The organism is Phaeobacter sp. JH20_37, from assembly GCF_048056015.1.
In the GTDB taxonomy this organism is placed as follows: Bacteria; Pseudomonadota; Alphaproteobacteria; order Rhodobacterales; family Rhodobacteraceae; genus Phaeobacter; species Phaeobacter bryozoorum.
The window spans coordinates 1-107,416 of sequence record NZ_JAYMWW010000002.1; the positions used below are offsets into that span (position 1 = coordinate 1).

The window sequence follows — 107,416 nt, forward strand, 5'->3', positions numbered from 1 at the left end:
AAAAAAAATAGCGTTACGCTCGTGGATGTCGCCCGGGAAGCTGGTGTTAGCGCGATCACCGTATCGCGCGTCATTCGCACACCTCACGTCGTTTCCGAAAGGTCGAGGCTGAAGGTAGAAGCCGCCGTTGAAAAGCTGGGTTACGTCCCCGATGCGGCCGCTTCAGCGCTTGCTTCAAACCGTACCGATGTAATCGGATTGTTGATCCCGTCCCTTACAAACAGCGTATTCGCTGAAGTTCTCCGCGGCATATACGACGAAGCCGAGAGCCACCCCTTCTCTATACAAATCGGTAACTTCCGGTATCGCCCCCTCACCGAAGAGATACTCATCGGGAAGTTCCTGCGTCAGAAACCTGCCGGGCTTATCGTGGCGGGGCTGGACCAGACCGAGATCTCGAAGAGCATGCTGCGAGAAGCCGACTGCCCGGTCATCCAGATCATGGATTATGACGCTTCCGCAGAAGGAAACATGATCGGTTTTTCGCATTACGAAGCGGGTGCTGCTGCCGCGCGTCATCTGAGAGACCGGGGTTATCGGAGAATCGGTTTTCTTGGCGCACGGATGGATCCGCGAACGCAACGGCGCCTGGCCGGGTTCAATGACGCACTGAATGACACAGACGATTCGCAACGATCGAAGCGGGTGATTGTTACCTCCACCGCATCATCGGTGAGCTTGGGCGCAGAGTTGTTGCGCGAACTTCTCGTGCGCGCCCCGGATTCTGACGCGATCTTCTGCAACAATGACGACTTGGCAATCGGCGCGCTTCTGGAAGCCCAGAGACGCGGGATCAAGATACCGGAAGAATTCGGAATCTGCGGCTTCAATGACCTTGAAATGAGCAAACAGATGAACCCCGGGCTGACGTCGATCGCAACACCGCGCTATGAGATCGGACGCTTGGCTATCAGCACCATCGTAGACGCTCTTGCCCCAGGCAATCCCACAGATCCAGCGCGAGTTGACCTTGGCTTCACGGTTGTCTTGCGCGGTTCCAGCGCCCGGAAGGCGGACTAACTCCTCGCGATGTATTTCGTACTGGTGTCTCACGTCAGCGCCTAGGGGAGGGCTTAGGGCGATTTGATAAGGGAGGGTTTTCAGCTCATCACAACTGCCGAGGAATGCGGATGAGACACACATCCGGAATCACGCAACTGCGCGTCGGAGCGAATCCGTTGATTTGCACTCGTAGCTAATGGCAGCAATGTGGGCTGCTGTCGCAACATCGAAAGCCCAGGCTCGGGGTCTCCTTTGGGCCGTCCTTGTCGCCGAGATCTGGGCCAACTAGTAGGATGCCGCGGTTGCTCCGATGGCCGCAACGAGCCCAATGCGGTCAGATCGAATCGCGAGGGATTCTTCGAGGCAGAACGAAGATTGTCTCGAACTTAAAGAAGACGCGACATTGCGATAGCGCGAGCGTCCGCCGCGCCGATAGGCACTCCGTCGCCGTCGGGGCGAAACCCGAGCGAGCGGTAAAGCGGCAGCGCCTCGACATGCCGAGAAAGAGCGCCTAGCGCAATCTCGCGGTACCCTAGAGATCGCGCTTCGTCGATCATCGCAGCCGCCAGCGCCCGGCCAAGTCCTTGACCTCGGGCGCTTTCGCGAACGAACATTCGGTTCAGTTCGCAAACTCCGTCTGACCGCGGCTTCAGCATGACGATGCCGACGAACTCGTTATCAGCACGAGCGATCAGGCATTCTCCTTTCGGTGGCAGGAACACACTGCGAAAATCGGCAAGTCCACCGGCCACGTCCTGTTCTTCGATGTAGCGGTCGTGCGCGTCTCCAAGATCAGGATAGCGGACTCGCAGAAAGCCGAAGAACTCCCAAACCAATACAACCGCCGCGTCGATTTCTGCGTCAGTGCGTACCCTCGTAAGGCGAGGGTCAGAGAGTGGAGCCAATTCCTTCGTACTTGCAGCCATAACGGTCCCACGGCGTTTTGTTTTAATCACGTTTAAGCTGCGTGATGATGTGCACTGTTTCAACAACTTAATTTGCGTTCGTTTCTGCGGCAAAGTGCAGGAAGATTGGATGATTTCTGCCGCGCCGCGAAAGTGAACTTTGTCCGCAGACTTCCAGTTCGTCGACTTCTCGATTTCGCGTCTGCGGCGAACGGCGGCTTCGACGGGCCGCAGCGCAGCATTCGAATTGGCAGCTGGACGTCGGCTTTGGGCCGAACACGATGCTGCACCTGCGAAATAGGCGTCCATGCTGCGATGTGCATGACTGTCTACAATGGTGAAGGTTTCAACATGGGCAAGCCCTGTAAGCGGGGCCGGGCTGCTGAGGCTCCGCCCTGAATTCCGACCTTGCTGTCTTCCTGTGCCAATACGTCTTGATCTGTCTCATCCTGAGCCACCCCAAGTCGTTTGCCACATGGTGGCCTTCACGATCCGCTTTCAGCCCTGACGGGTCTGCATCCCTCTTGCAAGGCGGACGCTGCCGCCGGGCGAAACCGAGGGGCTCTAGTCTTCGCCACTTGGCATAAGATTCCGAAGGGCTATGCGTCTGGCTTCTGGTCGAACAGAATAACGTGCGCGCCTTCTTCACTGTCAGGGTTGCCTACCAGCACGAACGGCATATCCGACCCGTTCTTCTCGTAGAGGCAGCGGTATTTCATCTGGCCGCTGAGCGGATCGCGCACTTGGTCATAGCGAAAGCTGTGCTGAACGCCGTCTTCGATCCAGGCCTTGACGCCATCGGGGGTCACCAGTGCAAGCGGCGCGCCGTCCAGCAAGATTGTCTCGCCAACGTTGAAAATCTCTTTCATCTCATGGGTCTCCTATCGGTCTTCTTTGGCAGCGTTACAAACCGTCGTCGCCTTTGCAACGATCTCTGCCCCGCGTGTTCCCTCTCTCGGTGTCATTGGCCCGGATCACAATCGTGTCCTGCTCCGGTCGCTTGCGAGCATTTTAGGGCTGGAGGCGGTCTATCCCGCGTCCTCATAGGGCTCGTACCTCAGGTTCGCGCCGTCCGCCTGATCAAAGTCATCGGACCATCTGGTACGGCGCATGCCGCAGCTCCATTGGAATACGACGCCGACCTCGACGTCTTCACCGTTTACCGTCGTCCAAATGACTTCGACGGGGTATCCCGCATACTTCTTCATGCTCTTCTCCTGACCTCCATTTGGTCGGAGCCGCAGTAATCTGGTGGCAGGTATCTGCCTGTCCCTATATATGCTTGGCCAACACAAAACGGAGTTTAGTAACTTGCTTTACAGGCCTCTACATATTGCGCTCTTTCTGGGCGCGGCTTCATCGGCTGTCGCTGCCGAGTGGGAGATCGGCTTGTCGCGAGGTCTGGAGACCTACGCTGCGACTGCAAACGACGGGACCTTGCTCTTAGTTTGCGATCCTGACCGTGTCTACAACCCAAACGAGAGTCATGCGTACTTTTTGTCGCGTCACAGCGATGACAAAGCGCCACAACGCATTGTCTTTCTCGCGGCGACCGGAGAGCAGGCGGCCTTTTCTGTGCAGGACGGGATCGCAACGCAACGAGATGCTGATCCTGCCGAATGGGCACAGCTCATCGATATGATCGAGGCGGGCGGTCAGATTGCTGTCGTGACCGCACGCGATGCCTTTACGCTGGATCAGGACGCGCTGCCCGGGCTTCGATGCCGCTGATCTTTTGAGCGAGCTCTTCGATCTCGGAGTGAAGCAGCGCCTTGCCGAATGCGGATAACAGTTGCGTCACCCCATAGACGTTGAGCGGGTCATCAATGCTTGTCTGCAACGCCGCCACATGGGCGGCGTCGAGCCTGATCATCGATTTCATGAAGGGGGCACCAGTGCCTTTGGACTCGGCCAGGCGTGGTCGTGCAGCGGAGGCAACCTCATGCCAGGTCGCGGTGTCGCGCAGGTTTTGCATGCGGGCGCGAACCGCTTTGATCAAGGCACGCCGAACGTAGTCCGGATCAAGGCCAGATCGTTCTGCCAGCGCCTCAATCCGTGCCTGATCCTCAGCTCCGATGCGCACGTAATAGGTTCGAGACTGCGCTTCGGTGCGAGTGCTGCAAGCATCATCCGCCACCGGCTGGGTGGATACCCCCGAGTTGATGCGCGCCGTTTCAGCCGCGGCTGCCTTTTCCCCTTTCCGGGGTTCATTCTTGACCACTGATTTTACCGCTGGGCCTTCTGTCGCGACCGCTTCCGCCGTACTCTGATCGAACGCGGCATATTTCGTGGCGCTCGTGGCGAACTGCCGCGACCGCGCCAGCCTGTCTTCGTTCGATATAGCGGTCCCGGACCGGTTTGGAATCTTCCTAGCCATTGGCAGCATCCACCATGGCCTCGATGTCGCCAAGGATCTCACTGCATAAGGCGAGGGCGGAGGAAAGATGCCCCGCCTGCAACCGATGACGAAGATCCTGTTCATAAATGTCCCGCACGTATCCCAGCGGTCCGGTCAGCGGCATGCGCTGGATCGCAGTGAGATGAGGCACCGGCGTGGGCAGAAGTGGCATGGTGGAAATCACCTCGAAGACCTCAAGGTCCTGCCGGTGAACCCTGCGTCTTGCCGCATCACGCTCAAAGTCATCGCCTGCGGTCACGAAATCGATCGCGCGTTTGTCCGCGTTCATCAATACCGCGGAAAACAGCGGGGCGGGGTCATCCGGTCCGAGGGTCTCGATCATGCGCATAACCCATGTCAGGGTTTTCAGGGCCGCCACGAAATCCGATTGTACCGGCACGGCCGGCACCAGGATCATGTCGCAGGACAGCGCCAGTGTTTCGGTGTCGGGATGCTCGCCGGGGCGGGTGTCGATCAAAACCAGATCCACACCTTCAGCCTCAAAGCTGTCCAGCGCGTGGTAAAGGCCTTCAACGGTCTCGGGGGCATCGGCCACGGTCAAGCCTGCGGGCCATGGAAGGCGTGGCAGATCACCGAAGTCGGCGCGCGCGCTTTTTGATTCCCATTCGAGGATTTGCTTGTCAGCATCCGCATCCATGACATGCACACGGCGGCCGCGTGCGAGCATGGCGGACGCAAGCATCTGTATGAGAGTTGTCTTTCCCGAACCGCCCTTCGCGGAGATGGCCGTCACAACAAGCATTCAATGTCTCCATAACGTATATTTTGTGCCGTTATGGCGATGCCTCGGGATGGCGTCCAGACCTTGCGCGATACAGACGTTCAACCTTTGGGTCAGACAGATGTGTATCTGCTGAGGCGATGTGCTGTTTTGGCGATCATCTGCGTACGCGTTCGGTCAATTGGTCAGCAGGTCACTCACGCCGACCGTGATTGCAGCGTCCATCCTTTTCGCCATCGCGTCGTTGTGGCAATTTCCCAATGCTGCCATCAGCCTTCGAGGTGTCGGGTCACCTGACCATCGACTATCCGTATCAGCGCCGAGGTGATACGCACGGTGCTGCGCAGGCGTTCCAATCCCACAAGGTCTTCTTCTCCTTCCGGGAGAACCCCTTTGAGCATTCAACGCCAATGAAGGGATATCGTGTCGGCTGCGCCGACGTCATTCCCGCGCCTGTTCAGGATCCGGGCTGGGGTCCCGGATCCGCGGCGCGGGGGAGGCGGTGTCCCTTCGGTCTGTTCGTTGTCGCGTGGGGTTTACAGCAGGCATGGCCAAGGCCCTGCCTGCTGATCACCGAAGGTGCGACAACGGACCGAAGGGACGTTGACAGGAACGGTATTGTGTATGACAAAACTTGTGCGGCGACTCATTAGAGTTTTCGTGTTTACAAAAACTATCTAGTGATAAATCTTGCCGCCTATGTCCAAACGCCTCTCCAACATAGCCCGACAGGAGGTTCTCCGGCTTGCCGCGCAAGGGCTTGGCGATGGGGAGATCGCCGTGCGTGTTGGCTGCTCCCGGCCCACTGTCGCCCGCGTGCGGGCGCGCGGTGTGGTGACGGATCGAACCACAAAGGGCCGCGTGCTGCAGGTTCGGGTGTCCGCCCGTGAGGCCGAAGCATTCGAGGCGCTTGTGGCCGAGACGGGCATGAGCACGTCGGGTTTGCTCCGCCACATGATCCGTCTGTCATCCGGCATTGTCGCGTTTCGCCGGGACGAGGTCACGGCGCTCAAGGCGTCGGCCAATCAGCTCAATGCCTTGGCGCGCAATCTTGTGCAGATGCTGAAGCTTGCCCATGCGGGCAAGCTGCGGTGGAACGCGCGCGACGCGGCACTAGTCGGTCGGCTTGCGGATCGGGCCGAAGAGGTTGCCCGGGCTGTGCAGGCTTTGCGCGCGGCCTCGCTGCGCGGGTCCTTCGTCCGGGTGTCCGATCTTCGGGACGTTGGGGAGGGGCAGCGCGATGGCTGAAGCACGCACCCTCCAGCAGGCGGTATTAGGCGAGATACTGCCTCATGTGGGGCGGCGGTCTGCAGCCATGGCGGGCGAGGCGCGCGTATCGCCGGGCCGTCGGCGTGGCACGTCCGGCGGGGCAGTTGCGGCAATGTCCTGGAACGCGCTGCGGGTGCCGCAAAGCGTGGTGAAGCGGGTCGGCACGGGCGGGTGTCATTCGCCCAAAGAGTTACGTCGACAGATGAAATACATTCTGCGCGACGAGGCGCGGGTCGCAGCCTGGTCGAACCAGATCGGCATCGATCGTGCCTTTGGCGAGCGCGGCATGGAAAATGTCATTGCCGATTGGAGTGCTTCCTGGTGCGGGGCGCCGAAACGCGGTCACACCGATCACATCATCCTGTCCTTTCCCAAGGGAACCGAGGCGGAGTTGGCGGAAGCCATCTCGCGCGAATGGGCGCAGGAGGTGTTCGGCGGGGATTACCGGGATCGATATCGGTATGTGGCGGCCCTTCATTGCAACACAGATCATGTGCATGCCCATGTTCTTGTCGACAAGGTCGGGATGGAGGACGGCAAGTTCCTCTCGATCAGCCGCCATTCCGAGATCAGCTATGACATGATGCGCGAGCTGCATGCGCAGATCGCGGGCGAGCACGGGCTGGTGCTGAACGCCTCTTCCCGTCTGTCGCGCGGCATCATGGAAAACGCCCCGCGGGACACTGATTTGCAGGCGGCCCGCAAGGAGGGACGGGAGCCAGTGGTTGCCCCGCTGGATCCTGAAAGCCGCGCTCTGCGAGAGGCCGAGATACGCAGACACGCCGAGGGGTATCGGCAGCTGGCGCAACTTGCGGGGATGGGCCTGGAGGCCGACACCCCTCCGGATGGATGGATGGGGCGCATCGCGGAGGGCGCAGAGCTTGCCGCCACCAACTTGATGAAAGGAATGCCGGTGAAAGAAGGGTTTGCCGAAGGGGTTGATATCCCCGCTGCCGGAGCGGATGTGATCGGTCGTCTGATCGCCGCCCGCGAGACATTGCAAGCGGAAGCCGACACCGCGTGGAGCGCCATTCAGGACATGGCTCCCGGTGCCGAAAAGGTCGAACTGGAACAGCTCTTTGCGGGGAAGGCCCGCGAAATGGGCACGCTTCTGGGCCGCGACTTTCTTGCGGATCATTCTTCATCGGTGTCGCCCGAGCGCGATCCCTACAGAGTGCAGGGGATTGCGGGGCTGGCCGCACGGGCAGCAGAGGAGGGCAATCCGCTCTCGGCCGAGGCCGATGCTGCACTGGGTCGTTTCCGAGCGGAATTGGCGCGAGTTCTGGCACCGATGGAGGCACGGCTCGAGGAGGCGGGCAGCAGCATCGAAGAAGTCGCTGCCCGTTTCACCGCACCCCATCGCAGCGAGGCGCAACTCGAAGCCTCACGCCCAGTGGACGCACAGGAGCGCTCGGACTGGCTTGGGCTCGAACGCGACCTGCAGGCGCGCGCGCGTGATGTTTTTGCGGGGCTGCACATGGATCGTGATCTTTTGGCGGATTTGGCGCGTCAGGACATTCTCGGCGCGGGGCAGGGCAGCCGCCTTGCCGACATCGCCACGCTGGACAAGCTGATCTCCGACGTGCGGCAAGACCTGCGCGACGGGGATATGGATCAGCTGGCAGCGGGCCGGATCGATCCGCTCATGGACCGCATCGAAGACCCTGGTCTGCGACAAGCCGTGTTCTCGGAGCTAAAGGCCATCGCCGCGGTGGATGCGGGTGATGACATTGCCGGCCGCGACAGCGAACCCGCCGCCACCTATCGGACCCGGATCGAGGCTTTCGAGCGCGCCGAGGAGCGGGGGCGGGACCGGGACGATACCAGTGGCGATTACGGCCTCTAGAGGATTCAAAACATGCTGCATGCAATGGAAAGCCGTTGGCGGTATCCGATCGCCATCCTGCTCGGTCTCGGTGTTGGCACCTGGATCGGTGCCGCGATCGCCACGCTTTATCTGATGGCGCGATTTGGCGAAGACCTGGGTGGGTTCGATATTTTTGAACTTTGGCTGCTCAATCTGTCTGATCCTCGGATCAAGGCAAACCCTGCGGTGGAACATACTGCGTGGCTCATCACGGCACTTCCTGCCCTGCTTCTGGCGGCGACAGGAGCGACATCCGTTCATCGCGGGTCGCTCACCGATTATGATGATGCGCATTTCCAGTCGCGTCCCGAGCTCCGCCGCAACCGTATGTCGGCATCTCTTTCCCAGAACGGCTTTCTGTTCGGCAAGCTCGGGTCACCTGCGTCCCGCGCGCCTTTCGTGTCTGCCACGCCAGATCGCTTCCCGCACGCAATGATGATCGCACCAACGGGCCGGGGCAAAGGGGTAGGCTTCGTTTTACCGAACCTTTTGCACTTCCAGGGCAGCGCCGTGATCCTCGACGTCAAGGGCGAGAATTTCGAGAAGACATCCATCCACCGCCAAAAGGCGCTGAACAATCAGGTCTGGTACTTTTCGCCCTATGACTACGTTCAGCCCGAGGGCAAGAACGGGCCCGTCCTGACCCGCACGCACCGGTTCAATCCTCTCCAGCGCATTGCCGATCTGCCCAGCCCCGAGCAGCAATACACCGCCGTCAACACCATGGCGGATTTGTTCCTCATCGTCGAAAGCGTGAACGCGCAGAGCTTTTTCCAGGCCGGACGCAGCCTGTTCGTGGCGTCTTGCCTCTACGCTATCGAGACCGGCAAGCCGACGATCGGTGAGGCGCTGCGGATCATGACTGGCGGCGGCAATAAAAAGGAATTCTACAAACGGGCCGCGATGCAGACCGCAAACCCGGTGGTGGCAGAGATTTTCCTGAGCATGGCCGACGAAGTGGACAAGATTCTCGATTCCTATGTCAGTGTGATCCGCGGGGCCGGATTGGAGCTCTGGCTCGATCCGGCGGTGGACCGGGCAACACAGGTAAGCGATTTCGACTTCGGCACGTTCCGACGAGAACCACAGTCGCTCTATATTGTCGTGCAGCCGGAGCACCTGAAAACACTGGCCCCCCTGATCCGGCTCCTGTTCGCCGATGCCATCGCATGTCTGCAGCGCGCGCATCCCGGACCGGACGAGCCACATCCCGTCATGTTCCTGATGGATGAATTCGACCAACTGGGCAAACAACCCCTGGTCTTGCAGAGCATCAAGACCATTCGTTCCTATGGCGGGCGGCTCTTTATCATCTCGCAGTCGATCCCCGGTCTTGAGGGCATCTATGGCGAAACCGACCGCCGCGCGCTGCAGGCCGGTGCGGGTGTGCAGATCTACATGACCCCGCAGGATGATCGCACCGCCGACGTGCTGTCCGCAGCCCTCGGCAAGCGCACGATCGTGGGCAAGACCAGATCACAGGCAACCGTGCGCAAGCTCTCGGAAAGCGCAAATATCAGCCGTCGCTCGGAAGAACGGGCGCTGGTATCCCCCGCTGAATTGCTGCGTTTCCCGCTCGACAAGGTCCTTGTCCTGCCCGAGGGGCAATATCCCATCAAGGCGGATCACATCCGTTACTATGCGGACCGGCATTTTGAGGAGATCGACAAAGCACGGCAGGGGCATGCCTTGCCCTATCCTCCTGCTGCTGCGCCAGTCTCGAACAGGCCGAAGAAAATCACCCTCGAGCATTCAGAACCTGCAGCACCCGCGGCGATCTCCATGGGCGACAAGGAATTCGAGACTGCGGTACAGACCTATACAGGCGCGCTACAGGGATACGCAGAAGCCGCTAGGGCACAGCCAAAGAAAACACGTTTCGGTGGTCGGGCGCGCTCTTCAACCTTGTTGGAGCAGGCGTCGCCTTGAATCCTGGGAATGAGGCCTGACTGCTTTTCTCGCAGTCCGTGGTGCTGATCACTGAACTGTTTGGAAAGGGCTGGCTTCAGTCCGCCAAGTCGTCGAGCGTGACGTCGAGGGCGCTTGCCAATGCGCGCAGGGTTGTGACCGAACCTTGCTTGCGGCCGGTTTCGATCTCGGCCACGGTGACGCGGTTCACGCCCGCCTTCTCGGCCAGCGCTGCCTGTGTCAGGCCCCGCAGGTCTCGGTAAACACGCAGGGCGTTTTCGCCATTCAGCAGGCGATTCACGAAGTCCGATGGGACAAGCTCTTCTTCTCCCGCTGCCAGCGCTGCCTTGGTACGGTCATAGCTCTGCAGATCAGCCAGATCTTCAGCCGCAGCCTGCAGGCGGTCGTATTCTTCGCGGGGGATCGTCACCATCTCGTTCATGTCATGTCCTTTCAGTCATAGATTCCGCCACGGGGTCCTATATCCAGAACAGCCAGGACATTGCCTTGCTCATCCATAATAACACGCCAATCGCCTACCCTTAGGCGAATACCCTCCCGACCCTTGAGGGACTTCACATTGTTGGCCTGCGATGAAGGGTCTTGCGCATAAGCCTCAATCTTGGAGCGGATCAGCGCGGCAGTGTTCTCGGGCATTCGGCGCAACATTTTGATTGCGACCTTCGTATAGCTGATCTGCTTCATGGTGTAGCTATGGGCGACATTTCCGACAAAGTCAAGCGAAATGTCGCTAAGGGCTACATGCGTTTCAGGTCCGAGCCGATCGCCTGACCTGACTTGCCAGGCACCCACACCTGTTCGACCCCACGTCTTCCGTCTTTCCGACCAAGCTGCACCACGACATCGATGCTGGACGCGGCATAGCGCCTTACCTCCTCAAAACTCATATTGATGCCCACCGACATGACCATGAGGGCAAGGCGGTCGAGCGCCTTCTGCGCGGTATCGGCGTGAATTGTGGTGAAAGAGCCTGAATGGCCGGTGTTGATCGCGTCGAGGAAGGTCTTGCACTCATCGCCGCGCAACTCGCCAAGAATGATCCGGTCAGGACGCATGCGCAAAGAGGTCTCCAGCAATTTGGCCGCGGTGCGCTCACTTGAGGGGATACGGTCAGCCTTGAGCATCGCGCGATTGGGCTGTGGAGGAAAGAGCTCGAATGCGTCCTCGATGGTCACGATACGTTCCGCCTCGGTCACCAGCGCGAGAAGTGCCCGGGCAAAAGTCGTTTTGCCCGTGGACGTCCCGCCGCTGATCATGATGTTCAACCGCTCATCGATGCAGAGTTTCATGGCGGTTCGAATATCCCCCGCCTCGGTCAGTGCGATCACCCGTTCGGCTTTTGCCTGTCGTTCGGCATCCAAATCCACCAGTCCACCGTGCAACAGACCGATGTCGCCCAAGGTGAGTTGGTCTTCACTGTAGCGGCGCAAGGTGATCGACGGCCCGCCATCCACGACCGGTGGATAGACGACCTGTGCCCGGATCGGCTTGCCGTTCATCTCGATCTTGCCGGAGACGAGCGGCTTTTTCTCGCTGATCTGTCCGTGGGTGGCGCTGGCAATGGATGTTGCAAGGTCCCGAGCTTGGGAAGGGGAGAAAAACACACCTTCGAGGCCGACCATATGCTCAGCCCCCCGGGTTTCCACCCAGACCTTTCCATCGGGATTGACCGCTATTTCGACCACGCAGGGATCGGCGATCGGTGCAGCCAGAGGTTTTAGATAGGTCGAAAGAAAACTGGCTTTTTCTGCCGTCGGGTTCATGGCTGGCCGCCCGTGTGTTTCAGGTTTGTGTTGCTTTGAGACACGCGGCCTCTCCCTTCGGTCGAACGCGTGTTTCGGCACATGATTATTTTGTCGAACCTGAAACGCACTCAATAGAACTCGAGATCACGGTCGACGATCACACTGATCGCAGCACCTGGCTGGACCGAAATAACCGGAGGCAGGGTGGTATATTCGCCGATCACCGCATTGGTGGCCTGCGAAAAACTGCCCGCGACATCCTCGGCAATTTCTGATCCGGTCTCGGAGCTGGCCTCGGATGCGGCGATTGCCGGTCCTGCGCCGATGATCGAGAGCAATGCGGCTGTGCCAAAGCGCAGCCCAAAGCGGGAGTTCACGGAGCCCGTCACGCCCGAGCGGCCCTGATCGTCCGCGCCAAATGCGGCGAGCTGAACCGATTGCCCCTCGGGTGTGACGATGCGTGACCAGCCAACCAGAATGCGGGCCTGGCCCAAAGAGACATTCGAATTGTAGGTCCCGAAGAGGCGGGAGCCTTCGGGAATGAGAACGCGGGACTGATCGAAACTCCAGACCGGGTAGTTCACGATGGCGGTAATCTGTCCGGGCAATGTGGATTCGATGGCGGTTTCCAGTGACGCTTGAATGAGCGTGCCCTGCAGAACCGTATTGGAAGGATTGGCGATTACCTCCGCTGTCGCGACTTGAACGGGCTGGGCACCGTCCAACACGAAGGCGCGCGCCGCCGCATCTCCGACCGCGGGCCCCCTCTCAGGGTCAGATGCCGGACTGCCCGTCTGGCCGCCCGCATCAAAGATCACCCCTTCGGACCGGATTTGTGTGTCGCGCAGCGCCGCCGCCTCGGCACGCCGACGGTCCAGTTCAGCCCGTCGCGCGGCTTCCTCGGCAGCGAGCTGATCCCGCTCGGTTTGCGCGCGTAGAGCGTCACTCATACCGTCATCGATCTGCTGTTGCAGGGCGTCGTTCTGGCGCTGCAGTCCGAGCATTTGCTCCATCAACTGCTCCATCCGGCCATCGGCAACACGCGCGCGTGCGGCAACCTCATCAGCGAGACGTTTTTGCGCTTCAAGATCGGCTTCTGCCAACCGGGTGTCCATCTCGCTTTGCATCTGGGCGATGAGCGCCGTGTTCTGTTCCTGGACCGAGCGCAGCGCTTCGGCCAGCTCGGCGGAATTGTCGGGGGCAGGGGCCTCGGCCAGTCTTGCCAACTGGGCTTGTAGGGCGACCACGTCGCTCGCAAGCTTGGCGTTCTGTTCCTCGAGGGCTTGGCGCTGCGCCGCGAGTTCATCCTCGATTGGTCCGGGATCGAACCTCGGCGCTGATCTTTGTTCGGTCGGTTCAGCGTCAACTGTCATGCGGCCGAACCCGTCACCGTCGACCTGATCCTGAAAGTCGTCGGCTTTCGATGTTTCAACGGCAGAAGTGATGCCGCTGCCTTGCACAAGCGGGTAGGCAATGATGGCGGTCCCTGCCAGAAGCAATGCACCCAAACCAAGCCTGAGCCCGAGAGATGCGCGCCGCTTGGGTGCGAAGCTATATTCCTTTTCCCCGGTTTTCTCGTCGCTCATGATCAGAACTCCCGTCCACGCAGGGCGGCCACGGCAGCAGCCTCGGTCGTGAACCCACCAGTCTCACGGGTAATGCAGATATGATCGTCGCCCATGCGGATCGTGTAGGCGTCCCGCACGCCGGTGACCCGCACGACCGCACCTTGCGTCTGGCTGTTCTGGGTGATCTCGTAGCCCTGGGCGTTCAAGCCGAAGATCGAGGGCCGCACGCCGGGCCGGAATTCAAAGAAGGTCGAGCGCCCATCATTCCAGACCCGCACCGGGCGGATCGCACCGCTGCCCGCGAACTGATAGCCGGTATCTCGGCCTCCAGCCGCAAGCTGGCGCCCGGCGGGGCGCTCGTCGGGAAAGTTTACGACGACCCGGAAAGACTGTGTCCGCGAGCGTCCCTCTGTCAGATAGAAGGCGACAGCGCGGCGGTTGGTAAAGATCGTCAGGTTTGTCGCGGCCCGTGCCTCGACAGGCTTGATCGAGATCGTATTGCGGTTTGACAGAACCTCCACTTCATAGGACGCGGAGTCACCGATCAGGACTTGATTGATCCGTTCGCCGGGACCGAGTTCGATTGACGTGTTTACCCGAAGGTGGGTGTCGATCCGGATCACATCCGTAGGATTGAAGGTCACGTGGCGAACGCGGGCGTCCTGACCCATGGTGACCGGTGCGCGCTCGGCCAAAGCGGGCGTTCCGAGCAACCCGCCGACCGTTGCGATGGCAATTATAAAGGTTTTCATGAACTATTCTCGTGTCAGTGTTTCGGCATCGACCCGGTAAGCGGTCACCGAGAAGCCAAGGGGATTTTCCCAAACGCGTGTCAGGGAGCGTTCGCGGCGGGGGGCAAACTCAAACCCTACGGTGGCGATGAATGTTTGCGTGACGGGGGTCTGGTTGGGTCGGGTGAGGCGTTTGTCGAACCGGATCTGAGCCACTTCATCCTGCAGGAAGGTGATCGCCCGCACGCGGACATCGACCTGCGCATTCGCGCCGTAGCTGCGCGGTGGATAATTCTCCGACCCCGCGGTCCAGAGTTCTATCAGCGAGGCGCGGGCGGGCCCACTGGAGCGCCGCTGGACACTTTCGAGCCGTTCTTGAATGCCGTTCCTGAAATAGCTTTCGCGGTCGCTGATATAGCTGACAAGCAGGGACTCCTTGATCGCTTCCTCATCGGTGATACCGGTTGGCTGAACCTGGTAGATGCGTTCTGCTGCACCCGACGTGCTGTCGACGAGGACCGTAAACACTTCGGTTTCGCGCAGGGGCAACATAACCGTAATGGTCAGGGCCAACAGCACGGATACGGCGCAGGAACAGCCCGCAACGATCCATGCCGCGCGCGCTGCCCGGCGCGGACCCATCACCAAATCGATATCGAAATCACTCATGACTATCCCTTCTTCATCTTTCCAGCGAGCTTGACCGCACCGCCCGCATAGCTCCCGGCACGGGCCGCGCTGGACGATCGATCGGAGACGCCTTGTCCCTGAAGTCCTGCGTTGAAGCCCCGTCGCATGTCATCTCCGCCCCGGATCGCGGCACCGGTATTGCGCCATGCGTTCCCGGGCATCCGCGCGGCATTTGCACCGATCGAGGCGAGGCCGATGTTCGTGGCGGCAAGCCCTTGCGCGAAAGTTGGCACGAGCAACATCAGGCCGGCGCCGATCATCATCACCACGACGAACGAAATCGCGTCCCCGAGTGTTTCGACGCTGTCGAGGCTCCCCGGCGCGACGGCGTTGCCAGTGGCAATGGTAAATCCTGCCATGGCAGCCACGAAAAGCGGCACAAAGGAAAAACCGATGGCGAGTTTGACCCAGGCCTCGAACAGCGGCGCGGATTGTTTGAACAAGGTGCAGGCCACGGCCACAGGTGCGATAGCGATCAATACCGCCAACATGATCTTGGCAGCCGACAGAACGATGATGGTGATCGTCGCCATGGCGGCGGCCACAAGAAACATGACCACGCTGGTCATGGCACCGGCCAGCCAGCCTCCATTCTGGCTGATCGCCTGTCCGACATTAAGGGCTTGGGAGTAGAGATTGTCGATTCCATCATAAAGGTTCCCAACTGTGCCGCCTGACAGTGAGTTCAGTATCCCCGCGCCGAGCTCCGCCGGGGCGTTTGTCAAAGCGTCATAGGGGACAGAGAGGTTCGCGAAGGTCAGGAACAGGTTCACCAACGCCAAACGCAGACCAAGGGCGACGATCGTTGCACGCGTAAGTTCAACGCTTTGGATCAGCAAATTAGCACCAACGAGGATCGTTACTAATACGGACGCTGCTCGCACCACGGGGCGCACAGCTGCAACGGTGTTGTCATAGGTATCAGCTGCGACACCTGCCACAGTCGCGTCGACCATGGTCAATACGTCCGCGATGATGGCCATTACGCGCCACAGCTTTCTTCGCGAAAGGTTGCATACCGTTGATCAATGGTATTCCAATCAGCGTTTCGATACCGGCGCATGGTATTGAAATCCGCCGCTGTAAGCGCATGCGCAGGCTTGTCGACCCGTTCTGTTGTGAACGCATCGAGCGACCCGAGATCATAGATGCAGCCGCAGAAGCCCTGCGACATTGCAAGCTCTCTCAGGTCGGTGCCGAAGCCCCATCGAACCGCTCCACGGAAAATCTCGTTGCCGAAAAACTCAGTGTCCGGATAGCTGAAGGTGCAGGTTTGCGGCTTCGGGAACATCAAGAGCCCTCTTGCCTGTACCTCGCGCATGAGATCGAGGAGGCGCTCTTCCTCCCCATTTTCGGTGGCAGTGACGACCTCCCCGAGCAACGTATCGTCGGGCAGGTCTTGCAAGTCTTCCGCCCAGGCACTGCCTGCCAGGGCGATGAAAACTGCAAGTGCTTTGAGTGATGTATTCAAGGGTCAGTCCTCGGCGCCGGAGAAATCAAAGAAGGAGCGTGTGCGGGCCTGCTCGGCCGCGAAATCAATGCCGTTTTGACCTTGCGCCAAGCCTTGGGCGGCATTCAGGCGCCACATCTGGCCCAGCATGTAATTCGTCTCCGCAGCCATACGCGTGTTGAGATCGATCGATTCCTTGAGCGTTTCCTGATCGCCAATCGCTTCCACCAGCCCATCGATACGCTCGATGCTCTGGGCGGCTTCCTCGTAGGAAATTTGGGCTTGCCCGATAACCATGGCATTGGCAGCCGCCAGATCGGCTATGGCAGCGCCTTGCGGGTTCCCGGCGTCGTTCAGCTCGGTGAGCTTTTCCGAGGTGAACCCCGCACTGGCCATGGTCTCGCGCATGGCATCTGCGGCGCGGCGCTCACCCATGGTGACGTCGCCATCGAGCAGATCGTCCAGCAGGCTGTCAAAATCCCCGAGCGACAGACTGTCCATGAAACCCGATAGATCGGTGATCTTCTGGGCACGGGCACGCAGGTCCTCCACATCGTTGTAGAGGGCTGCGATTTCATTCAGGCCGGTAATTGAACCCAGGACGTCATCAAGAAGGCCCTGAATATCAGTGAGGCGCGCGATCTGGGTGCGCAATTCCTCGATTTGCTGGAGCTGGTTTTCCGCATCGCGCAGCGCGGCCTGCAGTTGCTCGATATTCTGCGCGAGGTTCGATCCATCGATCACAGGCACACCCTGAGCGAAGGCAGGGGGCAGGTGTGCCGCCATGAGTGTGCCCGCGACAATAATTGCGGCAAGGCGGGTGTCAGCCCTCATCGGAATACCTCCAGAAAGTGGATTGCTCTAAGTGATCGGCGGCCTCGGTCAAACCTTGTGCCGCTTCGACTTTCACGTGGGCCGCGCGCAGACGCAGCGTCAGCGCCATGAGCCGCGCCCGTTCAGCAAGCATATAGGTGGAGCGGTCCAGCGCCTCTTTTGCGTTACCGGGCGGATCTTCACGCAAAAGCGCCACGATCCTCGTCATCGCCTGATCGATCTGGGCACCCATGTAGGCGCCATAGCCGACCGAGGCATCCGCCCAGTTGCCCCAGGCGGCCGAGGCACCATCGAAGCCCGCCATTGACCCCGTCATGTCGACGCCGGTGATGGTGCCAAGATAGTCGTTGTAATAGCCGTTGATGCGCCGGACGTAGGTCTGGGTTTCCTCGAAAGGAGGCACACCACCATATTCGAGAACACGGCCGGGGCCTGCATTATAGGCCGCCAGAGCGTGATCAATCCGACCGAAGCGGTTCAGTTGCGTGAGAATGTAGCGTGCGCCACCGTCCAGGTTTTCCCAAGGATCATACGGGTTCACACCGAGATCCGATGCTGTGCCCGGCATCAGCTGGCAAAAACCGCGCGCACCCACGTGGGAGACGGCTGCATTGTTGAAACGACTTTCCTGCTTGATCAGTGACTGAAACAAGATACGCCATGTCAGTGGCGTCAGACCGGCGGCCGCAACACCGGGATGACCCTCATAGCGCCGCGCCACCGTGATGATCATGCGCTCCACGTCGCTTGGCTCACCGAAGAGGCGATCGGCATCAGGATGATCTTCCTGGGCTGGGTAAGTCTCTGCAGCGCTCGCCCAGCCAGGCCCACCAGCCTCGAACCCACTCAGGTCGGTGACACCGGTGGTCTCCGCCAGGAAACGCTCATAGGCTTCAAGCTGCTCTTGATAGATATCCGCTTGTTCCTCGCGGGCATCGCGCTTCTGGCCCTGCCGCAAGGCGTCGCGTGCGAGCTCTTCCACGCGAGACACAGCGCGGGCAAGGTTGGAGCCATCGATCACTGGCACGCCCTGCGCGGAGGCAAGCGAGCCAAGACCCAGGGCCAACGGAACCGCCATTCTAGAAGCTCTGGAAATCACAATGCGCATTCCGTGAAACAAGGTCGGGAGCAGGGGCCGAGAACGCCATAGCGGGCCGCTCAAAACAGGGCGATCGCACGCCTGTTGATGCACCTTCGCAAGCGCTCAGGACCGTCGTGGCGACCAACAGAAAAAATCGTGCTTTCACATCATGTCCTTCCAGAATTCTTCTTTCTTGCGCCAATCAGCAGGCGCCTTTTCCTCGCCGGTCTTGCCGCCACCAAGAACAGTAACCAGACCGCCCAAGCCTGCGAGATCGGTATTCACGAACACGCTGTCGGTGCCGGAACGGATCAATGCCAGCCGCAATCCGGCTGTCGGGCTGGAAAGAAAATCCGCCTCGCGCGCGTTCAGGCGCAGGATGCTGTAATCCTCTGGATTTGCCCGTGGATTGGGAAACAGGATCTGGGTTGCCACACTTTCCGCGATGATCTGGCCGACCGAACTTTGGTCTAGATGACCCGGTGTCTGGGTCAACATCATCACCACGCAGTTGCGCTTGCGCATGGTAACCAGCCAGTCATGGAGACGCTTGACGAAGATATCGTCAGCCAACATCTTCCACGCCTCGTCGATCACAATGATTGTTGGTTTGCGATCCTCGATCACGCGCTCGATACGGCGGAAGAGATAGGCGAGGAGGGCGGAGCGTTCTGCGTCCTGGTCCAGAAGTTCAGTCATGTCGAGACCAAGGACATCCTCGCCAATGGCTATCGCCTGGGCACTGGGCCTTGAGAAAAGCCAACCGTACCGGCCGACTTCTGTCCATTCCCGCACGCGGGACACCAGGTCGCCATCATCATCAGTGGAGGCCACGAGACTTGCCAAACCGTCGAAGGTTCTGAGGCCCGGCTCCGCAGCGGCAATCTGACGAACCGCCTCGTTCAGTGCTGCGGTCTGGACCGTCTCAAATGGACGGTGACGGGCCAGAATGTCGCCGAGCCAATCTGTCAGCCAGGCGGCCCCCCGCGCATCGGTCTCCGTGGTCATCGGGTTAAAGCCGGTGGGCTGGCCCACCTTGATTTCGCTGTAGCTGCCACCCAAAGCGCGGATCGCCATCTCCAACCCCTGATCCTTGTCGAAAACGATGACTCGCGCACCCACTCTTCGGGCCTGTGCCATGAGAAAAGCCGTGCCGAGTGTCTTGCCGGACCCGGTGCGGCCCAGAACAAGGGTGTGCCCGACGCTTGGCTCATCGGTCCGGCGCCCCGCTTCGTGAAAGTTGAACCGGTAGAGGCTGGAGGTCACGGTCGGGAAGGCCGTGATCGTCTTGCCCCATGGGCTGGCCTCAGGTCCGCGTCCCGGCCTTGTCTTGTGAAACGCCGCAAGTTCCGCGAAATTGTGCGACGAAACGATCCCGTCACGGATCCGGTAGGCCCAGTTTCCCGGCGCTTGCGCGAAATAGAGCGCCTTTGCGGCCCAGGATTCCCTTACCAGAACGGCACCGGTCTCTTGCCCCGCCCGCCAGATCTCGGAAGCTGCCTGTTCCAGTTCCTCGGCGCTGTCACAGAAAACCTGTACGGAGGCATGGTGTGTCCCAAAGGTCGACCGGCCGGATGCCACGGCGTCGGCGGCTTCGATCAATTGCTCTGTCAGGCTGACACCAGCATCCTCGGAGGCACCCCGCTGGCGAAAGGTGCGTTGAATGCGCTCAACCATCTCATTGGCGCGCCTCGGCGTGAAAGAGTTTGTGATCGTGATGTCATAGGGCAGTTCCAACGCGTCAAGCATGGTTGGCCAGGTGCGACTGGGATAGGATTTTATCCCGAAAATCGCGCCGTATCGTGCGCTGTCGCCGCTTTCCAGCCGCATGGTTTTGCCTTGAAAGCTGACGTCGAAATTGCTCATCGTGTCAGCCAACAGTTGCCCGGGGGCCGCGATGATTTTGCCGTAGCTCTGTCCGTGAACTGCGGCCAACACTGCAAGCCAGTCCCCGCTCGAGACTGTCAGGCGCGCTGCACCTGCGTCGGAATACATCGCCATGAGCAGCGTCATGGCCTCTTCCAGGGCAACAATTCGCGTATCGATGTCTTTCTGGAAATCGCGGCCGCCGCCAAGGGCGCCCAGAACCTTCGAGAAGGCCTGCGGCATCGACGGACGCATCAATACTGTCAGCATCAAGGTGCGGGCTTTCAGGTCACGTGCGCGCAGGCTTCTCTGCCACGCCGCGTCTACCGCATTTGCAAAAGTCATACCGTCAGGCGCAGCAAGGTCCGCGACATCCGGGCGTGATACCTTGTTGATGTGGAAACCGAAACGCTCGCCCAACTGACTGACGATCCGGGCAAAGCCTTCACTGATCTCATCGATCCGGGCGTCATCGCTGGTGAAGCTGTCGATCCCGCCAAGCGTGACCGACGCCATTAGATCACCCTGCCGCGTCAGGATGACATTGTCTCGCACCGCAGCAATGTAAGGTAGGTGCCGCCCAAGACGCTCGGCTTTCAAAACCTTGTCCCCAAGTGCATCCCGAACAGCGCTGCTGGCAATTAACCCCCGAAACTCACGCGACATAGAGATCGCCCCCATTGCAGGATCGCACACTCGTTCGCGGTGTGCGCGACATCACCACGTTCAAAATCTGAAACAGATGTGGATTGCGGTCTGCGACCAGCCAAAGTGGTGGGTAGCCCGCGATGAACACCAGCAGGAACCGCATGTCGTCAACCAGAATGAAAGGGATCACGGATGCGAAGACCAGCGCCACGAAATATCCGATCGGGAGACCGAATATCCGTGGCGGCTTGGTCAGCCCCAGAAAGAGTGGTGTGTCGCGCATGGAGGTCTCTGCAGTCAGTCAGATCAAGGAGCCGCAAAGCCATCGATGATGGTCTCTGCCGAAAAGATCAGCACCACGCCGACAAACACGGCGACGAAGATCGGCCAGTTGAGACGCCCGAAAAACATCATGACGCCGGATCCCACGAGAGCGAGCACACCGAGGCCACGACCGATCGGACCCGTCACCGCGTCGATGATGTTGTCGATCATGTCAGAGACCGGGCTGAGGTCCTGTGCAAGCGCCGGGGCGGCGGCCACTATCAGCAACGCGGCCAATGCCGCCCGGGTGTAGTCAATGCGTTTCATGTCTGGTCTCCGATGGATTGGGCATAGACGGCCATGACCTTGCGGACATGGCCTTGGGTTTCGCGGTAGGGGGGAATGCCGCCATGGCGCGCCACGGCTTCGGGGCCGGCGTTGTAGGCCGCGAGCGCAAGCTGCGGCGTGCCGAAACGATCAAGTTGTGTCAGCAAGTAGCGGGCGGATCCATGCAGGTTTTGCTCAGGATCATGCGGATCGACGCCAAGCACGCGCGCAGTGTCCGGCATCAACTGCCCAAGCCCGATTGCGCCGACATGCGATCGCGCGCCTGGATCAAATGCGCTTTCAATAGCGATGTTGGCGCGAAAGAATGCGAGCCAATCGCGAGAGGACATCCCGGCCCTGCGCAGGGCCGGATGGTCCGCGTAGACCGACCCCACATCAAGGATCATGGTCTCGATCGCAGGGCGGCCCGATGGGACCCGCGGCGGAGACAGGCGTGGTGAATCAAGAGGGACGACCTCAGAGCGTGCGACACCGTCGCTTTGCTCGGGTTGGGGTCTTGCAAAGTCGAGAACGCTGCTGGTCAGTCGACCAATACGGTCTGGAGCATCGAGATCGATAACGGATTGTGCATAAGTGGAAGGGCCTGAAAGCCCCCAGAGAACGAGGCTAACCGCTGGTAGGATACCTTGTCGTCTCAAACTCCCACGTGCCTCTCTCGCCTTCTCGGAGAGGGCAGCTGAATACTTTTGCGTCGAGCTCCAGGCAGAAGCTCATGAGCCCTGCTGCGGTCTTGAAGACGCGTGGTTTCAGATCCCGGTTGGTCACATAGACCGACCGGTGCACACCGCCTTGGCCGTCATTGGAGCAGACGAAAACCGTCCAGCCACCCCTATGCGTGTTGCCGCCCTTTTCCGGGGCTTCAACGCATTCCACCTCGATCCATGCCCCACCCTCGATCGCCTCTTGCATGTGCGATGTTAGGATCACGGGGTATTTTGTTCCTGCCATTTTGCCTCCGAAGGAAAGAAGTTCCTACGGAAGTAACCTGCTTTTGCACCGCTTCAAACAGTGCATGTCACAAGATATGCGGCGACGTAGCGGAAAACCCTTTAGATGGTCAATAGATATCTTTTGATTGATTAAGATATTTTTTCAGTGATAGGTCCGACACACGATTCGCCCCCAGATTGTCGGGAGACCACCAGATGTCGCGGTTGCTGGCATGTAGCACATTCATCGCCCTAGCGATCCCAGCAACCGCCGAGACGCTGGCGATGGACTGCGTGTTGCCGTTGCGGCCGGAGCTGGCGGCCTCGCCTGCGCTCCTGAACGAGTACGGCGACGACATCAGAGCCGAGTTCAACACCTACTTCGATGAGGCACAAACCTATCTGAATTGCCTCGCCGCAGCATCAGCTTCCGCGCAGGCCGAAGTCCGTCTTGTGCTTGACGCTTACCAGGAGATGTTCCAATGAAACGACGCGCAAAATATGTCAGCAATTATGACACAATTAACATAAGTCTTATTATACGACAACGGGTTAGCGGCGGCGCTCTGTCATGAGGCGGCTTCTGTCAACTGCCGCGATCATCGCGATCGGGCTTACACCGCTTGCTGCCAAACCTGCCGCCGCACAAGGCTACCAGATCGATTGTGCGATCCTCCTGTGCCTCGCAGGCGGTTGGCCGCCTTCGGTCCCATGTGCCCGGGCGCGCGCGGAGTTTATCCGCCGGATCACGCCCTGGCCAGTCGAACCACCGCTGCAGATCTGGCGTTGTCCAATGCGTGCTGAGTTCGAAGCGCCGAACCCGGTTGAGCGCCTCTACAGGTTGGCGGGGTTCAATCCGGGTCCAGCAGTCTCCCTGCCCCGAGAGCGAGAAACGCTCCAACTCGCCCAAGCTGTCGGGCGTGCCGCCGATATCGATGTGACGGACCCTGCTTTTGATTTCATCCGCTCCATAGATGTCTTTCAGGTTACGGCACGTCAGAGGGAGGGCCGTGACGATTGCAACAGATATGCTTCCGTGCGGCGTGGCACGTATGATCAGGACGGCCAATTTCGGTGGCAAAACAGCTCGATAAGTGCCCTTCCTCCAGCCTTCCGAGGGGCCGAGCGATACGGCCAGAACTGCCCCGATATCTGGGTCCGTGCTGTGTTCGTCGATTGGGAGGATTTTGAGGGCACCTATGGCTTCGAACAAGTCAACTACTGATCTCAAACAGTCACAGGCAAACGATAAAAAAGAAGAAACCCCCGCAAGGCGGCAACCAAGCGAGGGGCTCAAAGAACAACGGAATTGGCGTTCCGTCAGATCAAATCAAACTGTGATCTCGTTCTAGCAGTCACGACAGTCAAGGCAATGAAAAAACGTGTCGCTCGCGGGGACACGGATGCCCTGTTGCAGCCTTGTCCCAATTCACAAGGACTAGACATTGAACGTGATCCAAACCCAACTCACCCTGCCGGAAGGCTGGACCAAAGGTGCTGTCATGGCGCTAATTTCAGAGGTTGCCCCGCATATAGGCCTGCGCCCGGCGCGCTTGGCAGTTCTGAACTACATCATCGGGCGCACCCGCGCATCCGACTGGACCTCTCCCCATCGTGAACCGGTGTTTTTTGGCGCGCAAGATCTCGCAGCGGTCGAACTTGGCAAGACGTCGCGCCAGTTGCGAACGGATGAGGCCGCGCTGGCCAAGCTTGGGCTGATCGTGAAACGTGTCGCGGCGAATGGGGCCCGCTATGGTCGCGCTGGTCTAGGCTTGATACTGACTCCGCTGATCGCGCGACTGGAAGAGTTCATAGCCCTTCGCGATCGGCTCCGTGCGGAACGGAGGCATTTGCGCGCTTTGAAGGATCTTCGGTCCCTTCGTTTGCGTCACATGAAACGGTGCATCGCCGCCCTGCCCTCCTCGGCTATCAACGATCCTGAGATCGCCAGGATTCTGGCCAGTTTCGATAAATGGCCACGCAGCGATGCGTTAAGCCGTCTTGGTCTGGAGCGGCTCAACGCCCATTTGAAGGCCAGTTCCGATCTGTGCAACAGCCTTGAAGATTGGCTTGAAAAACGTAGGCTTTCTTCCGACCAGCCAGCGGAAAACTTCCGGCCCTTTACACAAAACACCAGAGAAGAAACTCAAACTGTAAAGACGCCGCCCGCTGTGGATAACTCTGGAAGACATGCGGAAATCGCACAGAGTGAACCGCCATCATCAATTCCCTGCCCCGCGCCACCCGCTCTGACGCCAGAGAATCTATATCGCATTGCCGGCGACGGCTTACGCATGATGCTTGACGCGAGCCGAGATCAGAACCGACCTCTCAAAGAGCGCGACATCATCGAGGCTGCCTGGGCGTTGCTGCCGATGCTCGATATCCATGCTTCAGTTTGGCATGAGGGCCAGAGCACCTTGGGCGACCACGGGTTGGCTTTCTGCCTACTATTGGTTGATGCGCAGCGAGATCACCCGAGCTACCCTGTTCGCAATCCTGGCGGTTTGATGCGCGAACTGATCCGTCGAGCCAAGGCAGGAAGGCTGGACTTCGATGCAAGCGTTGCGGCTCTGCAAAAACGGCGCAATGGGGTGAGGTAGAGTTTCCAACCCGCAACTGAACTTGCCCAAAAACGCGCTGAAAATCTCGTAATGAAGTTTATGTTAATGAATTGCTGGAATTCCCTGGATCATTAGGAAGCCACTAGTTTCCGATCGGCGATTCCGGCAAGCCCTTGCCGGGCCAGTTCGCCGGCCAGCGCCGCGCCATTTACATCCTGGACCCGCAAAGCGCCCTCGAGTGCCATCGCGGCAGCAACACCTGTCGCCTGCCCCATCGCCATGCATTGTGGCATGCCCCGGACCGAGGCAAAGGCCACCGGATCGGCACAGATGAGGCGACCGGCGAACAGCAGATTTTCGATAGTTTCGGGGACCAGCGCGCGGAACGGGATGGTGTAATAGGCACCCTGGCTGACCGCCGCCTCATGGGTCATCTCGGCGCTGTCGCGCATTACGTCGTCAATCGGATTGTCGCAGGCGGCAATGCCGTCGTCGAACTTGACCGCCCGGGCAATGTCGTCGCCCGTAATGCGATAGATCGCCTGCAATCGCCGGGTTTCCCGCACACCGACGGATGGGCCCAGTCCCCACATGCGCGCGTCCCGGAAGCCGGACACTGCATCGACAAGAAACCGCGCCACCTGGTGGCATCGACGGCGGCCCTCTTGTGTGGCGCGAGTGACGGAATCCGGGTCGGTGCCGTCGACGCCCCGGATGGTGACCGTGTTGCAAAAGACCGAGCCGGTGTGAAAGCCGCGCATCAGATACAGCTTGTGCAGATCGGGATGCAGGCGCCCTTCGGCGATGCCTCGGGCAGCAAAGCGGCGGAAATAGGGGTCACCTTCGGCAAAGACTGCATCGGTATCGGCGCCGACCATGTGAAAGGTCAGGCTGACGGCCATCATGTTGCCCTTGCCGTCGCCAAGCGTGTGCGGCACGCCCGCCCGGGCCGACAGGTCGCCGTCACCGGAACAGTCGATCACCATGCGCGGTTGAAAGCGGAGCGGGCCGAGCCGGTCATGAGCCGAAACTGCGCTGATCCGGGTGCCGTCCATCTCGGGTTCGCCTGCGATGGTGTTGAGGTGCAGGGTCGCACCCGCTTCGTCGAGCATATCGAACATCAGGAGCGTTGCGGCCTCGTGGTCGTATTGAACCTCGGGGCCGAAGTTTTCCAGCGTACAGGGACGGACCTCGGCAGCGGGCGGCACCATCGCTGACAGCCTGTCCGTCAGTTCGGCAAAGATGCCACCGATGCTGTGGCCCAGCGGATAGCCTCCGCCCCACGGCATACCTGGACAGGATGCCATCACGCCGCCGATCTTGGGCCCGGCCTCGATCAGGCGCACGTGCATGCCTGACCGTGCTGCCGCGAGCGCCGCCGCGAACCCGGCGGTTCCACCACCCACAACCAGCACATCGGTTTCGATCTCGCGGTTCGGCACTGCCATGGTCAGGCGATCCTCACGCCCTGGCGGACCAGTTCAGCCTGAACGCCCGCCATGTCGACCTCTGCCACGTCGCGGCCCGACCGGACGGCAAGCGCCGCGGCCACGCCCGCACCCTGTCCCGCCACAGCGCAGCAGACCATGTTGCGGGTGGCCGCATGGGCGATCCGGTCGCCGCCAATGGCGCGACCCGCCACCAGCAGGCCCTTGACCCTGCCGGGCAGCATCGCCCGGTACGGGATCTGCATATAGCGCCCGGTGGTCGGGATAATCAGCACGCCAAAGCCGTCGATGAACTCGGGGTAGATGCCGATGGAATCCTCGAACCGGCCCTGCTGGCGCACGTCGGTTTCGGTGATGTTGTAGGCCGCATCGATCTTGCGCGTGTCGCGGATGCCGATGGTCATGCCAAAGTTGCGCAGACGCACGCCACCGCAGCCCGGCATGAACCGGCGCAGCGCATCGATGGCCAACATGGCCTGTTTACGCCCCTCGATTTCGCTCCGCGTCAGACTGTCGGGGTCAGTGCCGTCCACCCCCGCCAAATGCACAAGGTTCATGTAGGTCAGCTCGCCGGTGTCATGCATGGCGCCCCACGTCCCGGCGATCGTGTTCAAATGCGGCGGGATCACACCCTCTTCGATAGCCTTGGCGAAGGGTTTCTTGAGGAAAGGCGAGAACATGTCGTCCTCTTTCCCATCGGTTTCCACCGTCCATTCGCCGGTGGACCAGTCCTTGTAGGTCTGCGGATCGCGGCGCACTTCGTCCATGAAGGCGGACTTGTCGACACCGGCCAGGTGGAACATCACGCTGGCCGCCTGCATGTGTTCGGCGGGCGTCTTGTGGGTGGGTGCACCAGCCCGGTGCGCCACATCGGCGTCGCCCGTGGCGTCAATCACCACGCGGGCCAGGATCGCTTCGCGCCCGGCCTTGGATTCGACGATGATCCCGGCGATGCGGTTGCCCTCCATCACCGGGGCCACGAACTGCCGGTGCAGCATGGCATGGATGCCCGCCGCTTCCACCAACCGGTCGGCGACCAGCTTGAAGCCTTCGCTGTCTATCTCGTAGCTCAGGGATTGGCTTTCCGGTACGGCGGCACCCACCTCTTTGGCGCGATCCTCAAATTCGCGCCCAATCCCGCCTGCCTCGATAGTGGCTTCGTGACGGTACCAGGCAAAGCCCTCGACGCCGACGACGGTGATGTTACCACCGAAACATCCGAAGCGTTCGACCAGACAAACGTCGACATCCGCCCGTGCCGCGGCTAACGCTGCGGCAAGCCCCCCGGGGCCGGATCCGACCACAAGGACGTCCGTGGTATGGATGACCGGCGTCTGCCGGGCGGGTTCCGTGATGACAGTTATGCTCCCCTCAAAGGAATGGCAATTCACACAGGGTGCCTTCGACGGGCCCCGCCGCGCGCCTCACGACAACCCGGTCACCGGATCTTGCCGAGGTCGCCACAAGGGCGAACCCGATGTTTTTCTTCATGCGGTAAGACCAGACACAGGTGGTCATGTTGCCGATGCGCGCACCGTCCATGTCGATGTCATTCCATGTGAACTCCGGCTTGACCGGTTCCGAATTGTCCAGGATAACACCCAGCTGATGCCGTTTCGGACCCTCGGCCGCGATGCGGCGCAATGCCTGGATCCCGATCGTATCGTCAGGCACATGAAGATCGACATATTTGTCCATCCGGACCTCGAACGGATTGGTCTGCCCGTCCGAGTCGCCGCCATAAGAGACCAACCCGCTTTCAACACGTTCGCACCAGTTGGGGTTGCCGGGGCCGATCCCGTGCGGCTGTCCGGCTTCCTTGACAATGTTCCAAAGCGCGCTGCCTTTGGTGCCATCCATCAGGTAGATCTCAAACCCCCCTTGCTTGGACCAGCCGGACCGGGCCACTGCCACGGGGATTCCGTCGATCTCTGTCTCGCGGAACCAGAAGTACTTCAGGTCGCGAACCCAGTCGCCGAAGATCGAGGCGACAACGGTTTCTGCCTTCGGCCCCTGTACCGCAAGGGGCGACACGTCAGGCTCACTCACCTCGACATTCAGACCACGTTCGCGCGCGATGGCTTCGGCCCAGAACCAGATGTTGCTGTCGGCAATGGACAGCCAATAGCGATCCTCGTCCAGCTTCAGCAGGATAGGGTCATTGATCAACACGCCGTGATGATTGCACAGGGGGACATATTTGCCCTGCCCGATCTTGCATTTCGACAGATCACGGGGCGCAAGGATCTGCGCCAGCCGACCAGCGTCGGGGCCTTTCAGCTGAACTTGCCGCTGGACCGCAACATCCCACATCGAAACGCCGTTGATGATGCGCCAGTACTCCTCTTCGGGATGGCCGTAAGAGGTTGGCAGCAGCATGTGATTGTAGGTGGTCATGGCGCAGACGCCGTCGGCGAGCGTCGCCTCGTAGAAAGGTGAAGGACGCAGACGTGTGGAAGGCGAGATCGAGAACATGATTGCCCCGGTTGTTGAGTGGAAGGGAAAGGAAAGGCCGCCGATCCGGACGGACCGGCGGCCAAAAGTCAGTCGGCAACCGCCTCTGACAGAGAGAATAGCGGCTTAGGCGAGCCAGACGTTGCGCAGTGTCTGGCCGAAACCACCGAGACCGCCGACGGAATGCGGCGTGAAGCCCATGACGTTCTTCGCCGTCGCCTCTAGCTGGTTCTGGAACACCGGGTTCACGAAACCTCCGTCATCGTTCATCATGTGTTGCATGTCGCAATACATTTGGGCGCGTTTGGCCTCGTCCAATTCGGCACGGGCAGCAAGGATCATGGCGTCGAATTCATCCGACCCCCACATGGTTTCGTTCCAGCTACCGCCGTTCATGTGCGCGATGGTCAGGAAGGCATCAACCGTGGGTCGAGCCTGCCAGCCCGACATGGTCATCGGCTTCTGCATCCAGATATTTGACCAAAAACCATCAGATGGCGTCTTGATGACGTTGATTTCCGCTGCGCCCTTGGCCGACTGCTGGAAAGTCAGCGCGATATCGTTCGCCGAGCTGCCTGCGGTTTCCGAGGTATAGAGGTCGATCGCGTTGACGCCCGCTTTGTCGAAATAGAACTTCGCCTTGTCGAGATCGTATTCGGCAGGTTTCACATCCTCGCACCAGTACTTGTAGGTCGGTCCGATCGGCGTATCTGCCGAGATCGTGCCGATCCCCTTGAAGACCTGGTTCAGGATCAGTTCCCGGTCCAGCGCGTGCTTGATGCCCTTGCGGAAGTCCGCGTTGTCGGTCGGCGCGCGGTCGACCATCATCACGATATTGGTGAAGCCACCGGTGGGCGTGTTGTAGAGCGTCACGGCGTCGTTGCCGCTCAGTTGTTCCACCGCGAAGGCCGGCACATCGCGGATAGCGTCCACGTCACCGGCCAACAGCGTGCTGAGCGTTGCGTTGGCATCCGGCACCGGGATGAAGTCGATCCCGTCGAGATAGGGCTTGCCCTCTTCGTAGTAGTTGTCGAACCGCTCAAGAACCACGCGCTCACCGGGGATGAACTCCATCACCTTGAACGGGCCGGAACCAATGGCCATGGAGAAATCGGCATGTCCTGCCGGATGGATGGCAAGGTGATAGTCGGACATGATCACCGGCAGGTCAGCATTGCCCGAGGACAGAGTGATATTCACCGTCATGGCGTCGGGCGCCTCGATTGCGGTGACAGTCGAAAGCAAGGCTTTTGCGGGCGATTCCGATCCTTCGGCGATGTGCCGCGACAGGCTTTCGACAACATCCGCTGCGGTAACGGTCTGACCGTTGTGGAATGTCAGGCCACTACGCAGCTTGAAGCTCCACTCGGTCGCGGCGGCGTTCACGCTCCATTCCTCGGCCGCGTCACCCTCGACTTCCAGCGTCGGCGCAAAGCGGGTCAGGCGCTGATAGACGCAGTTCGAATAGATGCCGTCATCGGTGTCGACCATGCGCACCGGTTCGAGCGTGTTGTCCGTGTTTCCCTGCGCAATCCGCAGCCATCCGCCGCGTGACGGGCTCTGCGCATGGGCCGGACCTGCCATTGCGAGAATGCCGCTGGCGGCAGGCATGAGCAAACCAAATGCGCCAGCGCGTTTAAAGAAGCCACGGCGGCTCAGCGCGCCGGCCTTATATTGACGTACCAGACTATCGATGTCGGACATTTCTTTCCTCCCAGATGACCGATGACGGGCTGTCCCCGCTATTGACTGGACATTGCGGGGGACTGACACGGCGCACAAACAACCGATTTCATGACTTTGCCATAACTGAGGTTATGGGTAGGACTTGCCTCGTCAGCGCGTCAAGAATGGGCTCGCAGTCATGCTCGACGGAACGGGCACGCCCATTCGCGTCAGGATGGACGGTGCCAGAGCGAGTTGGTCAAGCAACGCATCCTCTTGCGGCAGGTCGCAGTCACCGAAATAGTAGAAGGCGACGTCTTGTTGATCTTCGCCGGCACCGCCGTGATGGCCTAGGTCGTCCTGACCATGATCTGCCGTGATAATGACGTCATAGCCAAGGTTGCGCCAACGGGTCACGTAGGGCGCAAGTGCTGCATCAAGATAGTAGCAGGCGTCGCTCATCTCCCGCTTTCCGTGGCCAAAACGATGCCCCATGCTGTCAAGCGTCGAAGTATGCAACAATCCGTAGTCGATCCCCTTGGCCTCGCAGAGATAGGTCAGTGTCGCGAACAGATCCGCGTCGGACGGGCTCATCTGGTTGGCGTCGGTCGCATCGGCCATGGTGTGGAAGCGGCCATGGTGGATTGGGCCCTGCGGGCTGTCGAGTTCGATGTCCCGCACCGGGTCGAACGGCATCCGGTGGAACAATTCGCTCCACCAGCTTAGTGCCACGGCACCGGTCTTGCGTTCAGCCCCGGCCAGTTCGGAAAACACATCTGGGACCTGAAGCCGCTGTCGGTGCTTGTTGCCAAAGACACCGTGAACATGCGGCGGCAGGCCGGTATGCATCGAAGCATAGCAGGCCGAAGAAGTGGACGGCAGAACCGACCGCATCCGACGCACGCGGGCCTCGCCCGAGGCAACCCAGCCTTCGAGATTGCCGAACAGGCGCCGGAAATTCCGGTAGGGAACGCCGTCCAGGATGATGAGAAGTAGCTTTTCGGGATTGGTCATCAGGCCACCTCGAACAACCCGGCAGCCCCCATTCCGCCGCCGATACACATCGTGACAACAACGTAGCGGACGCCGCGCCGTTTGCCTTCGATCAGCGCGTGGCCAACCAGCCGCGCACCGGTCATCCCGTAGGGGTGCCCCACCGAAATGGCACCGCCGTTGACGTTCAGCCTGTCAGGGTCGATCCCCAGCTGATCACGGCAGGGAATGGCCTGCGCGGCGAAAGCCTCGTTCAGTTCCCAAAGGCCGATATCATCGACCTGTAGGCCTGCCCGCTCCAACAGGCGCGGCACGGCATAGACGGGGCCCATGCCCATTTCCTCGGGCGCGCAGCCTGCCACGGCCATACCGCGATAGATGCCGAACGGCTGGAGCCCCCGTCCTTCGGCCATGCGTGCATCCATCAGGACACAGGCCGAGGCGCCGTCCGACAGCTGGCTGGCATTGCCCGCCGTGACAACACCGCCGTCCACAACGGGCTTGAGACCGGCAAGCGTTTCCGCCGTTGTGCCGGGGCGATTGCCTTCGTCCCGTGTCAGCGTGACGATCTCTTCATGCACCTCGCCTGTCTCGCGGTTCTTGACCAGCTTGGTCGCGGTCACCGGCACGATCTCGTCATCGAAAGCGCCTGCTGACTGCGCGGCGGCCGTTCGCGCTTGCGACAGCGCCGCGAACTCATCCTGCGCCTCGCGGGAGATCCCGTGTAGCCGCGCCACGTTTTCGGCTGTGTGAAGCATCGGCATATAGGCGTGCTCGGCCGCCCGGATCACGGCCGGGTCTTTTTCGGCCATCACCCAATCGAAATAGCGCGCCTGAACGGCTGATATGTTCTCTTGCCCACCGGCCACAACAACGCCCATGCCGTCGACCGAGATCTGCTTTGCGGCCGTCGCGATCGCCATCAGACCCGAGGCGCATTGCCGGTCGATGGTCTGGGCGGCGGCCGTTGCGGGCAGCCCACCGGCCAATGCCGCCAGCCGCGCGATGTTCAAGCCCGCGGTGCCGACGGTCAGGACCGAGCCCATCACCACGTCCTCGATCTCGGCCGGATCGACGCCGGACCTCTCGACGGCCGCGCGGATAGCGTGCCCGGCCAACGTCGGCGACTTGATGTTGTTAAAAGCCCCCCGAAAGGCAGTGCCGATGGGGGTGCGGGCGGTTGATACGATGACGACGTCTTTCATGAAGGCGGTTCTTTCCTAGCAATAGCGGGTTCTCAGGGCTTTCTTGTCCAGTTTCCCAACCGAGGTCTTGGGCAGCGCCGCGACAATCTCGATCCGGTCCGGCACAGCCCATTTCGACAGCACGCCATCCGCGACTGCCGCAGCAAAAGCGGTGTGAAGCTGCGTCACGGTTTCATCCGCGGCATCGGTGCAAGCGATCACCAACAGCGGGCGTTCGCCCCATTTGGGGTCTGGAACGCCGATGGCGGCGGCTTCTGATACACCCGCGACCTTGCTGGCCAGGTTCTCCAGTTCCAGCGAGGAAACCCATTCCCCGCCGGTCTTGATCACGTCTTTGAGCCGGTCGGTGATCCGCAATGTGCCGCTTTGGTCGAACAGCCCCACATCGCCGGTGTGCAGCCAGCCCCCTTGCCAGAGTGCCCGTGTGCCTTCGTCATTCTTCAGATAGGATTGCGTCAGCCAAGGCGCACGCGCGACGATTTCGCCGGTCGACTTTCCATCTCGCGGCACGTCGTTCATGCCGGCATCCACCACCCGGATCTGAACCAGTGGCGCGGGCTTGCCTGTCGCGGTCCGAACTTCGATCGGTGCGTCGGGGTCACGGGTCGCCATCATGTCGGCCACGGTCAGAAACGGGCAGGTTTCCGACATCCCGTAAGCCGCGTGAACATCGACGCCTCTGGCAAGCGCCTGTCGCGCCAGCCCTTCGGGCAGGGCCGAGCCGCCGATGATGATTTTCCAGCGGCTCAGGTCCGTCGCTGCCGCTTCCGGCGCGTTCAACAGCATCGCCAAAATCGTCGGCACGCAATGCGAAAAGGTCACGTCGTGCTCGGCGATCAGGCCCAGCAATCGCGCGGGATCGTAGCGCCCTGGATAAACCTGTTTGAGGCCCATCAGGGTCGCCACATAGGGAATGCCCCAGCCATGAACGTGAAACAGCGGCGTGATCGGCATATAGACGTCGCCACGATTCAGACCGCCTCCGGGGATCGGGCCAAGCCCGGCGGCAACTGCCATCGTATGCAAGACGAGCTGACGCTGAGAGTAGCTGACCCCTTTCGGATCGCCCGTGGTTCCAGTTGTATAAAACAGCGTCGCACGGATGTTTTCATCGAAGTCCGGGAACTCGGTGACAGGTTCGGCGGCGATCAGCAGTGCCTCGTACTCGCCGTCGGACGGCAAGGGGCTTTCAACCGTCCCGTCATCGCTCAGGATAACCAGCCGCCACGGTCGCGCGATCCGGGGGGCGATTTCGGCCAGCAGAGGCAGGAAATCGACATGGCACAGGATCAGGTCGTCTTCGGCATGGTTGATCGTGTAAAGGATCTGCTCCGGCGACAGACGGATATTCACCGTGTGCAGCGTCGCCCCGATCATCGGCACGGCGAAGAAGCATTCAAGATAGCGGTGGCTGTCCCAGTCCAGTACCGCGACAACGCTGCCCTCTCTTGCGCCGAGGGCGTGCAAGGCCCCAGCGGCACGTCCGATACGCTCTCCGAAAGTGCGGTAGTCGTAGCGCATGGTGTCGGCATGAACGATCTTCTGGCTCGGGGCATGAGCCAGCGGCGCGGTCAGGATCTGTTTGATCAGCAAAGGATAGGCATAAGCGGTCATAGGCATCTCCGGTTGCAAGGGTTTTGCCGCCTTTCGGAACGTTCGGGCAAACAACAAAAAACCGGTCTTTGCCCGAACGTGAAGCCACGCATGCCATAGCCATAACCAAAACGCACCCATTAGGGTCACTATGGTTGTTTGTCCGAACCCGTGCTTGCGTCGAATATGCACCCAGCCTTGAGGGAGGAACGGGGTGTTTCGCATCATACTGACGCGCTTGGCGCAGGGACTGCTGACCCTGCTCCTGGCATCCATAATCATATTCGGAGCGACAGAGATCCTTCCGGGTGACGTGGCCGAGGCGATCCTTGGTCAAAGCCGCACGGAAGAGGCGCTTGCCAGCTTGCGCGAGGAAATGGGGCTGAACCGCCCGGCGATCGTGCGGTATTTCGATTGGCTCGGTGGCATGGTGCAGGGCGATCTCGGAACGTCACTCGCGACCAAGCGCCCCGTGGCCGACATGATCGAAAGCCGGATGTGGAACACGCTTCGGCTTGCGCTTCTGGCGGCGGCGATCTCGGTTCCACTGTCGCTTGCACTTGGCCTGTGGTCAGCGATGCGGGCGGGCGGAAAGGTGGACAAGACACTGGCCATGACCACGCTCGCACTGATCGCGGTACCGGAATTCTTCATCGGCCTCATCCTGATGAAAGTCTTTGCGGTCGAGTTGAAATGGTTGTCCGCTTCGGCCAACACGCGGCCCTACTTCGACTTCTGGCAAAATTTCCGCGCCCTGGCGCTGCCCGTCGCCACGCTCAGCTTTGCGGTTCTGGCACATATGATGCGGATGACCCGGTCATCGGTGATCAACATCTTCACCTCGCCCTATATGGAAATGGCCGCACTCAAGGGCTTGCCGAAACGCCGCCTGGTGATCCGCCATGCGCTTCCCAACGCGCTTTCGCCCATCCTCACCGTCATCGCGCTGAACCTCAGCTACATGGTCTCGGGCGTGATCATCGTGGAAACCGTCTTCGGGGTGCCAGGGCTGACGCGTTTGCTGGTCGATGGTGTGAGCCTGCGCGACATTCCCCTGATTCAGGCCTGCGCGATGATCTTTGGCGCGGTCTATATCCTGCTGAACCTGCTGGCCGACGTCCTGTCGATCATGGCCAATCCGCGCCTGAGGTATCCGAAATGAGCGACACTTCCGAAATCGTGGCGCCACGCGCGTCGGTCTTTGCCGGTCTGCGCCTGACCTGGACCGCTGTCATCGCGGGGTCGGTCCTGCTGTTCTGGTTTGCGCTCGCCCTGTTCGGTCCATGGGTCGCCCCGCATGGCGAGGCCGAGATAATCTCCGCCACGACCTTTGCGCCGATTGGCGAAGGCGGCCTGCTGGGGACGGACAAACTGGGGCGCGACGTGTTCTCGCGCCTGATTTACGGAGTGCGCACCACCCTGCTGCTCGCGCTGATCACCACCGTGATTTCCTTTGCCTTCGGCGTGACGCTCGGCTTTGCCGCCGCGATCCTGAAAGGCTGGTTCGACATCATCGTGAGCCGCATCGTCGAGGCGTTCATGGCCTTCCCATCGACGCTGCTCGCGCTTGTCGTGATCGGTGCTTTCGGCACCTCTATCACCGTGCTGGTGCTGACAGTCGGGCTGGTTCTGTCCACCAGTGTCTTTCGCGTGTCGCGCGCGCTTGGCTATGACATCGGCGTCATGGATTTCGTCGAGTCCGCGCGCGCCCGTGGCGAAGGCACATGGTGGATCCTGACACGTGAAATCCTGCCCAATTCCATGGCCCCTTTGATCGCGGAATTCGGCCTGCGCTTCACCTTTTCGATCCTGTTCCTCTCGGGCCTGTCCTTCCTTGGCCTTGGGGTGCAGGAACCCGCCGCCGACTGGGGTTTGATGGTGCAGGAAAACGTGGGCGGCCTGTTCCTCGGCTCCTCTGCCGCGCTGATCCCCGCCGCATGCATCGCGTCGCTGACTGTTTCCATGAACCTGCTTGTCGACTGGTTCCAGCAGCGCCAGCAGGGTGAAACCGTTCTGGAGAAGATCGACCAATGAGCGATATCCTGACCATCAAGAACCTGCGCGTCGAAGGTCGCCCACCCGGGGGTGCCTATGTGCCGATCGTCAAGGGCGTATCGCTCAACGTGGCCAAGGGCGAGGTGCTGGCGCTGATCGGCGAAAGCGGCTCGGGCAAGTCGACGATCTCGCTTGCCTCCATGGGCTTTGCCCGCCCCGGCTGCCGCATTTCAGCCGGCGAGGTCTGGCTCAATGGGCGGGACATCATGGCGCTGTCGCCGCAGGAACGACACGCCTTGCGCGGTGACGAGGTGTCCTATGTGGCTCAATCCGCCGCCGCCAGCTTCAACCCCGCGCTCAGGATCGGCCGGCAGGTGATCGAGGCCCCCTTGTGGCACGGCGCGGGCGATGCCGAAACCCTGACTGCGAACGCTATCGACCTCTATCGCAAGCTCGACCTTCCCGGCGCGGAGACGGTGGGCGACAAGTTCCCGCACCAGGTCTCGGGCGGGCAATTGCAACGGCTTATGGCAGCAATGGCCATGTCCTGCGGGCCTGACCTCTTGATCCTCGACGAGCCGACCACGGCGCTCGACGTGACCACCCAGATCGAGGTGCTAAAAGCCTTCAAGGACATCATCCGGGATCAGGGCACGGCGGCGATCTATGTCACCCATGACCTGGCCGTTGTCGCGCAGGTGGCTGACCGCATCCTTGTCCTGAAGAATGGCGAGATGGTCGAGGAAGGCACGACCGCCCAGATCCTGCATGATCCGCAGCACGAATACACAAAGACGCTGATGGCCGCCGTCCGCCCCGCGCCACACCTGGTGGAACATGTCGAAACCGCTGCCGCGCAGGAGCCGGTAATCTCGGCCCGCAATGTCACGGCCGGTTACGGCGCATTGACGATCCTTTCGGACGTTTCGGTGGATGTGCCCGCGGCCTCGGTCGTGGGGGTGATCGGCGAAAGCGGCTGTGGTAAGAGCACGCTCGCACGCGTCGTGGCGGGGCTTACCCCGTTGAAAGAAGGCGAGATCCATCTTGGCGGCAAGATCGCCGCGCCGGCGTTGAAGGACCGGTCGCGCGAGACGCTCAAGGATTGCCAGATCGTGTTCCAGATGGCCGATACCGCCCTGAACCCGCGCCAGCGGATCGGCGACATCCTGGGGCGCCCATTGGAGTTCTACCAAGGGATCAAGGGCCGCACACGGGCCGAAAAGGTTGGCGACCTGCTGGAATTGGTCGACTTGCCCCGCGAATTCGCGTCGCGTTATCCCGGAGAGCTTTCGGGCGGGCAGAAGCAACGTATCAATCTTGCCCGCGCACTGGCTGCCGATCCCAAGGTGATCTTGTGCGACGAGGTGACCTCGGCTCTGGATACCGTGGTTGCCGCCGGAGTGATCGAGCTTCTGAAATCGCTCAAGGACAAGCTGGGCGTCGCCTACATGTTCATCAGCCACGATCTGTCCACCGTGGCGTCCTTCGCTGACGAGGTTGTCGTTCTTTATGCCGGACGCGTGGTGGAGAAAGGCCCGTCAAAGGCCGTCTTCAGCCCGCCGTTCCACCCCTATACCAAACTCCTGCTGTCCTCGGTTCCCGAGATGCGGCAGGATTGGCTTGAAGGTGTGGCCGATACGAGCGAGGCCAAGGCGGCCAGCGCCGGTAGCGTGATTATCGGTGCCAAGGGCTGCCCCTTCGCCAACCGCTGCACCCGTGTCATCGCGGGAACCTGCGACAGGCAGACACCTCCCCTGCGCAACCTGCCCGGAGGGTTGACCGTCGCTTGCCACTTGGCCGAGGCAGACCTGCCTTTGTCCTGATCGCGCCTCAATCCACCAAGGCCTGATAGCTTAGAACCCTTAACTGTCGCCGCAAGGAATAGGCGCTGGAGGGGACAAGCTGGGTCATCAGGATCACGGTCATCTCCTCGACCGGGTCCACCCAGAAGGCGGTCGAGGCCATGCCGCCCCAGGCGAATTCACCGGGCGATCCGAGGATCTTCGCCTTTGCCGGGTCCAGCATGACCGACACACCAAGGCCGAACCCGATGCCTTCGAAGGTGGTTTCGCTGAAATGCGCCTGCCCCCGGCTGGCCAGATCGCCGCCCATGTGGTTGGACACCATCAGATCGAACGTCTTGCGACCCAAAAGCCTGCCGCCGTCATGCACGCCGCGCCGCAAGAGCATGGTCGCAAACCGTTGATAGTCATCCATCGTGGAGACCAGCCCGCCGCCACCGCTTTCCAGCGTGACAGGTGCTGCGCAACGATCCTGATTTGTTGAGGCGACAAAGCCGCCCTCCTTGTGATCGTAGAGCGTTGCCAGACGCTTGGCCTTGTCCGATGACACAGAAAACCCTGTATCCACCATGCCCAGCGGATCGAATATCCGTGATTTCAGAAACGCGCCAAGGGACTGGCCGCTGATGACCTCGATCAGTCGACCAAGGACATCGGTCGACAACCCATAGAACCAGCGGTCTCCGGGGTGAAAGGCCAATGGAAAACCCGCGAGCGCATCAACAGCCTCGGCCATGCTCTCAAATCGGCGATCGAAATCGAGCCCGGCTGCCGACAGGGCCTGCTCCAGTGCGTTACCCTGCGGGTCTCCGTAAACGATGCCAGCCTGATGGGTCAGCAGGTCATGGATGGTAATCTGGCGTCGCGCCGGCTCGGTCGCGTCCAGCGCATGGCCCGGCCCCTTCCAGACACGGATGCCAGCGAACTTTGGCAGGAAGTCAGCAATCGGTTGATCCAATTGAAACGCCCCCTCCTCATAAAGCATGAGCAGGGCAAGCGAGGTCACCGGCTTGGACATGGAATAAATCCGCCAAATCGTATCCGGCGCGACCGGCTGGCCGTTTGCGGTGCCGGAATACCCCGTGCGTTCGGAAAACGCGATCTCGCCACGTCTTGCGATCTGGACGGCCAGACCGCTCAGCCGCCCCTCGCGGACATGTGCCTCCATCCATCTCGAGATACGCCGCAGGCGCTGCGGGTCAAAACCCAGTTCGCTTTCGATGGGCAAGGCGGCACCTCCGGTCGTTTCCGGCATCATCTTGCGTCCATTCTTTCCTGGCTTTCAAGCAACGCATAATCCCCCTATAACCAAATAAATATTATGCATGAGTTGGCCATGAGCACCCGACGACTACCACATCTGACCTGGCTGCGCGCTTTCGAAGCGTCGGCGCGGCATCTGAGTTTCACCAATGCCGCCCAGGAACTGAACCTGACGCAGGCCGCGATCAGCAAGCAGGTCAAGCTGCTGGAACACTACCTGCGCGAACCCCTGTTCGAGCGCAAACCGCGAAGCCTCGTGCTCACCAAGGTCGGCGCGGCCTATTTGCCCAAAGTCCGGGACGGTTTTGAACGTCTGGCCGCAGGCACGGAGGAGGTCTTTGGCCTCAGGCGCTCCGAGGTGCTGACCGTGCGCGCGCCGGTCGGCTATTCAGTCAACTGGATCGCGCCCAGGCTTCAGGGTTTCTTTGATCGCCACCCTGATACCGAAGTCCGTCTGGTCTCCAGCGTCTGGGGCGACCAGTTCGACAACGAGCGATTTGACCTGGACATCCAGTACGGTACCGGAAGATGGCCCGGTTACAAGGCCGACCGACTGACCTGGGAAGTGATCAAGCCGGTTTGCGCCCCATCCCTTCTGGAAGGCGAAAAGGCCATTCGAACACCAGGCGACCTTGTCCATCATCGCCTGCTGCATGTGCTGGGATATGAAGAAGGCTGGGCAACATGGCTGCGCCACGCCACGGCCACTGGTGTGAACGCTGGACAGGGGCTTCAGTTCGATACATCGCTGCTGGCGTTTGAATTCGCGTCGCGCGGCGGCGGCGTGGCCTTGGCGCGATCTTCGATGCTTGGCATAGAAATCGAGCGCGGTCGTCTGCTCAGCCCATTCGAGATCGAAGCGCCGTTGCACGAGGCATTCTATCTGATTTCGCCCGAAACGGGCCGCGATCATCCAGATGCAGAAAAGTTCAGAGCCTGGCTCATCGAAGCCGCCGAGAACGACGCCGAGAACCAACGAATCCGGGAGGCTTATCGCGCCTGAAGCCGGACGCCTGCGTCCAGACGTATGATCTCGCCATTCAGCATCGGATTGCGCACGATGTCGACGGCGAGGCGACCAAATTCCGAGGGGTCCCCAAACCGGTTCGGAAACATGCGGCCATCCAGCATCCCGTCGATGACCTCCTGCGGAATGTGATCGGCAATTGGTGTCTTGAACAGACCTGGGGCGATCGTCATGACCCGAACCCCCCGCGGCATGAACTCCCTTGCGGCTTGCAGGGTAAGGCTGGCGATTGCCCCCTTGGAAGCCACATAGGCCCCCTGCCCGATTTGCCCTTCAACGGCGGTGATCGACCCCGTATTGATGATGATCCCGCGCTCACCATCGTCGTTCAACGTCTCCAGCGCCATCATCCGGGCGGCACATTTCGTCATGACGCTGACGGTTCCCATCAGATTGATGTCGATGACACGAGCGAAAGCCGCCATGTCCACCGGTCCGTCGCGGCCGACAAGCCGCATGCCACCGGGAATGCCGGCACAGTTTACATTGATGCGGATCGGCCCGTTTTTCCGTTCGGCTTTCGCTAACGCTTCGACCACAGCGTCCGGGTCGGTAACGTCACACGCGATACCCACGCCGCCGATCTCATTGGCCGCCAGCGACACCTTCTCTTCGTCCCGATCCAGAAGGGCGACCTTGGCGCCGGCCATTTTCAAAGCTTTGGACGCAGCCAGCCCCAACCCCGAAGCCGCACCAGTCACCAGCGCGGAAAGACCGTCAACCTGCATCGCACATCACTCCTGTTTGTCGTGATGTGATAGCCCGACGTCTCGAGATATTCACCCGATGAGAATTCACCCTTTGGCCAACCAGAACCACTGGGACGTGATCGAACATAGGCTAACCGGGCAGATCAGGCTCCCGAAAGGTCCTCGCGGTGGCACCAGATTGAATGACCATCGGAAAACGTCCTGCGCGGCGGGGAAACTTGCTCGCAGACAGGACCAAGACGTTTCGGACACCGCCGTTGGAAGGGGCATCCCTGCGCCGGCGGGCTGAGTTCGACCACGTCGCCAGCCGAAAGGGTGGGGGCAAAGTCCGGATCGGGCTCCAGCACAGCGCCCAACAGGACCTCGGTGTAGGGATGCGAGATGAACCCATAGACATCACTGGTCGCGCCGAGTTCGCACAGGCGCCCCTGATAAAGGACAGCGACCCTGTCGGACAAAGCCTTGACCACCGCGAGGTCGTGGCTAACGAAGATGTAGCTGGTACCCTTGTCACGCCTCAGATCGTCAAGCAGTTCCAGAACTGCAGCCTGCACTGATACGTCGAGCGCTGATGTGATCTCGTCGCAAAGAACCAGTTCGGGCTGTGCGGCGAACGCGCGCGCCACGGCAACTCGCTGTTTCTCACCGCCTGACAGCTGGCTTGGCAACGGGAGTGGGCAAAAGCTGGGGGTTAAGCGGCCATCTCTTGGTGTGAAACGGACAATCGACCATCGAGAACGGCTGCTCTGGTAACTGCGACATTGTGCGCGCCACTCGGTGACCATCGCATCCTGCGGCTCTTGCCCATCCGTGCGTTGCCGATGTCGTCGACACAGCCCTCCGCCCGAGACGATGAAATCGAAAACCCGTTGCGGTGTCGCCAGCCGTAGTTGGTGAGAGCATCCCAATTGTTTGCCAAGTACGTGTAGAGTTCTCGACAACGTGCTTGGACTCTCGCGGCCGCCGCCCTGATTGCAGCGTCTTCCGTTGTGACCCTGCCGGAATCAATCATTAATAGCTTGAGGCGCGTACCAGCGGTCATGATTTTCCCATGCCACAAGCACCATCGAAGTGTTTCCGCTGGGCGTTTGAATAGTTCAGGAAATCCCGGAAAACTCTCCGTCTGCAAAAGCCCTTTGACGGCATTTTCAATATGCTGAACGCGCATCGAAATATGCCACCAGTCCAGGATATGGCGCACACGCCCATCAACGGCAGCACGGACCAGATTTGGCAGCGCGGGTTCTCCATCGGAGATGACGGTGACCGGCCGCTGACCGTCCCAGCCGAGCGCGAGCAAGTGTTGTCTGAGCTGTCCACTCGGTGACGGCCCCGCTTGCGCGACAAGGCCAAAGCGACGGCACATATTGGGACTTTCGACCTTACCCACCACCACATCAAGGTGCCGCTTCTGGTATTCTGGCCGACAACGGATATGGTCACCGTCTAGAAACACGGTCAGCGGAGGCGATTGCGCATCTTCATCCACACTGATTTGCGCGGGTTCACGGTCAATAAAGTTCTGTGCGACTCGGCCCAGGCGGTTGCGCACCGTTGTGTTAATCTGCTTCGCGCAGGGAAGAAAGGTCTCCATGATCCGTGCCGTTTCACGAAATGAATGACGCGACCCAAGCTCGGTCTGAAGGCGGCATAGCTCTGGTGTCGCACGATCTGGGAATATCTTGGCTACGGGCGACTGCTCGCCACTGAGCTACCCCCCGAAATTCGGACACTGACGTAAGCTGGAATTTGTTGTCTGCTGATCTTCAACACGAAGGAGATCAGGAATGTCGAAACGGAAGCAACATCACCCCGAGTTTAAGGCCAAGGTTGCGTTAGAGGCGCTGAAGGGCGAGGAGACGGTCAGCGAATTGGCCAGTCGGTTTGGTGTGCATCCCACCATGATCCACCAATGGAAGCGTGCGCTGCTTGAAGGTGCGTCTGGCGTATTTGAGCGCGGAGGTCGAAAAGCACCGGAGGTCGACGAAGAGCAGGTCAAAGACCTCCATGCCAAAATCGGGGAGCTGGCCGTCGCCAACGATTTTTTGGCCAGAAAGCTCAAACCCTGGACCGGCAAGTGAGGCGCAAGATGATTGAGCCAAACCTGCCAGGTCTTTCGGTTGGCAAGCAATGCGCGTTGCTGTCGATCTCACGGTCGTCGTTTTACTACGAGCCGAAAGGCGAGAGCCAAATGAACCTTGATCTGATGCGCCTGATCGATAAGCAGTTCCTGGAAACGCCGTTCTATGGTGTGCGCCAGATGACATGGCGCCTGCGCAATGACGACCACCTCGTCAATGAGAAGCGGATCAGACGCCTGATGCGGCTGATGGGCCTCATGCCGATCTACCAAAAGCCAAACACGAGCAAAGCTGCGAAGGGGCATAAGATCTACCCCTACCTGTTGCGCGGGCTGCGTGTGGATCGGCCCAATCAGGTTTGGTGCGCTGACATCACATATTTACCGATGCGACGCGGCTTCCTGTATCTGGTTGCCATCATGGACTGGCACACGCGCAAGGTGCTGGCGTGGCGTATCTCGAACACATTGGAAGCCGAGTTTTGCGTTGATGCCTTGAATGAGGCCATCCACAAGTTCGGCCCACCAGAGATTATGAACACCGACCAGGGCAGCCAGTTCACGTCCTTTGTCTGGACCGACCGACTGCGTCGATCCAGTGTGCGTATCTCGATGGATGGCAAGGGCCGGTTCCTCGACAACATCTTTGTCGAGCGGCTGTGGCGGTCGCTAAAGTATGAATGCGTCTACCTGCATGCATGGGAAACCGGATCAGATGCTAAGGCAGGCGTCAGGAAGTGGATCGAATTCTACAATCACAAACGCCCACATTCCGCCCTTGGCGGCAAACCACCCGCTGTGATCTACTGGCAGCGAAATGAAATAACCAACCCCGATCAGCAGGTGCAAAGAGTAGCTTAATTTACGCCAGAACCTGTCCAATAAATGGGGAGTAGCTCAGTGCGGCGCGCAAAAGGACGCGCAATCGAGGCGATCTGGTCCGAGAAAGTCCGGCGCGGGCAAGCGGGCGCCAAGCATCGCCAACGACAAACCGCGAGATCAACCGTTACCTCGTCTCCATGCGCGGGATAATCCTGCAGCCGTCGACGCCGCCAGCCGTGACGTCGTGGTGAATGCAATCCACAGTCTGGGCAGATGCCGTTTGGTGTCAGACTGCCCGATACAATCCACCCGCCGGATTCACTTCGCTCAACGCTTTGAACCGAAACATCGCTCCCGGGCGACCAGTGGTGCTTCGAAATCATGACTATCCCTCCTGAATTTTCCAGTCTCAGGATAGTGGTGCCACACAAATTGAGGATGACCCTAAATAAGGGCTACGCGACACTACCTCAAACTGGAGGATGAAACCGGTCGCAGGTCAAAGCTTGGCGTACACATAGCCGGTGGCCAAAATTGGCTCGGCTGCGTGGGCCTCAAGCGGATTGTCGAACCGTCTTGGTTCAAGCTAAATTTTTCTGACAATGCGCATAGGTCAAAAACTCGCAAACACGTCTCAAGCAAAACGCTGCCTGCGACATGTACTCGTCATCATAGCCCGCATCGTTTTCCAGGACGCTGAGCAGCGCGCACGAGGTTCCGGTGTCTGTATCGACAAGCAGGAACTGCCCGCCATAACCGGCATGACCCAACAGGCGTCCGTTTGTCATCAAATGGCCGGAGTAACGCAGCCAGTCGCGTGGCGGTTTCAGGCTTGGCGCTGCACGCGCCAAGCAATACCGCAGGTAACCGGCGTTCGGATACGGCCCGTCGCCCGATTTCCCCGCAAACAGCAGACCGAACCGCGCAAGATCGCGCGCGCTCAGGCAGCCGCCACCGGAAAATGCGGGCAGCTGTTCGGGGCTGAGGCTGATGTGAAACGCGCCCTCATAGCCCGCCGCGTCGGCGATTTCCTCGACCAGCCTGGCCAGCGGCACCGGCGACACCGCCGCCGCGATCAGGGTCAGAACATCGGTATTGGCCGATTTGTATTCGGCAAAGGCGGGTGGCGGGCCGGGCCTGAACCCGGTGATCCCAGCGGCGAACTGGGCCAGGCTCGGCTCGGGCGCGCCCTCGGGTGGCAGCCGCCAGCCAAGCGCGATTTCCTCGGTATAACAATCCGATAGAGGGTCTGAATAGTCCTCGGAAAAGTCATTGCGCACCGCCATGTCCAGCAAGGCCCCCACCGGGGCGTCTGCATAGCCAGTGCCGATGTCCGGCAGGTAGTCCGAGACCGGGGCATCGAGCGATACCAGTTCCTGCTCCAGCAAGTGGCCAAAGATCAGGTGGATATGCAGCTTGGTCACCGATTGGATCGAATGCGGCGCGGTGGGGCTGAAATCGCCCGCCGCGGCCTCGAAGATCAGAGTGCCGCCGCGCAGGCAGCAAAAGGCGGAAAAAGCGGGATGCGCCAGCAGCGCCCGCAGTTCCGGCAGGGCCGCCGGCAGGTCGATCGGGGACGGCGCCAACGGCAGCACGTTGCGCGACCGCACCATCAGCGCGCGCCGGAACAGGCGGTGTGCGTTATGGAACCCGTGGCGGCGATGGGCGGGGCGGTTCCAGCGTTGCTTGTTGCTGTCATCGACGGCCAGATCGGGGTTTGGAACGCGCGCGTGCATGGCTAGTCCCTGGCCACGCGATGCAAAAGCACGTCGATGGCCACCACCCGGTCAGGATAGATGAAAAGCGGGTTGATCTCGACCTCGGCGATCTCGGCGCAGTCTTGCAGATAGGCATCCGACAGGGCGTGAATGGCGCCAGCGACCTCTGTCAGATCGGTGGACGGACGCCCCCGATAACCGCATAGTAGCGGTGCCAGGCGCAACCCCGCAAGCCCGCGCTGCACCTCCTCGACGCTGCAAGGCAGAAGCAGCGTCACCGCATCGCCCAGAAGCTCGACCAGAACGCCGCCGCTGCCAAGCACCAGCGCATGCCCGAACTGCGGGTCGCGCCGCAGGGTCAGGATCAGCTCGGCCAGCGGGGGCGGCGACATCGCCTCGACCAGGAAACGGTCGGTGACCGCATCCGGGTCATAGGCAGCGACCGCGCCGGGCATTTGCGCAAGCGCCGCTTGCAACTCGGCCGGGTTGGCAAGGTTCAGCGCGACGGCCCCGGCCTCGGTCTTGTGGGCCAGGCGCGGGCTCATCATCTTGAGCGCGACCGGAAAACCGATTTCCGCTGCCGCGCCCGCCACCTCGCGGGCGGTAACGGCACGGCCCTCGGGCACCGCACCCCCTGACCCGCGCAGCCAGTCCTTGCCGATATCTTCGGTCTGCCCAACCAAGTTGGCTGGGGCCTGCGGTGGCAGCAGTGGCGCGGGCCTTGCGGACAGGATGCGCGCTCGCGCCGCGCTCCAGCCTGCCGCGTCACGGATGGCGTTCAGAGCCTCGTGAATGCCCTGCATCGGGGCGACGCCCTGCTCGATCAGCATCCGGCGGGTCCCTGCATCCATGTTCTCGGGAATGGTGGCCAGGATCGCGGCGGGAATCTGTTGTTCGCTGGCGGCGCGGGCAAAGGCTCCGGCGTCGTTCAGATAGAACACCTTTGAATCGTCCAGCCCAGCGGCGGGGTAATCTTGTACCAGAACCGTGAAATCGGGCGCTAACGCTTCCAGTGTTCGGGAAAACACCGGATAGGTGTGTTCAGACTGGCCCCAGATCGGCGTGGTGTAGTCCAGCGGATTGGACACTGTGGCAATCTCGGGCAGCAGGGTCTCCAGCCCGGCGCGATCCGCGCCCTCAATGGCCGGAAAGCTGAGCCCGATCTTTTCGGCGTGATCGGCCAGCATCGTGGCCCCACCGCCCGAACAGGTGAACCCCGCAACCCGCGCACCGCGCGGCGCGCCGGTCACGCACAAGAGCTTGAGCGTTTCAAGAAACTGCGACGGGTTGCTGACCGAGATCACGCCGCAGCGGGCAAAGAGCGCCTCGTAAAGCTCGTTCGCTCCGGACAGCGAGCCGGTATGGCTGATCGTCAGCGCGGCACCGATCCGGGAACTGCCGGATTTCAGCGCCACGACCGGCACACCGCTATCCAGCGCTCGCAGTGCTGCGCGCTCGAACCGGGCGACATCCTGCAAACCCTCGATATGCAGGCCGATGGCGCGCACCGCCGGGTCACTCGCAAAAGCGTCCAGAAAATCCTCTTGCCCCAGAACCGCCTGATTGCCCGCCGACACCATATAGGCCATCGGCAGCGAGCGCTGGCTCATGGTGATATCGGACGAGAACATGCCCGATTGGGTGATGATGGCCGCACCATATCCCGGCGACCAGCCGCCATGTTCAAACGACCACAGCGCCGAACTGCCCACATAGTTGATCAACCCATAGCAATTGGGCCCGATCAGCGCCATGTCGCCCGCCGCGGCGATCAGCGCCCGTTCGGCGGCCGCATCGCCGGTTTCCTTGAACCCGGCGGAGAAGCAGACCACACCGCCCACACCCATCGCCGATAACTGCCCCAGCGCGCCTGTAACAGCGGCGGCGGGAATGGCCAGATAGACCGCATCGGGGGCCTCGGGCAGATCGGCGATGGTGGGAACGCAAGCCACGCCTTCCAGCGTGTCACGTTTGGGGTTTACCGCCCACATCTGCCCAGCAAAGCCGCGCCTGCGCGCCTCGCGAATGGCAATTGCCGCATCACGCCCACCGATGAAGGCAATATGGCGCGGTGTCAGAAGGCGCCGGAAATTCTCACGCTGCGCCGGTCTCATGCACCAAGTGGCCTCAGCATCGAACGGGTGATGATATGGCGCTGGATCTCGCTGGTGCCGTCCCAGATCCGTTCCAGCCGGCTGTCGCGCCAGAGCCGCTGGACCGGCAATTCTTCCATCAGACCCATGCCGCCGAAGATCTGCACCGCGTCATCAGCGATCCGGCCCAGCATTTCCGAGCAGAAGACCTTGACCATCGCCGCGTCCTGATCGGCCATCCGGCCCGATTGGTGGCGGGCAACCGCATCGGTCACCATCAGGTTGGCCGCGCGCAGGTTCATCGCCCCGTCCGCCAGCCGGAACCCGGTCGCCTGGAACGAACCGATCGGCTGGCCGAACTGGCGGCGATTGGCGGCCCATTCGGTCGCCATGTCCAGAATGCGCTCGGCCTTGCCGCAGCAGGACGCCCCGACCCAGATGCGCCCCATGCCCAGCCATTGCCCGGCGATCTCGAACCCCCTGCCCTCTTCGCCCAGGATCTGGCCGGGGCCGAGGCGGACATTGTCGAAATGCAGCTCGAATGTCTTGTAGCCGCGATAGCTGACCGATCTTGTGCCCTCGCGACAGACGAAACCCGGGGTGCCCACATCGACCAGAAAGGCGGTGACGCGCTTGCGTGGCCCGCGCGGGGTGTCATCGGCACCGGTGGCGGCAAAGACGATGGCGAAATCGGGCATGCTGGGGCCCGAGATGAAATGCTTGGAGCCGTTCAGGATCCAGTCGCCGCCAACACGGCGGGCGTTCGATTTCATGCCCATCGCATCCGACCCGGCGTCGGGCTCGGTCAGGGCGAACAATTCGCGTTTCTCGCCGCGCACGCAGGGCAGCAGGTATTTCTCGCGCTGGTCGCCATCGCAGGCCAACAGGATCTCGGTCGGGCGGGCGGCCCAGCTGTGCAGGGCATGGGAGGTCCGGCCGTATTCTTGCTCGATGATGCGCTGTGTCGACAGTTCAAGACCGCCGCCGCCAACCTCTTCAGGCAGGTTGCAGGCAAAAAGGCCAAGTTCTTGCGAACGCGCCTCGATCCGCCGGCCGATCTCTTCGGGCACATAGCCCAGGCGGTCGACCTCGTCCTCGTGCGGCATCATCTCGGTTTCCACGAACTTGCGGACCGTGGCGGTCAGCAATTCGTGTTCGTGGCTGGTTTCCATGTTCATTTCGGAACCTTTCTCAGCTTCTGCTTCCGCCGGCATTGCGCCGCGACAATATGGCCGAAACGACAAAGGCGATGGCCGTGATCGCGATCAGGACCACGGCCGCGGCGGCCACGGTCGGGTCGGTATTTTCACGGATGCCGTTCCACATGCGGCGCGGCAGCGTGTAGACGCTGAACTTGGAGATGAAGAGCGTAACGACAATCTCGTCCCAGCTCAGGATGAAGGCAAAAAGCGCGCCGGCAAAAACCCCGGGCCGGACCGAGGGCAGGATGACCCGCCGCATCGTTGTCCAGTTCGACGCGCCGAGGTTCTTGGACGCCTGTTCCAGCCTGGGATCGAAAGTGGCCAGCGAAGCGCTGACCGTGATCAGGACCATGGGTGCGGCCAGGATCGTATGGGCCAGGATCAGGCCGGGATAGCTGTCCAAGAGGCCGAGTGGGATCCAGAGCCGGTAGAAGGCCATGGCCGAGATGATCTGGGGAATGATCAGCGGTAGCAAGAGGAAGGCGCGCACAAGTTCGCTGTATTTCGACGAAACCCGCCACAGGCCAATGGCGCAGAGCGTGCCCAGAAAGGTGGCCAGCACCGAGGTCGACAGCGCGATGACCCCGCTCTGGAAGAAGCTCGTGAGCCATTCCTCGCTGGTGAACAGGTTCTGGAAATGCCGAAGCGACAGTTCGTCCTTGGGCATCGACAGAAACCGCTTGGGCGTCAGCGAGACCGGGATGGCGATCAGGGCCGGGGTTACCAGAAACAGCAGCAGGACCCAGGCACCGGCACGGTTGAACTGGGAAAAAAGACCCGGTCTCATCGTGTGCTGCCTCCGAAGACCGTGCTAAGCTTCATGAAACGCGACATGATCCAAAGCAGGGCGAGAACTCCGGTCAGCATCAGCGCCGCCAGCATCGCAGCCGTGCCCCATTTCAGGGTGACGAGCAGCTGGACCGAGATGTACTCGGCCACCATCAAGACCTTGCCCCCGCCCAGCACTGCCGGAGTGACATAGAACCCGAGGCTGAGGATGAAAACCAGCAGGGTCGAGGCAACAATTCCGGGCAGGGTCAGCGGCAGGTAGATGCGCCGAAAGGTCTGGCTGCCGCTGGCACCGAGATTGCGCGAGGCATCCATGACCCGGCTGTCCAGAGATTGCATACTCACAAGCAGCGGCAGCACAGCATAGGGGATCATGTAGTGCACCATGCCGATCAGCACCCCCAACTCGTTGCGCATGAAGGCGATCGGGGCTGAGATCAGACCAAGTGACTCCAATGTGCTGTTGACCAGCCCCCGGTTGCCCAGCAGCATCAGCCAGGAAAAGGTCCGCACCAGGATCGAAATCCAGAACGAGACCAACAAGAGTGTCAGCATGTAGTTCTTCTGCCGCTGGTGGCAGTGCACCATCGCATAGGCGATGGAATAGCCCAATGTCACGCTGAAGACAGTCGTGATCACGCAGATACGCAGGGTGGTCCAGACGATCCGCAGCAGCGAGTCGCTTTCATAAAGTTTGCGATAGTTGCCAAGTCCCGGTTCGGGATCGGTCACACTCAGCCACATGATGTTCAGGATCGGGCCGAGATATAGCGCAATCACAAGCACCAGAAGCGGTGCTATGATGAACCAGCCGGGATGGATTTGTCTTAACACTGCGTTCATGTCCGTGTTCCGAGCGGCCACGCCCGCCAATTGGCGGCGGGCGTGGCCCAAGGGTTCTAGCTGATCGCGTCGAGGAAGGCGTTCACGGCATCGCCGCCGTTTTCGCCCCACCAGGTCGGATCGTTGTAGACGATGTTGGCGATGTTCATTGCCGAGGTGATCGCATAGGGTTGCTGGTCCTCGGGGATCTGGGCAAAGGCCTCGGGGTTGGAGGGGGTCATGCCAAGGCAGTCCAGGATCGTGAGCTGCGCCGGAACGCTTTGTGCCGTGGCGATGAACTTCATCACCGCCTCGCGGCCCGCCGGATTGCCCTTCGGCACGATATAGGCGCCGGGCATGGCGAGGGCCTCGTTCATCACCAGCTTGAAGCGGCCATCGGTGTCGTTCTCGATGTTGCGGCCACGGTTCTGCCAGACCATGCCCATCGAGACCTCACCGTTGACAACCATCGAATGCGCCTCGGAGCCGGAGCCCCAATAAAGGCTGTCATCCTTGATCGATTTGATCTTGGCCAGCGCCCGGTCCATGTCGAGCGGATAGAGCGCGTCCTTGGAAACCCCGTCGGCCAGCAGCGCGCCTTCCAGCGCCCCGTTCGCCCATTTGTAAAGCGAGCGTTTGCCGGGGAACTTTGCCGTGTCGAAGAAATCCGCCCAGCTGTTCGGCGGGTTGTCGCCGTAAGCCTCGGTGTCATAGACGAAGGCATAGCCGTAAAGGATGATCGAAACACCGTGTTCCAGGGCATACTGCGGCAGCGTCCGGTCCTTCGAGACGATGTCGTAGTCAATGGCTTCCAGATGGCCCGACGGCCCAAGCGCCACGGCGTCGAAGAGGTCGGCGTCGCAGACATCGGCGGTGACGTTGCCGCTGTCGACCATCTCCTTGATCTTGCCCTGCAGGGGGCCCGACGTGTCGAACTTCAGCGGCATGCCGGTTTCAGCCGTGAAGGGTTCGCCAATGGCCTTGCCATGGCATTCCTCGGACTGGCCGCCCCAGTTCCACATGACGATCTCATTCGCTGCCGCTTGCGCGTCGCCCGCCATCACGGCGTTCATGGCGACACCCGAGGCACCGCAAAGCGCCAGAAAGGTGCGCCGGTCCATGCGTCCCGCCTTATAGGCATGGACGCTTTCGGTAAGCATTTCCTTCATGAATTGCTTGTCTTGCATTTCGTCCTCCTTGTCAGATGCCCAAGGCCATGCCGGGCGATTGTTGCGACGCCTTGAACGGCGCTCTTGGGGTGCTCATTTAGCTTTCGTTCAGTTCCACGGCCGCCTCGTCCTGCCAGCTCAGCTCTACGGCTTCGCCCTCGTGCAGCTGTTGGCGGTTGCGCCAGACATCGATGTCGACCTCGATCTGTTCCGCTTCGTCAGTCTCGACGATGATCCGCTGCATCGACCCGAAATAGGTGATGCTGGTGATGGTTCCCTGACGCCGGGCCTGCGGATGACCGGTGCCGAGGTGAATGTCGATCTTCTCCGGGCGCAACGCATGGGGCCGGCCGTTCTGCTGAACAAAGTTCGACTTGCCCAGGAAACTGGCGGCAAAACGGGTTGCGGGCCGTTCATAAAGCTCTTTCGGAGAGCCCACCTGTTCGATGGCGCCGTCACGCATGATGACGATGCGGTCAGACATCGACAGCGCCTCTTCCTGGTCATGGGTGACATAGATAAAGGTCGTGCCGATCCGGCGGTGAATGTCCTTGAGCTGTTCCTGCACCTCGACCCGCAATTTCTTGTCGAGCGCGCCCAGCGGCTCGTCCAGCAGCAGGACCGGCGGCGCGAAACACAGCGCCCGCGCCAGCGCCACCCGCTGCTGTTGCCCCCCCGATAGCTGGCCGGGCTTGCGGTTGGCGAAATCCTGCAGCTGCACCAGCTCCAGCATCTCGTCGACACGGGCCCGGATCTCGGCCTCGGGCCGTTTGCGCACGCTCAGCGCATAGCCGATATTGTCGCGTACCGTCATATGCGGGAACAGGGCATAGCCCTGGAACACCATCCCGAAGTTGCGTTTTTCCGCCGGCACATTGGCAATCGAGCTTCCGTCCAGCGCGATGTCACCGCTGGTGATGTCCAGAAACCCCGCGATCATCATCAACAGCGTCGTCTTGCCCGAGCCCGAAGGGCCAAGCAGGGTCAGGAACTCTCCCTTGCGGATCTCCAGATTGACCTCGTTGACCGCCCGGAACGTGCCGAAATATTTCGACACGCCCGCGATCCGCAGACTGCCGCCAGAGAACGCGTCGGCCATCTACGCCTCCGCCCCGCGCAGTTTCAGCTTGGTACGGGCTTCATTCGGCGTCAGCAAACGCGCGCCCATGCGCTCGATGATCTCGCGCGCACGGGTCACCAATTGGCCGTTGGTCGCCAGAACACCGCGATCGAGATAGATGTTGTCCTCCAGCCCGACGCGGACATTCCCACCCAGCGCCACGGCGGCGGCGGCCATCGGCATCTGGCCGCGCCCGATGCCGAAACTGGCCCAGCTGGCCCCCGCCGGCAGCTGAGACTTCATCGCCACCATGGTTTCGACATCCTGATCCGCGCCCCAGGGGATGCCCAGGCACAATTGGAACATCGGCGGCGCGTCGATCAGGCCCTCGGCGATCATCGCCTTGGCAAAACGGATATGGCCCAGGTCGAAGACCTCCAGTTCGGGCTTCACCCCCCATTCCTGCACCAGCGCCGCCATCCGGCGCAGCGTCGGCGGGGTCGAGATGTAGATCATGTCGGTGTCCGAGAAATTCAGCGTCCCGCAGTCCAGCGAACAGATATCGGGGCGGCATTCCTCGATATGGGCCAGTCGCGCCTCGGGGCCGATCATATCGGTGCCCGGTCCGGGCATGGCCGGGTTGGCGGCGTCAGAGATCCAGTCGCCCCCCATCCCGGCGGTCAGGTTGATCACCACGTCGGTGCCGCTGTCGCGCACGCGGTCGACGATCTCCTTGAACAGTTTCGGATCGCGCGAACCCTGTCCGGTTTCCGGGTCGCGGGCATGGATATGGACGATGGCCGCGCCCGCCTTGGCGGCCTCGATCGCCGCCTCGGCAATCGCCTTGGGTGTGACCGGGACATGCGGGCTTTTGCCGGTTGTGTCCCCGGCGCCGGTAACGGCGCAGGTCAGCACGACTTCGTTGTTCATGCGATTTTATCCCTGTTGTTTTTTCCAGTTTGCTGGCCGGATCTTCTTAAAAACTGTCGATTATTCGCCGCATTTCGGGTGCAGGTGTCGAAAAACATTGATAGGGTGCAAGAAAAGGTAACCGCAGGAAACATCATGCAGCTCGACTTGCCGCCCCCGCAGGGCAAAGGCCAGGTCCATTCGGTTTTCGTGGTGGTGCCGCGGTTCAACCTGACGACCCTGATCACGATGATCGAAACCATGCGGATCGGGAATTACCTGTCTTCCGAGCGGCTGTTCTCGTGGGAGGTGACCTCGTTCGACGGGCTGAGCCTGGGCGCCAGCAATGGCATACGCGTGCATCTGGATGTCGAGCCGGACAAGACCGCGCCAGCGGATCAGGTCTTTGTCCTGGCCAGTTGGGGGGGTGAGCATTATCAGAACAAGGCGCTAACCTCTTGGTTGCGCAAGCGCGCCCGCCAGGGCGAGCGCATCTGCGCGGTCGAACTTGGCTGCTATCTGGTCGCCCGTGCCGGGCTGATGGATGGCAAGGAGGCCACGACCCATTGGTCCTGGATCAACGGATTTCAGGAGAAGTTCGACCAGATTTCCGTTGTGGAACAGCTATTTACCATCGACGGGCGGATCCTGACCTGTGCCGGTGGCATGGCTGGCGTCGATCTGATGCTACGGCTGATCGAGCAGTCGCACGGGGCCAGTTTCTCGGGAGAGATCGCGGACCAGATGCTGCACAATCCGATCCGCAAGGGATCGTCCTCGCAACGCCGGACCATGGGACGCGGGACCGAGTCTATCCTGCCGCTGGTGCGGCAGGCGATGACCCTGATCGAGCGCAACATCGAAGAGCCGCTGACCGTGCCCGAAATCGCCGACGCACTGGACGTATCACAACGCCAGCTTGAGCGGCAGTTCAAGAAACATGTGGGCTGCACGGTGGTTCAGTTCGGCCTGCTGCGCCGATTGCAGAATGCGCGCGTCCTGCTGATCGCCACAGAACTCAGCGTGCGCGAAATCGCCACCGCCTCCGGTTTCAACACACTCTCGCATTTCTCGTATTCGTTCAGCAAGTTCTTCGGTCGGCGGCCGTCGGACTATCGCGAGGCCTGGCCCTCGAACGAAGCGGCCCCGACCTGGCCCGGCACCTTGTCGGATTTTCTGCACGCGCTGAATTCGGTTGAGAAGCGCGCTAGCGCGCCTCTCGCGCCGCGCGAAGAGCATTGAGCACGGCGACGATCTCGCGGTCACGCTGGGCCGCCATGTCGGCAAAATGCCGGTCACCGGCGATGGCGTTGCAGCCATCGACCATGCGGTCGCGCAACTCTTGTGTCAGTTCGGGCGCCTGAAGCCGGGTCCAGGGCAGTTTCAGCGCCGGGCCGAACTGGTCCAGATTGGTGGCCATGCCACCCGCGCCGCAGGCGACGTGAAACGCCATGCATTGCCCCTGGCTGACCATGCGCGGCGCCGGTCCGTTAATCAGCGCGATGTCGATATCCTCGGGCGTGGCCTCGCCATTGGCGACCATGTGCAGCGCCTCGCGCCACAGCGCCTCTTGCAGCCGCGTCGCCACGAAACCGGGGATCTCCTTTTTCATCATCAGCGGCGCCTTGCCCGCGACGCGATAGAATTCACCGGCCCACTCTACCGCCGCCGGGTCGGTTCTCTCGCCGCCGACGATCTCAACCAGCGGCAGCAGATAGGGCGGGTTGAACGGATGCCCGATCACCGTGCGCCCGGGTGTTTCGCAGTTGGCCTGAATGTCGGTCATCATCAGGCCCGAGGTCGAGGAGCCGATCACCACCGTCTCGGGCACGATGCGCCCCAGTTGATGATAGAGCGCCTGTTTCATCGCCAGATTCTCGGGCGCGCTTTCCTGGATGAACCCCGCCCCCTCGACCGCCGCATCGAGGTCATGGACGACGCGCAACCGGTCGAGCGAGGCACCTGGTGCCAGGCCCAGTGCGGTCAGGCTGATCCAGGCGGTATCAAGGATGGTGCGAAACGCCCCCTCCTCTGCCGGGTCGTGCAAATAGCTGGTGACGTCATAGCCGCGCGCCAGGAAATGCGCGGCCCAGCCGCCACCGATGGGACCGCCACCGATGCTGGTGACACGAGTGATGGTGGTAGGATCTGGATACATCATTCGCCCTTGAACCTCGGTTCGCGTTTCTCGACGAAGGCGGCCACGCCTTCGGCCGCATCATCGGATTTCAGCATCTTGCGATAGGTCGGCATCGGGTCGGTGCGCATCTTGTGGAACGCCTGTTCCAGAGGAACGCATTCGATCTCGCGCTGAACCTCTTTCACCGACTGCATGGCCAGCGGTGCCGACCAGGCGATCGAGGCCGCCCATTCGCGGGCCGCATCCATCAGTTGGTCGTGGGGTACGACCTTGTTGACCAGTCCATAGTGGGCGGCCTCGGACGCAGACATGCGGCGGCCCAGCAGGAACATCTCCATCGCGATGTTGTGCGGAATGCGCCGCGGCAGACGTTGCAGCGCGCCTGCGTCCGGCACGATTCCCAGCGGCATTTCCGGCAGGCCAAACTCCACATGATCGGCGGCGATCAGCAGGTCACAGGCCATCGCCATCTCAAACCCGCCGCCGATGGCCAACCCGTTGATCGCGGCGATCACCGGCTTGTTCAGCGCCCAGTTTTCGGTCAGGCCGGTAAATCCGCCAAAGCCGTAGTCGTCGCTCTCCCACCAGTTATCAAGCTGCATCTCGCCTGCGTTCAGCGCCTTCAGATCCCAGCCCGCGCTGAAGATCTTGTCGCCTCCTCCGGTCAGGATCGCACAGCGCAATTCCTTGTCCTCGTGCAATTCCTGAAACGCCGCCGCCAGCGCCTGGCTGGTTGGCACGTCGATGGCGTTGACCTTGCCGCGCGACAGCGTGACCTCAAGAACATGGCCGTCACGGCGGGTGCTGACGCCCTCACTCATCGGGGTATCCTCCATTACCGGAATTCCGGCATGACTTCATTGCAGAACATCTTGAGCGATCGTTTCTGCGCGTCATGATCCAACCCCATCGAGGCGTAGTAGATGAACTCGTTCACGCCCAGGTCCTCGTACCGCTTCAGTTTACCGATGGCGGTTTCAGGCAAGCCGAACATCAGGTTCTCTTCCAGCATCTCGGGGTCGTATTGCTCGCGGCCCGCAATCTGGTCTAACGGCAGCGCGGCGGGGAAACCGTTGACGACGTCACCGGCATTTCGGAACAGGTTCTCGAATTGTGACAACAGGCGCCGGATGGCGTCCAGCGCCTGCTGGCGGTCGGTGGCATTGTCATAGATGCAGGCATGACGCATCAGCGCGAAACGCGGCGACCAGCCGTTATCGGCCTTGGCGATGGCCTCATCCAACTGCCGCTTGTAAAGCTCTGCCTCGGCAAAGGGCCGGGTCAAGGGCCAGCAGTTGATATGGCAGCGGTTGCGCACGGCATAGTCATAGGTGATGGGTGAACGCGCGGCGACCCAGACCGGCATGTCGGCCTGCACCGGCTTGGGCACCGAGGTCGAGGTCGGGAACTGCCAGAATTCGCCGTCATGGGCATAATCGCCCTGCCATAGCGCGCGCACCGCTGGCAGCATCTCCTGCATATAGCGCCAGGCATCGGACTGTTTCAGCCCCGGTTTCATCCGGTCGAACTCGCGCTGATAGGCGCCCGAACCGATGCCGAATTCCAGCCGCCCGCCGCTGATCAGGTCAAGAAACGCCGCCTCGCCCGCGAGGTTGATCGGGTGCCAATAGGCCGCCGTCGCCACAGCTGTGCCCAGCCTGATCTTGCTGGTCTCTCCGGCCCACCAAGTCAGGATCTGGAAGGGGTTCGGCGCGATCGTCATCTCGATGGCGTGATGTTCAGCGGCCCAGACGATGTCGAAACCGCCCTCTTCGGCCATTTGCACCATTTCAAGCGTGTGACGCGCGACATCGTTCATGTCGAGACTGTCGTCGATCCGCTCCAGGTTGATGGCAAGTTGGAATTTCATTGTCCGTGTTCCTTTCCGGGCTCTGGCTCAGCGCATGACAAAGGGGTTGGCCATGGGTTCGTCGGATGTGTTCATCCACACCGTCTTGGGCCGGGTGTAATCGTAGATCGCCTGGAACCCGCTTTCGCGGCCATAGCCGGACCCCTTGATCCCGCCAAATTCGGCGATCGGAGAGACCACGCGATAGGTGTTGACCCAGACGATCCCGGCACGCACGGCACCGGCCATCCGGAGCGAGCGGGCGCTGTCGCGGGTGAAGATCCCGGCCGCCAGCCCGTGTTCGGAATCATTGGCCAGCGCCAGCACCTCTTCCTCGGTCCGGAAACGCTGAACGCTCAGGACCGGGCCGAACAGTTCGGTATCGACGATGCGCAGGTCCTGGCGCGGGCAGTCGATGATCGTCGGCTCATAGAACAGGCCACCCAGCCCCTCGGGCTGCTTGCCGCCGGTCAGCACGGTGCCGCCCTCGGCCTGCGCATGGGCGACCTCGCGCTGGATATGCGCCAGCTGCCCGGCGGTGCAAAGCGGCCCCATCTGGGTCTCTTCCGCCAGCGGATCCCCGATCACGATGGCACGCGCCTGCGCCACCATCCGGTCCAGGAACTCTTCGGCGATGTCTTCGTGCAGGTAAAGCCGGGATCCGGCGACACAGCTTTGTCCCGTGGCGCCAAAGATACCCGCGATCGAGGCGTTGACCGCACTTTCGATATTGGCATCCTCGAACACGATGAAGGGTGACTTGCCCCCCAGTTCCAGCGAGACCTCGGCAAAGTTGCGCTTGGCGTTCTCCAGCACATGGCGTGCGGCGTTCGGCCCGCCGGTGAACGAGACCCTTGCCACCAGCGGATGCCCGGTCAGCGCCCGCCCGCAGGGTTCGCCGTGCCCGGTGACAATATTCACGACCCCGGGCGGGAAACCGGCCTCTTCGATCAGCTTTCCGAATTCCAGCATCGCCGCGCTGGCATGTTCCGAGGCTTTCAGAACCACCGTATTGCCCGCCGCGAGGGCCGGACCGATCTTGACCGCGACCAGGAACAACTGGCTGTTCCAGGGCACCACGGCGGCGACCACGCCCAGCGGCTCGCGCTTGGTAAAGACGAACATGTCCGGCTTGTCGATGGGCAACGTTTCACCGCTGACCTTGTCGGCGCAACCGGCGAAAAAGTGAAAGAACTCGGCGATGTACTTCGCCTGCCAGCGGGTTTCCTTCAGCATCTTGCCGGTATCGACCGACTCGATCCGCCCCAGTTCCTCGGACCGGTCCGCCAGCAGATCACCCAGGCGGCGCAGGTGCTTACCGCGTTCGGTTGGTGTCATCCTGGCCCACGGCCCCGAGGTAAAGGCGCGATGCGCTGCCTCGACCGCCCGGTTCACATCCGCCTCGGTGGCTTCGGGAACCCGGCACCACACCTTGCCGTCGGCGGGGTTGGTGCTGTCGAACAGCGCTCCGTCCGAGGCATCGACCCAAGCGCCGTCGATCAGCATCCGATAGCTCTGGATATCGGCCATCTCGGTCCTCCCTTTTTATCTCTCGTCTCATTCAAAGCGGCGAATCGTCGACGAGTTGTGCGAAAAATCGGCATCTAAGTGTCGAAAATTCTTAAGTTGAGGATTGGAGATCAGGGCAGGCTGGCCTCAAAAGGAGATGCGAACGTGACCAGCAGCAAGAAAAAGGTGATCGGCGGCCCCCTCGAGATCGGCGGCAGGGTTCTGTCGCTGTCGCGCGCCATCCGGGCCGGTGATTTTGTCTTTCTGACCGGCCAGATCCCGATGCAGGGCGGTGCACCGATGACCACAGGTTCGGTCGAGGAGCAGACCCGCGCCGTGCTTGACGACATTACCGCCACCCTCGCGCTTGCCGGGTGCACCCGCGACGATGTGGTCAAGGCGATGGTCTGGCTGCGCGACCGGAGCGATTTCCCCGGATTCAACGCGGTTTACGGCGAATACTTCCCGCACGACCCGCCAACCCGCTCGGCCGTGGTCAGCGACCTCTTGGTCGATGCCCGGGTCGAGGTCGAGGTGATGGCCTATAAGCCGCTGGGTGGAGAAGGCTGATGCCGGTCGCACCCGACGGCAGCGCCTATGAGCTGATCGGCCCGGAAGATGCGCCCTGCGTGGTGCTGATTCACGGACTGGGGCTGAACCGGGCCTGCTGGCAATGGACCAGCCCGGCGCTGGTCGAGGGCTATCGCGTGCTCAGCTATGACCTTTACGGCCACGGCGCATCGGCGGATCCGCCCGAGACACCCAGCCTGACGCTCTTTTCGCTCCAGTTGCAGGGTCTGCTCGATCATTGCGGTATCGCGGATGCGGTGATCGTCGGGTTTTCGCTGGGCGGCATGATCGCGCGCCGGTTCGCGCAGGACTGCCCTGAACGTGCGCGCGCGCTGGTCATCCTGCATTCGCCGCACCAGCGTGGCGCCGAGGCCCAGGCCGCGATCCTGGCACGGGTCGAACAGGCCCGCGACGAGGGCCCGCAATCAACGGTCGAGGCGGCGCTGGAGCGCTGGTTCACCGAGGGCTGCCGCACGGCCAACCCCGCGATGATGGAGACCGTTCGCGGCTGGGTCACGGCGAACCGCAAGGAGGTTTATCACCGGATCTACCGGGTTCTGGCCGATGGCATCGACGAGATCACGGCCCCGGTGCCGCCGCTTACTTGCCCCGCATTGGTGATCACCGGGGACGAGGATTATGGCAACGGCCCCGAGATGACCCGCGCCATCGCCGCCGAGATCAAGGGCGCGCAGGCGCTGATCCTGCCCGGTCTGCGCCACATGGCGCTGGCCGAGGATCCGGCCGCCGTCAACACCCCGCTGCGCCGATTTCTGGACAGTTTGCCAAAGGGGGCAACCGGATGAGCAGCACCCTCCTCAAGGGGATACGCGTGCTGGACCTCAGCCGCATGCTGTCGGGCCCCTATTGCAGCATGTTCCTGGCCGATCACGGCGCCGAGGTCATCAAGATCGAAGGCGGCAGCGGCGACACCAGCCGCAACAACGGCCCCTATCGCGCCGACGATCCGGGCCATGACTGGGCGGGCTATTTCGTCAGCCTGAACCGGGGCAAGAAAAGCATCCGGCTGGACCTGAAATCGCCCGAGGGCAAGACGGCCTTTCGCAGGCTGGCGGCGACGGCGGATGTGGTGCTGGAAAACTTCCGCCCCGGCGTGATGGACCGTCTCGACCTCTCTTATGAATCGCTCGCCGAGGTCAATCCCCGGCTGGTCTATGCCGCCATTCGCGGCTTTGGCGATCCGCGCACCGGCGCCAGCCCCTATGCCGACTGGCCGTCCTATGACGTGGTGGCGCAGGCGATGGGCGGGCTGATGGCGATGACCGGCCCCGATGCCGAGACACCCACCAAGGTCGGCCCCGGCATCGGCGATATCTTTGCCGGCATGATGATGTCCTTTGGCATTCTCGCCGCCCTGCGCGAGGCCGAGGCGACCGGCAAGGGCCGTTTCGTCGACGTCGCCATGTATGACGCGATGATCTCGATGTGCGAACGCATGGTCTATCTGCACGACATGACCGGGCAGGTACCGGGCCCCGAGGGCAACGGTCACCCGCTGCTGGCCCCCTTTGGGGTGTTTCCCGCCGCCGATGGTCAGGTTGCGCTCGGTATTGTTGATGACAGTTTCTGGCAAAAGCTGACCCGGATCATGAACTGGCCAGACCTGGGCGCCGATCTGCGGCTCTCCAACCGAGCCGGGCGGTCCGCCAATGCGGGCGAGATCAACGCGATCGTCTCGGGCTGGACCGCCACCCGCAGCAAGGCAGAACTGACCGAGTTGCTGGGCGGTCACGTGCCCTTTGGCCCGCTCAACACGGTAGCCGATATTACCGCCGATCCCCATGTCGCGGCGCGGCAGATGCTGGCGTGCATCCCCCATCCCGAACCCGGCCATGCGCCCTGGACCGTGGCCGCCAATCCGTTGCGCGTTGCCGGACAGGCGGCGCCTCCTCTACCCGCCCCGCCCCGGCTGGGCGAGCATGACGCGATGCTCGACACGCTGGCCGACAGCGCGCCGCTCGACGACGAGGCACGGCGCGACCTGCGCCGTGCCTTCGGGCAGTTCGCCACCGGGGTGACCGTGCTGACCACCCGGCAAGAGGATGGCACACCACGCGGCTTTACCGCCAATTCGTTCACCTCGGTCTCGCTTGACCCGCCGCTGCTGCTGGTCTGCCTCGCCAAGACGGCACATAGCTGCGATGTCTTTGCCCAGGCGCCGCATTTCGCGGTCAACATCCTGTCGGACGCGCAAAAAGAGATTTCGGGCCTCTTCGCCTCGCGCTCGATCGAAAAGTTCTCGGGCACCCATTGGCATCCGGGCCCGCAGGAGCTGCCGCTGATCAACGGGGCGCTGGCGACATTTGCCTGTGCGCGGCACAAGTTGGTCGATGCAGGCGATCACCTGATCCTGATCGGGCGCGTGTTGAACCACGCGGTGACCGAGGGCAAACCGCTTGGCTTCCACAACGGCGCCTACTTCGACCTTGGGCTGGAAAACCGGCTGGCCGACGCGGCGACCAAGGATGCCAACGGGGTCATCGCCGCCGTCCTGGCTGATGGAGAGCGGATCTTGCTTGAGGAGGCGGGCGACGGCACGCTGACAGTGCCCAAGGCGCCGACGCGCGACAACACGGTTGCCGGGTTCCTGCGGCATATGGATGGCCATGGTCTGACGGCCCGGCTCGACCACCTTTATGCCGTGTTCCAAAACAGCCAGACCGGCGCGCATTCGATCGTCTATCACGGCACGGTCAGCGGCACCGCGCCACCCGGCATGCGCTATCACGACCTGGCCGCGCTGCCGCTGGATCAGGTCGCCAACGACACCGAACGCTCGATGCTGGCGCGCTATCAACGCGAATACCGCCATGGCAGTTTCGGGATCTACCACGGCACCGAACGCAGCGGCATCGTCCATTCGATCGCCGATCACACTGAATACACCGTTTGACAGGAGAGACCTATGCTTCCGGAACTGAGAAAAGTCGTCACCTTCGATGAAGACATCCACACCGAGGGCGGCCGCGCCTCCGACCCGGTCCTGCGCATGATCGGGGTCGCGGCCGTGGTCGCCAACCCCTGGGCCGGACGTGGTTTTGTCGAGGATCTCTCGCCCGAGATCCGCCGCATGGCGCCGGTTCTGGGCAAGATGCTGACCGACCGCCTGATCGCGCTGGCCGGATCAGGCGATGCAATCGAGGCCTACGGCAAGGCGTGCATCTCGGGCACCAATTGCGAGGTCGAACATGCCTCGGCCCTGATCCACACGCTGCAATTCGGTAATTTCTACCGCGAGGCGGTGGGTGCGAAAAGCTATCTTGGCTTTACCAACACGCGCGGCCCCGCCAACACCCAGATCCAGATCCCGCTGATGGACAAGCACGATACCGGCCGCCGTTCGCATTACCTGACGGTGCAGTTCTCGATCTATGACGCACCCGCCTGTGACGAGCTGGTGGTCGCGCTTGGCGCCGCGACACGCGGGCGGCCGCATCATCGCATCGGCGACAGGTACTCTGATCTGGCCGCCTTGGGCCGGGGTGTACAGGACCCTGCCGGGATCGGAACCAGCGAATAGCGCGCAGCGCCAAGATATACTCGGCGATGCAGTCACTCTGGACGGCTCCTGTCGCGTTGCCCTTAATTCGGCTCTGCCTCAATCTGTGTGGCGGAACGGTAGCATTCTCGCCCGCAACAATGCTGGGCCGGCTCGGCCGTACATGGCGCGTTTGAGGGTCTTCAGGCGATTGATCTGACCTTCTGCTTGGCCGTTGCTCCATGGCATCTCGATGGCGTTTTTGACCGCATCAAAATCCCGGTTCAAGGTGCGGGCAAAGCGCATGATGGGCACCAAGTCAGTTTCGATCGCGTCGTCGATCCATGCAGGGAGCGGGTCTGCTTGGCGGCCACGCATGATACCGTTGAACCGCATGGCGAGGCTACGCATCGTTGCGAAGGCGGTCTCGATATCTTCGAGCTCCAGCTCGTATTGGGCCGGGTCAATCTTCTCGGATTTGGTCCCGAAGAGGGCTTTCTTGAAGGACGCAACCAGGGCCTCGAGCCGCGCATTCTGATCCTGTTGCGCACGGATGATCGCCTTCAGTTCGGCAATGTCATCGGGCAATTCATCAGGCGCGGTCATGCCCGATGCCATAACAAAACAAGGCCAGAATGACCCGCGCAAACGACCCCGTGAGTCACTCCGCCGCATAGGGCGCTGCCACCTCCAAAGGGCGCACGCGCCGCCAATCCAACCCCGCAAACAGCGCCTCAAACTGGGCCGGTTCCAGGCGCATCACCCCGTTCTTGACCGCGGGCCATGTGAAGCAGCATCTTCGAGCCGTTTGTAGGCCATCACCAACCCGCTACCGTCCCAATAGATCAGCTTCAGCCGATCCGCGCGCTTGGCCCGGAACACATAGACCGACCCATCAAACGGCTTCTGGCGAAGCTGGCTCTGCACCATTGCAGCCATGCTGGCTGTGCATGGTCGAGCTGTATTGGCTGGGGAGATTGCGCGGTGACAATGGAGAGGTTAGCACCTGCAATGCCAAAACGAGTTGAGCACGCCAAGACCCGCGATGGCGCCAATCAGAGCAGATCGGCAAACTGCTCCAGGTCAGCAACAGTTGCGACCAGCCCTTGTTGCGTCAGGATCGACAGATATTCGTCAACACTCTTGGGCGGGTTTTTGAGGCGGGCGCGAACTTTGCGTAGCGCGGAGCAGACCAGACCGGGCGCGAGAGAAAGCTGGTTCCGGAAAAAGTCGTCGGGGTGCTGAGTTTCGATGCCGAATGGTGCAAGTGCCTCTGGTGGGAAGTCCTTCAGGTTCTGAGTGACGATGGCGTCACAGCGCCCGACGATAGCGGCCGCCAGAACGTGCCGGTCGTCGGGATCCGACAATATGAGGGCCGGCACCAAGGCCTCATAGCCGGTGACAAGACAATCGCGTGTGGCCCTGTCCATCAAGTCGCGGGTCCGCTCCAGCGCCGCCCGCTCCCGATGAGGTTCATTGCGTAGAAGGGCGTCAATCCATTCCCGATGGATGTCAGCCGTCCACTTCGCCTTGAAAAGATCCGTGACCGCCAATTGCATCAGCGCGTCCCGCATGGGCGCAGGGTAGAGGACATTCGCGTCGAAAAGGACCGTGTACTGGCTCATTTCGAGCCATAGCCCATGTCCTGGTCCTGTGCGTCGGCGGTCAGTTGATCAAGGACGGCTTCGCGCTCGCTGTCGATGGCTGCCTTGTACGACATGACGTCTTCCATTCGGACGCGGCGATGCTTGCCTACCTTTCGATGCGGAATACTGCCATCCTCAAGCAACTTGATCAGAAACGGCCGCGAGACATTCAACACCTCTGCCGCCTGGACTGTCGAGAGTTCAGCGTTCTCGGGAATGATGGTGACGCCGCGACCGGCTGCCATCGCCTCAAGGATCTCCATGAGTAGCGCAACAGCGCCGGCGGGAAGTTCGATCGGTTCCATCTGCTCCGCGTCTGTAACGCGAAGCTTCAAGGGCCTTCGGGCTGCCGCAAAGCGCGACAAGGCCTGTCCCGAGACGCGCGCGATCGCAGCGTCCTGCGGGGTCGGTGGAAGATGCCGGTGTGCCAACATGTTCATGGTGGTCTCCTCTCCGTTTTGTACAGTCTACCACCATATATGAAATAAGTGCAACAAATGCATTAAGTGCACAGGACTTCTCAGGATGCTCTGCTGCGTGAGGGCTTTGGCGCCTTTGCCACCAACGTGATCAGCGAAGTCTGGAGCAGTCTTCAGTTCGTAGTCCGCCACATCCGATAGCGTCCTTGCCCGGTCACCTCACGGATCAGCCCATGCGCTTCCATCCAGGCGAGGTTGCGCTGGACGGCGGCGCGGCTGGCACCGGTCAGAGCTTCGGCCATCGGGGCGGAGACGAGTGGCCATTCGGTGAGCACGGCGCGCAATGCGCGCGGGGTCTTGCCCGAGAGTGGGGTCATCTGGGTTTCCGCCCTCGCTGACCATGCCTCGATATCGTCAAGGTGCCGCATTGCGGTCAGGCAGGCGGTCTCCATCCCGTCAAGCCAGCGCGCCAGACGGTCAGCGGGTGGGCCGCTGGCGCGCAGCCCCCCTGCCCCGCCCATGGCCAGAGGCGCAAAGACTGCGCCCCTGCCCTCGCTGGCCGCAATCCGCGCGGCCGTGACTGCCGCTTCCATTCGATCGCCCTGCTGCCCGAGGCCCGCGAGGCTCCAAAAGTGAAAGCCCACGCAGGCGCGGGTTATCGGGTGAAGATCGGCGACTTGTGCGATCAGGTCGAGCCAACCGCCCGCGCGATCCGCGAAGGGCTCGTCATCATCTGCCATATTCTTGGGATCGCGGCGGTCGAGGAAGGCGGATAGGTCCACCTCTGGGCCTAGCCCCCCTGTCAGACGACGTACCGCCCAACCGACACGTGCAAGGGCTGCGGTGTCGTCTTGCAGGCCGGAAATGCGCATGGAGATCCAGAGCGCCAGCCGATCCGGGCCGATGCGGTCACCCGCGAACCAGCTGAGGTCGGCAGCCTCGATCAGGGCAAGCCTGTGCCGCCATCCTTCCGGGCTGCGTTTCAGGCGGTCGTCCAGCGCGCCAACGCGACCGGCCACACGGGCAAGACGCGCGGCATGACCCGCCTCTGCTTTCCGCCAATCGTCGAGGGCATCGGTTTCACGCGGTTCGACCCTTGGTCCGGGCGGCAAGTAATCCGACTCCTCTTCCATCGGACCGGGCAGGAACCAAAGATGGTCCTCGGACGACTGTTCCACCTCCTCACCGTCGATGATGAGAGCATCATATTCATCATGTAAGGCAGGCGCTTGAGGCTTCATATGTGCAAAATATCTAAGTTTTGCATTTTACCCAAGGGTTTTGTCGGGGTGCGCTCACGAACTTTATATAGCACGCGCGGGCGATGGTCGGCGAGGGCTCTCTGATCGCGCTCACTGTATAGAAACCAAGGGCTTTCTGTTGAGCAGGGCCACAGAGAGCGCCCTTGCATCCGTTTGCAAACGATCGTTTATTGATGGTATATGAAACTGCAAACGGCCTTTTTTGATGCCCCTGATTGGTTATGCGCGCGTATCTACCGAGGATCAGACCCCCCTGCCCCAGTCGCAGGCCCTGAAATCCGCGGGTTGCGCCGAGATCCATGAAGAACAGGCCTCAGGCGGCAATCGTGCGCGGCCGGTGCTTGCGCGGGTGTTAGAACGCATAGGTAAGGGCGACACGCTGGTTGTCGTGCGTATTGACCGTCTTGCCCGCTCATTATCGCATCTGCTGGAGGTGATCGAGCGACTGGAGGCCAAGGGTGCTTTCTTTCGTTCCATTCAGGACCCGATCGACACCGGATCCCCGCAAGGCAAGTTCACGTTGCAGGTTCTGGGCGCCGCGGCCGAGTTCGAGCGGGCGCTGATCCGGGAACGTACCAAGGCGGGGCTGGCGAGCGCCCGTACCAAGGGCCGGGTCGGCGGGAACCCTGGACTGCGGGCAAAAGACCCTGCTGCCCTTCGCAAAGTGCAGCTGGCGCGACAAGACGGCTACATGGAACGTCTGAACGAGACGGCACAAGATTGGGTGCCCCATGTGCGCCGGTTGCGACCCGACTTGGCCTGGGAAGACGTAGTGCGCATCATCAACGGCCCCCTGCCCGAGGCGCGTCGCTGGACCCAAAGCCGTCTCTTGCGCGCTGTGAAGGCCTATGTCCGCGACGGCTTCCTGCCGGCCGAGGTGCTGGCCCGCGCCGGGCGCCGCGAAACCGACGACCGTCTGCCCGCCATCGTCGCGGGTATCAAGGGCGCGGATCCCGACATCACGCTTCAGGCGATCTGTACCCGGCTGGAAGCGATGCGCGAACGCACACCACGCGGGCGGACAAGCTGGCAGCCTTCTTCGGTGAAGATGCTACTGGAGCGGGCTGAGAGGCTGGGGCTGCTCGATTGAGATTCCCGAGAATCGCCCATCCGATTCTGCCGACTGATTTCTGTATGCACTCACAATACATCTTGTGGTCACGACGTAGTTGGCAACGAGGTGTTGAAGCAGAGCGAGAGCGCAGTCGCCCAAGACGCTGATTTTTAACAGTTTACCGTCGACAGAAATCGGTGCCTTCAACGCCCCCAGGCCGCTCAACGGTTTGGTCTGGATTTATCCACAATATCTGTTAAGCTTTGCAAAACAATAAAGACTTGAGGGCAGTGATGAACGGGATACGGGCCTCCCAGAGATTTGAAGTCATGTCCAAGCGACTTGGTAGTCGGTTGCGTGAACATGCGCAGGAAACCTTCCCACCGGACGCTCAGAAGGGCCTCCGACGCTTCGCCATGCGGGAAGCGGCTGAACTGCTTCGCATTAATCAGAATACCTTTCGCCATCATGTGTCAAACCTCGAAGGCTTTCCCGAAGGTGTCCTGGAGGGCGGCAACCGCCGTAGCTTCTCTGCAGAGGAGATGGTCGAGGCACAACGCGTACTTCTCGAGACTGGAAGGATCAAGCCAGAAGAACACCCGCACAGAAGACCGGGAGAGGCTTGTCAGGTCTTGACGATCTTCAACCTGAAGGGTGGTTCGGCAAAGACGTCATCTGTTGCCCATGTAGGACAACTACTGGGTCTGCGCGGCTACCGGGTCTTGCTTATCGACCTCGACAGCCAGGCAAGTCTGACAAACTTGTTCGGAGTTACTCCCGAGCTCGATCCGGATATGCCAACTTCATACGATCTTATCCGATCCGATGATCCACTGCCCGCAGCTGAGATCATTCGCAAAACGAACTTCCCGACCGTGGATCTGATCCCGGCATCCATGGACATCATGGAGTACGAGTTCGAGGTCGCCCTGAGCTTCAGACACGGCGCCACCACGTTCCATAGCCGCATCCGGGAAGCGCTTGAGCCCGTCCTCAACCGATATGATGTGGTGATATTTGACACCCCGCCGCAGCTGAACTTCTCGGTAATCTCTGCCCTCTTTGCATCGACCGGGGTCCTGATCCCGCTCAACGCGTCGATGCTCGATGTCATGTCGCTGGCGAGCTTTCTGGGCATGGCGAGCAACCTGATGGGCGTCGTCGAGGCACACGCCCCGGAACATGGACTGAACTTCGTGCGCGTTCTGATCACCCGCTACGAAAATACGGATGGTCCGCAGGTGCAGATTTCATCTCTGCTTCGGACAGTCCTCGGGGATGCCGTGCTGTCTGCCGAGTTCCTGAAATCAACAGCCGTGGGTGATGCTGCGAACACCCAGCAGAGCATCTTCGAGGTCGAACCTCGCGACGTGAATCGGAGAACTTACGAGCGCGCGATCGAGTCCGTCTCGCGCGTGACCGACGAAGTCGAACGCGAAATCCTGAAAGCATGGGGGCGTAGCCATGGCGCGTAAAGTCTTCGGGGACTCACTCAAGAACGCGATGGGCAAAACGCCGCCTTCGGACGAGGATCTGGATGTGAAGCGAACGAGCCCGACCGTAGCTCGCGCACAAGCATCCGTGCTCGAAGAGGATAAACACGCCACGCGGCTGATCGACCCGACCGCCATACGGATGTCCGCGGTCATGGACCGCATCGATCCAAGCGATGGTCTGGATGAGCTTGTCTCGTCGATCCGCGAGCACGGTCAAAAGGTTCCAGTGCTGGTTCGCCGAACCCAGGACGGTGCGCTTGAGATCGTCTATGGACGCCGTCGGCTTCTCGCTAGTCGCCAACTTGGTCAGAAAGTGCGCGCCACGGTCATGGAGATGACCGACGAGGAAGCTCTCATTGCCCAAGGCGTGGAGAATAATGCGCGTCAAGACCCATCGTTCATCGAAAGGGCTCTGTTTGTCGCCGGGATCATTCGAGAACTTGGGAAAACCGACGAAACGCGCAAGAATGCTCAAACGATCGCGTATCGGGCACTTCAGATCGATGAATCGCTCGTCTCGCGGATGAACCGTATCGCTACGGGCATCCCGATCGAACTGATCCAGGCTATCGGACCTGCACACGGCGTTGGTCGACGGGTTTGGGAAAAGCTTTTCAGGCTGTGTGAGAAAGACGTTGCGAGAGCCCGAGAAGTTGCCAGCGAAATTCCTCGCAACATACCGGGCCCCGACCGTCTCGAAGCGGCGGTCACCTTGCTGACAGCCACCAAACCATCGACGCAGAAGACATACCCCAGTGAGCGCGTGAAGATCGGCCGAAAGGGCAACCGCATCACCATCGATGTGGACGCTGATCTTATCCCTCGTGTTGAGGAGGCAGTCCGGAAGCTGGTCACGGAGCTTCTTGACCGCGGTCAAGACGGGCCAGAGTGACGATCCCGTGTCTTGACCACGGTCAAGACATCAAAAGCAACGAGCAGAAAACGAAAGGAGGACCGGCTAGAAAAAGAAAGACCCCCCGAAAGCGATGCTTCCGAAGGGCCTCAATCAGTCTCGACACCTGATTGATACCCCCAAAACGAATCGATTTCAACACCGCTCGCGGTGAACGGGGAAGCTTTTTCTTCCGAAACACCATGAGACATGCAACTGAAACAACAACCGCCCTGGCGGAACGGACATCTCTGCCCTGCCCTAACCCCTATGAGCTTCTGGGCCCAGTTCGCGTACTGAGGAAGGAGCTCGGTCTCACAACCAATGACCTCGCCGTTCTGACCGCGCTCATTAGCTTCCTACCCCGCAAAGAACGTGAGATTCAGGACAGCCAGCGACTTACGCTCACTGTCGTGTTCCCATCGAACGCTTCTCTGTCAGAGCGCGCCAATGGACTCGATGAGAGAACACTTCGACGCAGCCTGGGACGCCTCTCAGCTGCTGAACTGATCGAACGCAAGAATTCAGCAAATGGCAAACGCTTTCCGCTGCGGTATGGAGGCGTTATCAGAGATGCCTTCGGTATCGACCTGAAGCCCTTGATCCAGAGGTACGGCTCGCTCGCGACACAAGCCTTGCAGCTCACCGAAGAACGCGAGCGCTTGCGCTCACTGAAGGCTGAGGCGTTGGCCCTACGTGCCTCGCTACTCCACCAGACACGCTTCGATGAAGCAAAGCTCTCTACCCTCAACATGATCAGAAATGTCCTGCGTCGAGCAACACTAACCGTTGATGCAGTCCTGAGCGTTATCTCGGAACTTAGAACCCTCGGAGCCGATATCGACGCAAGCTACGGTGAACACCATGCCGCAGCAAAAGCTAGTTCCGAAGATAATTTACAAGCTATCGAACACCAACCTTATGCACCAGAATCCAACGATCTGCCCGCCACAAACGGACAAAATGTCCGGCACATAGAGTCTTTAAAAAAAGATATTAAAAAGATTGCTCCCTCTACAGTCAATCGCGGTGAACAAACCGCAAAAACCAAACCGACGATGAACCGAGACCCAGCACGCATGGCATGGGAAGATTTCACCCATGTTGCGGGATTTTTCCCAGAACCGCCGCGTACAGGAGAAGCCCTCACCCGCATTCTATACGACCTCGGTCGATTGCTTAGAATAAGCCAAGACGAACTGCGGCATGGGATCCAGAAAGCTGGCGCGGGAAAGCTGCTTCTCGTCTTCGACTACCTGATAGCAAGAGCAGACACGATCAAACACCCTGACGCCTATTTCGAAAGGATCCTACGCACACAACTTGCTCCCACATGAACTTCTTGACCGCGGTCAAGAACAACCGCGAGAGGGAAAGGAGTGTTGGTTTGAGGGTGACGGGAAGTGAGATCGGGAGAGTGGCTTCCGGCGCCCGTCGTGGAGAAGATCTGATGACGAAAGCTGTCCAGAAAATCACCATGTCCCCTTCACGGGATATCCCTTTCGACAAGCTGGTGCTGAGCCAGTCCAATGTGCGGCGCATCAAGGCTGGCGTGTCCGTCGAGGAACTCGCCGAAGACATTGGCCGCCGCGGCCTCTTGCAGAGCCTGAGCGTGCGGCCCGTCTTGGCTAACGATGGTGCCGAGACCGGCAAGTTCGAGATACCGGCCGGGGGCCGCCGGTTCCAGGCATTGTCCTTGCTGGTGAAGCAGAAGCGTTTGGCAAAGACCACGCCCATTCCCTGCATCGTGCGGGATGCTGCGTCCGACATCCTGGCCGAGGACGATTCCCTTGCAGAAAACATGCAGCGCGTGGCCCTGCACCCTCTCGATCAGTTCCGCGCGTTTGTGTCCCTCCGCGACAAGGGTCAGAGCGATGCAGAGATTGCTGCGGCCTTCTTCGTGACGCCGCAGGTCGTGAAGCAGCGCCTGAAACTCGCCTCCGTCGCCCCTGCCCTGCTTGAGGTCTACGCCGAGGATGGCATGACGCTGGAGCAGCTCATGGCCTTCACCGTGAACCACGATCACGCGCGTCAGGTTCAGGTCTGGGATGCGATCCATTCATCCTGGAACAAGGAGCCATTCCAGATCCGGCGCATGCTGACCGAGACCTCGGTCCGGGCGTCTGACCGGCGCGCGATCTTTGTGGGTATTGAGGCCTATGAAGCGGCTGGTGGCACGATGCTGCATGACCTGTTCCAAGGCGATGACGGTGGCTGGCTCGAGGACCCTGCCCTGCTCGATCGGCTGGTGACGGAAAAACTCCAGGCCGAGGCTGAGACGGTTGCGGTTGAGGGCTGGAAGTGGATCGAGGTCGCACTCGACCTGCCCTATGGCTACAGCCACGGTCTGCGGTCCCTGTCCGGCGATCCGGCACCGATGACGGATGACGAAGGTGCGGCTCATGCCAAACTGCTCGCCGAGTATCGGGCGCTGGAAGAGGAATACGCGGGGCAGGATGACATCCCCGACGAGATCGACACGCGGCTTGGCGTATTGGAAACGGAGATGGAAAAGATCGAGACCCGGCCGTTGATCTTCGATCCGTTGGAAATCGGACGGGCAGGGGCCTTCGTCACGCTCGACCGCTACGGCGCGCTGGCAGTCTATCGCGGCTATGTGCGTCCAGAGGATGAGCCCGTTGACGAGACCGCGGTCCAGGATGGTACGGATCCTGCGGCGGCGGGGCAGGGGGATGATCGTGATTTCACCGATGGCCATGCCAGTGCCGCTCATGGCGGGACCGTCATCATGTCGGGTGGCCAGCCGATCGGAGCTGACCTGCCGGAGGATGAGGATGACGGAGCGCTGAAGCCACTACCCGAGCGGTTGGTCATGGAGTTGACGGCCCACCGGACGCTGGCGCTGCGTGAAGCGATCGGGCGCTCGCCGGATGTCGCGCTGACGCTGCTGCTTCTGAAGCTGGTGACGGACACCTTCCGCACTTCCTCTGCTTCGGGCAGCTGTCTCGAGGCATCCGTGCGTCCAGTCTATATGTCGGCGCAGGCGCCCGATCTGAAGGACAGCGTGGTGGCAAAGCTGGTCGACGAGCGTCATGCGGAATGGGAAGCCGATCTGGCGCTTAGCGACGATGCGGCACTCTGGGACTATCTGACAATCCTCGACCAGGGCAGTCGGCTGGCCTTGCTGGCGCATTGCCTCAGCTTCGGCGTCAACGCGCTGCATGAGAAGGTGAACCCATACGGGGCAGGCATCTCTGCTGGCGGTCTGACCCGGCGTATGGCGCATGCCGATCTCGTGGCGCGTGCCACAGGTCTCGATATGGTCGAGGCGGGATGGGAGCCGACGGTCGACACCTATCTCAACCGCGTGCCCAAGGCCCGGATCCTCGAGGCCGTGCGCGAGGCGAAAGGGGAGGGGACTGCCCAACTCCTCGATCACCTGAAGAAAGGCGAGATGGCCAGTGAGGCCGAGCGCCTGCTGAAGGGCAGCGGCTGGTTGCCCGAAGTCCTGCGCCGGAACGATCTCGTGGCGCTGGACGGTGAGGACTGTGCCGAAGGGCAGGGGGCGGATGTCGAAGTGGCTGACAGCGTCAGTGAGGCTGACCTTCCTGCATTCCTGACGGATGACTTGCCTGCTGAAAGCGCGTCGATGCTGGCCGCGGAATAACGTGTTCCAGCAGGGGGCGGGCATTCCGCCCCCAATCACCCTATAACGTAATAATATCAATAGGATGAATGCAATTACTCGCATTCAGAATGAGGAATCATGTCTGCAACAACCATCATCGACACCGCACCCCTCGGGGCGCTCATTCGCTACACTGACGGCAGCCCCAAGCCACCGGCACGCTTCACGAAGAAGCTCGCAGCCTGGGAGCGCTCGAACGGCGTTGGCCGTCTTGTGAAAAAGGAACCACCCCGGTCCTATCCGACATGGACGGCACCCGCGTCGTTCACGCTGCATGAGGGTAACTTCTCCTCGGAGGGGGTGATCCTCGTGACCATCATGCGCAGCCATTCGGCTGACAGCGCCCTGGTCTTCGAGGTGGCCGAGGAGCCGAAGCCCGGGCAGGTGCGCGTGCTCCTCGACTTCGGCGGCAACACCGAGCTGCTGCATCTGGCGGAATCCATCACCGCGGCCGAGATTTGGATCGCCAAGGAAGGATACCGCAACGCGCGGCTTGAAATCGTCGGCGATGAACAGGGCGAAAGGGCAGGGGGCGCGGACCTGGCCGCCTGAGCCCAACTGAAACCGAGGGGCCCGCCTCAGCGCGGGCCTCTCAACCATCACAACCTTGTCCTTTGAGTTCGCGGGGCGCCAAAGGAACCATCCCCAAAGAAGGAGTCTTCAACCAAGAGCGTGGCCGGGAGGCTGGCGGCGTTCCAAGCATCAGCAGGACAACCGGCTCCTGACGTTGGGGGACCATCCCCCGCTCGCCATTCCCTCCCTTGGCCCGAATCCCGTCTTCGAGATCAACCCGCGAGGGGTCGGACTACGGGCAAGCCCGTGCCGCCGGATGGATTCGGGCAAGCCGAACGCACCCGGTGATGTCAGCCAGTCTTCGGGCCTGCGGGGTCCTGTCGCGCGGGGGATGGTCCCCCGCCTCCAAGACAGGAGCCAAACAGATGTCCCGCAAAGATGCACACGCCTTCGCCGCCTCCCTCGCCGCCACGCTCATGGTCTCGATCGTTGTCTTTCAGGCAGGGGATGGAACCTTCGGCGCCATCCCCGCCGATGAAATCGACGGCGACGAGGTCCTGATCGTCTCGGAATACGATCCCTTCGGGTGAGGCTTCGGCCTCACTTTCCGAGGGCCCGCTACGGCGCAGGTGCGCCTACGGGCCTATCGCCGACAGAGTGATCGTCGGCGCCGATCTGAGGAACGCCTATGTGCCACCTGCACAGATCTTGGTGCGCACAGGGCGGGAGGAGCGGTAGTTCGCTGCATTAGCGAACGCACCCCCGGCTTACGGCAGTAGCGGACACTCAATCAGGCTTATGCGGTCGGCTCCGGGCTGATCGGCCCCGCAGGCGGAGTGAGACAGGCGCTGCTGAGAGCCACTCAGACTAACGAAATTGCAGTATTGGGCTGGGGGACACGCTTAGGGGCTGGAAGATCGAAACGAACTACGCCCCGGTCCCGCATATCCATGATGACCTTGTTTAGATGCGTGCGACGGATCGGAACTTCCTCCATCGCCAGATTGAACATGGGCCCGGGAAACGCCCGCGTTCTGCCTTGCAGAAAGTCGACGATGATCTCCTCAGCCCGCGCTCTGTTCGCTTTGCAGCCGACGCCTTTCTGTTCCTGCTGAAACGCCGCTATGTCCGCCGACGAGAACAGACTGACCTGCGGGCTGTCCCCTTCGCGAAGGTTGTGCCTCATCTCCAATTCTTGCTTCTCGACCTTCTCCTGAACGTCGCGGAAAACCTCCAAACCGGACGGGCTGTGCGTCCCGAGTATGAGGCGCATCTTCACCCGGTCGCGCCTTGGTACCATGATCGAAAAATCTGGCAGGTATGACGCCACCTTGTTTGCGCGCATTGCGGCTTTCATCAAGTGCAGCATCTTCCGCTCGTTGCTCCACTCGGCTGGCAGGCGCGCGAATTCGTCAGCCCATTGGGCATCGGCGAGGAACCGAGCGAACGACGCTGCCACCTCGTGATACTCGGCATGTCGGTTGATGTGGTCCGACATGAAATTCAGCATGAACTCGCCGTTCTGTTCGCGCAGAAAGCGAAACACCTCCTCGTTGCGGATGTTCCATCCGGTCGGGTCGATGAAGGTGAATGTGAAGCCATCGGTCAGTTTGGTGGCAATGGCGTTGAGGTTGTCTTCGAATGCGCCTTCGAAAACATGTATCTCGAACCGCCCCTTAGAAGCGGCGTATTCCCGAAGGCGCGCAACCGCCTCTGGGCGCTGTTCGCAAAAGCAGAAGCGTATTTTCAACCCACCTACACCGCGCTTCCCAAGATCAGCGCGAACGGCTTCCAGTGTGTTGATTGCCTGATCGAAAGAGGCGTCTGAATATTTGGCGTCATCCGACACGCGCCACGGTCCAGCGAAGGCATCTACAAAATTGAATGTCGGAGAATGGCCTTGCAGCGTCTTGTAGGCCGCCGCTTGGAGGTATTTCGTCAGGAACTGGTGCTTTATAAACGATTGTTCGCGGTCACGGTAAAGGTCTAAATCTACTGCCATTCGTATCTTTCGCTACTGCAATTCCGCTATGATCGCCTTGGGCACGATCTCCCACGGGAAACCGTTCCATTCTTCACCTTCAAGCAGACGACCACCGGATTTCGGACGCGCACCGCCCCACTGTTTGAAGAAGAACGCCACGTCGTATCGCTCGCAGGCCACACGCAATTCGGTCGCCCACGCCGCTTCCATAGGACGCGCGCCAGGACCGCTTTCGCCGCCGACAATCGCCCAAGCCACGCCGGTTAAGTCAACCTCGCCAATCGGACCGAGTAGAGGCTCGAATGAGATGAAGCGCGCGTCAGAGTTAATCTGCCGAAGGTGTTCGATCCGCCCTTTGTGGGCGGCATCCTCGACAGACACGCCCAGCCAGATATGTGACGGCACTCGCCCACTGTCGTAGCGGCGGCGCACATAGTTGCGCATCAGCGACGACCGTTTGGTAAGCACCTGATACACGTGCCAGTCTGCAGCTTCCATCGCATCGAACACGCGGTCGATGAACTCGCGCGGAATGTCCTTGTTGAAAAGGTCGCTCATCGAGTTGACGAAGATCATGCGCGGCTTCTTCCACTGGGCTGGCTGTGCCAGCCGCGCAGGCCAAAGCCGCAAGTCGAAGCCCTGTTCGTAAGGATGCCCTGCAGTGCCGCGCCAGCGTTCTGCAAACCTTTCCGCGTAACAGTGGTCACAACCAGGACCGACCTTCGTGCATCCCGTGACGGGATTCCACGTCGCGTCTGTCCATTCGATCTCAGATCTCTGTGCCATGGTCGCCTCGATTTTCTTTGTAATACTAACAGCTTTCGCGACTGTAAGGAATCCCCCGCTATCGCGCAGCCTCGGAAGCGGACGCATCTGCTTCCGCCTGAACTCGCCGGGGGTCATTGCGAACGTCAACTACGGGGAGGCGCACAGCAGCGCAAAACGTGGAGTGCAAGGTCAGCTCAGGGCCGATCGCGTAGGTCAAGCCTTTAACTGATGGCGAGGTCGCTCGCGGTCTTTCCCGCCGCCAACGCCTCCACGAACCACTGCGGTTTGCGTCCTCGGCCTGACCAGGTGAGCGCCGGGTTCTCAGGGTGCCGGTATTTCGGCGCTGCAGACGAACGCGAGGATTTCGTCTCGGTGCCGACAAGTTCGGCCAGAGAGTAGCCCAGATCTCGGGCAAGAGCCTCTACCTTGGCGCGGGCTTCCGCCTTCTGCCGATCCTCATAGCTGGAGATCGCCCTGGCGATGTCCTTCTGCATTTTCTTCAGCTCGGGAAGCGACAACGCCTCGAGATCGTAATCAGCCATTGATGCGGTCCGTGTCCTGAATGTTCCGGTATCGATAGCCCGCCGCGGCATGGTCCCGCAACTCCCGTAGGCAGGGGGGGCAGGTGACGATGGTTGGTTGATCTGCAGTCTTTGCCGCCAGTTACTCGTGCTGGGCTTGGGTTCAGGCAGTCCCGATTGGCAGAGTGACGAGTTCTGGCATGGGCTCCTCGCGCATCTCTGGCTTCTGGGCCATCCCTTCGACTGACAATCCCCTAATCCCGTTCGGTCTCCTGCGCGCAACCCCGCGTCAGTCCGGGCCGTGTTGCCCCTTTGGGGCTGCCCGCTCCACCCCGGTCCTCTGGGGGTTTCCGGCGTCCGTTCCGTCCACCGTGCACGCGTCACCCGACGGGCTTTTTCAGGGTCTTGTCGAAGGGACGGTCCCGAAGACAGGAAACACAGGAGCTTATCATGCAGAACATCGTCATCCTCGCCGGCAACATCGGTCAGACCCCCGAAGTCCGCACCACCCAGAGCGGCACCAAGATCACCAACTTCAGCCTCGCCACCTCGCGCCCCCGCCTCTCGGAAGGCCGCGTGATGCGCGACGAGAACGGCTACCGTGTCATGGACACCGAATGGCACCGCATCACCTGCTTCAACGGTCTCGGCAAGACGGTCGCGGAGCATTGCGAAAAGGGCATGAAGGTCCTCGTCCACGGCCGCATCCACTACAGCAAGTGGATCGACAGCATGGGGAACGACCGCTACGGCTGCGAGATCATCGCCGAGAAGGTCGACTTCCTGAGCCGCCCGAAGTCGGCCGAGAACGAAAACCCCGAGTTGGTCGACCGCGACGACGAGATTCCGTTCTGAATAGAACGGGGTCTCCCCCTTGGGCCCGGCGGGAAAACCCGCCGGGTTCACTAGATCGATGCGAGGCCGCTTGGCGCCCATAGTCTTGAGTGCTGCGATGCGTTCAGACGGTCGCCCTGAGCTGCTTCTTTTCCTTGCAAAAAGAAGATAACGCTTCTTTCGATCAATTCACATGGTAAGCTGGCGACATAAGACCCAGTCGAACTTTAGGCAATTGAATCTGCATAGGGGGCATTGAGTATCGGAAATATATGGAGCGGGTTTATTATCGCTCTTCCTGTGAGTCCAAAAAATACTGAAGCTTTAGAGATTTTGGCGATATTTCGTAAACGGTGTCTTCAGGCGTGTTTTGATCCAAAGTAGGTGTAACGAGTCCATAGTTCTGAAACCTTTCAAGTATTTCAAGGAACTCTGTGACGTCGTCAAACCCGAGTTCCGAACAGTCTTTTGGAACAAAGATTTCTAGTTGGCAAATTGCCTTGAACGCCTCTTCATCTCTATCCCTGAAAAAAACGAAAATCTCGTCATAATTGGTCTCCAGTTCCTCGCGTAACCAGCGCTCAAACGAGTCACTTGGAATCTCGGATAGGTTATCGACTTCATCAAAAATCCAAGTGCAAAACGCTCCAGCTTCGTCGAGCGCAAACCGAGAGTTTCCATTGAACATATCAAACAAGGTAATGAAATTATCTCGCGTTAACGGCAGTTCTGCTTGCTCGTTTTTTCTGAACGTTTTTACCCTTTTGTCATAGACCTCGCCACCAACCTCCTCGCGCAACTCACCAACGTTAATTGGCTTTTGAAGCCAACCAGCTAAACGTGAGGACGAAGCAATACCGCGAACAACCCCTGAGGAGCCACACAAAATCCACTTGATCCCTCCGATAGCGAATGCAGTATCTCGCAAAGCTTCAATTGTTTCTTTTGCTTTGCCTGAGGATTGCAGTATCTCAAGATTGTCGATGACGCATACAACTGCTCCAGCCTCGCTCTTTGGAAACAACAACTTTAGCCAACTGCCAATTGCTGCTCTAAAACCGATCCGCTCCCAACCCTTTCCGCTATTTGGCGTGCCCCCAAATCCCAGCCCATTACCCAAGATCGAACCAGTATAGTTTCTGATTATTGGTGACTGAATGTAGTTCTTGATCGAAGCTTCAATTGGCGCCTTCGTGTAACCTGGGGGTGGTCTAAGCACATCTGCGCTTTCGACCAAGGTGAGGGCAACTTGCAAGTAGAATTCGTCCAGAAATTCTTCTACGTCTTTATCCTTGCTTAGCTGGAACGGGCATCGACACGGAATGAACATCGGGTCGCCTTTTTCGAGCTTCGATTGCAAAAAAACTCTGTGTAGAGCGATGTTAATAATACTTGTTTTTCCAACACCATTCGGGCCCTCAAGAGTAGGGACTTTATCACTTTCCTGTATGCGTCGGACCAACTTATTGACTTCAGAATCTCTGTCTACGATGAGTTTCTCGCCTTCATCATCCGCCTGGAGTGCCTTGTTGCTAAAGGGGTCGGCAAAAAAACCCAGAGATCGATATGACATTGCAGTACTCCACTGACAAAGCGGCTTCCTTGTGTCTGCGCCGCATATCGTCTTCACGCTAGGTCCGACCGGTCTCGGAAGCAATAGCGCCAAAGGCCTACGTTTGTGAGATAAAGTCATTGTCAACTCTCAACCAAGATCAATCAATGAAAATATGCGGAGTAAACGCTGTGAAGTCCGCAATGCTGTCGATAACGCCAATGCTATAAGAGTCAGAGAATGGCTGGTTGCTTTCGCGACAGGTTGAAGGCTGGGAGAGTGGCTCCCGGCGCCTGTCACGGAGGAATGCCGATGGGCGTTGTGGAAGTTATGGATCCGGTGCAGCCGACGCGGGCTGGTGGCTGGAAAGTGGATGTGAGCCGGGGTGAGCGGAACGGGCGGGTGTCGTCCGAATGGTTCAACCGGCCCAATGACGAGCGGTATCTGTCGCTCGACGATCTCTGGGCCAATGTGAAAGGCCGGTCGGAGCGCAGCCGCAGCCGCGTCGTGCAAACGGCCGACATCCGCGTCGAGGCCGCGCGCGACAACCCCGAGCGGTTGCACCTGATGCTGCCGAAGGCGCAAGAACTGGTCGCGCCCACGCATTGGGCGTTCGGCCAGCTTGCCAGCATCGTCGGCGCCCCGGCCTCCTATCTGCGGCAATTGCCAGCGCCGCTGGCGGGGATCAATCTGCAATATGGTCTGACCAACCACCGCGCCGAGCAGGTGAAGACCTTCGAGACCGAAGATGGCCGCACGGAACTGCGCGCCGTGACCGGCCCCGACTATGGCCGTATCCACGATTTCGAGCTGGTGGAGGCGGTGCAGCGCATTGCGGGCAATGGCACGGGCGACACGCGGTGGAAGGTGCCGGGCGTGCTGGACTGGTCGACAGGGGTCTACAACCCCAATGTCGAAATCAGCCGCGACACGACCACGCTTTATGCCTCGGACCGCGATGTCTTCCTGTTCCTGGTCGATGATCGCAACCCGATCGAGGCGGGCAAGCTGCCTGACGGCTCCCCCGATCTCTACTTCCGGGGCTTTTACTGCTGGAACTCCGAGGTGGGCGCAAAAACCCTCGGCATGGCGAGCTTCTACCTCCGGGCCGTGTGCCAGAACCGCAACCTCTGGGGCGTCGAGGATTTTCAGGAAATCCGGATCCGGCATTCGAAATACGCCGCCTCGCGCTTTGCCCATGAGGCGGCCCCGGCGCTGACGCGCTTCGCCAATTCCTCGCCGCAGGGGTTCGTGAATGGCATCAAGGCCGCGCGGCAGCGGATCGTGGCGCGCAGCGATGAGGATCGCGCGGATTTCCTGCGCAAGCGGGGCTTCTCGAAGGCGGAGTCCGGCAAGATCATCGAGAAGGTGCTGTTGGAAGAGGGCCGCCCGCCCGAGAGTATCTTCGACTTCGTGCAGGGCATCACGCGGCTTGCGCGCGACAAGACCCAGCAGGATGCGCGGCTCGACATGGAGGGGCGCGCCAAGAAGCTGCTCGACCGGGTCGGCTGACCAAGCACCCATGCAGCGATCGCCCGACACCGGGGCGGTCGCTGCAGCTATTTCTCAACATGCACGCCGTTGGCTTTGCCCCGAAAGGGCAGGGGGCGTCGGTGTGCGCATTTCAGCGAGACACCTATGACTCCCCAGGAAGAAACCGTCATTCTCGAGGCCCGCGATATCCTCGGCCGCTACCTTAGCCAGAACCCGGTCATCGGCAGCTGGCAGGCGCTGATGGACTATTGCGCTCTTTATGCCGATGCCGGGATTATGCCGACATCGGTTCTTAGATCTTTGTTTCTGGAGGGGATCGCTGCGAAGGGATCGGCATAATCAGAGACCCTCGAGAAAGGCGAGAAGATTGTCAGTCGGCCGGAAGCGGCCGGGCTTCATGTTGATCGGAGCTGTCCTTTCGAGTGCTATTTCCTTGATCCGCAGATCTGCGTGCAGGTAGATCTGGGTCGTTTCGATCTGTTCATGTCCGAGCCACAGTGCGATCACCGAGGTGTCGATCCCGGCGCGCAGGAGGCGCATGGCGGCAGAATGGCGCAGGGCATGCATGGTGACGCGTTTCGTTGCCAGCGTTGAACATTTGACCTGGGCTTCCGCAGTGTACTTGGCCAACCTGCGCTCGAGAGCATCGCGGCTGAGGACGCGTCCGGTCTGCGTCGGGAACAGTGGGTCCACGGGCTGACCGGCCCGCTCGGCGAACCATCCCCGAAGGATCGCGATGGTGCCGGATGTGAGCGGCGTGATCCGCTGCTTTCGCCCTTTGCCGGTGCAACTGACATGCGCACCCCCTCCGAGTTGGACGTCGGCAAGGGTGAGTCCAATCAGTTCGGATGCTCGAAGGCCTGTCTGTGCTGCGAGACCGAACAACGCCGTATCACGCCGCCCGGTCCAGGTCGACCGGTCCGGCGCGGCCAGAAGTGCGTCGATCTCGGCCTCGGTCAACCAGGTTACCAGTCGCCGTTCAAATCGTTTCGGCGGTATTGCCAGAACCCGTTCGATGGTAGCGGCATGTTCGGGGTGACGCAGGGCGGCATAGCGAAACAGGGAGCGGATCGCGGCCAACCGGGCGTTGCGGGTGCGCACGCCATTCTGTCGCTCGTGCTCCAGATGGTCGAGGAAGGCACCGATAAGGGGCGCATCGAGATCGTCGATGTCGAGCCTGACCGGTGACTTGCCTTGTCGATCCGCAGCGAAGACCAGAAGCAACCGCAGGGTGTCACGATAGGCTTGAATCGTGTTGGCGCTGGCCTGACGCTGGCGGACGAGGCGGTCAGTGAAGAACGCCTGCAGGGTCGTTGCGAGCGCAGTCATGCTTCACCTGTAAGGTGACGCTCAAGCCTATCGCCGGCCAAGCCCAGCAACTCTGGTGCTGCCGACAAGTACCAGTAGGTGTGCTTGGGGTCGGCATGACCAAGGTAGGTGGCCAGAGTGGCCAAGCGGGAGCCGGGTGCACCCGATCGGTATCCGTCGGCAATGGTGCTGACGGCGAAGCTGTGGCGTAGATCGTGAATCCGGGGTCGGCAGGTCGGCGAACGCGGAACGACGCCGCAATGATGCAGCAGTTTCTGGAAGGTAGGCTGCACGATATTGTAACGCAGCCGCTTTCCAGTTGCACTGATCAAGAGAACCGGCGCGCTGGAAGGACGCGGACGATCGGATCGAAGCAGGTAGTTCTGCAAGACAGTGACCGTCGTCGGATGCAGAGGCAATGCCCGTGCTTTGTCAAACTTGCCCTTCCGGATCGTCACTATGCCGTCGCCGATGCTGAGGTCGTCACAGTCGAGGCCGATCGCTTCGCCAATCCGCATGCCGGTCACTGCTAGCAGACCGATCAGCACCCGGTAGGTGGCCTGTACGTGCGAACCGCGCAGGATTTCCGTGGCGCGCATCAAGTCCGCCACCTCACGTGGGCTGAAGAGGTAGGGCGTTGTGCGCCGTCTTCGTGCTGGAAGAAGATTGTCTGGCGGCACTTCGCTCACCCCGTCGACCGTATGCAGGTGCTGGGCGAAGATACGTACATCAGCCAGTCTCCTATTGGTCCATACAGGATCCGCACCTGAAGGAAGCGTTGCCCATGCGAGTGCCGTCACGGTCCGGACATGGGTCTCGCCACGTTCCTCTGCGAACGCAACAAACTGGCGGAGAAGTCGCTCGACCTGGTCCATCTTGTAGCCCAAGGCACGCCGCATCGTCAGATAATCGGCAAGGGCATTTTGGAGGTGGCTCATTTCGCATCCTCCGGCCAAGGACGCGCGATCAGGGACAGATTCTTGCGATCGACCTTCGCGTAGATTGCCGTGGTTTGGGCGCGGCGATGACGCAAGAGCTGTCCTATCTCCGGCAAAGAGGCGCCGCTGCGCAACAGTTCCGTTGCTGCGGTATGGCGAAGGCGGTGAGCATGGACGCGCCCAAGGCCGGCGCGCCGAGCGGCATCCGCCACGATGGTGCTGACCCGGCTCGGACTGAGTGCGTGATGAGGTGCGATATGCCGGACGAAGACCATACGACCCTCAGCCTTCGCGGGTCGGGCGTGGCGCAGGTATTGGGCAACGGACTGACCGACATCTGCCGGAAGGGGTAGCCGCTCGTGACGGTTCCCCTTGCCATGTATGCAGACCGTGCCAGCGCGCCAGTCGATATCATCAAGCCCAAGCTTTGCGACCTCGCTACGCCGCAGGCCTAACCGAACAAGCAGGGTTAAGATTGCCAGGTCGCGCAAGCCGTCGATCGAGCTGTTGTCGCAGGCCGCGAGAAGTCGTCGTACCTCATCGCGTTCGAGCCCCTTCGGCAGTCCTGCAAGTCGGCGATGCAAGACTGGAGGTACAGCCGGGACCAGCGAGCGCTCCGAGATACCTTCGACATGCAGGAACCCGAGGAAAGACCGCAGCGCCGTGAGGGTCAACTTCACCACGCCCGTGTTCCGCGAAGGGCACCAGGCCACCACGAAGGATGTGATGTCGGCGGAGGTCAGGCTGGCAAGATCGAGACCGCCATCTTGAATACGCGCGTCAAGGAACGGGCGCAGACAATCGACATATCGGTGGACTGTCGTGCCAGTAAGACCTCGCTCTGATTTCAAGAATCGCCGGTACTGGTCCAGGATTGGGCCGGCGGGGCCGTTTTCTTTGGGTGCTTCGGCGTTGGGCATCAAGCCTAAACCCCGCAAATGGTCGAGGATGTGACCCAGTGCCTTGGGCGTCTTCAACTTGCGCACGCCTGCGGCGCGGCGATCATCCATGAACCGATCAACCTGAGCTACTGACAAATCGCTCAGCTCTAGCTGCTGGCCCTCAAGCCAAGAGAGCAGATCATTCAGCAGCCTGCGCTGCTTCCAGATCGTGTCGGGGCCGTAGCCAAGCTTTTGCAAATGCTCCTCGAGGCCTTCGGAAAGGGCCGTGACAGGGTTCTTGACCCGTCTCTTCTTGAGTTTGATCACCGTGATGTCTCCTCGTTTCGATGCGAAAAAGGAGATGATACCAACCTTCCGGCCCGAGGATTATGCCAATAGGCAGGCCGTCGATTGGCTTGTGTTCAAACACTTACACGCCTGTGTCGGCATAATCCCGGCATCGGCATAAAGCGCGTTATGCCGAAGTCTGCATAACGCTCTGACCGTCCGAGGTCCCATCGAGCGATTCCATGTCCTCTATCTCGACCGCAAGAACCGCATCATCGCCGATGAGCTTTTGTCGACCGGCACAGTCGATCATGTCCCTGTCTATCCGCGCGAGGTGATCAAGCGGGCGCTGATGCTGAACGCCAGCGCCCTGATCCTGATCCACAATCACCCGTCGGGCGATCCGACGCCGTCCGAGGCCGATCTCAGTATGACCAAGGAGATCCAGAAGGGCTGCAAGTATCTCGGCCTGACGCTGCACGACCACATCATCGTGGGTGCCGGAACGGAGCTGAGCCTGCGGGCCCTCGGCAAGCTCTGATGGTGCCAGCAGACCTGCCGCCGCCCCTTCGAGGAAGAGGGCGGCGGTTTGGTCTGTGACGGATGAGGCGGGGAGAGTGGCTTCCCGCGCCGTTGGAGACATTGCCATGTTTGACCTTCCCCTGCCGATCCAACCGAGCCCGCGCCCGATGGGCTCCGTTCCAAATGGCCCGACTGTCGCTTCTGATCCCAGCCTGCCTTTCGCGCTGACGCGGATGCACCGGACGCCTGCAGCGTTGATGTCGGGCACCGCTGCCCCCGTGGTCGTTGAGCGTTTTGCGACCTTGGCTGATGCCATGCAGGGGGCGTTTGAGCTTGCCGAGGACAACGGCTCCGATGCAGCGCCGCAGCTTCTGGCTATCCTTGATTGCGACCAGCGCCTGGTTCTTGCCGGGGCCGCCAGTCATGGCGCTGTGGCTTGGTGCCACCCTGTCGCCAATGCCCTTGAGGCGCGGGCCGTCGTGACCGAGGCGGTTCAACTTCGCGCCCAGGCTGGCCGTGCCATTGATTGGCACGAGCCTGAATTGGCGCAGCGGCTTCGTCACCGTGCTGATCTGCTGGATGCGCGTCTGGTCGATCCGCTGTGGCGCGCTTTTGCCGCCCGGGCGCTGCAGATCGCGGCGTGACGCCCGAGAGACAGAGGAGGGCTGGGAAGGGTTTGAGCCTTCGGGGGCCAGAAGAGTGCGCCACCCGGGGGGTCTGACCTGTCCTCACCGAACGGAGTTATCCATGACCCAGACTGAACCCACTCTGGCCGCCCCGCTGCGGCCTTCCACCGTCGATTTCGGGGCGATCCTTGCCGCGCATGCCGAACGCACCGCCCGGACCCTCGCTCTGCGCCCCGCGAACAAGGACCGCCTGTTCGATGGCCTCATGGCCGCCGGGATTACCCATGTCACCGTGACCTTCGACGGGGCCGGTGACAGCGGCCAGATCGAAAGCATCGGCGCCTGGGCGGGCGAAACGGCTGTCGATTTTCCCGCAACCGAAATCCCCTATGCCGCGCTGACCTGGGATGACCCCGAGGTCGAAATACGGCAGCTCTCGCTGGAGGATGTCGTCGAGCAGCTCACCTACGACTTCCTCTCTGATACCCATGGCGGTTGGGAGAACAACGACGGCGCCTGGGGCGAGTTCTGCTTCGACGCGGCCGCCCGCTGCATCCACCTCGAGTTCAACGAGCGCTTCACCTCGTCCGAACTCTTCACCCATGATTTCTGAGGTGGCGGCGATGGCACATCCCTATCACCACGCGCTCTCCTCGGTGAGGAAATGGGGCGGCACGGTCGATGATTTCATCGCCGTGCATACCTGGTTCGATGTTATCCGGACAATCAAGCTGTTTTTGTTCTCCCGACCGGGGTTTGTCGTGGTTGTCCATAGGAGGGCCCCCGCCGCCCGCGTAGCGCGGATACGCGCGCAGCGGAGCGGGCGGCGGGGAGGTACCTGTGGGCTACCGCGACATTTTCCGTGCCGCTTCGACCGTCTGCCCGACCTCTTGTGCCGCGTCTGTGACTGGCTCGCCCAGTTCGACGAGAAGCTGTTCGATGCGGGAAGCTATTCCTGAATGCCGTTCGATTTCTCGTGTCCAACCGCGGCAACGCGCGTCTTCCGTCAGATTGAGTTCGAGGCGATGGCGCGCTCGCAGCCTCGGCGCATAAGATCGGGTGGTGACGAATTTGGCGCAGTTCAGATAGAGGTCGCATTCGCAGGGACCTTCTTCCGGCAGTCGGAGACAATGGCCGAGTTCGAGCTCGGTCTTCAGGAAGTTGCACTTCAGCCAATCGACCGTGCTTTGCGGCAGGCGCTGATTGCGGATGATCTCGGCCGCGGGTCCGGCGATCGGCGCATCAGGTTTCAACACGGCCTGATAGTCCGCGAGCACGGCTTCATCGCTGACTCGGATATAGACCATCGACATGTGCGGGCTTTGATGCCCCAGCACGTCCATGATCGTCTGCATCCGCGCACCGCCTTCGGCGAGTTCCGTGCCGACCGTATGGCGGAAGCGATGTGCCGAGATGAGATTCTGCCCTTTTCCATCGACCAGACCGAGTCGGTGAGAGATGTCTTTGAGTGGATAATTGAACAGGTAGTCGGGCGAGATCGCGACACCGCGGCGGTAGAAGAGCAACTTGACGTATTGGCCGGTTCTGGCATCCGGGACCGGGCGTTCGTCCGACTGTGCGCGCAGGTCGATGACCTTGCGAAGAGCTTCAGCAGCCTCAGGGTGAAGCGGCACGAGCCGTTCCCTGTAGGTCTTTCCCGCCGGAATGCGCAGCCGTGGCGTTCCGTCCGGATAGGCGTCCAGACAGTCGACGGGCAACCTTGCGATCTCTGTCCGACGGGCGCCGGACCATCGCGCGATCAGAATCGCGGCGCGCTGGAAATCGCATGGAAGCTTGCGGACCTCTTCCATGAGCGGGCCAAGCTGTTCGGCCGGGATATACCGAGGCAAGCGCTGCGGAAGGCGGGGAAGATCGCGGGTGTTCAGAACTGGTCGCGTCGGGAAATCCGGCCATTCCCAGGCCGCCCCCTCGCTGAGGAATTGCGCGACATGAAGTGCACGGGATCTTTGGGCGGTAATCGACAATCGACGCTTGGTTCTGGCGCCGACTTGGCTCCTAAGATCGATCAGGAAGGCGGTCATTACCTCGGACGTGACATTTGCGAACTTCTCGATCTTTGGATCGTGGCGAACCAGGAAGTCGACAAAGCGGCGGAGCGACACGGCGCAGTGGTCGACCGTCACCCTGGAAAGGCTGGTGCGCTTGATCTCCAGCCAGCGCTCGATGAAAACACCCATATCCGGCCTCGGATAGACATAAGGCCTGCGCTTGTCGGCGGTCATTCGCGGTCGCGCGATGCCGTTGCCGAGGTGGTGCAGTACAAGCTGTGTCTGTCGGACATAGCGGTGCCAGAAATGGGCGGTCGCCTTGGCCTTCTGCGGGTCGTAGCCATGGAAGCGCTTCATCAGGGAAGACGCCGCATATGCAGAAATTGCATCGTTCAACAGGTCAAGGTCATCGGAGGTGATAAGTTCAGGCGAACGTATGCCGGCATGAAGCGCGATGCGGGAAACCACCCAGATGGTCGACCCCTGTGGCGTCGTCTGGTGATACCCCATCGCTTTCTGGCGCTTGCGGAGATCCGGAATGCCCAGATCGATGCCCAGGTGATTTGCGAGTTGGGCGGCATACATGGGCGAAATCGACAGGAGGAACCCATAGTCGAGGCGCAGGCGGTCCGTGAAGGCGAGGTAGTAGAGATATTGCCGCGCCCAGAACGAGGCGGGGTGTTCAGGTGTGAAGGCGGACGTTCCGTGAAGTCGGCCCAGCCGAACCTCAAGCGGTTGTTCGCACCAAAGAGCGAGATCGGGAAAAGCGGCGACGAACTCTCGACGTTGAGCGATATACCGGTTCTTCATATTGCGGGTCATGTCGAGGCCCGCGAGGAATGCGCGGTATTCCTCCTCCTCGCTATGCGACGGCGCGATGTCGGTCGGAAACGTCATCAGGGCTTTCGGGAAGGGGTCTATCATGGCTTCAGTCCCATGGCACGGCTGTACTCGGCGAGCACTGTGGCGTCGGACACGCGTGTGTAGATGCGTGTCGATTCCGGCGACGCATGCCCGAGCCGGCGCTGCAGGGTCAGCTCTCGCATGCCGGCTTCCCACATGCGGGTGGCGTGGGTATGTCGCATCGCATGCGGTGTGACGCCGGGCGATTTGACCCCGGCGCGTTCCGCCGCTCGCGCGAAGGCTTTTGCCAACGCGGCATAGGACAAGGGCTCAGACCGCCTCGTGCCGTTTCCTCCGACGAGAAAGATGAACGGTGTCTCTGTCTCGCGGGGACGGTCACGCATGACATAGGCGCTGATGGTATCCAGGGCCTGCCCGTCATGGAGGTCGACGACACGCTCGACGCGCGACTTTCCGCGTGCCCCTTTCGGGTGGTCAGCGCGACATCGAACGGTCACGCGCCGCCGCCCATAGGCGATATCCTCGAGATGCAGACTGAGCGCTTCGCCTGGCCTCAGCCCACCGTGCAGCATCAGCAGCACAAGGGCGCGATCGCGTAGGTTGGTCAGCTCGGCGAGTAGACGTTCGATTTGGTCGTCGCTCAACGGGCGAGGCAGGCGGTGAACGCTGCGGACACGGATCACGCGCACACTCGCTGAGCGACGGGAAATGCCTTCAAAGAACGGTCTGTGCCGATCAGTGACCGCAGGCTTGTTGATACTCTTGCTGACCCGCATCGGGTTCGGCGGGGTCAGCGTCCCTGCGATGATCGCCCAGTCGCAGAAAGACGACATTGCCGCCAGCGCTCGATTGACCGTTGCCGGTGACAGCCGATCCGGGCCAGCCGAGGTTGCGCCCCGGCCGGGGCGCATATCGATCCGGTCATGCAGGTAAGCGATCAGATCGACGGCGTTCGAAATGTTGAAGCCCTGCCACTCGAGCCCTCGGGCTTCAAAGAACTCCCACACGCGCCGCAGGTCGTAGGCGTAGGAGCGAATGGTGTTCGGGGATGAGCCCCTAGCGTCAAGATAACGGAGGAAATCGTGAATCGGTTCGACGGAATTACCCGCATCGTCGCGGACAAAATAGCGAGGGACAGTCCCCTCTGGAGTTCTGGTGACTTGCATAATCGGTCCTCGGAAAAAGGTGAAAACTTCAGCCTTGGAGGTGAAATCGCAAGTGTCCAGATAATCGACCAGAGCAAGGAGATCACCGCCGATTTTCGGCACCGGGCCCTGCGGCACCATGCCGAGGGCATATTCCTGGCCGAGACGATCTTCGGCCAGACCATCACGCTCTCGGCCCGGCGCATCATCCCGACTCGCTGGGTTGGCGAGCAGCATGTGAAGGAAGACCTCGGCTTCATCCCGAGTTTCGCCGACTGGGTAAAGGCCATCCGGCCCGAGCCTTGGATGGGCCGGTCCGAGCGGATCGAGGCGCTGGTCGATCCGCATCTCGCCTCGCCCGTGGTCGAGGTCAGTTGACATGACTGATCCCGCATACTTGCGCCTCGGTCTGCCGCCGACGGCATCGCCCCAGACAGTTCTGCGCGCGGCGGTCCGGGCGCTGCACCCCGACACGCGCGCGGTGCGCAGTTTCCGGACGGCGCGCAAGCGCTTCTACCGGCAGATGCTCTGCGCGCATGCCGCGCGACAGGCGGGGGGCGACGAGCCCGCCGGCTGATCGCCCCCAACCACCCCTTCATTCCAACACAACGCCCGGCCGCCCGGCCGGGCTTTTCCCATTCAGGAGGTCCCCATGGCGGATTACTTCACCCAATTCTCGTGCCTGCTCGACGTCGGCACGCCCGACAAGGCCGCCCGCGCGCTCGCGCTGTTCCAAGAACTGCGCGAAGCTGATCAGGACGCTGACGACCCGGAGGTCGCTGGCTTCGATCTCGTGCGCCAGGATGCTCCCGAGGGCAGCACCCTCTGGATCCATGACGACGACCACGGCGATGTCGAAGCCGTCATCCGCTTCGTCTTGCGCCTCGCCGCAGACCTCGACCTCACCGGCCTTTGGGGGTTCCAGTATGCTCTGACCTGCTCCCGGCCACGGCTCGACGCCATTGGTGGCGGCGCGCATGCCATCGATCTCGGCGCTCGTAAATCCATCGGCTGGTCCAGTACGCAAGAATGGTTGGTCGCGGCGCTGAACGGGGAGGACGTCGATGCCTGAGGTCATCTGCACAACAGTCTACCAGTTCCCTGAACTCTCCGACGTCGCCAAGGAAAAGGCGCGCAGCTGGTATCGTGAGCTCGGGCCCCACGACGACTGGTGGGACGCGGTCTATGAGGATTTCGAGCGCATCTGCGATATTCTCGGCGTCCGGCTCAAAACAACCCCCGTCCGCCTGATGGGCGGCGGGACACGCACCAAGCCCTGCATCTGGTTTTCAGGGTTCTGGAGCCAAGGGGATGGGGCCTGTTTTGAAGCATACCTCAGCCACACCAAGGGCGCGGCCGCGCGCATCCGGGACTATGCGCCCCAGGATGCGACGCTGCATGGCATTGCCGACCGGCTGCAGGCCATCCAGCGGCGGAACTTCTACCAGCTTGCCGCCGAGGTCAGCCATCGGGGCCGCTACTACCACGAATACGCCATGTCCGTGGACGTCACCCGTGATAGCCCGACCTGGCAGCCGCCCACCGAGGACGCGGAGGAGATCGTGACCGAGGCGCTGCGCGACCTTGCCCGCTGGCTCTACCGCCAGCTTCAGGCTGAATACGACCACCTTACCTCGGACGAGTCCGTTGAGGACGGCATCATTGCCAATGAATACACCTTCACCGCAGGGGGGCGGCGGTTCGGATGACACATGGGAGGGCTCAACCCATCTCTTGCGGAATATCCAGAATGTATGTATATTCTGCACAAATGGAGACCCAGATCGTGCATGATCTTCCCGAGTTCAAGGCGGCCGACCTGACGCGGCACACCAGTGACCTGTTCGACGCGGCCATTCGGTCGCCGATTGCGATCACCAAGCACCGCAAGCCGAAATTCGTGCTGATGAGCATGGACCAGTACCAGCAGCTCACCCGGGGGGCCACGCAACAGGCTCACATGGTTGACGAGATGCCAGAGGATCTCAAGGCGCTGATGATAGAGGGGCTCGAGCGGGACTTGACGCAGGCGGATGACTAAGCCGAGTGCGGGAGAGGTTTGCCGCTACCCGTTCCTATGGAAACGCGAGCAGATGGCGGGCGAGACTGAGGGCCGCAAGACGCGGCCTGTCTGTATCGCCGTCACTGTCGCCAAGTCCGATAGCGAGACCGTGGTATTCATCCTGCCGATCACGACGCAGCCGCCCTTGCCCTCGCGCAAGTTCATCGAGGTGCCACAGATCGAGTCGCAGCGCGTGAGGTTAGAGACCCATGTCCGCAAATGGGTCATGCTGGACGAGATCAACACGGATATTCTGGAGCGGTCCTATGTCTGGGAGGACCGCACGCCCATCGGCACGTTCAGTTCCGTCTTCACATCCAAAATCCAATCCAGCCTCATCGCGCTTGCCAGATCGGGCGGGGCATCGGTTGTTGATCGGCTGAAGTAATCTCGATCACCGCAGGGTCTGCCCAGCTTCACTTGTTCCCGTCGATCCACTTCGACATCAGCCCCTTGTCGCGAAAACACTCATCCGGAACGGCGCGGCGCTTGATGCGGGCGAGGCGCTCGGCAAATGCGACCTGCTTTGATGTCGGGCGGCTGTCCTGCGCTGTCGCGGATGTGAGCTTGGCTTGTGCGTCGATCCAGGCGCTCAAGGAGCGCCGATCTTGCTGAACCTCCCACGGCAGAAGCGTCTGGTTGCGCAGGGCCAGCGCGCGCGCATAGGCGATCTGCTTTGGCGTCGCGGGCAGGACGTAAGTGGTGCTTTCCATCGGGGTTCTCCCTTCCTAGCTTGGTTCGTAAAACAGAACATAACAGGAACAAAATCAAGCCACCCGCGAAAATCATGAGGTTTGAGAGAAAGAGGAGGGCCGGGGAAGGTCAGGCCTGAGGGTGCTCGAAAGAGGGTGTCCGGGCCTGATCCTGTTCCTCATTCCGGAGTTTCCCGATGACCCATCTCGCCCCCTTTGCGACCGAGCGCGCCCTTGCGCCTGTCGCCCCTATCCCGTCCCTCGATACGGCCGCTGCGATCTTGAGCGTGGCCGAAGCGCTGCAGACTGATCTGGCGCAGGGTTTCCAGATCGATGCGCTGCGCCTGCGCGTTGAGATGGAGCGCGTCTTTGGCGGCTCTGATGCGACCGGCGCCTGGGACTGGAAGCTGGCCTATGAAGCGGGCGAGGCAGCGCTGGTCCTGTTCCTGCGGAAGTTCGGCCGTGCGCTCCTGGCCCGGGCGGGCTCGCCCGCGGCGCTGCTGCCGATCCTCGTCAAGGTGGCGGGCCTTTTGCCGACCCATACGCGGCGGTCCGAGGAGATGGAGCGGTTCCAGCAGTTCTCGACGCCGCTGCCCATGGGGCTGGCGGCACTGGCTGCAGCACAGATCACCGCGCGCGATCTGGTGCTGGAGCCATCGGCTGGGACGGGCCTTCTGGCGGTCCTCGCAGAAATCGCGGGCGGCAGCCTCGCGTTGAACGAGTTGGCCGACACCCGCGCCGATCTTCTCCGCCGCCTGTTTCCGGGGCGGCCTGTCACAGGCTTTGACGCGGCGCAGATCGACGATCATCTCGACGCGGGCGTCCGCCCGAGCGTCGTCGTGATGAACCCGCCATTCTCGGCGGTGGCCAATGTCGACGCCCGCACCACCGAGGCGACAGCCCGGCATCTGCGCTCTGCGCTCGCGCGCCTGGTCCCCGGCGGACGGTTGGTCGCCATCACCGGCGCCGGGTTCGCGCCGGATGCCCCCGCCTGGGCCGAGACCTTCGCTCGCCTGACCGAGTCCGCGCATCTGGTCTTCACCGGCGCTGTGTCTGGTGCTGCCTTCGCCAAACACGGCACCAGCTTCGAGACGCGGATTTCGGTCTTCGACAAATGTCGTGGTGGCGAGGCGGGCGGCATCACCGCCGATCTGGCGCCCCCGATTTCGCCTGATGTCGCCAGCCTGCTGTCGCTGATTATCGCCCACGTCCCCCCGCGCCTTGTGCTGGCGCAGGTCGCACCAGCAGGGCAGGGCCTCACTTCCCCCTTCCCGGGAAATCCTGCCCGCACCACGCGGGCAGCCATCAGCACATCGCGCGCCACGCCAGCAACACCCGCCACCAACACCGCTCCGCAGATCGAGGCCGCAGACCTCGCCTATACCCTGCGCGATGCAACCGAGGACGGGGCCAGCGCGCGCCTGTCGGATGCCATTTATGAGACCTTCCGTCTGCAGGCGATCGACATTCCCGGAGCGGAACCGCACCCGACCAAGCTGGTGCAATCGGCGGCCATGGCTTCGGTCGCTCCTCCGAAACCCAGCTACCGGCCCAAGCTTCCAGCCGCCATCCTGCGCGATGGCCTTCTGTCCGACGCGCAGCTTGAGACCGTGATCTACGCAGGCGAGGCGCATGGCGCGTATCTCGCGGGGTCTTGGACTGTCGACGAAACCGGCGACATGGTCTCGGCCGCGCCGGACGATGCCGCTGACGCCGTCCGTTTCCGCCGTGGCTTCTTCCTTGGCGATGGCACCGGTGCGGGCAAGGGCCGCCAGTCGGCCGGGATTGTGCTCGACAACTGGTGCCAAGGCCGGCGCAAGGCGCTCTGGATCTCGAAGAGTGACAAGCTTCTCGAGGACGCGCAGCGCGACTGGTCGGCCCTCGGGCAGGAACGCCTGCTCGTCACGCCGCTCTCGCGCTTCGCACAAGGCCGCGACATCCCGCTCTCCGAGGGCATCCTCTTCACCACCTATGCGACGCTGCGCTCCGAAGAACGCGGGGCCAAGAAATCCCGCGTCGACCAGATCGTCGACTGGCTCGGGGCGGATTTCGACGGGGTGATCCTGTTTGACGAAAGCCATGCCATGGCCAATGCCGCAGGATCGAAAGGCGAGCGCGGCGATGTCACGGCCTCGCAGCAGGGCAGGGCGGGTCTGCGGCTGCAGCACAAGCTGCCGAATGCCCGCGTGGTCTATGTCTCGGCCACAGGCGCGACCTCGGTGCACAACCTCGCCTATGCGCAGCGCCTCGGGCTCTGGGGTGGCGAGGACTTTCCGTTTTCGACGCGGGCGGAATTTGTGCAAGCTATCGAAGCTGGCGGTGTTGCCGCGATGGAGGTCCTGGCCCGCGATCTGCGGTCGCTTGGCCTCTACACGGCGCGCTCGCTGTCCTATGACGGCGTCGAATACGAGATGCTGGAACATGCGCTGACGCCGGAGCAGCGCGGGATCTATGATGCATATGCGCTCGCCTTCGGAGTCATACATCGGAACTTGTCCGCGGCGCTGGAAGCGGCCAACATTACTGGCGAATCCGGCGGTACGCTGAACCGGCAGGCCAAGTCTGCCGCCCGCTCGGCGTTTGAATCCGCCAAGCAGCGTTTCTTCGGCCATCTGCTCACCTCGATGAAAACCCCAACCCTGATCGCCGCCATCGACGCCGATCTCGCGGCAGGTCATTCGGCGGTCATCCAGATCGTCTCGACGGGCGAAGCGCTGATGGTGCGCCGCCTGTCGGAGATCCCGACCGAGGAATGGAACGACATCCGCGTCGACATCACCCCTCGGGAGTATGTCCTGGACTACCTTGACCATTCCTTCCCGGTGCAGCTCTACGAGCCATTCACCGATAGCGAGGGTAATTTGTCGTCTCGGCCTGTGGTGCGTGACGGTCAACCGGTCGAATGTCGGGAGGCTGCGCGCCGGCGCGATGCGCTGATCGAGAAGCTGGTCAGTCTGCCACCCGTGCCGGGGGCGCTCGACCAGATCGTCCAGCGCTTCGGCACCGATCTCGTGGCGGAAGTGACGGGCCGCTCGCGCCGCATCGTGCGCAAAGGCGAGGGCTCTGCCGCCCGCTTGGTCGTGGAAAGCAGGGCGGGCTCTGCCAACCTCGCAGAAACCGCCGCCTTCATGGATGACCAGAAGCGCATCCTGATCTTCTCGGATGCGGGTGGCACGGGGCGCAGCTATCACGCCGATCTGGGCGCCAAGAACCAGCGCCTGCGGGTCCACTACCTGCTCGAGCCGGGCTGGAAGGCCGATGCCGCGATCCAGGGCCTCGGGCGCACCAACCGCACCAATCAGGCGCAGCCGCCACTGTTCCGCCCCGTCGCCACGAATGTGAAAGCAGAAAAGAGGTTCCTGTCGACCATCGCGCGTCGCCTCGACACGCTCGGGGCGATCACGCGCGGCCAGCGTCAAACCGGCGGGCAGGGGCTGTTCCGGCCCGAGGACAATCTGGAGTCTCCCTATGCCCGCGATGCCTTGCGCCAGCTTTACCGCCGCATCTATCGCGGCGATGTCGCGGGGTGCTCACTTGGCGCTTTCGAGGATGCCACAGGTCTCAGCCTGACCGATGACAATGGGCTGAAGGATGATCTGCCCCCGATCACGACCTTCCTCAATCGCCTGCTGGCGCTGACGATCGACATGCAGGCCGTGCTCTTCGCGGCCTTCGAGGAACTCCTCGACCAGCGAATCGAGGGCGCTATCGCGGCCGGGGTCTATGACCTCGGGCTCGAGACGCTGCGCGCCGAGAGCTTTCAGGTGACGGACGCACGGGTGATCTACACCCATCCCGGCTCCGGCGCGGAAACCCAACTGCTGACCATCGCGGAGAAGCGGCGCAATACGCCGACCTCGCTGGCCGATGCGCTGGACTGGCTCGGTGATCCAAAGGCGCGCCTGCTGGTCAACAGCCGTTCGGGCCGGGCGGCGGTGCAGGTTCCAGCCACTAGCCTGATGTTGGATGACGGCACCATCGAGCCCCGCTTGCGGCTGATCCGGCCAACGGAGGCCAGCACTGTCCCTGCCCGGATGATGGAGGACACCCATTGGCTCGAAGCAGATCGGGCGGCCTTCGCCGCCGCATGGACCGCGGAACTGGCTGAAGTGCCGGAGTTCTCGGAAACCACCCTGCATATCGTGGCGGGGCTTTTGCTGCCGATCTGGAAGCAACTGCCGCAGGACGAGACCCGCGTCTACCGGCTACAAACCGACGATGGTCAGCGCATCATCGGTCGCCGCGTCTCGCCGTCTTGGGTCGCGACCACGCTGGCCGCTGACGCGCCGCAGCTCACGGCGGCGCAAGTCCATGCCCTTGTTCTGGAGGGCAAGACGGTCGTGCGCTTGGCCGAAGGGATGGAGCTGCACCGCTCGCGCGTCATGGGCGTCAACCGGATCGAACTGTCGGGCTTTTTGGGTGCCGCCAAGGACCGGCTGAAGGCAGATGGGTTCTTCTCGGAGATCATCAGCTGGAAACTGCGGCTCTTCTGCCCAACAGACTCGAGCGGCATCGCAGTGCTTGATCGTCTGCTTGCACGTTGTCCTGTGACAGAACTACATGCGCGCGGAGGGTGCTGAGCCATGTATTCTGAGACTGAAGATGTGATCCGCGGTCTGGCGGAGAACGCAGAGAGCGTGTGTCGCGCCTACCTTCCCGCCGGACGGCGGGAAGGGTCCTACTGGATTGTGGGCGATTTGCAGAACAACCCTGGCCGGTCGCTCTTCGTGCGGCTGACTGGGCCTGCGTCAGGGCCGGGTGCTGCCGGCAAGTTCACGGACGGCGCCACGGGTGAGCATGGCGATCTCCTCGATATCATCCGCGAGCGAACCGGGATCTCGCGCTTTCCCGATCTTCTGGCCGAGGCCCGTGCGCATCTAGGCCGTCCCCAGCCGTCCCTCCCGAATACGCCAGTGCCGAAGAAGGCCAAAGCCCCCGGTGGCACGCCAGCGGCGGCGGCGCGATTGTTTGCAGCCTCGGTGCCGGTCGCAGGCACGCTTGCCGATACCTACCTCCGCTCCCGAGGCATCACCCAAGGCGGCACGATGAGCGCGCTGCGCTTCCACCCGAAGTGCTGGCATCGGGATGAGGGTCAGACCCGAAGCATCCCCAGACCGGCGCTGATCGCGGCTGTCACCGATGGGGCAGGGGCCTTGCAGGGCGTGCATCGCACCTGGTTGGCGCCTGACGGACAGGGAAAGGCGGCTGTCGAGACGCAGCGGCGTGCCATGGGTCACCTCCTCGGCAATGCCGTCAGGCTGACCCCGCATGATGACATCCTCGTGATCGGCGAGGGCATCGAGACCATGCTGTCCCTGTCCGAGGCGGCCCCCGGCCTTCCCGTCTGGGCGGCGCTCTCGTCGGGTCACCTCGGGGCGGTCCAGTTGCCGAAGGGGCTGCAGCGCCTTTACATCGCCATCGACCGCGATCCGGCCGGGCTACGCGCGGCAGAGAGGTTGAGCGCCAGAGCCACAGAGGTCGGGATTGCCGTCCGGGTGCTGGAACCGCAGCTCGGAGATTTCAACGATGATCTCCGGGCGAACGGCAAAGAGGCGCTGCGCCAGCATCTGGCAGGGCAGATCGGGCTTGAGGATCGCCAACGCCTGTCCGGCTGACTTGCATCGCGCAAGGGGCGGTCCGGGAGTGCGGGGCAGGGGTCATGTATCCCTGTCGCGGGTGTTGATCATCCCCTTTGCCTCTTTCGAGGTAAATCTCATCCACCCGACACCCGCACGGCCTTCAAGAGATGGGCAGGCGGCCGTCAAAGGGAACGCCTCATCAAGGGCGGCAGGCAAGCTATTTCCGCCGCGGGGGACGAGCCCCCGCTTTGCATCGCGAAACAAATAGCTTGCCTGCCGCCCTCCTCCACATGCGTTCCGGCCCCGAAGGCGGGGTGAGGGGGCGTCCCCAGTGACAGCTTTCGCAGCCCATGAAGGCCGCGCGGGTTGTCGCGCGGATGAGACAGGCCCGGAGGCAAGAACCGATGACGATCCACACCCACGACGACGCGTATGAACCCGCCCACACCGCATCCCAGACCGCCCATGCGCTCGACGAGTTGCAGCTTTATGGCTTCCGTCCTTTTGATGAGCCCGATCCGCGCCCGATGCCCGATGGGCAGCGCCTTGCGGTCGCCGTCGCCGACATCTTCGATGCCCTCGTTGCGAGCCTTGAAGACACCCGCATGGAACCCGACCTCGAAGAGGTGCTCTGGGGCCAGGTCAACCTCTTCCACCGCGCCACGGCGAGGATCGAGCGGTCGCTCGACGAGAACGAGCAGGCGCAGCGCCGCCTCCAGCGCGAGCAGGACGGCTCCGAGGTGAAATCGACCGAGCTTGAGCGCCTGACGGCCGAAGGCCTGACCCTCGTCGAACGGCGCAACTGCATGGACATGATGCGCGATCACGCCGCCACCGAGTTCGTCCATCACACGGGATCGACCTGGCGCCCCCGCACCGGCTCGATGGTGAACCGCCAGCACATGACCGCAGCGCTCATCGACAGCCGCGATTTCCTGGCCGCCAAGCGCCGCGCCGATACCGAGGTCATGCTCCCCGCAGGACCCAAGGTCGCCCTCACCGGTGGGACCGACTTCAACGATCACCGCCTGATCTGGGGCAAGCTCGATCAGGTCCGGACTAAGTATCCCGACATGGTCCTTCTGCACGGCGGAAGCCCGAAGGGCGCAGAACTCATCGCCGCCAAATGGGCCGACGCCCGGGGCGTGACGCAGATGGCCTTCAAGCCCGATTGGACCAAGCATGCCAAAGCCGCTCCCTTCAAGCGCAACGACGCGATGCTGGATGTGCTCCCCGTGGGTGTCCTCGTCTTCCCGGGCACCGGCATCCAGGAGAACCTAGCCGACAAGGCCAAAAAGCTCGGCATCCCGGTCATGAAGTTCGAGAAGGGGGCGTGAGCCCCCTTTCCCCTCGCGGGGAAATCAAGGTGGAAGAGCAGGCTTCCACCTGATATTTTGGAAGAAAGCCTGCTGGATCACGATATGTCTCACTCTGTCGCTCAACTTGAGGTGTTCCCGACCGACCTGCAGATGCGGCGGATCGATCCAGCCTGCAACATGAGGCGGTTTTACCGCATGAGCATTCAACCCGATCTCTTTGGGGGCGCCAGCCTGGTGCGCGAATGGGGCCGCATCGGCGCGCGCGGGCAGATGATGATCGAGCAGCATCCGGATGAAGGGCGCGCCGTCACCGCGCTGATGAAGCTTGCCGCGGCGAAGAAGCGGCGGGGTTATGCATGATGCGGGGCCGCGGTTCGAAAAGCGGGCAGACACAGGAAAACGAGGGGAGATGGCACTCGACATCGATAAGATTGATGATGCGGCTCTCGCGATCCTTAGCCTGACGCTGCATTACGGCGATCAGGTCTGGAAGGGAGTCGATTGGGCCATCACCAACCGGCTTTTCGAGAAAGGCCTGATCCATGATCCCAAAAACAAGGCGAAATCGCTGAGCCTGACCCCAGAAGGGGTCGCGCATGCGCGGGAAATTCTCGCGCGGGATTTCAGCAAGGCCGAGTGACGGGCGGCTTTGCGGGTGACCTTCCAGTCGTTCGCTGCATCTGCGCGCAATTTGCTCGCATCTGCAGCATCAGCAACGTGGGCGGATTCCGGGCTTTCGCCGCGAGCGCGAAATGGCCGGGCAACTCTACGAAACCGGACCTTCACACGAAGCCGTCTCCACGGGCCTCTGATCCATCAAGGTGGCGGCAAAGCAGAACATCGCTGCAGATGCGAAGGCATCTTGTATGACGGCAGAATCGGACACGGTGAACCTTTGAGTGCTCAGCTTCAGGGGCAACGAGGGCAGCCAGCTACTCTCTTAGCTCAAGACGCTTTCAGGCCCAAAAACTGACGACGAATATTAATCCAGGTAGCCAGACGCAGCGATCAGGTTTGCTGTGGCTCCGCTGCAGGCCATTGGCACGTCATAGACGACGGCAAGTCTGCTCAATGCCTTCACATCGACGTCATGTGGATGTGGGGAAAGCGGATCCGTGAAGAATATGAGCAAGTCGATACCGTCAACGGCAATCATCGATCCGATTTGTTGATCCCCACCAAGAGGCCCGCTTTTTGTCACCTGGATACGCAATTGAGGACAACGTTCTTGTATGATGCCACCGGTCATAGCCGTGGCGTGTATGTTGTGGCGCTTCAGCTTCGTTTGATTGTTGAATACCCAGGTGGCCAAAGATCGCTTCTTTAGATCGTGTGCGATGAGGGCGATGTTTTTTGGCTTAGGTTTCAGCATGAGGCTTGTCCCCCAAGTTGGGAAGCGTGGCGCGCACGGGTCTCGATTTCAGCCCAGTTGCGTGACCTGAGTAAGCTGGTCGGCGCGATCCAGGAGCCTCCGACACACCTCACATTTTCTAGCTTCAGATACTGTTTTGCTTTTTCAGGGGTGATCCCCCCCGTCGGGCAGAACTGCACAAGTGGCAGCGGACCGCCTAACGACCGGAGCGCCGACCGCCCGCCGCTCGCCTCTGCCGGAAAGAACTTTTGTGCGGTGTAGCCTTTCTCAAGCAAGGTCATTACCTCGCTTGCGGTGGCGGCACCGGGCAGCAATGGCAAACCCGCTTCTTCACAGGCGTCCAAAAGCCGATCTGTCGCGCCCGGGGACACACCGAAACTTGCACCCGCCTGCTTTGCTGCACGCACGTCTTCGGGCGTCCGCAAAGTACCCGCGCCGACAATGGCATTCGGAACCTTGGACATCTCGGAAATAACGCTCAATGCGCAATCGGTGCGCAAGGTGACTTCCAGCACCCTGAGGCCCCCGGCATTCAAAGCCTGGGCCAACGGGGTTGCCTGCTCGATCTGCTCCACTTCCAAGACCGGGATTACCGGGCACAGCCGGCATATCTCGATTATCCTGCTGCTTTTCAGATTTCGGGGGCTGTCCATGTCTCGCCTCGGCATTGTTCTTGCAAAGCCAGGACAGCTTCGCGATTTGGGATGGATTTTGCTGCGCCATGACCCTGAACCGATATGGCAGCCGCAGTGGCCGCATATGCAGCGGCATCGAACACAGAGTCTTCGTTGATCAGCTGTGACAGGAAGGCACCGTCAAAGCAGTCGCCCGCGCCGGTTGCATCCACTGCATCGACTTTGGGACTGGAAATGAAACGCATATCACCGTCATTGGCCGCCAGAACGCCTCTGCCGCCCATTGTCAGCGCGATGATCGGGGCGCCGAGTTCAGCAAAGAACCGGACAATATCTTCGGGTTCTTCGATGCCTGTCAGAATGCGTGCATCGTCCAGTCCCGGAAGGAAGATGTCGACCTTCCTCACCGTATCCAGGATGACCTTTCTCGCTTCCTCCAATGGCCAAAGCTTGAGCCGCAGGTTGGGATCGTAAGAAATCCTGATGCCCTTCTTCTTCGCAATCGCAATGGCTCTTTCGGTCGTTGCTCTGGGCGAAGCGCTGATCGCCTGAGATATACCGGAAAGATGCACGATTGCGGCATTGTCAAAGGCTTCCTCCGAAAGATCTTCGGGACGAACCTGCGAGGCTGCGGAGCCCGAGCGGCGATACTCGAATTTGTGCTCACCCGCGTCGTGGGTAATGAAGTACATTCCCGTCTCGGCACCTGCCAGCGTTGGGACATAGGCGTCGTTGACGCCTTCGGCGGCCCAGAAGTTCCGGATCTCGGCCGCGAAATCATCGTCGCCCAACTGGGTCAGGATGGTCGATCGTGTTCCCTGACGCGAGGCCGCGACGGCGACATTCGAAACATCGCCGCCAACGCCGGCGTCCCATTTGCCCGGCCCCACGTTGCTGAGTTCAAACAGGGGCTCACCCACACAAACAAGTTCTGCGTTAACCATTTCTCGTTCTCAATGATTGTTGCGCAAGGCGTGTTTGCGGGCGATATCCCGGTACTCGGTGGCCTCTTTCAACACCATTCCCTCCGAAAACTGTGTGACGGATCGCCGGAAGATGTCTTGCCATGGCGACTGGCTTTTCGGGACGGGAAAACCACCCGCGGCGTCCAATCTTTCGCGACGGCGCGCCATCTCTTCGTCTGTGAGGAGCACATTGACGGATCGTTTGCCCAGATCGACGCGAATGCGGTCACCAGTCTGCAGCAGCGCAAGCCCCCCACCATCCGCCGCCTCGGGCGATGCGTTCAGGATCGAAGCCGATCCGGACGTACCCGATTGGCGACCATCCCCGATGCACGGCAGCGCCCGTACACCTTGCTTGATCAGATAGCTGGGCGGGCGCATGTTCACGACCTCTGCACCGCCGGGATATCCCTTTGGCCCAGCCCCGCGCATCACGAGAATGCAGTTCGCATCTAGCCTGAGCGCGGGGTCATCAATCCTGGCGTGAAACTCCTCTGGACCGTCGAAAACGATTGCACGCCCCTCGAAGGCTTCTGGATCCTCCGGGTTGGACAAATACCTTTCGCGGAACGCAGCATCGATGACAGAGGTTTTCATCAAGGCGCTGTCAAACAGGTTTCCCTTCAGATTCAGGAAGCCGGCGTTGCGCATCAAAGAGCGATCGATGGGCCTGATGACGTCGCTATTGGTTGCTCTGATCCCCGCGTAGTTTTCCGCCAATGTCTTTCCATTGGCACCCTTGGCCGCCGGGTGGGGGATCATCCCCGCTTCCAGAAGTTCCGAAACCACGGCGGGAACGCCGCCAGCACGATAGAAATCCTCACCAAGGTAGGTGCCTGCGGGCTGCATGTTGACGAGCAGGGGAATGTCAAAACCAAGACGCTCCCAATCGTCGTTCGTCAGATGAATCCCCAGGTGGCGGGCAATAGCGTTCAAGTGGATGGGGGCGTTGGTCGATCCACCAATCGCCGAACCAAGCACAATCGCGTTTTCAAGGGCCTCCCGGGTCATGATGTCACTGGGCCGCAAGTCTTCGTGAACCATTTCCACGATGCGCAAGCCGGTTGCATATGCCATCTGCCCCCGTTCCCGGTAGGGGGCGGGAATGGCGGCGGCGCCGGGCAACTGCATCCCCAGAACCTCTGCGAGGGAGTTCATGGTGGATGCGGTTCCCATCGTGTTGCAATATCCCACGGACGGGGCGGACGCGGCGGCAATCTCCAGGAACCCCTTCGCATCGATTTCACCCGCAGCAAACTTTTGCCGGGCCTGCCATATGGCGGTGCCGGATCCGGCTCGTTCGCCTTCGTGCCAGCCGTTTAGCATCGGCCCGACCGACAATGCGATCGCGGGAATATTGACGGTTGCCGCCGCCATGAGCAGTGCCGGCGTGGTCTTGTCGCATCCAATCGTCAGAACGACACCGTCAATCGGATAGCCGAAAAGCGTCTCGACCAAACTCAGGTAGGCAAGGTTGCGGTCCAGCATCGCGGTCGGTCGTTTGCCGGTCTCCTGGATAGGATGCACGGGGACCTCGAGGGCGATGCCTCCAGCCGTCCGGATCGCCTCGCGTGTGCGCTGAGCAAGCGTCACGTGATGTCGGTTGCATGGGGAAAGGTCGCTACCGGTTTGTGCGATTGCGATAATCGGACGCCCGGAGGTCAGTTCTTCAATGGTCAATCCATAGTTCAGATAGCGTTCCAGATAGAGCGCCGTCATTTCAGGATCTTCGAGATTGTTGAACCAGTCCTGTGACCGTAGTTTTTTCTTTTTAGTATCAATCATCTACCACCTCCCAGTGACGCCAGGAAAAGCAATCAGGATCGCCAGCGCCAGAACCTGCATGGCGATAAACGGCAACAAGGACCGAAATATTTCACCAAGAGAGATCCCCTCAGGCGCGACCGACTTCAGATAGAAGGCGGCCGGGCCAAAGGGTGGCGACAGGAAACTGACCTGCATGTTCATTGCAAACACAACTCCGAACCAGACGGGATCAAGGCCAAGTTCGCGAATGATCGGAACGAAGATCGGCATCGTCAGCAACGCGATCCCGACCCAATCGAGAAACATTCCCAGCACGAAGAGGATCAGCATCATGACAAGGACGATGACTGTCGGGTTATCTGAAACTCCGATGATCAGCCCGGACACGAAGTTGATGCCGCCCATCAGGTTGAACACACCGACCAGAGCGGTTGCGCCGATACCGATCCAGACGATCATGCCGACGGTCGAAAGAGTCTGGAGCGAGGCCCCCTTCAGAAGCTCCCAGTTAAATTCCCCTCGAATGACGGCGGACAGCGCGACCCCGAGGACGCCCATTGCCGAGGCTTCGGTCACAGACGCAATCCCGCCATAGATCGACCCCAGGACCATGAACACCACGAGGATCGGCAAGATAAGGCCCTTGAGCAGACGCAACTTCTCTTTCGTCGGGATTTCATCGGGTTCCGGGATCGGTGCGATATCAGGGTTCAGATATGCCCGGATCAGGACATAGGCGATATAGAACGAAGCCAGCATCAGGCCCGGCAGGAACGATGCCGTGAAAAGATCGCCGATGGAGACGCTCGCGGTGAGGCCATAGATGATCAGAACGATCGACGGCGGGATCATGGTCCCCAGCGCACCACCTGCACAGCACACGCCAATCGCAAGTCGTCGATCATATCCCAGCCGCAGCATCTGCGGCAAAGCCAGCAGCCCCAACAGAACGACTTCTCCGCCGATGATTCCGGACATCGCGGCCAGGACGACGGCCACAAGAAGGGTTTGGATGGCCACACCGCCGCGCAGTCGCCCCCCGACAACCCGCATCGCATCGAAGAGATCTTTGGCGATACCCGAGCGATCCAATATCGACGCCATAAGCACGAACATCGGGACAGAGACGAAAACGAAGCTGTTTACGAAACTGAAGATCCGCGATGTGATCAGTGGAACCGCCATCGGGCCGAACCAGCCCAAGGCGAAGATCAAGGCGACAAGCAGTGTCACGAAAGCAAGCGGCATCCCGGTCAACAAAAGCCCGAGCAGCATGACGAACATCGCGAATGTCGCCCACTCGATACCCATGGCTTTGAAGTCAGTGATCAGTGAAAGGAAATCCATGGCTCAGCCATCCCGCTTTCTGAAGTAGTTGAAAGCCAGCACCGCGAATTGCACGCAAAGCAGTATCAGCACGATGAAGAGAAAGATCTTGATCAACCCGGCGGTCGGCGGATCCCAAGCGCTGCCCGTTGTTTCGATCCTGATGTGTCCTTCTGGGGTCCAGACGGCACGGGATACGCTTTGCCAGGACGCCCAGGCGAAAAACGCGCAGGAGAAACTGCATATGACCGAGATGACGACATCAAAGAGGCGGCGCATCTTGATGTTCAACAGGTCATAGATCAACACCACCCTGATATGTGCGTTTCGTGCGGCGACATACAGCCCACCGAAGACGAACGAGCTTGCGGTCAGGAAAATGACGGTCTCATGCGCCCAGATCGTCGCGCTGTTGAAGACGTAGCGAAGAACAACTTCTACGTTGAGAATGGCTGCGGATGACAAAATTGCTATTGCGAACACGATCCCCAAGCGGTCGATGATTTTCCCCAAGGTACCGGCTTCAGGCGGCGCGCTCGTTGGGCCCGCCCGCTCGTTCGTGAAATCATGGCTATCACTGGCCATTGTCATTCTCCCCCAAGTCAGAAAAAAACGTCCCCGACGAATTCATCGAGGACGTTGCTCTCGATGATCGCCGTTATTCCAGCAAGCCGTTGTCGCTGAGGTATTTGGTCAGCGTGCTATACACCCGCGCGGATGCATCGGAGGCACCGGCGGCGGCTTCCCACTCGCCTTTTGCAATTGCCCGGAAACGGGCACGCTCTTCAGCCGACCAATCATGAACCGTGACCCCGTCCGCAGCAGCCGCTGCAACCGCGACCGCGTCGCGCTCTGCAAGGGTGCTTACCTGCCGGCGGGCAAAATCGGAGACGCTCTGCTCCAGCGTGGCCTGAATGTCGGCAGGAAGAGAATCCCACGTCGTTTTGTTCATGCTGACTTCGACAAGGGGCATCGAGTGAAATCCCGGGTAAACCGGGTGCTTGGCGATGTCGTGCATGCCCTGCTCATGGTTGGTCGAGAACACGGTGTAATCGGCGGCATCAATCACGCCCTTGTCCAGTGATGTGAACACCTCGCTGCCGGGCAGGTTGACCGGCACGGCTCCGGCCGCCGCGAAGACACGCTGCACCATACCCTCCGGGGCGCGCATTTTCAGACCCTTGAGATCATCCACACCATCCAGCGGCACCTTGGACACGAACGCCTCAAGGCCGGGTGTTGTGGCGCCGATGAAATGAAGCCCGTAAGGTTCGACGAGCGAATTCATCAGTTCTTTGCCGCCTCCGTTTTCCATGAAGTCGAACATCTGCTGGGGATCAGACCATGCACCGACAGGATTGGCGATGAGTCCAAAGGCAGGTTCTTTTCCCGCGAAGTAGGAAGTATCGGTGAAATGGCCATCGATGATGCCGGCAGCAACCGCGTCCTGCGTCTCTGAATGAGCGACGATAGTGTTGACCGGAAGTAGCTCGATCGCGACCTTGCCGCCGGTTCTTTCGCGAACATCCTCTGCCCAGGTTTGTTGCAGGATGAAGTTCGCGTTGCCTGCCGGGTCCGAGGACTGAAAGCGGAAGCTGTACTCTTGGGCTGCGGCACTTCCTGCCAAAGCCGCGCCGAACACCGCGGTCGCAGTGAGTTGAGAAATGAATCTACGCATGGTTCCTCCCAGATTTGCACCAGCGGCTTACGGCCGCAAAATGGTTGCGCAATCATTTTGCTAATGGTTGCGCAACCATTTGTCAATTGTTGCAGGCAAAAACTATTCTGCTACATTCCCAAGCTATGAGGAAGGCAGAG

General features: G+C 61.1%; 104 protein-coding genes and 4 pseudogenes. 43 read left to right on the plus strand and 65 right to left on the minus strand.

All coding sequences use genetic code 11. From position 1 onward, the window contains the following. Positions 1–1,020, plus strand: a 1,020-nt coding sequence (locus VWZ87_RS01050; protein ID WP_416600998.1) for a LacI family DNA-binding transcriptional regulator, incomplete at its 5' end; no start/stop codon positions are given. Between the two features lie 368 nt (positions 1,021–1,388). Here the strand turns inward: VWZ87_RS01050 and VWZ87_RS01055 are convergent. The 3 genes from VWZ87_RS01055 to VWZ87_RS01065 all read right to left on the minus strand — a co-directional run bounded on the left by VWZ87_RS01055 (position 1,389) and on the right by VWZ87_RS01065 (position 3,115). Continuing rightward, entirely contained in the window at positions 1,389–2,216 is an 828-nt protein-coding gene (locus VWZ87_RS01055) for a GNAT family N-acetyltransferase (RefSeq protein ID WP_416539512.1), read from the minus strand. Positions 2,217–2,506: 290 nt separating this feature from the next. Continuing rightward, positions 2,507–2,776, minus strand: coding sequence for a hypothetical protein (locus VWZ87_RS01060; RefSeq protein ID WP_111369352.1), 270 nt, complete (start codon positions 2,774–2,776; stop codon positions 2,507–2,509). A 159-nt stretch (positions 2,777–2,935) separates the two neighbouring features. Continuing rightward, positions 2,936–3,115 carry a hypothetical protein gene (locus VWZ87_RS01065; protein ID WP_068247264.1) on the minus strand — a complete coding sequence of 60 codons (180 nt, stop codon included), beginning with the start codon at positions 3,113–3,115 and terminating at the stop codon, positions 2,936–2,938. Positions 3,116–3,158: 43 nt separating this feature from the next. Between VWZ87_RS01065 and VWZ87_RS01070 the strand changes: the two genes are divergently transcribed. Further along, positions 3,159–3,638, plus strand: coding sequence for a hypothetical protein (locus tag VWZ87_RS01070; protein WP_209273878.1), 480 nt, complete (start codon positions 3,159–3,161; stop codon positions 3,636–3,638). Here the strand turns inward: VWZ87_RS01070 and VWZ87_RS01075 are convergent. After that, positions 3,595–4,284, minus strand: a complete 690-nt coding sequence (locus tag VWZ87_RS01075) for a hypothetical protein (RefSeq protein ID WP_416536837.1) — start codon at positions 4,282–4,284, stop codon at positions 3,595–3,597. The two genes, VWZ87_RS01070 and VWZ87_RS01075, sit on opposite strands and share 44 nt — an antisense overlap. Beyond that, positions 4,277–5,068 (minus strand): AAA family ATPase, encoded by a 792-nt coding sequence (locus VWZ87_RS01080; RefSeq protein WP_416536836.1) that lies wholly within the window; start codon positions 5,066–5,068, stop codon positions 4,277–4,279. Before VWZ87_RS01080 ends, VWZ87_RS01075 begins: the two co-directional genes overlap by 8 nt. Positions 5,069–5,746: 678 nt before the next feature. Between VWZ87_RS01080 and VWZ87_RS01085 the strand changes: the two genes are divergently transcribed. From VWZ87_RS01085 to VWZ87_RS01095, 3 genes are read left to right on the plus strand one after another with little or no spacing between them, the layout of a single operon-like run. Next, the gene (locus tag VWZ87_RS01085; protein WP_380716391.1) at positions 5,747–6,295 is read left to right on the plus strand and encodes a helix-turn-helix domain-containing protein; all 549 of its coding nucleotides are present in this window, start codon (positions 5,747–5,749) and stop codon (positions 6,293–6,295) included. Continuing rightward, positions 6,288–8,162, plus strand: a complete 1,875-nt coding sequence (locus tag VWZ87_RS01090; protein WP_416536835.1) for a relaxase/mobilization nuclease domain-containing protein — start codon at positions 6,288–6,290, stop codon at positions 8,160–8,162. Before VWZ87_RS01085 ends, VWZ87_RS01090 begins: the two co-directional genes overlap by 8 nt. Before the next feature lie 12 nt (positions 8,163–8,174). Next, positions 8,175–10,112, plus strand: coding sequence for a type IV secretory system conjugative DNA transfer family protein (locus VWZ87_RS01095; RefSeq protein ID WP_416536834.1), 1,938 nt, complete (start codon positions 8,175–8,177; stop codon positions 10,110–10,112). A 76-nt stretch (positions 10,113–10,188) separates the two neighbouring features. Here the strand turns inward: VWZ87_RS01095 and VWZ87_RS01100 are convergent, their stop codons facing one another. From VWZ87_RS01100 to VWZ87_RS01165, 14 genes are all read right to left on the minus strand, one after another. Then, complete coding sequence (locus VWZ87_RS01100) at positions 10,189–10,533, minus strand: helix-turn-helix transcriptional regulator (RefSeq protein WP_416536833.1); 345 nt, start codon at positions 10,531–10,533, stop codon at positions 10,189–10,191. Between the two features lie 11 nt (positions 10,534–10,544). Further along, on the minus strand, positions 10,545–10,796 hold the full coding sequence (locus VWZ87_RS01105) for a type II toxin-antitoxin system RelE family toxin (RefSeq protein WP_416536832.1): 252 nt from the start codon (positions 10,794–10,796) through the stop codon (positions 10,545–10,547). Positions 10,797–10,849: 53 nt separating this feature from the next. Further along, the gene (virB11, locus tag VWZ87_RS01110; RefSeq protein ID WP_416536831.1) at positions 10,850–11,875 is read right to left on the minus strand and encodes a P-type DNA transfer ATPase VirB11; all 1,026 of its coding nucleotides are present in this window, start codon (positions 11,873–11,875) and stop codon (positions 10,850–10,852) included. Between the two features lie 110 nt (positions 11,876–11,985). Beyond that, positions 11,986–13,443 carry a TrbI/VirB10 family protein gene (locus tag VWZ87_RS01115; protein ID WP_416536830.1) on the minus strand — a complete coding sequence of 486 codons (1,458 nt, stop codon included), beginning with the start codon at positions 13,441–13,443 and terminating at the stop codon, positions 11,986–11,988. 2 nt (positions 13,444–13,445) lie between these two features. Next, entirely contained in the window at positions 13,446–14,177 is a 732-nt protein-coding gene (locus tag VWZ87_RS01120) for a TrbG/VirB9 family P-type conjugative transfer protein (protein ID WP_111550066.1), read from the minus strand. Between the two features lie 3 nt (positions 14,178–14,180). Next, a complete protein-coding gene (locus VWZ87_RS01125) occupies positions 14,181–14,825 on the minus strand; it encodes a virB8 family protein (RefSeq protein ID WP_238373086.1) in 645 nt (214 codons plus the stop codon). 2 nt (positions 14,826–14,827) lie between these two features. After that, positions 14,828–15,829 carry a type IV secretion system protein gene (locus tag VWZ87_RS01130; RefSeq protein ID WP_416536829.1) on the minus strand — a complete coding sequence of 334 codons (1,002 nt, stop codon included), beginning with the start codon at positions 15,827–15,829 and terminating at the stop codon, positions 14,828–14,830. Then, positions 15,829–16,317, minus strand: a complete 489-nt coding sequence (locus tag VWZ87_RS01135) for a hypothetical protein (protein ID WP_416536828.1) — start codon at positions 16,315–16,317, stop codon at positions 15,829–15,831. Before VWZ87_RS01135 ends, VWZ87_RS01130 begins: the two co-directional genes overlap by 1 nt. A gap of 3 nt (positions 16,318–16,320) precedes the next feature. After that, positions 16,321–17,130 carry a type IV secretion system protein gene (locus tag VWZ87_RS01140; RefSeq protein WP_416548863.1) on the minus strand — a complete coding sequence of 270 codons (810 nt, stop codon included), beginning with the start codon at positions 17,128–17,130 and terminating at the stop codon, positions 16,321–16,323. Next, entirely contained in the window at positions 17,120–18,196 is a 1,077-nt protein-coding gene (locus tag VWZ87_RS01145) for a lytic transglycosylase domain-containing protein (RefSeq protein ID WP_416541588.1), read from the minus strand. Before VWZ87_RS01145 ends, VWZ87_RS01140 begins: the two co-directional genes overlap by 11 nt. Before the next feature lie 177 nt (positions 18,197–18,373). After that, a complete protein-coding gene (locus tag VWZ87_RS01150) occupies positions 18,374–20,593 on the minus strand; it encodes a VirB4 family type IV secretion system protein (RefSeq protein WP_416536826.1) in 2,220 nt (739 codons plus the stop codon). A 139-nt stretch (positions 20,594–20,732) separates the two neighbouring features. Continuing rightward, complete coding sequence (locus VWZ87_RS01155; RefSeq protein ID WP_416536825.1) at positions 20,733–21,008, minus strand: type IV secretion system protein VirB3; 276 nt, start codon at positions 21,006–21,008, stop codon at positions 20,733–20,735. 23 nt (positions 21,009–21,031) lie between these two features. Continuing rightward, the gene (locus VWZ87_RS01160; protein WP_037239483.1) at positions 21,032–21,316 is read right to left on the minus strand and encodes a TrbC/VirB2 family protein; all 285 of its coding nucleotides are present in this window, start codon (positions 21,314–21,316) and stop codon (positions 21,032–21,034) included. Then, positions 21,313–21,894, minus strand: a complete 582-nt coding sequence (locus tag VWZ87_RS01165) for a lytic transglycosylase domain-containing protein (protein ID WP_416536851.1) — start codon at positions 21,892–21,894, stop codon at positions 21,313–21,315. Before VWZ87_RS01165 ends, VWZ87_RS01160 begins: the two co-directional genes overlap by 4 nt. Positions 21,895–22,482: 588 nt before the next feature. Here VWZ87_RS01165 and VWZ87_RS01170 point away from each other — a divergent pair. From VWZ87_RS01170 to repC, 3 genes are all read left to right on the plus strand, one after another. Continuing rightward, the gene (locus VWZ87_RS01170) at positions 22,483–22,752 is read left to right on the plus strand and encodes a hypothetical protein (RefSeq protein ID WP_111550073.1); all 270 of its coding nucleotides are present in this window, start codon (positions 22,483–22,485) and stop codon (positions 22,750–22,752) included. A gap of 85 nt (positions 22,753–22,837) precedes the next feature. Then, positions 22,838–23,491 carry a hypothetical protein gene (locus VWZ87_RS01175; protein WP_416536824.1) on the plus strand — a complete coding sequence of 218 codons (654 nt, stop codon included), beginning with the start codon at positions 22,838–22,840 and terminating at the stop codon, positions 23,489–23,491. A gap of 226 nt (positions 23,492–23,717) precedes the next feature. After that, a complete protein-coding gene (repC, locus tag VWZ87_RS01180) occupies positions 23,718–24,869 on the plus strand; it encodes a replication initiation protein RepC (RefSeq protein WP_416536850.1) in 1,152 nt (383 codons plus the stop codon). A 92-nt stretch (positions 24,870–24,961) separates the two neighbouring features. Here repC and VWZ87_RS01185 read toward each other — a convergent pair whose 3' ends face one another. The 7 genes from VWZ87_RS01185 to VWZ87_RS01215 all read right to left on the minus strand — a co-directional run bounded on the left by VWZ87_RS01185 (position 24,962) and on the right by VWZ87_RS01215 (position 34,209). Continuing rightward, positions 24,962–26,278, minus strand: a complete 1,317-nt coding sequence (locus VWZ87_RS01185; protein WP_416536823.1) for an FAD-dependent oxidoreductase — start codon at positions 26,276–26,278, stop codon at positions 24,962–24,964. Between the two features lie 2 nt (positions 26,279–26,280). Further along, positions 26,281–27,642 (minus strand): FAD-dependent oxidoreductase, encoded by a 1,362-nt coding sequence (locus tag VWZ87_RS01190; RefSeq protein ID WP_416539520.1) that lies wholly within the window; start codon positions 27,640–27,642, stop codon positions 26,281–26,283. Positions 27,643–27,649: 7 nt separating this feature from the next. Further along, a complete protein-coding gene (locus tag VWZ87_RS01195; protein WP_416536822.1) occupies positions 27,650–28,753 on the minus strand; it encodes a glycine cleavage T C-terminal barrel domain-containing protein in 1,104 nt (367 codons plus the stop codon). A 105-nt stretch (positions 28,754–28,858) separates the two neighbouring features. Next, positions 28,859–30,436, minus strand: coding sequence for an ABC transporter substrate-binding protein (locus tag VWZ87_RS01200; RefSeq protein WP_416536821.1), 1,578 nt, complete (start codon positions 30,434–30,436; stop codon positions 28,859–28,861). A 132-nt stretch (positions 30,437–30,568) separates the two neighbouring features. Further along, positions 30,569–31,411 (minus strand): alkaline phosphatase family protein, encoded by an 843-nt coding sequence (locus tag VWZ87_RS01205; RefSeq protein ID WP_416536820.1) that lies wholly within the window; start codon positions 31,409–31,411, stop codon positions 30,569–30,571. Further along, positions 31,411–32,595 (minus strand): acetyl-CoA C-acyltransferase, encoded by a 1,185-nt coding sequence (locus tag VWZ87_RS01210; RefSeq protein WP_416536819.1) that lies wholly within the window; start codon positions 32,593–32,595, stop codon positions 31,411–31,413. The genes VWZ87_RS01205 and VWZ87_RS01210 overlap by 1 nt, the downstream gene beginning before the upstream one ends. Before the next feature lie 15 nt (positions 32,596–32,610). Beyond that, complete coding sequence (locus VWZ87_RS01215) at positions 32,611–34,209, minus strand: fatty acid--CoA ligase (protein WP_416536818.1); 1,599 nt, start codon at positions 34,207–34,209, stop codon at positions 32,611–32,613. Between the two features lie 193 nt (positions 34,210–34,402). On the opposite strand from VWZ87_RS01215, the gene VWZ87_RS01220 reads away from it, so the two are divergent. From VWZ87_RS01220 to VWZ87_RS01230, 3 genes are read left to right on the plus strand one after another with little or no spacing between them, the layout of a single operon-like run. Beyond that, entirely contained in the window at positions 34,403–35,350 is a 948-nt protein-coding gene (locus tag VWZ87_RS01220; protein ID WP_416536817.1) for an ABC transporter permease, read from the plus strand. After that, complete coding sequence (locus tag VWZ87_RS01225) at positions 35,347–36,222, plus strand: ABC transporter permease (protein ID WP_416536816.1); 876 nt, start codon at positions 35,347–35,349, stop codon at positions 36,220–36,222. The genes VWZ87_RS01220 and VWZ87_RS01225 overlap by 4 nt, the downstream gene beginning before the upstream one ends. Then, the gene (locus VWZ87_RS01230; RefSeq protein WP_416536815.1) at positions 36,219–38,006 is read left to right on the plus strand and encodes an ABC transporter ATP-binding protein; all 1,788 of its coding nucleotides are present in this window, start codon (positions 36,219–36,221) and stop codon (positions 38,004–38,006) included. The genes VWZ87_RS01225 and VWZ87_RS01230 overlap by 4 nt, the downstream gene beginning before the upstream one ends. 7 nt (positions 38,007–38,013) lie before the next feature. On the opposite strand, the gene VWZ87_RS01235 is transcribed toward VWZ87_RS01230, so the two are convergent. Next, entirely contained in the window at positions 38,014–39,243 is a 1,230-nt protein-coding gene (locus VWZ87_RS01235; RefSeq protein WP_416536814.1) for a serine hydrolase domain-containing protein, read from the minus strand. Positions 39,244–39,306: 63 nt separating this feature from the next. Here VWZ87_RS01235 and gcvA point away from each other — a divergent pair, with 63 nt between their 5' ends. Next, entirely contained in the window at positions 39,307–40,251 is a 945-nt protein-coding gene (gene gcvA, locus VWZ87_RS01240; RefSeq protein ID WP_416601003.1) for a transcriptional regulator GcvA, read from the plus strand. Here gcvA and VWZ87_RS01245 read toward each other — a convergent pair. The 3 genes and pseudogenes from VWZ87_RS01245 to VWZ87_RS01255 form a co-directional block, all read right to left on the minus strand. Continuing rightward, positions 40,239–41,003 (minus strand): SDR family NAD(P)-dependent oxidoreductase, encoded by a 765-nt coding sequence (locus VWZ87_RS01245; protein WP_416536812.1) that lies wholly within the window; start codon positions 41,001–41,003, stop codon positions 40,239–40,241. The genes gcvA and VWZ87_RS01245 overlap by 13 nt on opposite strands. 125 nt (positions 41,004–41,128) lie before the next feature. After that, a complete protein-coding gene (locus VWZ87_RS01250; protein WP_416536811.1) occupies positions 41,129–41,770 on the minus strand; it encodes an oligopeptide/dipeptide ABC transporter ATP-binding protein in 642 nt (213 codons plus the stop codon). Beyond that, a pseudogene (locus VWZ87_RS01255) lies at positions 41,677–42,693 on the minus strand (ISKra4 family transposase); the annotation flags it as partial. The gene VWZ87_RS01250 and the pseudogene VWZ87_RS01255, both read right to left, overlap by 94 nt. 79 nt (positions 42,694–42,772) lie before the next feature. Here VWZ87_RS01255 and VWZ87_RS01260 point away from each other — a divergent pair. Beyond that, positions 42,773–43,926 (plus strand): IS3 family transposase gene (locus VWZ87_RS01260; protein ID WP_416535688.1). Its coding sequence is split into 2 segments (ribosomal slippage): positions 42,773–43,025 and positions 43,025–43,926, totalling 1,155 coding nucleotides; the frame shifts between segments, so codons are not numbered across the junction. Here VWZ87_RS01260 and VWZ87_RS01265 read toward each other — a convergent pair. From VWZ87_RS01265 to VWZ87_RS01305, 9 genes are all read right to left on the minus strand, one after another. Further along, positions 43,923–44,270 (minus strand): transposase family protein, encoded by a 348-nt coding sequence (locus VWZ87_RS01265; RefSeq protein WP_416547089.1) that lies wholly within the window; start codon positions 44,268–44,270, stop codon positions 43,923–43,925. The two genes, VWZ87_RS01260 and VWZ87_RS01265, sit on opposite strands and share 4 nt — an antisense overlap. Positions 44,271–44,468: 198 nt before the next feature. Further along, a complete protein-coding gene (locus tag VWZ87_RS01270) occupies positions 44,469–45,623 on the minus strand; it encodes a serine hydrolase domain-containing protein (protein ID WP_416535700.1) in 1,155 nt (384 codons plus the stop codon). A 2-nt stretch (positions 45,624–45,625) separates the two neighbouring features. After that, a complete protein-coding gene (locus VWZ87_RS01275; RefSeq protein WP_416535701.1) occupies positions 45,626–47,719 on the minus strand; it encodes an acetate--CoA ligase family protein in 2,094 nt (697 codons plus the stop codon). Beyond that, positions 47,716–48,876 carry an acyl-CoA dehydrogenase family protein gene (locus tag VWZ87_RS01280; protein WP_416535702.1) on the minus strand — a complete coding sequence of 387 codons (1,161 nt, stop codon included), beginning with the start codon at positions 48,874–48,876 and terminating at the stop codon, positions 47,716–47,718. The genes VWZ87_RS01275 and VWZ87_RS01280 overlap by 4 nt, the downstream gene beginning before the upstream one ends. Before the next feature lie 13 nt (positions 48,877–48,889). After that, positions 48,890–49,687: an ABC transporter permease gene (locus VWZ87_RS01285; RefSeq protein WP_416535703.1), complete on the minus strand. Its 798-nt coding sequence runs from the start codon at positions 49,685–49,687 to the stop codon at positions 48,890–48,892. Beyond that, the gene (locus tag VWZ87_RS01290) at positions 49,684–50,532 is read right to left on the minus strand and encodes an ABC transporter permease (protein WP_416535704.1); all 849 of its coding nucleotides are present in this window, start codon (positions 50,530–50,532) and stop codon (positions 49,684–49,686) included. The genes VWZ87_RS01285 and VWZ87_RS01290 overlap by 4 nt, the downstream gene beginning before the upstream one ends. Positions 50,533–50,588: 56 nt before the next feature. After that, complete coding sequence (locus tag VWZ87_RS01295; RefSeq protein ID WP_416535705.1) at positions 50,589–51,698, minus strand: extracellular solute-binding protein; 1,110 nt, start codon at positions 51,696–51,698, stop codon at positions 50,589–50,591. 79 nt (positions 51,699–51,777) lie between these two features. Then, complete coding sequence (locus VWZ87_RS01300; protein WP_416535706.1) at positions 51,778–52,779, minus strand: ABC transporter ATP-binding protein; 1,002 nt, start codon at positions 52,777–52,779, stop codon at positions 51,778–51,780. Then, positions 52,780–53,670 (minus strand): 3-keto-5-aminohexanoate cleavage protein, encoded by an 891-nt coding sequence (locus VWZ87_RS01305; protein ID WP_416535707.1) that lies wholly within the window; start codon positions 53,668–53,670, stop codon positions 52,780–52,782. Between the two features lie 135 nt (positions 53,671–53,805). Between VWZ87_RS01305 and VWZ87_RS01310 the strand changes: the two genes are divergently transcribed. Next, positions 53,806–54,891: a GlxA family transcriptional regulator gene (locus VWZ87_RS01310; protein ID WP_416535708.1), complete on the plus strand. Its 1,086-nt coding sequence runs from the start codon at positions 53,806–53,808 to the stop codon at positions 54,889–54,891. On the opposite strand, the gene VWZ87_RS01315 is transcribed toward VWZ87_RS01310, so the two are convergent. Genes VWZ87_RS01315 through VWZ87_RS01330 form a run of 4 tightly spaced genes read right to left on the minus strand, consistent with a single transcriptional unit; the run spans position 54,857 to position 59,168 of the window. Further along, positions 54,857–55,810 (minus strand): 3-hydroxyacyl-CoA dehydrogenase NAD-binding domain-containing protein, encoded by a 954-nt coding sequence (locus VWZ87_RS01315; RefSeq protein ID WP_416550313.1) that lies wholly within the window; start codon positions 55,808–55,810, stop codon positions 54,857–54,859. The two genes, VWZ87_RS01310 and VWZ87_RS01315, sit on opposite strands and share 35 nt — an antisense overlap. Then, positions 55,807–56,610, minus strand: a complete 804-nt coding sequence (locus VWZ87_RS01320; protein ID WP_416535710.1) for a carnitinyl-CoA dehydratase — start codon at positions 56,608–56,610, stop codon at positions 55,807–55,809. Before VWZ87_RS01320 ends, VWZ87_RS01315 begins: the two co-directional genes overlap by 4 nt. Before the next feature lie 14 nt (positions 56,611–56,624). Continuing rightward, the gene (locus VWZ87_RS01325; protein ID WP_416535711.1) at positions 56,625–57,659 is read right to left on the minus strand and encodes an LLM class flavin-dependent oxidoreductase; all 1,035 of its coding nucleotides are present in this window, start codon (positions 57,657–57,659) and stop codon (positions 56,625–56,627) included. A gap of 27 nt (positions 57,660–57,686) precedes the next feature. After that, positions 57,687–59,168 carry an aldehyde dehydrogenase gene (locus VWZ87_RS01330; RefSeq protein ID WP_416535712.1) on the minus strand — a complete coding sequence of 494 codons (1,482 nt, stop codon included), beginning with the start codon at positions 59,166–59,168 and terminating at the stop codon, positions 57,687–57,689. A gap of 144 nt (positions 59,169–59,312) precedes the next feature. Here VWZ87_RS01330 and VWZ87_RS01335 point away from each other — a divergent pair, with 144 nt between their 5' ends. From VWZ87_RS01335 to VWZ87_RS01350, 4 genes are read left to right on the plus strand one after another with little or no spacing between them, the layout of a single operon-like run. After that, positions 59,313–59,717, plus strand: a complete 405-nt coding sequence (locus VWZ87_RS01335) for a RidA family protein (RefSeq protein ID WP_416535713.1) — start codon at positions 59,313–59,315, stop codon at positions 59,715–59,717. Further along, on the plus strand, positions 59,717–60,523 hold the full coding sequence (locus VWZ87_RS01340) for an alpha/beta fold hydrolase (RefSeq protein WP_416535714.1): 807 nt from the start codon (positions 59,717–59,719) through the stop codon (positions 60,521–60,523). The genes VWZ87_RS01335 and VWZ87_RS01340 overlap by 1 nt, the downstream gene beginning before the upstream one ends. Next, on the plus strand, positions 60,520–62,631 hold the full coding sequence (locus tag VWZ87_RS01345) for a CoA transferase (protein ID WP_416535715.1): 2,112 nt from the start codon (positions 60,520–60,522) through the stop codon (positions 62,629–62,631). Before VWZ87_RS01340 ends, VWZ87_RS01345 begins: the two co-directional genes overlap by 4 nt. Before the next feature lie 12 nt (positions 62,632–62,643). After that, a complete protein-coding gene (locus tag VWZ87_RS01350) occupies positions 62,644–63,258 on the plus strand; it encodes an amino acid synthesis family protein (RefSeq protein WP_416535716.1) in 615 nt (204 codons plus the stop codon). Between the two features lie 78 nt (positions 63,259–63,336). On the opposite strand, the gene VWZ87_RS01355 is transcribed toward VWZ87_RS01350, so the two are convergent. The 5 genes from VWZ87_RS01355 to VWZ87_RS01375 form a co-directional block, all read right to left on the minus strand. Next, positions 63,337–63,891 carry a transposase gene (locus VWZ87_RS01355; RefSeq protein ID WP_416535717.1) on the minus strand — a complete coding sequence of 185 codons (555 nt, stop codon included), beginning with the start codon at positions 63,889–63,891 and terminating at the stop codon, positions 63,337–63,339. A gap of 84 nt (positions 63,892–63,975) precedes the next feature. Next, positions 63,976–64,194, minus strand: a complete 219-nt coding sequence (tnpB, locus tag VWZ87_RS01360) for an IS66 family insertion sequence element accessory protein TnpB (protein ID WP_416535742.1) — start codon at positions 64,192–64,194, stop codon at positions 63,976–63,978. 77 nt (positions 64,195–64,271) lie between these two features. After that, positions 64,272–64,841 (minus strand): PIN domain-containing protein, encoded by a 570-nt coding sequence (locus VWZ87_RS01365; RefSeq protein WP_416535718.1) that lies wholly within the window; start codon positions 64,839–64,841, stop codon positions 64,272–64,274. Next, complete coding sequence (locus VWZ87_RS01370; protein WP_416535719.1) at positions 64,838–65,302, minus strand: helix-turn-helix domain-containing protein; 465 nt, start codon at positions 65,300–65,302, stop codon at positions 64,838–64,840. The genes VWZ87_RS01365 and VWZ87_RS01370 overlap by 4 nt, the downstream gene beginning before the upstream one ends. Before the next feature lie 152 nt (positions 65,303–65,454). Next, complete coding sequence (locus tag VWZ87_RS01375; protein ID WP_416535720.1) at positions 65,455–66,522, minus strand: hypothetical protein; 1,068 nt, start codon at positions 66,520–66,522, stop codon at positions 65,455–65,457. Positions 66,523–66,748: 226 nt separating this feature from the next. Between VWZ87_RS01375 and VWZ87_RS01380 the strand changes: the two genes are divergently transcribed. From VWZ87_RS01380 to VWZ87_RS01410, 7 genes are all read left to right on the plus strand, one after another. Next, positions 66,749–67,633, plus strand: coding sequence for a recombinase family protein (locus VWZ87_RS01380; protein ID WP_416539489.1), 885 nt, complete (start codon positions 66,749–66,751; stop codon positions 67,631–67,633). A 293-nt stretch (positions 67,634–67,926) separates the two neighbouring features. After that, complete coding sequence (gene repA / locus VWZ87_RS01385; RefSeq protein ID WP_161489483.1) at positions 67,927–69,072, plus strand: plasmid partitioning protein RepA; 1,146 nt, start codon at positions 67,927–67,929, stop codon at positions 69,070–69,072. After that, positions 69,062–69,985, plus strand: a complete 924-nt coding sequence (locus tag VWZ87_RS01390; RefSeq protein WP_416539490.1) for a ParB/RepB/Spo0J family partition protein — start codon at positions 69,062–69,064, stop codon at positions 69,983–69,985. The genes repA and VWZ87_RS01390 overlap by 11 nt, the downstream gene beginning before the upstream one ends. A 203-nt stretch (positions 69,986–70,188) precedes the next feature. Further along, positions 70,189–71,322, plus strand: coding sequence for a helix-turn-helix domain-containing protein (locus VWZ87_RS01395; protein WP_416539491.1), 1,134 nt, complete (start codon positions 70,189–70,191; stop codon positions 71,320–71,322). Between the two features lie 113 nt (positions 71,323–71,435). Then, the gene (locus VWZ87_RS01400) at positions 71,436–73,613 is read left to right on the plus strand and encodes a ParB/RepB/Spo0J family partition protein (RefSeq protein WP_416539492.1); all 2,178 of its coding nucleotides are present in this window, start codon (positions 71,436–71,438) and stop codon (positions 73,611–73,613) included. A gap of 99 nt (positions 73,614–73,712) precedes the next feature. Continuing rightward, entirely contained in the window at positions 73,713–74,186 is a 474-nt protein-coding gene (locus VWZ87_RS01405) for a hypothetical protein (RefSeq protein ID WP_416539493.1), read from the plus strand. 386 nt (positions 74,187–74,572) lie between these two features. Next, the gene (locus VWZ87_RS01410; RefSeq protein WP_185020859.1) at positions 74,573–74,737 is read left to right on the plus strand and encodes a hypothetical protein; all 165 of its coding nucleotides are present in this window, start codon (positions 74,573–74,575) and stop codon (positions 74,735–74,737) included. A gap of 272 nt (positions 74,738–75,009) precedes the next feature. Here the strand turns inward: VWZ87_RS01410 and tcmP are convergent, their stop codons facing one another. From tcmP to VWZ87_RS01425, 3 genes are all read right to left on the minus strand, one after another. Then, positions 75,010–76,149 (minus strand): three-Cys-motif partner protein TcmP, encoded by a 1,140-nt coding sequence (gene tcmP / locus VWZ87_RS01415; RefSeq protein WP_416539494.1) that lies wholly within the window; start codon positions 76,147–76,149, stop codon positions 75,010–75,012. Positions 76,150–76,161: 12 nt separating this feature from the next. Further along, on the minus strand, positions 76,162–76,917 hold the full coding sequence (locus VWZ87_RS01420; RefSeq protein ID WP_123644147.1) for a DUF5131 family protein: 756 nt from the start codon (positions 76,915–76,917) through the stop codon (positions 76,162–76,164). A gap of 203 nt (positions 76,918–77,120) precedes the next feature. After that, positions 77,121–77,441, minus strand: a complete 321-nt coding sequence (locus tag VWZ87_RS01425; RefSeq protein ID WP_416539495.1) for an H-NS family nucleoid-associated regulatory protein — start codon at positions 77,439–77,441, stop codon at positions 77,121–77,123. Positions 77,442–77,870: 429 nt separating this feature from the next. Between VWZ87_RS01425 and VWZ87_RS01430 the strand changes: the two genes are divergently transcribed. Next, positions 77,871–78,275 (plus strand): single-stranded DNA-binding protein, encoded by a 405-nt coding sequence (locus tag VWZ87_RS01430; RefSeq protein WP_416539496.1) that lies wholly within the window; start codon positions 77,871–77,873, stop codon positions 78,273–78,275. A 265-nt stretch (positions 78,276–78,540) separates the two neighbouring features. Here the strand turns inward: VWZ87_RS01430 and VWZ87_RS01435 are convergent, their stop codons facing one another. Next, positions 78,541–79,827, minus strand: coding sequence for a hypothetical protein (locus VWZ87_RS01435; RefSeq protein ID WP_416539497.1), 1,287 nt, complete (start codon positions 79,825–79,827; stop codon positions 78,541–78,543). A 291-nt stretch (positions 79,828–80,118) separates the two neighbouring features. Between VWZ87_RS01435 and VWZ87_RS01440 the strand changes: the two genes are divergently transcribed. Then, on the plus strand, positions 80,119–81,318 hold the full coding sequence (locus VWZ87_RS01440; protein WP_416539498.1) for a DUF932 domain-containing protein: 1,200 nt from the start codon (positions 80,119–80,121) through the stop codon (positions 81,316–81,318). A gap of 126 nt (positions 81,319–81,444) precedes the next feature. Beyond that, positions 81,445–81,558: pseudogene (locus VWZ87_RS01445) on the plus strand (DNA repair protein); the annotation flags it as partial. A gap of 81 nt (positions 81,559–81,639) precedes the next feature. On the opposite strand, the gene VWZ87_RS01450 reads toward VWZ87_RS01445, so the two are convergent. The 3 genes from VWZ87_RS01450 to VWZ87_RS01460 are packed head-to-tail and all read right to left on the minus strand — an operon-like array spanning position 81,640 to position 84,754. After that, entirely contained in the window at positions 81,640–82,629 is a 990-nt protein-coding gene (locus tag VWZ87_RS01450) for a tyrosine-type recombinase/integrase (RefSeq protein WP_416539499.1), read from the minus strand. Continuing rightward, positions 82,626–83,546 carry a tyrosine-type recombinase/integrase gene (locus VWZ87_RS01455; protein ID WP_416539500.1) on the minus strand — a complete coding sequence of 307 codons (921 nt, stop codon included), beginning with the start codon at positions 83,544–83,546 and terminating at the stop codon, positions 82,626–82,628. The genes VWZ87_RS01450 and VWZ87_RS01455 overlap by 4 nt, the downstream gene beginning before the upstream one ends. Next, on the minus strand, positions 83,543–84,754 hold the full coding sequence (locus VWZ87_RS01460; protein ID WP_416539501.1) for a tyrosine-type recombinase/integrase: 1,212 nt from the start codon (positions 84,752–84,754) through the stop codon (positions 83,543–83,545). The genes VWZ87_RS01455 and VWZ87_RS01460 overlap by 4 nt, the downstream gene beginning before the upstream one ends. 169 nt (positions 84,755–84,923) lie before the next feature. On the opposite strand from VWZ87_RS01460, the pseudogene VWZ87_RS01465 reads away from it, so the two are divergent. The 4 genes and pseudogenes from VWZ87_RS01465 to VWZ87_RS01480 all read left to right on the plus strand — a co-directional run. After that, positions 84,924–85,256, plus strand: a pseudogene (locus VWZ87_RS01465) (JAB domain-containing protein); the annotation flags it as partial. Between the two features lie 106 nt (positions 85,257–85,362). Continuing rightward, the gene (locus VWZ87_RS01470) at positions 85,363–85,881 is read left to right on the plus strand and encodes a DNA repair protein RadC (protein ID WP_416539502.1); all 519 of its coding nucleotides are present in this window, start codon (positions 85,363–85,365) and stop codon (positions 85,879–85,881) included. A gap of 103 nt (positions 85,882–85,984) precedes the next feature. After that, entirely contained in the window at positions 85,985–86,476 is a 492-nt protein-coding gene (locus VWZ87_RS01475) for a DUF6878 family protein (protein ID WP_416539503.1), read from the plus strand. 10 nt (positions 86,477–86,486) lie between these two features. Further along, positions 86,487–86,591 (plus strand): annotated as a pseudogene (locus tag VWZ87_RS01480) (DUF6915 family protein); the annotation flags it as partial. Between the two features lie 117 nt (positions 86,592–86,708). On the opposite strand, the gene VWZ87_RS01485 reads toward VWZ87_RS01480, so the two are convergent. Beyond that, complete coding sequence (locus VWZ87_RS01485) at positions 86,709–88,796, minus strand: tyrosine-type recombinase/integrase (RefSeq protein WP_106406201.1); 2,088 nt, start codon at positions 88,794–88,796, stop codon at positions 86,709–86,711. Then, positions 88,793–89,902, minus strand: coding sequence for a tyrosine-type recombinase/integrase (locus tag VWZ87_RS01490; RefSeq protein ID WP_068246004.1), 1,110 nt, complete (start codon positions 89,900–89,902; stop codon positions 88,793–88,795). Before VWZ87_RS01490 ends, VWZ87_RS01485 begins: the two co-directional genes overlap by 4 nt. A gap of 45 nt (positions 89,903–89,947) precedes the next feature. On the opposite strand from VWZ87_RS01490, the gene VWZ87_RS01495 reads away from it, so the two are divergent. The 6 genes from VWZ87_RS01495 (at position 89,948) to VWZ87_RS01520 (ending at position 92,331) form a co-directional block, all read left to right on the plus strand. Further along, positions 89,948–90,259 carry a DUF6915 family protein gene (locus VWZ87_RS01495; protein WP_416539519.1) on the plus strand — a complete coding sequence of 104 codons (312 nt, stop codon included), beginning with the start codon at positions 89,948–89,950 and terminating at the stop codon, positions 90,257–90,259. Position 90,260: 1 nt separating this feature from the next. Further along, positions 90,261–90,458 (plus strand): hypothetical protein, encoded by a 198-nt coding sequence (locus VWZ87_RS01500; RefSeq protein ID WP_416535734.1) that lies wholly within the window; start codon positions 90,261–90,263, stop codon positions 90,456–90,458. 75 nt (positions 90,459–90,533) lie between these two features. Beyond that, the gene (locus VWZ87_RS01505) at positions 90,534–90,953 is read left to right on the plus strand and encodes a hypothetical protein (RefSeq protein ID WP_111550045.1); all 420 of its coding nucleotides are present in this window, start codon (positions 90,534–90,536) and stop codon (positions 90,951–90,953) included. Further along, positions 90,946–91,590: an antitoxin of toxin-antitoxin stability system gene (locus VWZ87_RS01510; protein ID WP_111550046.1), complete on the plus strand. Its 645-nt coding sequence runs from the start codon at positions 90,946–90,948 to the stop codon at positions 91,588–91,590. Before VWZ87_RS01505 ends, VWZ87_RS01510 begins: the two co-directional genes overlap by 8 nt. A gap of 41 nt (positions 91,591–91,631) precedes the next feature. Beyond that, entirely contained in the window at positions 91,632–91,922 is a 291-nt protein-coding gene (locus VWZ87_RS01515; protein ID WP_269363945.1) for a type II toxin-antitoxin system Phd/YefM family antitoxin, read from the plus strand. Next, the gene (locus tag VWZ87_RS01520) at positions 91,915–92,331 is read left to right on the plus strand and encodes a hypothetical protein (protein WP_416535735.1); all 417 of its coding nucleotides are present in this window, start codon (positions 91,915–91,917) and stop codon (positions 92,329–92,331) included. Before VWZ87_RS01515 ends, VWZ87_RS01520 begins: the two co-directional genes overlap by 8 nt. Before the next feature lie 28 nt (positions 92,332–92,359). On the opposite strand, the gene VWZ87_RS01525 is transcribed toward VWZ87_RS01520, so the two are convergent. Further along, on the minus strand, positions 92,360–92,656 hold the full coding sequence (locus VWZ87_RS01525; RefSeq protein ID WP_416535736.1) for a hypothetical protein: 297 nt from the start codon (positions 92,654–92,656) through the stop codon (positions 92,360–92,362). Positions 92,657–92,832: 176 nt separating this feature from the next. Between VWZ87_RS01525 and VWZ87_RS01530 the strand changes: the two genes are divergently transcribed. From VWZ87_RS01530 to VWZ87_RS01550, 5 genes are all read left to right on the plus strand, one after another. Continuing rightward, the gene (locus VWZ87_RS01530; protein ID WP_416558429.1) at positions 92,833–97,215 is read left to right on the plus strand and encodes a strawberry notch-like NTP hydrolase domain-containing protein; all 4,383 of its coding nucleotides are present in this window, start codon (positions 92,833–92,835) and stop codon (positions 97,213–97,215) included. A gap of 3 nt (positions 97,216–97,218) precedes the next feature. Continuing rightward, positions 97,219–98,250, plus strand: coding sequence for a toprim domain-containing protein (locus tag VWZ87_RS01535; protein WP_416535738.1), 1,032 nt, complete (start codon positions 97,219–97,221; stop codon positions 98,248–98,250). A gap of 368 nt (positions 98,251–98,618) precedes the next feature. Further along, positions 98,619–99,551: a DUF2493 domain-containing protein gene (locus VWZ87_RS01540; RefSeq protein ID WP_416535739.1), complete on the plus strand. Its 933-nt coding sequence runs from the start codon at positions 98,619–98,621 to the stop codon at positions 99,549–99,551. Between the two features lie 84 nt (positions 99,552–99,635). Then, positions 99,636–99,893: a WGR domain-containing protein gene (locus tag VWZ87_RS01545; RefSeq protein ID WP_209259533.1), complete on the plus strand. Its 258-nt coding sequence runs from the start codon at positions 99,636–99,638 to the stop codon at positions 99,891–99,893. Between the two features lie 49 nt (positions 99,894–99,942). Then, the gene (locus VWZ87_RS01550) at positions 99,943–100,173 is read left to right on the plus strand and encodes a DUF6429 family protein (RefSeq protein WP_416535740.1); all 231 of its coding nucleotides are present in this window, start codon (positions 99,943–99,945) and stop codon (positions 100,171–100,173) included. A gap of 342 nt (positions 100,174–100,515) precedes the next feature. On the opposite strand, the gene VWZ87_RS01555 is transcribed toward VWZ87_RS01550, so the two are convergent. The 7 genes from VWZ87_RS01555 to VWZ87_RS01585 all read right to left on the minus strand — a co-directional run bounded on the left by VWZ87_RS01555 (position 100,516) and on the right by VWZ87_RS01585 (position 107,276). Next, positions 100,516–100,905: a methylglyoxal synthase gene (locus tag VWZ87_RS01555; RefSeq protein WP_416539505.1), complete on the minus strand. Its 390-nt coding sequence runs from the start codon at positions 100,903–100,905 to the stop codon at positions 100,516–100,518. Next, entirely contained in the window at positions 100,899–101,558 is a 660-nt protein-coding gene (gene eda / locus VWZ87_RS01560) for a bifunctional 4-hydroxy-2-oxoglutarate aldolase/2-dehydro-3-deoxy-phosphogluconate aldolase (RefSeq protein ID WP_416539506.1), read from the minus strand. The genes VWZ87_RS01555 and eda overlap by 7 nt, the downstream gene beginning before the upstream one ends. Beyond that, positions 101,537–102,460 carry a sugar kinase gene (locus VWZ87_RS01565; protein ID WP_416539507.1) on the minus strand — a complete coding sequence of 308 codons (924 nt, stop codon included), beginning with the start codon at positions 102,458–102,460 and terminating at the stop codon, positions 101,537–101,539. The genes eda and VWZ87_RS01565 overlap by 22 nt, the downstream gene beginning before the upstream one ends. Positions 102,461–102,493: 33 nt before the next feature. Further along, on the minus strand, positions 102,494–104,290 hold the full coding sequence (locus VWZ87_RS01570; RefSeq protein ID WP_416539508.1) for an IlvD/Edd family dehydratase: 1,797 nt from the start codon (positions 104,288–104,290) through the stop codon (positions 102,494–102,496). After that, on the minus strand, positions 104,291–105,619 hold the full coding sequence (locus tag VWZ87_RS01575) for a TRAP transporter large permease (protein WP_044029554.1): 1,329 nt from the start codon (positions 105,617–105,619) through the stop codon (positions 104,291–104,293). It abuts the gene before it with no gap. A gap of 3 nt (positions 105,620–105,622) precedes the next feature. Next, a complete protein-coding gene (locus VWZ87_RS01580) occupies positions 105,623–106,183 on the minus strand; it encodes a TRAP transporter small permease subunit (protein ID WP_416539509.1) in 561 nt (186 codons plus the stop codon). A gap of 73 nt (positions 106,184–106,256) precedes the next feature. Beyond that, on the minus strand, positions 106,257–107,276 hold the full coding sequence (locus VWZ87_RS01585) for a TRAP transporter substrate-binding protein (protein ID WP_416539510.1): 1,020 nt from the start codon (positions 107,274–107,276) through the stop codon (positions 106,257–106,259). Between the last annotated feature and the right edge of the window lie 140 nt (positions 107,277–107,416).

What these genes read in the sequence shown, in the direction of transcription:
- VWZ87_RS01055 (WP_416539512.1), bottom strand. Translation starts at nt 2,216, where the DNA reads ATGGACGCCTATTTCGCAGGTGCAGCATCGTGTTCGGCCCAAAGCCGA.
- VWZ87_RS01060 (WP_111369352.1), bottom strand. Translation starts at nt 2,776, where the DNA reads ATGAAAGAGATTTTCAACGTTGGCGAGACAATCTTGCTGGACGGCGCG.
- VWZ87_RS01065 (WP_068247264.1), bottom strand. Translation starts at nt 3,115, where the DNA reads ATGAAGAAGTATGCGGGATACCCCGTCGAAGTCATTTGGACGACGGTA.
- VWZ87_RS01075 (WP_416536837.1), bottom strand. Translation starts at nt 4,284, where the DNA reads ATGGCTAGGAAGATTCCAAACCGGTCCGGGACCGCTATATCGAACGAA.
- VWZ87_RS01080 (WP_416536836.1), bottom strand. Translation starts at nt 5,068, where the DNA reads ATGCTTGTTGTGACGGCCATCTCCGCGAAGGGCGGTTCGGGAAAGACA.
- VWZ87_RS01085 (WP_380716391.1), top strand. Translation starts at nt 5,747, where the DNA reads ATGTCCAAACGCCTCTCCAACATAGCCCGACAGGAGGTTCTCCGGCTT.
- VWZ87_RS01090 (WP_416536835.1), top strand. Translation starts at nt 6,288, where the DNA reads ATGGCTGAAGCACGCACCCTCCAGCAGGCGGTATTAGGCGAGATACTG.
- VWZ87_RS01095 (WP_416536834.1), top strand. Translation starts at nt 8,175, where the DNA reads ATGCTGCATGCAATGGAAAGCCGTTGGCGGTATCCGATCGCCATCCTG.
- VWZ87_RS01100 (WP_416536833.1), bottom strand. Translation starts at nt 10,533, where the DNA reads ATGAACGAGATGGTGACGATCCCCCGCGAAGAATACGACCGCCTGCAG.
- VWZ87_RS01105 (WP_416536832.1), bottom strand. Translation starts at nt 10,796, where the DNA reads ATGAAGCAGATCAGCTATACGAAGGTCGCAATCAAAATGTTGCGCCGA.
- virB11 (WP_416536831.1), bottom strand. Translation starts at nt 11,875, where the DNA reads ATGAACCCGACGGCAGAAAAAGCCAGTTTTCTTTCGACCTATCTAAAA.
- VWZ87_RS01115 (WP_416536830.1), bottom strand. Translation starts at nt 13,443, where the DNA reads ATGAGCGACGAGAAAACCGGGGAAAAGGAATATAGCTTCGCACCCAAG.
- VWZ87_RS01120 (WP_111550066.1), bottom strand. Translation starts at nt 14,177, where the DNA reads ATGAAAACCTTTATAATTGCCATCGCAACGGTCGGCGGGTTGCTCGGA.
- VWZ87_RS01125 (WP_238373086.1), bottom strand. Translation starts at nt 14,825, where the DNA reads ATGAGTGATTTCGATATCGATTTGGTGATGGGTCCGCGCCGGGCAGCG.
- VWZ87_RS01130 (WP_416536829.1), bottom strand. Translation starts at nt 15,829, where the DNA reads ATGGCCATCATCGCGGACGTATTGACCATGGTCGACGCGACTGTGGCA.
- VWZ87_RS01140 (WP_416548863.1), bottom strand. Translation starts at nt 17,130, where the DNA reads ATGAGGGCTGACACCCGCCTTGCCGCAATTATTGTCGCGGGCACACTC.
- VWZ87_RS01150 (WP_416536826.1), bottom strand. Translation starts at nt 20,593, where the DNA reads ATGGCGTCGGTCACGCTTGGCGGGATCGACAGCTTCACCAGCGATGAC.
- VWZ87_RS01155 (WP_416536825.1), bottom strand. Translation starts at nt 21,008, where the DNA reads ATGCGCGACACACCACTCTTTCTGGGGCTGACCAAGCCGCCACGGATA.
- VWZ87_RS01160 (WP_037239483.1), bottom strand. Translation starts at nt 21,316, where the DNA reads ATGAAACGCATTGACTACACCCGGGCGGCATTGGCCGCGTTGCTGATA.
- VWZ87_RS01170 (WP_111550073.1), top strand. Translation starts at nt 22,483, where the DNA reads ATGTCGCGGTTGCTGGCATGTAGCACATTCATCGCCCTAGCGATCCCA.
- VWZ87_RS01175 (WP_416536824.1), top strand. Translation starts at nt 22,838, where the DNA reads ATGAGGCGGCTTCTGTCAACTGCCGCGATCATCGCGATCGGGCTTACA.
- VWZ87_RS01185 (WP_416536823.1), bottom strand. Translation starts at nt 26,278, where the DNA reads ATGGCAGTGCCGAACCGCGAGATCGAAACCGATGTGCTGGTTGTGGGT.
- VWZ87_RS01195 (WP_416536822.1), bottom strand. Translation starts at nt 28,753, where the DNA reads ATGTTCTCGATCTCGCCTTCCACACGTCTGCGTCCTTCACCTTTCTAC.
- VWZ87_RS01200 (WP_416536821.1), bottom strand. Translation starts at nt 30,436, where the DNA reads ATGTCCGACATCGATAGTCTGGTACGTCAATATAAGGCCGGCGCGCTG.
- VWZ87_RS01205 (WP_416536820.1), bottom strand. Translation starts at nt 31,411, where the DNA reads ATGACCAATCCCGAAAAGCTACTTCTCATCATCCTGGACGGCGTTCCC.
- VWZ87_RS01210 (WP_416536819.1), bottom strand. Translation starts at nt 32,595, where the DNA reads ATGAAAGACGTCGTCATCGTATCAACCGCCCGCACCCCCATCGGCACT.
- VWZ87_RS01215 (WP_416536818.1), bottom strand. Translation starts at nt 34,209, where the DNA reads ATGACCGCTTATGCCTATCCTTTGCTGATCAAACAGATCCTGACCGCG.
- VWZ87_RS01225 (WP_416536816.1), top strand. Translation starts at nt 35,347, where the DNA reads ATGAGCGACACTTCCGAAATCGTGGCGCCACGCGCGTCGGTCTTTGCC.
- VWZ87_RS01230 (WP_416536815.1), top strand. Translation starts at nt 36,219, where the DNA reads ATGAGCGATATCCTGACCATCAAGAACCTGCGCGTCGAAGGTCGCCCA.
- VWZ87_RS01235 (WP_416536814.1), bottom strand. Translation starts at nt 39,243, where the DNA reads ATGATGCCGGAAACGACCGGAGGTGCCGCCTTGCCCATCGAAAGCGAA.
- gcvA (WP_416601003.1), top strand. Translation starts at nt 39,307, where the DNA reads ATGCATGAGTTGGCCATGAGCACCCGACGACTACCACATCTGACCTGG.
- VWZ87_RS01245 (WP_416536812.1), bottom strand. Translation starts at nt 41,003, where the DNA reads ATGCAGGTTGACGGTCTTTCCGCGCTGGTGACTGGTGCGGCTTCGGGG.
- VWZ87_RS01250 (WP_416536811.1), bottom strand. Translation starts at nt 41,770, where the DNA reads ATGGTCACCGAGTGGCGCGCACAATGTCGCAGTTACCAGAGCAGCCGT.
- VWZ87_RS01265 (WP_416547089.1), bottom strand. Translation starts at nt 44,270, where the DNA reads ATGATTTCGAAGCACCACTGGTCGCCCGGGAGCGATGTTTCGGTTCAA.
- VWZ87_RS01270 (WP_416535700.1), bottom strand. Translation starts at nt 45,623, where the DNA reads ATGCACGCGCGCGTTCCAAACCCCGATCTGGCCGTCGATGACAGCAAC.
- VWZ87_RS01275 (WP_416535701.1), bottom strand. Translation starts at nt 47,719, where the DNA reads ATGAGACCGGCGCAGCGTGAGAATTTCCGGCGCCTTCTGACACCGCGC.
- VWZ87_RS01280 (WP_416535702.1), bottom strand. Translation starts at nt 48,876, where the DNA reads ATGAACATGGAAACCAGCCACGAACACGAATTGCTGACCGCCACGGTC.
- VWZ87_RS01285 (WP_416535703.1), bottom strand. Translation starts at nt 49,687, where the DNA reads ATGAGACCGGGTCTTTTTTCCCAGTTCAACCGTGCCGGTGCCTGGGTC.
- VWZ87_RS01290 (WP_416535704.1), bottom strand. Translation starts at nt 50,532, where the DNA reads ATGAACGCAGTGTTAAGACAAATCCATCCCGGCTGGTTCATCATAGCA.
- VWZ87_RS01295 (WP_416535705.1), bottom strand. Translation starts at nt 51,698, where the DNA reads ATGCAAGACAAGCAATTCATGAAGGAAATGCTTACCGAAAGCGTCCAT.
- VWZ87_RS01300 (WP_416535706.1), bottom strand. Translation starts at nt 52,779, where the DNA reads ATGGCCGACGCGTTCTCTGGCGGCAGTCTGCGGATCGCGGGCGTGTCG.
- VWZ87_RS01305 (WP_416535707.1), bottom strand. Translation starts at nt 53,670, where the DNA reads ATGAACAACGAAGTCGTGCTGACCTGCGCCGTTACCGGCGCCGGGGAC.
- VWZ87_RS01310 (WP_416535708.1), top strand. Translation starts at nt 53,806, where the DNA reads ATGCAGCTCGACTTGCCGCCCCCGCAGGGCAAAGGCCAGGTCCATTCG.
- VWZ87_RS01315 (WP_416550313.1), bottom strand. Translation starts at nt 55,810, where the DNA reads ATGATGTATCCAGATCCTACCACCATCACTCGTGTCACCAGCATCGGT.
- VWZ87_RS01320 (WP_416535710.1), bottom strand. Translation starts at nt 56,610, where the DNA reads ATGAGTGAGGGCGTCAGCACCCGCCGTGACGGCCATGTTCTTGAGGTC.
- VWZ87_RS01325 (WP_416535711.1), bottom strand. Translation starts at nt 57,659, where the DNA reads ATGAAATTCCAACTTGCCATCAACCTGGAGCGGATCGACGACAGTCTC.
- VWZ87_RS01330 (WP_416535712.1), bottom strand. Translation starts at nt 59,168, where the DNA reads ATGGCCGATATCCAGAGCTATCGGATGCTGATCGACGGCGCTTGGGTC.
- VWZ87_RS01340 (WP_416535714.1), top strand. Translation starts at nt 59,717, where the DNA reads ATGCCGGTCGCACCCGACGGCAGCGCCTATGAGCTGATCGGCCCGGAA.
- VWZ87_RS01345 (WP_416535715.1), top strand. Translation starts at nt 60,520, where the DNA reads ATGAGCAGCACCCTCCTCAAGGGGATACGCGTGCTGGACCTCAGCCGC.
- VWZ87_RS01350 (WP_416535716.1), top strand. Translation starts at nt 62,644, where the DNA reads ATGCTTCCGGAACTGAGAAAAGTCGTCACCTTCGATGAAGACATCCAC.
- VWZ87_RS01355 (WP_416535717.1), bottom strand. Translation starts at nt 63,891, where the DNA reads ATGCGGCGGAGTGACTCACGGGGTCGTTTGCGCGGGTCATTCTGGCCT.
- VWZ87_RS01365 (WP_416535718.1), bottom strand. Translation starts at nt 64,841, where the DNA reads ATGAGCCAGTACACGGTCCTTTTCGACGCGAATGTCCTCTACCCTGCG.
- VWZ87_RS01370 (WP_416535719.1), bottom strand. Translation starts at nt 65,302, where the DNA reads ATGAACATGTTGGCACACCGGCATCTTCCACCGACCCCGCAGGACGCT.
- VWZ87_RS01375 (WP_416535720.1), bottom strand. Translation starts at nt 66,522, where the DNA reads ATGAAGCCTCAAGCGCCTGCCTTACATGATGAATATGATGCTCTCATC.
- VWZ87_RS01380 (WP_416539489.1), top strand. Translation starts at nt 66,749, where the DNA reads ATGCCCCTGATTGGTTATGCGCGCGTATCTACCGAGGATCAGACCCCC.
- repA (WP_161489483.1), top strand. Translation starts at nt 67,927, where the DNA reads ATGTCCAAGCGACTTGGTAGTCGGTTGCGTGAACATGCGCAGGAAACC.
- VWZ87_RS01390 (WP_416539490.1), top strand. Translation starts at nt 69,062, where the DNA reads ATGGCGCGTAAAGTCTTCGGGGACTCACTCAAGAACGCGATGGGCAAA.
- VWZ87_RS01395 (WP_416539491.1), top strand. Translation starts at nt 70,189, where the DNA reads ATGAGACATGCAACTGAAACAACAACCGCCCTGGCGGAACGGACATCT.
- VWZ87_RS01400 (WP_416539492.1), top strand. Translation starts at nt 71,436, where the DNA reads ATGACGAAAGCTGTCCAGAAAATCACCATGTCCCCTTCACGGGATATC.
- VWZ87_RS01405 (WP_416539493.1), top strand. Translation starts at nt 73,713, where the DNA reads ATGTCTGCAACAACCATCATCGACACCGCACCCCTCGGGGCGCTCATT.
- VWZ87_RS01410 (WP_185020859.1), top strand. Translation starts at nt 74,573, where the DNA reads ATGTCCCGCAAAGATGCACACGCCTTCGCCGCCTCCCTCGCCGCCACG.
- tcmP (WP_416539494.1), bottom strand. Translation starts at nt 76,149, where the DNA reads ATGGCAGTAGATTTAGACCTTTACCGTGACCGCGAACAATCGTTTATA.
- VWZ87_RS01420 (WP_123644147.1), bottom strand. Translation starts at nt 76,917, where the DNA reads ATGGCACAGAGATCTGAGATCGAATGGACAGACGCGACGTGGAATCCC.
- VWZ87_RS01425 (WP_416539495.1), bottom strand. Translation starts at nt 77,441, where the DNA reads ATGGCTGATTACGATCTCGAGGCGTTGTCGCTTCCCGAGCTGAAGAAA.
- VWZ87_RS01430 (WP_416539496.1), top strand. Translation starts at nt 77,871, where the DNA reads ATGCAGAACATCGTCATCCTCGCCGGCAACATCGGTCAGACCCCCGAA.
- VWZ87_RS01435 (WP_416539497.1), bottom strand. Translation starts at nt 79,827, where the DNA reads ATGTCATATCGATCTCTGGGTTTTTTTGCCGACCCCTTTAGCAACAAG.
- VWZ87_RS01440 (WP_416539498.1), top strand. Translation starts at nt 80,119, where the DNA reads ATGGGCGTTGTGGAAGTTATGGATCCGGTGCAGCCGACGCGGGCTGGT.
- VWZ87_RS01450 (WP_416539499.1), bottom strand. Translation starts at nt 82,629, where the DNA reads ATGACTGCGCTCGCAACGACCCTGCAGGCGTTCTTCACTGACCGCCTC.
- VWZ87_RS01455 (WP_416539500.1), bottom strand. Translation starts at nt 83,546, where the DNA reads ATGAGCCACCTCCAAAATGCCCTTGCCGATTATCTGACGATGCGGCGT.
- VWZ87_RS01470 (WP_416539502.1), top strand. Translation starts at nt 85,363, where the DNA reads ATGTTTGACCTTCCCCTGCCGATCCAACCGAGCCCGCGCCCGATGGGC.
- VWZ87_RS01475 (WP_416539503.1), top strand. Translation starts at nt 85,985, where the DNA reads ATGACCCAGACTGAACCCACTCTGGCCGCCCCGCTGCGGCCTTCCACC.
- VWZ87_RS01485 (WP_106406201.1), bottom strand. Translation starts at nt 88,796, where the DNA reads ATGATAGACCCCTTCCCGAAAGCCCTGATGACGTTTCCGACCGACATC.
- VWZ87_RS01490 (WP_068246004.1), bottom strand. Translation starts at nt 89,902, where the DNA reads ATGCAAGTCACCAGAACTCCAGAGGGGACTGTCCCTCGCTATTTTGTC.
- VWZ87_RS01500 (WP_416535734.1), top strand. Translation starts at nt 90,261, where the DNA reads ATGACTGATCCCGCATACTTGCGCCTCGGTCTGCCGCCGACGGCATCG.
- VWZ87_RS01505 (WP_111550045.1), top strand. Translation starts at nt 90,534, where the DNA reads ATGGCGGATTACTTCACCCAATTCTCGTGCCTGCTCGACGTCGGCACG.
- VWZ87_RS01510 (WP_111550046.1), top strand. Translation starts at nt 90,946, where the DNA reads ATGCCTGAGGTCATCTGCACAACAGTCTACCAGTTCCCTGAACTCTCC.
- VWZ87_RS01515 (WP_269363945.1), top strand. Translation starts at nt 91,632, where the DNA reads ATGTATGTATATTCTGCACAAATGGAGACCCAGATCGTGCATGATCTT.
- VWZ87_RS01520 (WP_416535735.1), top strand. Translation starts at nt 91,915, where the DNA reads ATGACTAAGCCGAGTGCGGGAGAGGTTTGCCGCTACCCGTTCCTATGG.
- VWZ87_RS01525 (WP_416535736.1), bottom strand. Translation starts at nt 92,656, where the DNA reads ATGGAAAGCACCACTTACGTCCTGCCCGCGACGCCAAAGCAGATCGCC.
- VWZ87_RS01530 (WP_416558429.1), top strand. Translation starts at nt 92,833, where the DNA reads ATGACCCATCTCGCCCCCTTTGCGACCGAGCGCGCCCTTGCGCCTGTC.
- VWZ87_RS01535 (WP_416535738.1), top strand. Translation starts at nt 97,219, where the DNA reads ATGTATTCTGAGACTGAAGATGTGATCCGCGGTCTGGCGGAGAACGCA.
- VWZ87_RS01540 (WP_416535739.1), top strand. Translation starts at nt 98,619, where the DNA reads ATGACGATCCACACCCACGACGACGCGTATGAACCCGCCCACACCGCA.
- VWZ87_RS01545 (WP_209259533.1), top strand. Translation starts at nt 99,636, where the DNA reads ATGTCTCACTCTGTCGCTCAACTTGAGGTGTTCCCGACCGACCTGCAG.
- VWZ87_RS01550 (WP_416535740.1), top strand. Translation starts at nt 99,943, where the DNA reads ATGGCACTCGACATCGATAAGATTGATGATGCGGCTCTCGCGATCCTT.
- VWZ87_RS01555 (WP_416539505.1), bottom strand. Translation starts at nt 100,905, where the DNA reads ATGCTGAAACCTAAGCCAAAAAACATCGCCCTCATCGCACACGATCTA.
- eda (WP_416539506.1), bottom strand. Translation starts at nt 101,558, where the DNA reads ATGGACAGCCCCCGAAATCTGAAAAGCAGCAGGATAATCGAGATATGC.
- VWZ87_RS01570 (WP_416539508.1), bottom strand. Translation starts at nt 104,290, where the DNA reads ATGATTGATACTAAAAAGAAAAAACTACGGTCACAGGACTGGTTCAAC.
- VWZ87_RS01575 (WP_044029554.1), bottom strand. Translation starts at nt 105,619, where the DNA reads ATGGATTTCCTTTCACTGATCACTGACTTCAAAGCCATGGGTATCGAG.
- VWZ87_RS01580 (WP_416539509.1), bottom strand. Translation starts at nt 106,183, where the DNA reads ATGGCCAGTGATAGCCATGATTTCACGAACGAGCGGGCGGGCCCAACG.
- VWZ87_RS01585 (WP_416539510.1), bottom strand. Translation starts at nt 107,276, where the DNA reads ATGCGTAGATTCATTTCTCAACTCACTGCGACCGCGGTGTTCGGCGCG.